This window comes from Pectobacterium nicotianae, assembly GCF_023272715.1.
GTDB classification, from domain to species: Bacteria; Pseudomonadota; Gammaproteobacteria; order Enterobacterales; family Enterobacteriaceae; genus Pectobacterium; species Pectobacterium brasiliense.
The window spans coordinates 2,133,850-2,249,192 of sequence record NZ_CP096821.1 but is presented as its reverse complement, the minus strand read 5'-3'; the positions used below and the strand labels follow the sequence as shown (position 1 = coordinate 2,249,192).

Sequence of the window (115,343 nt, the reverse complement as noted above, 5' to 3'; positions counted from 1 at the left end):
AGAGGAATGATGATTCTCGGCATTACCAGAAAATAATGCAGCGCGTTAGCGCCTTGCCAGAAGCGCAGCGCAACACCGTATTTTTAGTTTATATCGAAGGATTTACCTATCAGGAGGCAGCAGACACGCTATCGGTCCCCATCGGCACCATTATGAGCCGACTGGCCACCGCACGAAATACGCTGGCAAAATCAGTTGATGCTCTGCCCGCGGCAAAGGAGAAACGGTCTTGAAACCTATGCGTTTTACGCCCCCCTACAGTGATGAAGCCATCGTTGCCTGGTTGGATGGTGAGATGGATGACGACGATGCGCAACAATTCACGACACAGCTGGAGAGCGATGTGCCACTTGCCGAGCGCACCGCCGAGCTGATGAAAAGCCATCTCGATTTTGAAGAGGCCTTCGCGCCGTTACTCAACAAAGCGCCTCAGGCAAAAATGCAGGCCCGGCTTGAGGAACTGCTAGCAACACATCCGGCGTCTGTAGAACCGCCATCGCATGCCGGTGTCAGTCGCCGCTCGCTCATTGCTGCCTCACTCAGTTTTTTGGTGATTGGCTCTGGACTAGGCTACCTTGCCCGTTCTGTTTCGATTATTCGCAACGACAGTGAGAAAATTCGCGATCTTGAAGCGCAGTACATGTCACTGTACAGCACCGAAACCCTGCTTGATGCAGACAGTTCCTTACCCACCTTACAGCGCGGGCTGTCTCGGGCCACTCAAGAAATTGGGCTGCAGCTCAATGAACGGCAACTGACGCTTCAAGGCGCGGATCTGAAAATAGTGCGTATGCTGCGCTACGATAGCACCGCCATTGCACAGATTGCCTGGATGCACACCGAGTATGGCCCCATGGCGTTGTGCATTTCTCCCGATCGGGGAGAAAGCGCTTCTGCGCTTAACAATGAACAACGCCATGATATGCATGTCGTCTGGTGGCACGATCGTGGCTATCAGTTCGTATTAATTGGCCGTAATCCTGTACCGCAACTGACTGAAAGCGCGCTCAGACTGCAAACCTCTCTGACCTAGCCATTGACGCTCCCGCCACTCGCTGATTCCCAGAGTGGCGGGAAACGTTTATGCGGTGTGTCGCGCTTTCGTCTGGATATCAATACTGATTGCCACGCGGTCGTCCACCACCCCGGTAAAGCGATCCATATTAAAGGCCGAGCGAGAAATCGCCGTGGTGGCATGGAGAGACAACGCCTCTTCGCCAGATACGTTTCCGCCATGTTCTTCAAGCGTGGCGTCCAGAATAACGGGGCGTTGAATATTTTTTACCGACAGTGAACCAAAAACCCGAAAATGGCCATGACCTAGCGCCACCACCCTGCTGCTGGTGAACGTGATATCAGGATAGTGTTCGGCATCAAAAAACAGGCTGCTTTTTAACTGGTAAGTCAGCAGGCCATTGGAAGCCTGCAACGTCGTGATAGGGATTTTCACATCAATACGGTCGTTTATTTCCTTTTCAGCATCCAGTGTGATGTTTCCCGTCACGCCGTCGAGAGAAGCCTGTGAAAGGTGACCGAATGCTTGCCATGAAAGCGCAATGGCGGTTTTATCCGTGGCAATGGTGTAGTTGAGAGGCATAGCGTGCAACAGTGGGCTGATGAGCAGCCCGGCGGCCAAAACGGGAACGATGCGCGTCATAACAGGGTTCTCCTAAAAGTAGACAACGTGTAAACGCACCAACGAACGAATTTATTCGGCCAATTTTCATTATTTTTATCAATGCTGAGAAAACATCGAGCGTTGAGGGTGGGCAGGCTTTGCGTTAAAGCGCCGCCACAAAGACATGGCGCGGTATTTCACGCCATGTCTTCTTTTCTTGCATCTTGCGCGGCCGTTAAGTTAATGCGCTTAACGTGAGGGGGACAAGCATAAACATCAGGGGCACACTGCGTGATTTTTTTCCTGAGTGATTAACAGGCTTTCAATATTTTTTGCTGACAGTGAGCGATAAAAAAACCACCCCTGAATTAAGCAATCTGCGTCAATTTCTCTGGCAATCGTTAATTGTTCAGCATCTTCAACGCCTTCAAAAACAATGTCTTTTCCCATATCTTTAATGAGCGAGCAGATTGCATGCAATATCTTTTCTTTATTCTTGTTGTCCAGATTTTTCATTAACGAACCGTCAAGTTTAACTTCATCAAATCTGAAACCGGTAAGCCATGCTAAGTTCGAATTCGCCACGCCAAAATCATCAATCGCCAGTTTGATATTCATTTTTGCCACACGCTCGGCAAAAAGCTGAATTTCCTTTTGCGATAGCTGGCAGCGCTCTGATATTTCCAACTTTATCTGAGCTGGCTCAACACCATAGAAATCACACACCTTAATCAATCGGTCCATGAAAGCCCGATCGCTAATCTCATGATCGGTGATATTTATAGATAGCGTCAGCTTCCTGTTTTTATTGAGAACAGCGGCCATCTCTCTCACTGAGTGTTGTATTACAAAATCAGATATTTTTGAGTAAAAGCCGATTTTTTCTGAAATCTTTATAAAGACGTCGGGAGAAACAGAGCCATGTATGCTATCACGCCATCTGACTAGCGCCTCAATACCGGCTATTTTCCCATCGATAGCGCTCACCATCGGTTGATATTCAAGAAAAACATCCCCTCTCTTGATGGATTTCTTCAAACGGGATTTCAGCGATTGTCTTTTATCGACAATATTTAAACAGAAGAAAGTCAGGAACCCACCCAGCATCAATGCAACCACCGTGACAAAAGACAGGAGACCCGGTGTGAACGACAACAGCCCGCTGCGTGCATTTTGAGCCATCACGCAAAACTGCCATTGGGGACTACAAAGGCTGGTGTTGGCGGTAAATAGTTTACTCAGTAACGGATTACCCGAAGCAATATATTCCTTCGAATTCGATTCAAAATACTTTTGCGATTTATCCGCTGATGTCATAAAGAAATATCCATCAGTGACCGAATTCAATATACCTTCATAGGTTCCCCGCGCGACAAACACCGCAGCATGATCTTGATAGAGACCGATATTGTTATACAGCGTATTACTATTGTTTTTCACTTCAATCAATGCTGGTTTATTATTTCCCGGTTCATTTATCACAGTAATATGCAGAGGAGGATTCACTCCCCCCCAAAAGGCACTGCAATAAATACGATTTTCTTTTAAAGAAGCAACATCTTCAATATTGAGATGACGCCACCTTATCATTCTTAATTTTTCAATGTAGCTTGGCGAGCAAATATCATCATCAATAGCGTTAATATCACCCAACGCAGACAGCGCCTGTTCCGCTAACATTTCAGCCTGAAAGCGTAACTTTTCAGAGCGCAATGTTAATTTGCTTTCCTGATGATTAACCAATAATTCATTTAATGAAAATAAAAAAGAAAATGAGATAACAACCATCATGAAAATGGCTGTTGTTATCTTTTTAAATCCTGAAAAACGCATCGCGATCCAATGTCAGTTAATGCTTAAAAGCGCATTTAAATCCAGGCCAGCGATAGTAACCAGATGAAATTTTCGTGTCCAGTTCTTTCAAAAACATACAGTTAAAATTAGCACGTTTTTATAATTCACTTCGGTTAATAAATCAGCTCCGTTTTATTAAGCAATATCGATTTAAAAACTATGTGAGTAACCATTTGATTACATAAAGAAATAACCAATCAGTCACACATTAATGCATTTCATATACATTATTAGCGATAATTATTGCCCCGCCGCAGTCCACCGGCCTGCACGTGCCTGAAAGCACGTGCAACGAGATGGCTGGTCTTATTTCGTCTCTTTTTTCTTCACTCGCACCTTACGCTGGTACGCTTTATTGCTGGCAACATACCTCAGGTAGGCCGCACGCGTCAGGCCGCCAGTACGCTGGGCAAACGCATCGTAGGTCGTATCCGGTGGAAAACCAAACTCGGCCAGTGCCTGTTCCCACGCGTCACGATGTTCCGGGTTGTGCAGCGTTTTATCGTAGCCAGGGAAGCCTTTATCCGCGAAGCATTCGGCTGATACGCCACTATAGGCTCCATTGTTCATATAGCTACGCCCGGCTTTAAAAGCGGTATCCTGACTGGCTTTATTGATCGAACAAGGCCCCCACGACAGACGATAGTCGCTTTTCTGTGCGCTGATGCTTGGGCCATAGCCAACGGGGAACAGAATGTCCTCTTCCGACAACGTTTTCGATCCCACATACTCATAGTTACCGCGCAGAAACGAGTTATCCATAACAATCCAGCACTTTTCAGACAAGGACGATGCCACAATCTCCGACAGCGGGAGATTACGCTCGGTTGTGCGAAGAAGATAAGGTCGAACAAACAGCGGCATCGTCATCACATCATTCCAGACGCTGTGTTCCGCAAACAGCCCGTCCTTTTGCATCTGACGCAGGTTACCAATCACCAAAACATACCCATCGGTATGCAAGTCTATTTCGACCCGAAAGATATCGCCCGGAACCGTTTTATGCTGCTGATTTTTCATACTCATCAGCCGTTCCAGCTTGTGCGCATAATCAGACGGTAACCGTTCACGATAAGCGTACAGCCAGTCGACAATCTCTGCTTTGCTGGTCAAATGGCGGCATTCCGGCAACGGTAGTCCGATTGAGTTGCGGTAATTGCTGGCATTGATGTAACCGTAGCTTCCCGAATTCAGCGTTCTGACGCCCGCAGAAAACACAATGCCATCGGCCATCACGCTGGAAACGCTGGTGTACGTCAGCTTCTTTTCTTTACCGCGCGCGGTTCTCGGCAGAATAACGTCACGTCCGCGTGTGTGAATAATGACGTCTTCTTCCTGATAATTTAACTCGGTGGCGGTAATGCGCTTACGGATCGTGTCGCCGTCGAAGCAGATAAAATAGCCGTCACGTACGGTTAAAATATCCCATTCAGACGAGAGCGGTTCCAGCCCGAAATAAGGGCGTAAGGCTTCCTGCATCCAGCTATTTATCTGGTCAATCGGTTTCATCTTCAGCGCGGTTCCCTGTGGAATAATCGGTCATTATGTCGTGGCTGATCTCGGTAAACGCCGAGAGTCAGGTGCGATATCGCCTAAAAAAAGCACGCCCCGCAGCGTATCTAACTTGGGCAAATAAACAAACACTTAACACCCATTTACGCTTCATTTCTCGTTTATCGCCTATCATCAGGCTATGCTATCAACAGTGAGTTGGGGATAACGTAGATACCATGCATAAGATTGTTTTTATAGAAGATGATACCGAGGTGGGAAAATTAATCGCCGCTTACCTCGGCAAGCATGACATTGATGTTCAGGTTGAAGCACGGGGCGATCAGGCATTGGCCTTTATTGAACAGCAGCAGCCCGACCTTGTGCTGTTGGACATCATGCTGCCCGGCAAAGACGGCATGACCATCTGTCGAGAGTTGCGACCACAGTACAGCGGCCCGATTGTGCTGCTGACCTCGCTGGACAGCGACATGAATCATATTCTGGCGCTGGAAATGGGTGCCGATGATTACATTCTGAAAACCACACCACCCGCCGTGTTGCTCGCCCGTCTGCGCCTGCATTTGCGGCAATACGCTGCGGCACCACAGGCCGTGACGGAAAACGCTGCGCCCGCCGCGTTACAGGTGCACAAATCACTGCACTTCGGCCTGCTCTGCATCGATCCGGTCAATCGGGAAGTGACATTAGGGCAAGAACACATTGTATTATCCACCGCAGATTTCGATCTGCTCTGGCAGTTGGCGACTCATGCTGGTCACATTATGGATCGGGATGCGCTGCTGAAAAATCTGCGCGGCGTGACCTATGACGGCATGGATCGCAGCATTGACGTCGCGATTTCCCGCCTGCGTAAGAAACTGTACGACAACCCGCTGGAGCCGTTCCGTATCAAAACGGTGCGCAACAAAGGCTATCTGTTTGCCCCCAATACCTGGGAGAGCGTCACGCTATGAGAAAGCTGTTCGTCCAGTTTTTTCTATTGCTATTCGCCTGCTTTGTCGTCATGACACTTCTGGTCGGGCTGGTCTATAAAGTCACGGCCGAACGCGCCGGACGTCAGTCCATGGATGACCTGATGAAAAGCTCGCTGTATCTCATTCGTAATGAACTGCGCGCGATTCCGCCCCGCGAGTGGCATAAAACCATCAGCCAGCTCGATTTAAACCTGTCATTCAAACTGCACATCGAACCGGTGAGCAAATATGCGCTGAGCCCCAAGAATCGGCAGCGTCTGAATCAGGGAGAAATTATCGCGCTGGATGATGAATACACGTTTATCCAACGCATTCCCCGCAGCCACTATGTTCTTGCCGTCGGCCCTATCCCTTATTTGTTCTTCCTGCATGAAATGCGATTGCTGGATTTACTGCTGGTGATGCTCATAGGGCTGTCGCTGGCGCTGCCGGTTTTCCTATGGATGCGGCCACACTGGCAGGCCATGCTAAAACTGGAGAATGCCGCACAGCGCCTCGGGGATGGTCATCTGGAGGAGCGCATTCACTTCGATAGCACCTCAAGCCTGTACCGGCTTGGCGTCGCCTTCAACCGCATGGCGGATAACCTGAACCAGCTCATCAACAGCAAAAAGCAGCTGATTGACAATATTGCGCACGAACTGCGTACGCCGCTGGTCAGGCTGCGCTATCGGCTGGCGATGAGCGACAATCTGACAGAAGACGAGCAGCAGGCGTTAAACCGAGATATTGGTCAACTCGAAGCGCTGATTGACGAGCTGCTGACGTATGCCAGACTCGACCGCCCGCAAGTGACGCTGCATCTTGCAGATATTGATATTCCTTCGTGGCTACAGGCAAAAGTTGATGATTTTCGCCTGATCCATCCTGACAAACACATCTCGTTGGACATGCCCCATTCGGCACAGATTGGGGCGCTCGATTTACGCCTGATGGAGCGAGTGCTGAATAACCTGATCGGCAATGGATTACGCTTCTGCCACAGCCGATTGCATATCAGCCTGACATCCGACGCCGAGCATATCGCGTGTCTGCAAGTCGAAGATGACGGCCCCGGTATTCCGCCCGACAGCCGGGAAAGCGTGTTTGAACCGTTTGTCCGTCTGGAAGCGGGTATCGAGAACAGCAGCGGCGGATGTGGGCTGGGGCTGGCGATTGTTCATGCTATCGCCCGGGCTTACGACGGCAGCATTACCGTGGATGACAGCCCGCTCGGCGGAGCCCGTTTCCGTTTTTGCTGGCCAGTAAAAACCGCAACAACGCAGGCCGCCATCGCCATTCAGCACTAGCACCGAGACGGCGGTAACCCCGCCGTTTCCCTCTGTCTTTCCCACTTTTTCTGGCTTGTACATTAGGTTACACGCCGAAACCAATCACTCACTGAAGCCGCCCTCTGTTTCTCCTATTCTCTCTCTACCAGCCCAACTGAGGGCTACGAAACGTGAATGAGACAACGAGGAAATGATGATGAATAAAGTATTAGTTATGATCGCAGGTGCGGCACTGGGTCTGTCCTCTGTAGCGTTTGCCGCGGATACCGTAACCAGCGCACCAGCTCAGCCTACGGCGACCACTTCCGCTCCGGCTAAAGCCGCTCACCATAAAAAACAGGTGAAGAAAGCTCAACCAGCCCCTGCTCAGAAAGCGCAGGCCGCTAAAAAACATGTGAAGAAAGCCAAGCCAGCCCCAGCTCAGAAAGCGCAGGCCGCTAAAAAACACGTGAAGAAAGCCAAGCCAGCCCCAGCTCAGAAAGCACAGGCTGCTAAAAAGCACGTGAAGAAAGCTAAACCGGCTCCTGCTCAGAAAGCACAGGCTGCCAAAAAACACGTGAAGAAAGCTAAACCCGCCCCTGCTCAGAAAGCACAGGCCGCTAAAAAACACGTGAAGAAAGCTAAACATGCAAAACCAGCGACCACTACGCCAGCAGCGTAATCGGTAAGCACCACGCCTTCCCCACGGGGAAGGCGTCACTTTCGGTTAGCCCTATTTGAAACCTATCTCTAAGGGCTTGCCGTAGAACAATCATCAAACACCCGGTTTACCGGGTGTTTATTTCATGGGGGGACGGGAAAATGATGCGGCGTTACTCATTTGAAATTATGTTATCCCTCGTTCTGCTCTGTGGCCTTATTACCCTGAGTTTTTTTCTCTAGTCGCAGGGGCTGCATCACGCAGTGATTAATCGCACCGCTATTAATCATAAGGTTATTGAACGTCAAAAACAGTAAACGTCAAAAATGTAGACAGCGAGCCAAATAAAGATGGTGGAGTCGTAAAGTTTTATCACTCAGCGCCGTTTATATCATTACACTCCGGGCAATACCGAGAACCGTATAATGAAAAGAACCCTGCAAATATCTGCCCTATTGCTGAGCACGCTGGCTGCAACATCGTATACCTTCGCCTCTTCCTCTTCATCGTCCGGTATCATCCGCTTTTCGGGTGCCATCGTCGAACCGGTCTGTGATGTTACAACGCGCTCAAATAATGTGAGCGTCAGCTGTGAACGACAAGGGGAAGTACAAACGCTACACGTGAAAAACAGCTCACAGCGCACTGTTTTACCGCAAGGTATTGGTTCTGTGAGTTCGAAAACGTTAAGTTCAGATGCACGTATCGTGATCGTCAGCTACGAATAAAACGGGCGTCATTCACAGTACTGCTGATAAGAAAATGCGACGCCACTTTAGATCGTGGCGTCGCGTTTTGAGCATTGGGGTAAGATGAAATAAGCGCAGTGACGTCATGCGATGCCTTTTACACTCGATAACATTTTAATTCCCAGCCCCTCACTAACAAATACATCTATAGTTAATTCAACGCGCTATATTTAGCGCTTCAAAATGACTTTCTCATAAGGTTTATTTACTGCATGCGCATATCAGCCTGGTTGTTATGTTCATTATCATTTATCGCCCCGCTTAGTTGGGCAGAATCCTCACCGGCGGACACCGCCGCGCAGAAGCAGCAGCAAATCTTATTTTTCAACCATGACGATCGGGATATCGTTCCCGACACGGCGGTCTGGCCGTGGCAAGCGATTGGACAGTTGGAAACCGCCAGCGGCAACCTCTGTACCGCGACATTGATTTCCCCGCATCTGGCGCTGACGGCTGGGCATTGCGTGGTTACGCCACCGAAGGGTGAGATAGATAAACCCGTCGCGCTGCGCTTTCTGGCGACAGAAAATGGCTGGCGGTATGAAACAACGGAAATTGAAGCGCTGGCGAATAAAACGCTCGCTAAAAAACTGAAAGCCGACGGCGAGGGGTGGATCGTTCCCCCTTCAGCAGCACCGCTGGATTATGCCCTGATCCGGCTAAAGCAAACACCACCGGGCATTCGCCCGCTCCCACTCTGGCAAGGCAGCCGCCAGGAATTGATGCAGGCCTTGAAGGACAACGGTCAGCGCGTCACGCAAGCGGGTTACCCAGAGGATCATCAGGAAACGCTTTACCGCCATCAAAACTGTTTGATCACCGGCTGGGTTCACACTGCCGTTATGGCGCACCAGTGCGACACGCTGCCTGGCGATAGCGGCTCCCCGCTGATGCTGAATTCAGCAGCAGGCTGGGTGCTCATGGGCATCCAAAGTTCCGCACCCGATGCCAGTGAACGTGATAGAGCCGATAATCGCGCCGTTTCCGTTACCGCCATTCGTCAGCAGTTAGAAGCGTTAGCAAAACTAAGTTCACCAAAAACGAGTCCACCAAAAGAAAGCTCACCAAAACAATACTAACGCCCTGCAGAGCCAACACCGTCAGGCGGAAATCGTTATTCTGGATGCCGTCTGACGCCGCCGTTTCCTGCCAATTTCATGGTATAAAAAAATATCTGTTCTATTCTTATCAGAGAGATAGGTTAATCATCCATATGGTCAACCCACATGGGTATAACAATTATCAGGATGCTATTTTTATCTTCTGGAAACGGCCATTTTTTATAATTAGATTACCCTTTTATTTGCAGAGCATTTTCTCAGCCAGACCGTTTATCTCTACGTGTAACTTACGGGAAAATATCACAAATCCATACCGCACACTGAAAACTGAAAACATGATTTAAGACAAAAAATCGTCTAAACCTTAACGGAAAGATAAAGGCGATATAATAAGTTACCTCAATTTTTAGCCTCTATGTTATTGTGTCGCCGTTAAATTAAATTGATGTTGTCGCGATTATTATTGCGAAAAGGAAGAGTCTACATGTTAAAACATTTGAGTCATGACGAAAAAAAACGCATGCAGACTCTCGACGAATTACAAAAAACCGATATATCTCAAGACGATATTCTTCGCAAACTCACGAAACTGGCTTGCCAACTCCTTGAAACCCCAACGGCTCTCGTGACGCTAACCGGTTCCAAATCTCTGCATGTTAAAGCGAGAACCCATTTTCCTCTGGATGATATGGATAAAATCGGTTCATTCGACCATTTTACCGTACAAACGGGTCAATCCTTTATCTGCCCTGATGCAACTCAGGACGACCGTTTTAAAGACAGCCCTTACGTCACCAGCGAACCTTTTATCCGTTTTTACGCTGGTGTACCGCTGAAAACCAAAGACGGCTATTCCATCGGTACGTTCAGCGTCATCGATTATATTCCACGCACCTTCAGCAAGTTCCAATTGCGCCTCCTGCATGACTTAGCAACCATTGCGATGGTGTTAATGGAATACCGCAACGCGATTGGGCTGATTGATGCCGTCACGCTATTACCTAATCGCCAGCGCCTGATTGACGACATTAGCCACATTACCGACATTCACGAGCCCTACCTGCTTATTCTGATTGATACCATCGACATTTCTTACGCCTATGAAATGGGATGTGCGCTGGGTATGCCGACCGTAGAAGGCCTGCTGAAAGATATCGGGGTCTTTTTACGTCTTAGCTTAAATTCATCAGACAATCTGTACTCTGCCGCCGTAGGCCGTTTCGCCCTGCTGGTGAAGGCCGAGAGGAAAGAGCAGGTTCTGGCGGAGCTAGACGCCTGCGCTGAGCGGATTCATGAAAGTATCGCCAGCCATATTCCGCTCAAGTTGGAGCTTTTTGTTGGCTACACCGAATTCCAGATTCCGGCCAAAGACCCGCAGCAAATCTTGCGTGAATCAATGAGCGCACTACGCGCTGCCATCACCAAGAATGTCCGCCAGTTTGCTTATGACCCTGAGGCCGATCGGGCGCAGCAAATCGCCTTTACCTTGCTCAATGAACTGGCTGATGTGCTACAGAACAATAAGCCGGGTCTCTATTTAGTTTATCAGCCGAAGTTAAATATCAAGACCAACACCGTGATTGGTGCCGAAGCGCTGATTCGCTGGCGACACCCCGAGTTAGGTGAAATTTATCCCGATCAATTTATTCCACTCGCGGAAGGCACAACGCTGATGCGCCCGTTAACGGACTGGGTCACCCGAGAAGCGGCATGTCAGGTGAAGCAGTGGCGTCAGGAGGGGCTAACATTCCCCGTGTCGATTAACGTTTCTGCCCGAAACTTTTCCGAGAATGATTTTATTCCACGCCTCATCACCATTCTCGATAATCACGGCCTCACACCTCGAGACATTGACATCGAGTGTGTCGAGACGCAGAAAATCATCGAAAGCACGGAAACGCTCGCCACTATCCAAACGCTGCAACAGCTCGGATTTACTATCGCGCTTGATGATTTCGGTACGGGATATAGCAACTTAAGCTATCTGCGCAATATTCCCTCTACGGTGATAAAGCTGGATAAATCGCTGATTAAAGATATAAAAACTGACCGCAAAAGCCGCGTCATTGTGCAATCCATTATCAGCATGCTGCACAAACTGAATTACATTGTGCTGGCGGAAGGCGTAGAAAATAAGGAAACGCTCGAATACCTAGCTCATTTTGGATGTGATGAAGTACAGGGTTACTATTTCTCCCGGCCTATCCCTCCTGATGCGTTCACCACCTGGTTAACGACGCGTTCGTCACAAACGTCTGCATAACATCCCCCGTCAGGCGGGCTATTCAACCAACGGTACGGAGAACGCCCATGACTCTTCTTACTCAACAGGATGCGCTCGCTATCAGACAGGCCATCGCGCTGCTGGAAGCCCCCTCTTTTACCATACAGGCGGCGAATCTGGTTGGAAAACCGATTGAATGGAGCCTGTCGAAGCTACCCGCTCTGGTGAAAAATAAAATACAGGATGTAGTTCATTCCGCGCTCTACAAAGCGGTAGACGCCGCACTCTATACGCTAGACGATGCGCCCGATCGCGTGGCATCACCAAAGACACACAAGCTGGTCGTTGCCGCTTCCGGTGCAGTCAGCGGTTTTTTTGGCGCGGCGGGTCTGCTGGTCGAACTGCCTATCAGCACCACCATCATGATGCGTTCCGTGGCAGATATTGCCCGCAGCGAAGGTTTCTCCCTCACTGATTTTTCTGTCAAAGCCGCCTGTGTGGAGGTTTTCGCGCTCGGCGGGACACAAGAAAGCGACGACGCTGCCGATTCTGCCTATTACACGTCACGTGCCGTTCTGGCCGATATCACCCGACATGCCAGCCGCGAATTAATCGGCATTGCCGGCAAGAAAAGCGCCGGGAAAGCGTCTGCCAGAATGAGCACCTCACAGGCAGGGAAAACGTTGGCAAAATTGATTGATGCGGTCGCGACCAGACTGGGCGTCACCATGACGGAAAAAATGGCCGCACAGATTGTTCCGGTGATTGGTGCCGCCAGCGGTGCGGCCATTAATACGCTGTTTATTCACCACTACCAAAACATGGCGAAAGGTCATTTCATCATAAAACGTCTGGAACAGCAGTATGGTGAAGAAGCCATCAGGTCGGCTTACCTTGAGATCAAAAAGCAGCCCTTGCCGACCTGATGTGATACCGAGAGCATTATCCTTCGACCTGCTCCATCGCCTGCAATACGCGCTTATCCGAGATCGGGAACGGCGTTCCTAGCTGCTGGGCAAAGTAGCTGACGCGCAGCTCTTCAAGCATCCAGCGCACCGCTTTCACATCGTCGTCGTCACGTCGCTCCGCAGGCAGCTTATTCCACCACTGCTGCCACGCCTGTTGAACGTGCTCCACTTTCAGCATCTGCGCCCGGTCGCGGTGAACATCCTGCGCCAGTTTCTCCAGACGGCGCTCTATCGCTTGCAGATAACGCAGCACGTCCGGCAGACGCTGCCAGCCGTTTTCGGTCACAAAGCCACGGAACACCAGCCCGTTCATCTGGCTCTTGATATCGCTTAACGCCAGCGCCATCGCCATATCTACACGCCCTTTCAGACGCTTGTTAATGGTGAAGACTGCCGTCAGGATTTGCTCAACCTGCTTGGCGATATCAACCACCGTATCATTCAGCTCTGCACGCACTTTTTCATGCAATTGCTGGAAGGCATCTTCCTGCCAGACCGGACCACCGGATGATTCAATCAGCTTATCCACCGCACAGGCGATACAGTCATCGATAAGATCCAATACTTTGCCGTATGGATTGAAATAAAGACCGAGTTTCGCTTTGTTCGGCAGCTTTTCATGCAGATATTTAATTGGCGACGGAATGTTCAGCAATAACAGACGGCGCAGCCCCTGTCGCATCACCTGCTGTTGCTGGTGCGGCGTGTCGAACAGGCGAATCGCCACGCTATCCTTTTCATCCACCAACGCCGGATAGGCTTTAACCGAGTAGCCGCCACGCTTCTGTTCATAGCAATCCGGCAGCGAACCGAAGCTCCAGACGTGCAGACCGCGCTGCTCCAGCCCGTCATCCACTACGGATGACAGCGTTTGCTGCACTTTATCCTTGAGCTGATCTTTCAGCGCATTCAGGTCTTTGCCTTCCCGCTGCGTCCGCTTCTTCTCATCAATAACGCGGAACGTGATTTTCAGATGATCGGGTACCTGATCCCACTGCCACGCCTCGCGTGGCACCGTGACGCCCGTCATCAGCCGCAGTTCACGTTCCAGCGCATCCAATAGCCCTTTCTCTAATGGCGTGGTACGAGCCAGAAACGCTTCGGCATAGTTCGGTGCGGGTACGAAGTTACGACGTAACGGCTTAGGCAATGACTTAATCAGCGCGATCGTCAGTTCGCGGCGCACGCCGGGAATTTGCCACTCAAAGCCCTCTTCACGCACCTGATTGAGAATAGGCAGCGGAATATGAACCGTAACACCATCGGCGTCCGCGCCCGGTTCAAACTGATAAGACAAGCGTAATTTCAGGCTGCCCTGATGCCAGAAGTTCGGATAATCCAGCGCGCTTACCTTCTCCGCGCCGTCTTTAATCAACATGCTCTTTTCAAAATTAAGCAGGTCGGCATTATCCCGGCTAGCGGCTTTCCACCATGTGTCAAAATGGCGCGACGACACCACATCGTGCGGCAACCGCTGGTCATAGAAAGCAAACAGCGTTTCGTCATCCACCAGAATGTCGCGGCGGCGCGATTTATGTTCGAGATCTTCCACTTCCGCCAGCAATTTGAGGTTGGCGCGGAAAAAGGCGTGGTGCGTTTGCCAGTCTCCTTCCACCAGCGCGTGGCGGATGAACATTTCACGCGCCAGCGTCGGATCGATTTGGCTGTAGTTCACCTTGCGCGCCGCGACAATCGGCAGCCCGAAGAGCGTCACCTTCTCCTGCGCCATCACCGTGCCCTGCGCTTTCTCCCAATGAGGATCGCTGTAGCTCCGCTTAATCAGATGCTGGGCCAGCGGCTCGATCCACTCGGGTTCAATACGCGCGGCAATGCGTCCCCACAGGCGGCTGGTTTCCACCAGCTCAGCCACCATCGTCCACTTAGGCGGCTTTTTGAATAACCCGGAGCCTGGGAAAATCGCAAACCGTGCGTTACGTGCGCCGCTGAACTCCTGCTTCTCAATATCTTTCTGCCCGATATGCGACAACAGGCCGGTGAGCAGCGCGCAGTGAATACTCAGGTAATCGGCCGGTTCGCTATTGACCGGCAGCCCCAGTTCTTTCACAACCTGACGCAGCTGCGTGTAGATATCCTGCCATTCGCGCACGCGCAGGTAGTTAAGGAAATCGGTGCGGCACTGGCGGCGGAACTGGCTGGAAGACAGCGCTTTTTGCTGGTCACGCAGGTAATCCCACAGATTGACGAAAGCCAGAAAATCGGAGTCTTTATCAGCGAAACGGCGGTGTTTCTCATCCGATGCCTGTTTCTTATCCATCGGCCTTTCGCGCGGATCCTGAATCGACAGCGCAGCGGTGATGATCATCACTTCACGCACACAGCCAGTTTTACGCGCTTCCAGCACCATTCGCGCCAAACGCGGATCGATCGGTAACTGTGCCAGCTGTTGCCCCTGCGGCGTCAGGCGGTAATGCCCGTTCTCCGCCAGATTAATCGCGCCTAATTCCTCCAGCAGCCGCACGCCATCCTGAATGTTGCGTTTATCCGGCGCTTCAACAAACGGGAACGCGGCGATATCGCCTAGCCCCAGCGACGTCATTTGCAGAATAACGGAAGCCAGATTGGTGCGAAGAATTTCAGGGTCGGTAAATTCAGGCCGTGACAGGAAATCCTGTTCGGAATAGAGACGAATACACACCCCAGCGGCGACACGGCCACAGCGTCCTTTACGCTGATTCGCCGACGCCTGAGAGACAGGTTCAATCGGCAGGCGCTGTACCTTGGTACGGAAGCTATAGCGGCTGATGCGCGCGGTGCCCGGATCGATCACATAGCGAATCCCCGGCACGGTGAGCGAGGTTTCCGCCACGTTGGTTGCCAGCACGATGCGGCGACCGTGATGTGACTGAAAGACGCGGTTCTGTTCCTGATTCGACAGGCGGGCGTACAGCGGGAGGATTTCAGTATGCGGCAAGTCCAGACGGGTCAGCGCCTCTGCAGTATCGCGAATTTCACGTTCGCCGCTCATGAAGACCAGAATATCCCCCGGCCCTTCGCGCGTCAGTTCATCGACCGCATCAAAAATCGCCTGTAGCTGATCGCGATCGCTGTCATCAGCGTCTTCCACCACGGGACGATAGCGCACGTCCACCGGATAGGTCCGGCCGGACACTTCAATGATCGGTGCGTTATTAAAGTGGCGGGAGAAGCGCTGTGGATCGATGGTTGCCGACGTAATAATCACTTTTAAATCAGGGCGCTTTGGCAACAGCTGGCGCAAATAGCCCATGATGAAATCGATATTCAGACTGCGCTCGTGCGCTTCATCGATGATTAGCGTGTCATACTGCATCAACAGGCGGTCCTGCTGAATTTCCGCCAGCAGAATACCGTCGGTCATCAGTTTGACCAGCGTATTGTCACTCACCTGATCGTTAAACCGGACTTTATACCCTACGCTGCCACCCAGCGGCGTTTCCAGCTCGGCAGCAATGCGGTCAGCAACGGTTCTGGCTGCCAGACGACGCGGCTGCGTGTGGCCGATCAAACCGTGCACGCCGCGCCCTAGTTCGAGACAAATTTTCGGCAACTGTGTGGTCTTACCCGATCCCGTCTCACCCGCGACGATAATCACCTGATGATGACGCAGCGCCTCCAGTATCTCGTCTTTTTTCTGGCTAACAGGGAGCTGTTCAGGGTAGTGAATCGCCGGACAGCTTGCCCGCCGGTTCTCGACTTTCTGGCGTGCGGCAACGATTTCCCCCTCAATTTCCTGAGCGATCGCCGCCTGAGCCTGCGGGCTGCTGACCTTCGCCGCGCCCTGCAAACGGCGGCGCAGACGTTGCCGATCGCGAAGCATTAGCTCACTTAACTGCGTAGATAATGCACTGAGAGGTGATTTCACGTTGCTCTTCCTTAATTATTTCTCTAATTCTTTTCTCTGCCGGGGCGATGCTCGCCGCCGAATCTGGCTCGATGGAACCTAATCTACTTGCAAGGCACGAAATTTTTAAGCCGTGGATAGTAGCACATTGTCATAAACGGCTCTAATCGCCACAGCCTGGTCTTAGTCAAACATTGTCTTATTCAATAAAATCGAATAAAGACCTCGAATATTTGCACTTTTCTCTTTCCAGATCACCGCATAAGATGTGACGCATCAAGGGGCGTTATGTTGTCGCCCACTTCTAAATCACTAAAGGAATTGGCAATGAGCAAAGTATTGGTTCTGAAATCAAGCATTCTGGCAGGTTATTCTCAGTCAAACCAACTGGCCGACCACTTCACCACCGAGTGGCAGTCTGCACATCCGAACGACAGCATCACCGTACGTGACCTGGCTGCTCAACCGATTCCCGTTCTTGATGGCGAATTAGTCGGCGCACTGCGTCCTTCCGATGCTGCACTGACCCCACGTCAGCAGGAAGCTCTGAAACTGTCCGACGAACTGATCGCGGAATTGCAGGCGCATGACATTATCGTCATCGCCGCACCAATGTATAACTTCAACATTCCTACTCAGTTGAAGAACTACTTCGACCTGGTTGCCCGTGCTGGCGTGACGTTCCGCTACACCGAGCAAGGACCAGAAGGTCTGGTGAAAGGTAAACGCGCTATCGTATTAACCAGCCGTGGCGGCATCCATAAAGGTACACCAACCGACCTGCTGGAACCGTACCTGCGCGTCTTCCTGGGCTTCCTTGGTCTGACCGATCTTGAATTCGTATTCGCAGAAGGTTACGGCTACGGCCCGGATGTGGCGCAGAAAGCCACCGAAGCGGCGAAAACCCAGCTGTCTCAGTTGGTCACCGCATAAATAATCATCATTACTGACCTTGCCATTGGTTTACTTGGCTTGACTATTGCGCGCCTTCCGGCGCGCTTTTCTTTATCTCATCGCCAGCCGCATTGTCCGACCTTTCCAGCAGTTGCGTCGCTTCTTTATCCGCTTTGATGTGAATCTCATGTTCGATCTTCACGTTCATATTGATGGTGATCGGCTCTTTGGGCGCAGCCACTTCGATACGCGGCACGCACCCCGTCAGGAAAGCGACCGTGCAACATACCGCCAGCAATGTCTCGCACTTGTTCATTGTTCTACCTTGAATTTATTCATTGGCCTGCTGCTCCAGCGTATCCCGCAAGTTATCGCCAAAACGCAAGCTGCGCCATAGCTGAAAGATATTCTCCTGATGGCGATAGTTAAGAATCACCTGGCGTTTCGCGCTGAGCTGCGGGTTTTTCCCCTGCACCTGCGACGTTAATGTCAATTCGCCCTGATTATTCAGGTCAAGCGTGGCATAGGAACGCCCAATCTCCAGATAGCGCAGCCAGCCAATCGCCGCCCCGCCTGCCAGATTTTTACTCGCTAGCTCATCAGCCAGTTGGTTATCCAGCCGCAGCGTCAGGAATCCATCATTGGTAATACGTCCACCTTCAATCAGCGTGGTCGGGTGATTAAAATTCAGCGGAAGCGTGCCGCTCACGCGCCCAGACAGGGCAAATTGCTTTTGCTTCAGCACCGTCATGAGCTCGCTGAGATCCACACTCTTCACGGTGAACAGCGCGGGTTCCCGCTGTGGCCAACGCAGCGTGGACAGGCCAATATGCCCATCTAATACATCCATATCAGCCTGAGACATAACCAGCGGGCGTCGTTCACTGTACGGGTAAAACCCCTGGAGATCGACGCGGATATTGCTCATCCGAAACAGGTTATCCAGCACGTCAATTCGCAGCGCAACAGGCTGCTTGACGCCCAGTTGCCAACGCTGATCTTTCAGGCGGTAAGGCAGGACAAAGTTGACGCCGCTAACTTCACCATCCTGTAGCCACAGTCCGCCATTTTTCACGACCCAATGTCCGCCCGCGCTGAATCCTTCTTTACGTGCGGCCGAGAATGCCGCCTGTGCGTAAAACTGTCCGGCGCGGATGTTCATTTTTAACAGCGGAGAAAGCAGAGGCTGAAACACCTTAAGCGGCTGTGTCGGCCACCACGCGCCCCCGCGCAGTCGCTCCCCATCCCAGCGGCCGCGCAGCCTGACCGGCCCGATATCCTCAGCCTGTAGCTGCCCCTGTAGCTGGAAATCATCCGGGCTACGCCCCTGCATCGCCAGCGTTAGCAACGAAGGCGGCAAGTAGCCCCCGTTGCTGAAGTGCGCCCGTTCGGAAGCCAGTTGCAGCGCACCTTGAAAATGTTCACCTGAACGGGCGCGCTGCCACCGGATCGGCTCAGTGATCGTCAGGCGAGGCTGATGCACCGTCACAATCCCATAGCCCAACTGATCCAAACCGCTCGACAGTTGGGTGACTTCAATCAGGGTATCCTGCCACTGGCCTCGGCCGGCCACGTCCCACTCACCTTTCAGCGGCGGTAGCTGGCCATTGCCCCAATAACGCCATTGCCACTGCCCTTGATCCGGCCAGAAATCCTGTGCCTGACCGTCAAGGTGCAGGCTGAAACGTCCCCAGTATGCTTCCCGCGCCTTCACAATTGCCTGTAGTCGCCCATTCACGCCCGTCGCACTGATTCGGACGCCCGCCAGCGGCCAGCGTGCTTCTTCAAGATAAATTTGCGGCGCAGGCGTTCCCCAGGCCCGCAGCAGCGCCCCGGGTAAAAGAGAGAGTTCGGGATTGAGAATAGAGCCCTGCAACATCCCCGGCAGCGTCGCCGTCAGGGAAAGTGCGGGTAAATTTGCCTGTCCGGTAAGCTGAAAGCGCAATTCGCTGTTGAGCAGGCCAATATTGCCCGGCCCCAGCACCAACACGGCGTTCGCCTTGCCATTATGCCCTTGCGTCAGCATGTTCAACCGCGCGTTAATCGTGGTGGCATCCAGCCCTTGTCTCCAGTGCTGTAATGTTATGGCAACCTGCCCGGAGAGCGGCTGATCGGCATAAGGCCAGCGCCAGACGCCGTTTGTCACCTGAATGACCTCATCCGTCAACTGCCACGGCAGCGATATCAGCGGCGTCTCATCATTCGCCGCATTCAGTACCAGCTCACCCGCTTGATGATGCCAGTCCAGCAGGAGCGAAAGCGGATCCGGCGTTTGCCCTGAATCCAGTTTTCCGGTGAGCCGCCCCTGCACCGGTGCAGCATCCAGCGTATCGGCCAGTTCCATCTCACCACTGACTTGCAGGCGCACGAACCCCGCTGGCGTGGCGAGCATGCTCTCATGCAGGGTCAGACGTTTCTCGTTCAGTTCTGCCTTAAACGCCAGTTGATCGCCCTGATAATCCAGCGTCTGTTGCCGTTTGCCGTCGCTGCTGAGTCGCACCTGTCCGGCGTAATCCTGCCAGGGCTGTAGCGTAAACGTCTTCACCTGAATATCGGCAGCAGGCAATCGCTGCTGCCATTGCGCCAACTGCGCCGCTGGCTCGGTGCTGCTGCTTGTTGGCACATGCTGTAGGCAGTCGCTGTTTAACGTCACGGCATCAATATCGACATGCCATCGCCAGCTATGCCAACGCAGCGTCATATTCCGTACGTCAACGAGCGTGCACTCCCCGGCCATAAGACTGAACCCCGCGCTATGCAGCCCACCGCCCTGCCAGCCAGGCGTCCCATTCACGGTCAAAGACATCTCCGTCGGGAGCCAGATGTTGGCAAGGCGCGGTAGCCACTGCGGCAATGCTCGCCAGGAAAGAAACAGCAATATGACGAACAGAAAAGCGATTGAAAGTGCACGTTTTTTAATCATTAGCGTGAGTTAATCATCCTGTTCAATAGCGGTAAAAATTCGTCCTGTATGACTCTGCCGATTATTCATTCACAAATCGCTCTTTTTGTTAACAAACAGCACTATCCAACTCACATTTACTACTATTGTGCATACGTACTCATTACCCTTTCGTGGTAAAATGTTTAATTGAGGTTATATTTTGTAATGAATCACGTTATCTCATCATGAACAAAGCGTTTACGGGTGGATATCAGGATTATCTTCTTCTGCCCAACCGCCTTAAAAAAAGCAATGAGCGACCTGAACCATTACCGCTATCCGCTGATTTATTGTCGTGGGTATGCCTCATGTTAAATCAGTATTCGGACACAGCATATCAAGGACTGCTTTATGCGTAATAACACCCCTGTAACCGACCGCCAACTCCCTCTTTCTGAAAAAACCAGACTCATGTCGGTCACCACGCCAGAAAGCTATATTACCTACGCAAACAAAGATTTTATTGATGTCAGCGGCTATACCACTGATGAGCTGATGGGGCAGCCCCATAATCTTATCCGACACCCGGATATGCCACCAGCCGCCTTCGCAGATATGTGGAAAACGCTGCGCGCGGGCAATATCTGGACGGGGATTGTGAAGAATCGGTGTAAAAATGGCGACCATTACTGGGTAAAATCCAGCACCACGCCGCTGAGAAAAGGCGGTGAAATTGCCGGTTATATGTCCGTGCGGACCGCCGCCTCGCCCGAAGAGATTCATCAGGCTGAGGCACTCTATGCCAGTGCCAACGAAGGTAAACTGAAATATCGCACCTTCCATCATGGCCTGCTTATTTATACCGGGCCATTACGCATCTTGAGTCTTTTTAAGACCATGCCGTTACGCTGGCGCATCCGCAGCTATTTTCTGCTATTTAGCCTGATTCCGCTCATCGCCGCCTATTCCCTGTTGGCGGGAACCGCATTGGCTTCCGTACTCTTCCCGCTGCTTATCGCCTGCTGTTTTGTCAGTGGCGAGCTTCTGGTGCATCATGTTGCCCGTCCTATCGAGCAAATTCTGGCTCAGGCTATGCGTTCCGCCGCCGGACAGGCGGACAACCTGACGCAGCTTAATCGCGTGGATGAAATTGGCATGTTAATGCGCGCGGTAAACCAGTCCGGTATGAATTTCCGCACCTTCGTAGACGATGTGAACACCAATCTGAGCGAGCTGAAAAACGCCTGTAATGAAATCGCGCAAGGCAACCATACCTTGGCACAGTGCTGCGAGGAAACGGAAGAAAGCCTGCAACAAACCGCCGCCTCCGTGGAACAGCTCACTGCAACAATAAAAAGTAATGCGGAAGCCTCGCTTCAGGCCTCACTCTATACGCAGGATGTGAATCAGGCGGTGAACTCTGGTGAGCAGGCTGTCAGCCAGGTCTCCGATACGATGGAGACGATCACCCGTTCCAGCGAACGGATTACGGATATCGTCAGCGTGATGGATAATCTCGCGTTCCAGACCAATATTCTGGCTGTGAACGCTGCTGTTGAAGCTGCCCATGCCGGAGAACAGGGTAAGAGCTTTGCGGTGGTCGCCAGTGAAGTGCGTTCGTTGGCGCAGCGCAGCGCCTCCTCTTCCAGCGATATTTCGACCATTATTGATGAAACGCTAAATAGTATTCGTACCGGTGAACAGCAGGTTTCACACACGCATAAATCCATGAGCAATATTCTGCTGCAGGTTCAGCACGTCACCAATTTGATGAATGAGATCAGCCTCGCAACGCAGGAACAATCTCAGGGGCTAGATCAAATTAATGAAGCGGTAAACCGCATCGATGAGCTCACGCATCAGAATACCGCGTTAGCCAGTCAGTCGCATTCGGCCACCGATCACCTGCAACAGCAGATATCAAGCATGGTGCAGGCAGCCTCTGTCTTCAGCCTTTCCCGCTAGCTAATCTCATCTTCACGGGCGCCCCTATCAGGGCGTCCGTCGCCCTGTTTCCTCATCATTTTCCCCTTTCTTCAACATCCATTGGCCACAGTGCAAATTCGCAGAGTCATAATATACTTAACAAATGAATGCTTTTGATCATCAGCAGGCGCTTACTGCGAGTCAGGTTAGGCAACTCATTTTCTAAAGAAAACATAACGGTTTCCTAAAGAAAAAATAACGGACGAAACTAGTAAGAATATATAAGTCTACTCGCTAAGTATTTCGTGAAGATTGCCGTTAATTAAATAGCATTAATCGCTTTTCTGTTAGCCCATGGATCTAAAAACATTACGTTTATGCTTGCTTATACTAAAAGGATCAATAAATGCGTAAGAATTTTCCGGTCAGTGATATTCAGTATTTATTAGATGAAAAAGCCAAGCTGATGTCGGTTACCACCACCGATAGCCATATCACTTATGCTAATGACGATTTTATTGATGCCAGTGGTTACGACTTTGAGGAAATCCTCCACCAACCTCACAATATCGTGCGCCACCCAGACATGCCCCCACAGGCGTTTGCCGACATGTGGGCCACGCTGAAGGCAGGTAAAATCTGGACGGCCGTCGTCAAAAATCGCCGCAAGAATGGCGATTACTACTGGGTAAAAGCCAGTACGACGCCACTAATGAAAGAAGGAAAAATAACAGGATATATGTCGGTACGAACCCGAGTTTCACAGGAAGAAATTCGGCAAACTGAAGCGCTTTATCATCAAATGAATGAGAATAAATTAAAGAACCGCCGACTCTTTCAGGGACTGCTGATTTATAAAGGGCCGCTAAAACTTCTTAGCTTATTTAATGTTATTCCCGTACGTTGGCGGATAAGAAGCTACATATTCTTTTTCATGCTATTCGCACTACTTTTCCTGCTATCTACGCTTCCAGTCACTACACCGCTATTAGTTTTTGTTTTGGCGCTACTCGCTGGCGCGGTAATAACCAGTGAATTATTAGTTCAACACCTGGCAAAACCACTGGAAAAGATTCTACGCCAAGCTATTAATTCCGCATCCGGGCAGGCGGATAACTCGTTTCAACTTAATCGCGTGGATGAAGTTGGTATGTTATTACGCGCCGTCAATCAATCCGGCATGAATTTCCGCACGTTTGTCGATGATGTCAACGGCAAGCTGGCCGAACTGCGCCACGCCTGTGGTGAGATTGCTTCCGGGAATTACACGCTAAGCCAGCGCTGTGAAGATACCGCACAAAGTTTGCAATCCACCGCGTCATCAATGGAAGAACTGACAGCGACGATTCAAAGCAACGCCTCGGCTTCGCAGTTGGCAACACGCTGTGCGAACGATGCCAATCAGGCCGTCGATGCGGGTGAAAAAGCGGTGAATCAGGTCACGGACACCATGGCGGTCATGACCCGTTCCAGTAAAGAGATCACCGACATCATCAGCGTGCTGGATAATCTGGCATTCCAGACCAACATTCTGGCGCTCAATGCGGCAGTAGAAGCCGCTCACGCCGGAGAACAGGGCAAGAGCTTTGCCGTGGTCGCGGGCGAAGTCCGTATTCTGGCACAGCGTAGCGCCGCTGCCGCCAAAGACATCGCGGCGATTATCGATGCCACAATCGCGAACATTCATACCAGCGATAAATTGGTCAACCACACCAGCCAGTCGATGCACAATATATTGACTCAGGTGCAGCAGGTGACGCAGCTTGTGAACCAAATCAGCCTGGCCACACAAGAGCAATCGCAAGGGCTGGGACAGATTAACTCGGCGGTGAACAACATTGATGAATTGACGCGCCAAAACACCATTTTGGCGACACATTCCAGTTCTGCGATTAACAGCCTGGAACAGCAGATCTCCACGATGTCCGAAGCTGTGTCAGTTTTCAGCACGTCTCGTTAACATCGTTCTTACGCTATTCTTGCCTCTCAATTTCAAACCGTTACTGTCAGTCAGGTAACGGTTTGTCACCGCCCGATTTTCTGATAGCTTAACCTAAGGATTTTTCGGAGAAACTATCAATGAAACTGGCAATTTACAGCACGAAGCAGTATGACCGTAAATATCTGGAACAGGTCAATCAGCAGTTTGGCTATGAGCTAGAGTTTTTTGATTTCATGCTGACATCGCGCACCGCGAAAACCGCCGCGGGCTGTCAGGCCGTCTGCATCTTTGTGAACGATGACGGTGGACGTGAAGTGTTGACAGAACTGGCTGCGTTGGGCATTAAAACGCTGGCACTGCGCTGTGCGGGCTTTAACAATGTCGATTTGGAAGCCGCTAAGGAACTGGGCATCAGCGTGGTACGCGTTCCTGCGTATTCCCCTGAGGCCGTCGCCGAACACGCCGTTGGCCTGATGCTGACGCTTAACCGCCGCATTCACCGTGCCTATCAGCGTACTCGCGACGCGAACTTCTCTCTGGAAGGATTGATTGGCTTCAATATGCACAACCGGACGGCGGGCATTATCGGCACCGGAAAAATCGGCATCGCCACCATGCGCATCCTGAAAGGCTTTGGCATGCGCCTGCTGGCCTTCGATCCCTATCCAAACCCGCAGGCCTTGGAATTAGGGGCGGAATACGTCGATCTAAAAACACTGTATGCCAATGCGGACGTCATCTCCTTGCACTGCCCACTGACGCCGGAGAATCATCATCTGCTGAATCAGGCGGCCTTTGCGCAAATGAAAAACGGCGTTATGATCGTCAATACCAGCCGTGGTGGACTGATCGATTCACAGGCCGCTATCGACGCATTGAAGCAACAGAAAATTGGCGCGCTGGGTATGGACGTTTATGAAAACGAGCGCGACCTCTTCTTTGCCGATAAATCCAACGATGTGATTCAGGACGATATTTTCCGCCGCCTATCCGCGTGCCACAACGTGCTATTTACCGGGCATCAGGCGTTCCTGACGGAAGAAGCGCTAATCAGCATTTCCCAAACCACGCTACAGAACCTGAAAGACATCAGCCAGAACGTGCCTTGCGCAAATCTGGTTACCTCTTAAGTTTTCCTGCGGCAGTGCTGACTGCCGCAACACTCACCCTGCCGGACAACTCCCATTCATCAGCGATTGCTCGCTACAGCGCTTACCGTTGGCTAACTGACAGGCTCCCACGCTCGCACCATCAAGCTGCCGGGAGATCGCCATCGTTCCACCAATCAACGTACAGTTAACGTCAACCGGCGAACTGCTTTTCAGCAACACCACGGTGCTCGTGTCATCATTTTGCGTGGCATTTTGCTGGGTAGCGGCAGTGTTCTCACTATGATTACTGCATCCTGCCAGCAGGAGCGCAGCGGCAGTACATAGCCATGGCAATAATTTCATGTTTTGGCCTCGGATCGGGTGGAGCGAAAGTTCTGACACCACGTTTGGCATCAACACTTATCGAATAGACTTTTCAGACGAAGACTATATCTATCACAAATCGCATCAGTCAACACCTGTTACCGTTGATTCATAGCCAGAGCGTCTGTAAAAAGTCGATATAAATAATAATGATGTTTTAATAAAAAAACTGAATATTGTAACCATCGTCACAATATTCAGTCTATTGACCATCAGAATAAAAATATGGTTTTTCTAATTATTTTTTCCCAGTTTCTTTGATCTTCAGTTCACCAGGGATACTGATTTCATAGGGCTTACCTGAAAAATTACTAAGTACACCTGTCGCCCACTCGCCCAATACTCCTCGATGAGTGCTTGGATTGGCGTCATAAATATCATTATACGACCGGATAACGCCTTCATACTGCCATGTTCCGTCGGATTTAACATTAAGAACCCCTTCCGTTCTCATAGTTATATTCCCGAGATATGCAGCCACAGAATAACCATCCAGCGCTGTATTACGAACGAAATCGCTTCCAATATCAAAACGACCCACATTTTTTCCATTTAATAAAGACATGATAGGCGGTATTTGTGACACATTGATATTAAAACCAACATCATTTATATTTATAGACCTTTCCACGCCATTCCCAAACAGATAATGGTCAAAAGCCTCAAATGGAGCAGTTACACCACTTAATATCTCCCCAGAGCGAGGAAGACTATCTTTCAGGTCATTAAAAAGTTCTAACCCAGTTTCTGCCAATTCAATTTCAAAATCTTCTAATATTTTATCTTCATAACCAGTTTCAATGGTGCAATCGCTTTTAGGATAAGAACAACACGTCAGAATGTATTTCTTCTCCTGTTTTTCACTTAGAAACGTTCCATCAGATTGGTCTACCTCCCCGCTGGAAATTGAAGCAACACAGGAGGAACATGAACCAGCACGACATGAAAAAGGTAAATTAACACCTTGCTTCTCAAATTCGTCTAAAATATATCTATCATCAGGAACTTCGATTTCAGCGCCCGTAGTTACATCTTTAACTTTATAAGTAGCCATTTTTATTCCTTTCATTTTTAACAGTTGAATTTATTTAGCCGCGCATGGAAATTCCTTGAGAATTTACATCTGAACCACATTTGTTTAATTAACAAAAAATTATTATCTTTATGCATTCGTGAAGGCTATGGAAACTCCTGCTCCGCCAATGACGACCGTCACAGCGAGAGATATATTACGTTTAATGTCTATTTTATTATTTTAAAGTGCCTTACTAATCAGACGGTTGCTGGTCAGCACTAAATACGACTCAGCTTGTATTACCGGATGAGTAAGCGACAGCAGAAATGAACGTCAACCTTCAATGGCAGGGCCAAGGAAACAGCGTTCAGAACGTAACGTGGTTAGTCGATGGTTTGTTGCAAATTTTTTATATTTATATCAAAACAAATAATTTCACATATAATTATTTTAATGATTAGAGATAGAGATTTTAAATATATCAATCACTGAAAAAACACATAAAATCCATTATTTTGTTTTTTGATATACTTTCACTTTATTCATATAAAGAGAATAGTGTTCTGCCTTGCCAAATAAAATTAAATAACCTAGTCTCATTTTACTGCCCTGTGAATATATTAACAGGGCAACACAGCGATATATTATCGATCAAATTAAATGAGGTGAAATGATGTCAGATCAACTTTCTGGTGGATGGACTGCTTTCCGTGATTTGAATGATGCTGATAAATCACTTTTTAAATCTACCGTACATTTACTGGGTGTGGCTTATACGCCGCTATTTGTTGCAACACAGGTGGTATCGGGCACGAACTACTCGTTCCTGACCAAAGGTACGGTAACGACACCAGAGGCACCACTAAAAATTGTCAAAATTCATATTTATAAGCCGCTGAGTGGCGATGCGCACATTACTAAAATTGAAGAAGTCCTGCCGCAATAATGCAATAAATAACGCTACAGCTAGTGGATTTAACTCACTAGCTGTAGCGTGGTTATATATCTCCTACTTCCCTGCTTTGCCAGAGCCACCTCCTGCCTTACCTGAATTTCCACCTGGAGATGAAGGAGCGTTACCTCTATTGCCACCCGATGGATTTCCAGTTGTGCTAGGCCAGTTCCCTCCCTGTTGAGGGTGACTTGACGATGCTCCTCTTGATGCACCTTTACTCATGATATCTTCCTCTCTTGTTTGAACACTCCTCTATCAGGATAGTAATAAGCGACACCGTTGCCAAAAATGGCTTCATGTCACGATTACAGCCAAACAGAAAAACGGTTTCGGGAAGCGAACATGCTGATCGCCTATTCATGCGTGCCAGCAAGGTGTCCTTATCCCAATCAAGTAGCTCCTCATAGCAATCATCGTCCCAGTTCAATGCCAAAAGCGCCTGCGATAGCCCTGCGATTTTGGTGTTCAGGTTGCGAAAGGTTTCTTACCACCACAGCTTCAATTCCCTCCGATCTTTATCGGCAGCCATTTGGTAGAAGTCTCCGGCTTTATCAAACCAGCCCTTTTCGACGTTGAAGCCCATTTTGCGGCTGGTTTCGGCGTCCAGTGCTGGGTTAGCAGAGCGGGAGTACAGCGTCTTATTCTTGCGGATGTCGGCGGAAGAGAGTATATTCTTACTTGAACCTTGATCCGGTGAACCGCGTTTGAGCAATTGAAGCTCTTGGGTCGTACTGGATTCGGGTTTAGAACCCTGATAAGAACGCTCCTCCTTGGGCAATTGAAGCCCCTGTGAATGAGGGTTATCAGGGTTTTCTTTTTTACGGCGATATAAAGCTAGTCCCGCATCTTCCATTCCTTGAACTTTCGCCATTCCACCAATCGTGCCATAAACCGAAGCGATCCGATTTATCTCGATACGTCGCTGTGCTGCACTCATATGAACCGCTGAAACAACAGGATTTCCGTTCACGTCATTTGCTTCAAGCAGCATAACAACCGCGTTATCCTGTGTAGCTGAACGGTATACAGCAAGTGGATCGTGCATGAGTTCAGGGAGATTTTCGATCACCGATAGAGGCACATCATGTTTCACCCCATTGGTTGCCTTACGCACGGTATCGCGATTAATAAACATATCAAGATTAGGCGCACCCAGCGCCCTTAACACTGGCGGTGTTCTACCTAATTTCACCGACACATCACCAGACTTCAGCGACCGCATAGCACGGTCAAGATCGGCGCGGTACTGCTCAGCCTCCTGCGGCAATGGCTTTAGCGGGTCAACATCATCTGCTTTTGAATACAGCGCATCAGTACGCGAGAAGGTGTTATCGAACTCACGGATGCCTGGCTGCTCGTTGGCATACATCGCCGTTTTCTGGAAGCGGCCAGTGATGGTACGCAAAATGTTGCGGATCTCCGCTGGCGTGATATCCATAGGGTTAAGCACGCCCGCTTTGCGCAGTGCGTTGGTCAGCAGCGTAACGAACCGATCCCAGACACCGCCCAGCTTCGTTAGCTCGGTACGCTCTGCCATATGCGCCAGAAACTCATTCGCTTGTGTTTCTAACGACTCCTGCCCGTAGGACTGTTCGACTTGTCGCCAAACATCCTGAATGGTTTTATTCTGGCTGTCCCGCGTCTGGTGTAGCACACGCATGATGCGGTCGTATTCCACATCGCCAATCACTGACGCTAAGCCATGGTGCGCAATCACTTCATGACGCAACTTGGCACGTAGTTCACGGGCGTTGGCGATGTTGTCCGCGATGACAATCACACGGCTCAGCTCTGGCTGGTAAATGGCATGAACTGTGCCGAATTCCGCAGGAATGCCGTTAGGCATCATCGCGGCGGCTTCGGCCTGCGTCTGCACCGCTTTCACTTTAATTTTGGCCGCTCCGTTAAGATGGGAGACAAACCCATCGGCGGCCAACTGTACGCGGTCGCGCAACATGCCAGTTTCAGGCTTACTACCATCACGGCTAAAGCTACCATCGTGAATGATGTTGCCGCCGCCAATATCAGCCCCAGAAACAGAAACGCCCCCAGATTTGGAGGCGTTTTTTGGTACTGGTGTATGTCCTTCAGGGGGAGCAGCCCGAGAATCGTATGGTTTCGATTGCTTGGGTGCAGGCAACCGCACCGCATAGCCACCTTCAACCTGTTCAACCGTTGCGCCGGACATTTTCCCCCAGCGAGAGGCTTTGGCCGCTTTTTCATATGGGAAGGGGCGACCGGACATTAGCTTCAGCTCACCGAGTGGCCCCTCCGTTGCACGGGATGAGCGATCTGGCTGCATCGGAATAAAGTCACGTTTAGCAATCAGATGCCTGGCAAAATCATGCTCCGCTTTTGTCACGTTATAGAGATTTCCATCATCAGAAACAATCCGGTACGACGTTTTTGCCCTTCCGTTATCAGACATTCCCTGTGCGGTTTCTGGATGCCAGCCACGCCCAACCAATCCCTGAACAGCCTCTGCCCTTGTCACTGGGCGGTCAAATTCAGAATAATGGACCATTTCTTGCAATGCTTTATCCATCTTCCCACGTTGCATGGGAGTAACACTCAGCGCATCAAGAAACTCATCAGTCGGCGCACGTTTCGCTTCCGTTTGTGCATCAACGGGTACACGAGCAACACGGTGGCGCTGATCGGGCAATGTCGCCTGATCGTTAGCACCATCACTGAATTGCAGCGTCTGCCGCTGAGTACGTGTTTCCCCTTCTGTAAACTGCGGACCAGTACCAGTCTGAATCTCATCACTAAATGGCTGCCTGACCTCTCCCGACATAGCGATGAGAGATTTTTGACCAGTCGCAGGAAGACGCGGACGGCGGGCGGCGATAATTCTTTCAGCCTGCTCCAGCGCCTCCAGTTCTTGCAACGAATAATCCTGACCGCCATGTTCAATCTGCTGGCGAATGAGTTGCTCAGCGGTAGGTGAGTCAGCTTGTTCAGCAAGCGCACGCTGCACGTCACTGTCTTCAGCAAATCCCTGAATACGCTGATCTTCCCTAAGATAGGCTGGTGTATCGCGGAATTCATCAGTACGACGCTGTGACGTACCAACGACATTTTCAGGATTGAGTAGTGAGTTATCCGCCCCCTGAGTAACAGAGATCACGGGGCCGCCATCGCGCCATCCACCCGTATAGCCAGGAGGTGGTGAATCTTCACCCATTTTCACGACGGGAATAGATGAACCATTACCTTCAGCAGACGGCTGCCCAGATACCTGCCACTCAGGCACATCGACCTGCGTAGCCTGCGGCTGGTCACTTGTAAGATCTCCTGCCGTTGGTTCGGGATTGGATTGCTGATCTGCCTGTCGCCCACGAACACCACCGATGGCACCGATGGCGCCGCCCATTCCAGCGCCGACAACCGCATTATTTGCACCGGTTTTCAACACATCTTTCATCGGGTCGATTTTTTGTCCCGCGGTGTCGATCAGCTGTTCATTCTGAACATAACGTTGTCCTGCCCCCTGAGCAAATTCGGTTGCACCTTCTGACACGGCTCCTGTCGTCATACCAGATAGCACCCCAGAAGCAGCGCCTTTACGTGTTAACAGTTTCAGCAACGTGTGATCGCCCAGTGTTGACGCAGCAATATTGACCGCCAATAAGCGGGGATCTGCGGTTACAACACTTGCCGCCTGATCAGCTACCTGAGTACGTGCCAGCTCCAGTTTTTGAGTATCAGACAAACGGGCATTGTCTGGATTGGAGTCAATTGAGCTGAATGCAGACTGAAACGTAGAGCTTTCCATCAACTCATTGAATGACAGGCTGTTGATTTGCTCACGCATATCGATACCACCCTGACCTTGCGCCGAGCCAGACATTGCCCCCACAAATGTCGTTTTGCCTGCGACCGCTGCGGCCTGATCTGCGGTTTCTTTCGCAAGCTGACGGGCTGCCTCTTCAGGCATAGACTTACTGAGCCGGTTGAACGTCGCACGCTCTGTCATTTCACGCGCAGCACCTGCGCCCAGCTTTGATACACCTCCAGCCGTTAATAGTTGAGCAATCGTTGGGACAGCATTGATTAACCAAGCATCCTTATCGAAAAGCCCTTCCCCAGCACTGACATCAGCAATACCCCCAGCCTGATCATGCTCAAATTTGACAAAATCTAGCGACGCCGCTTTCTTCGCCCCGTCGCTGTAACTATCCTTAATACGCTGGGATGCAGCACTAGCAAGATCACCCGCCCCTTCAATAATGAAATTGCCAGCACGCGATACCGGGTTTCCGGCGTTCTGACGCATAACGCCCATCATTTGGCTATCAATACCTAGCGGATTAGCACCACCTGCGGTATCTGCATTTTTTTCATCAAGTAACTGATTACCTGATTTAAATAACTGACCAACGCCAGCAACCATGTCTAACGCGCCAGCACCTGCGCCTTTAACGTAATCCCCCATTGTTGCTTCTGGTTCAACAACTGGCTTATTCCAGTTTTCAGATGAAAAGAACTGACGATCAAAATCGGATGTCTCACCCGGCTGCTGAATGTTGAGGGTTTGCCGGTTGTTATTCGTCACTTGCTGTTCGGGGCGTTGCTGTTGAGGATCGTAGACCATTACGGACTCCAAAATTTTGGCAAAAAAAAGCCCCGCGTTTTAAGGCGAGGCTTGGTATCTTTGGGAAATTTAGCGCGTTCTCATCAAAAATGACAGGCAAGAATTTTTTCTTAGGCTACGCTCTTGTTGCCGCCATTTCGCGGACTACACACATTCAAGGGCTAACTAATAATGAAGAAAGCAATTGCACTAATTTTTGTGATGTTAACTTTAGGTTCATCATTTCAGGTGATGGCGGGATCTGGCCGTTGCCAGCATGATTCTGACACCGCTGCTGACGGCTCACGCTGCGGTGGACGATCTGCTGATTCTCGCCCTGGTGGCGGTGGCTATCGTTGATAATTTTTAGGCGCATTCGTGCGCCTATTCTTACTCTTGAGGGCTCCGTGCCTGCCGCAACTGGTTAGCTACAGCGGCCTCAGCAGAGGCCTTCGCCCCTTTCGTATACTGCAAATACTTGGCCTCCAGTCGCTCAGCGCTCAATGAGGAGACTGGCACCCCCATAGCTATAGCTTTTTGAGCAAATGCGGTCTTGCCCTGATCGCCCGCCGCCCATTGCTGCAACCCACTGTCATCCTGTGCTTTCGGCTGCTGCTGAGGCTGCCCATATGAATCTCTCACCTGCTGTTCCAACTGGTCGTATTGTGAGTTAATCCCCGCCGCAGTCTGCGGATCTTGCGCCATTGGACCAGCTAGAGCCTTCACTCTCGCCTTGCCAACATCCAGCAAGTCTTTACGCAGCCCGCGAGCTTCTTCACGTACTGCCGTCTTATCTGGCGGATTCACCATGTCATTCAAGAACTTCGCCCGGCCACCATAATTTAACTGGCCGACCATCTGACTATAACCCCGAATCTCTTCCATCAGGCGAGGCAAGGCAATCGGTGCAATCGTGTCATTAGGATCTGTCGAACCAAACCGGGTCATAGGCTTATCCGCCACAGAACCATCCGTGTATGTAACTTTCAGAGTTGGAATTACCCGCTGGCCATCTTCAGTTAAGCCGATATGTCCCAGTTCTTTTGACTTAATCGTCTTACCTGTTTCTGGATCTTTATCACCTATCCCACGCTGGATATGTGTAGATAACACGTTATTCATCACGCTGATGGCCGCAGGATCGTTATAATCCATATCACCATTGAGAACTGCGGGCATGATACGGTTGATTTCCGTCACGTTCTTAATCGCTTTATCGCCGATAAATCGCTTAGGATTTAGCGGATGATCAGGTGATGCTTGCTTAAGCAATTCGGAATCGATGTTCCCTGTTTTGTCCAACTGGTCGTAGAACATTTTGATAACGGGCATTTCATCTTGAATGCGCTGTTGCCGCGTCGTCTCCGCCATCTGAAAATCAAACCGCGGCTGTGCAAGGTTGTTACTCTGCGCTTGAAGACCGTGTGACCGTTCTGCATTTTTCGCATTCAGCACGTGGGCTAACCCCCATTGCTGATCGGTAACTTTATCCCGCGACGCCTCGCGCTCAAAATTACGATTATCGCTCTCCTTACCGTAATCAAATTGCGCTTGAGCTAGCCCAAAGTTACGTTCTTCATTCTTCTGCTGCTGGTCTACCATTAACCGCCGCAGCTCTGATTCTTCCCGGCGCTGTAGCGCATTATCCATCGTGTTGAATCCAGCCAGAAAGCCGTCTGCCAGACCGCGTAAGTCAGCCATAAATCCCCCCTTAAAAAAATCGACTGGCCAGCAGGCCTATAGCCGCACCAATACCCATACCTATCGGGCCGCCCCATGTTCCCGCCGTCGCCCCAGAGGCAGCACCCGCACTCGCTCCCCCTGCCGCAGCGGCCGTCCCTGCACCAGCGGCGGCTCCCGCTCCTGCCGCTGTCCCTGCGGCGGCCGTTCCCGCACCTGCTGCTGCGCCGTATCCGGCACCGATGGCTGCTCCTGCGCCAGCGCCCATGCCAACCACCTGCATTTGCCCCTGCTTCTGCATCGACTTCAACTGATCGTTTGCCATCTCACGCTGCTGCTCCAGTTCCGCCGACTGCTGCATCCCCTGCATGCCCTGTTGGCGCGTCTGCGCAGCAATATCCAGTAATCCGTATCCCATTATGCATTGCTCCCAATATTTAAGAGTTCACGTAATCCTGTCGTGCCACCCGTTAAGATGCTCATTTGCCGATCGGTCTCAGCTTCACGAATGCCATTTTTCGAGCCTGCCGTTGCAAGCGCAGATTTCAGGCCAAGGTTGTTATCGCCTTGATTGATTTGCTGAGCCGCTCCATAGCGTGCCTGCTGATTCGCTGAGCCAACCGTTGCAGTATTCAATGCCTGCTGCTGTGTTGCGTCTGCCCGTGCCAACTGGTTGTTCATTAGTTGTCCGCTGGTTGATAAATCCATCAAACCTTGCAGTTTTGGATAGTAACGCTGTTGCCAGTCTGCGTACTGCTTACGCGTAACGTCGGCAAACGTATCCGATGCGTATCCCATCAATTACCCCTTATTTAACCAACTGCTGTGGGTCGTCCCACCGAATGGCGTATTGGAAATACCAAACACACCATTGGAGCCGGGTGCCGATGACAAGGCTGGCACTGATTGTTTTTTCGCATCAGACAAGCCGTAGGTTCGAGCTGCCGCACCGCCCACCGCACCGAGCAACGCCTGTGCACCCTGCGTTTTCGCTAATGAATTTTGTGCATCCGAGGTCGCTTTTTGCTGCGACGCTGCCGCAATCCCTTGATAGCCCTGCAACGCTTCTGCTTTTTGTCCTGCTCCCATTGCCTGAATATCCTGTAATCCAGCGACATGCTTATTTTGCTGATCGGTCTGGGAGCGATTCGTTGCGTCAATCGTGCCCGCTACCTGATCGGTCGTAACATCGTTCAGCGTTGACTGGAATTTACCGCTGCTGGGATCGACACCAGCCGATGCCAAACCATCAGCGGCTTGCCGCCTGGCCTTGCCAAACTGCTGCTGATAACCCAGGTTGACATCGCCAGCGATGTCGTCGTATTTCTGCCGATCGTTAAGTCCCTCCACTTTATCCATGAAGATATTTTCATAGGGCTTCAACTCACCCTGATAGAGATTCCACTGCTGCCGCGCCACATCCGCCGCTGCATGTTGTTGGGATGTTTCCTTGATTTCATTACTGCCTTTGCTGCCGCCCATCTTCACCTCACACCGGAATTTTGAATGTCATGAACCCTTCTTCATTGGGTAATCGCTCAAAACCTAATTTTGCAGCAACCCGAATGAAGCCTTTTCTTGCTGTATTAAATTCAACCCATCGCCCTCCGATCATGCGAGTTAACGCCTTCACCTCATCCAGATAACGCACGATGCTATCCGGCTCTGTGCTAACCGCCAGCCAGACAAATACATAAGGAATACCGTGACGTGACTTTGGCACCAGAACAATCTGCGTAGCGTCCGTACCAAAGCAAAACGCCTGCTTTTTACAGCAGGCGTTTTGGATGTTTTTTATTAAACTAGGTTCTCTGGAATCGGCGGCGACACGATTTATTTGCTTTAGAGTCATTTTTTCCGCTATTTGTACCCAAGTGATTGTTTGTAATACTGGTCATATATAGCCGTTTCTATGTAGGCATAAGTTGTAATTCGACCAGGTCTGAATTGTGGCTGAAACCCAAGCTTATCTACATCGTATAACTCTTCTTTTATACCCCATTGATATCCATCAGTTGTTCCAAAGTAATAATACCCTGCGCCTAGTATTACTTGTACTATCCACTGATCGGGTTGTTCTGTTTCTAAAACACACGGCAGCACTGCTGCTTTTACGCGAACTGGAGAAGCAGTAAATCGATTGCTTATTTTTACAGAAAGAGGTAGGCAATTCTGATGATAAAAAATCTCTCCATCCCTATAAAAATAGATTCCATACTCCGGTATTGGTGATTCTATATTTGCGAATATATATAGTCGTATCGGAACGGGTCGTGACTGAAAAACGACATGCCAAAAACCATCAATAACCTGCAAGCGATATAATGAAAATTGTTTCCTCCATGTGCTATCAGTTGCGGTACAACGATAAAAAACAGTACATTTTTTATCAGCCGGAACGTTTGTATTAATTGATTTAGGCGATGGTGTCTGTTCCTCTCTTATGTATCCGTCCAAATCTTTTACACCGAATAAAATCATTGGAGTAAACAGCGGGCTTTGTAAAACTTTTCCGTAGTTTCTGTAATACCAAACTCCAAATTTATCCATTTTTCATTACCACAATTATAGTAACTAAAACATTACTATGAGTAGCCCATGAAACCACGCCGTTGCTAACAGTTAACGTTGCTGGAGTTGCGTATTGCCCGCCTCCTGCGTAGGCGTCAGGAGAATTAACTAGCACTGCATCTATCGTATAGTCCGCGCTTTGTGGGTACGTCCGTGATCCGCTTGTGCCAGATTGAATTACATCAACAACATAATTATCAGTTAGAGAGTTTATCGCGTCGAACGCCGAACCGTTCAAGTACGAAAACACCCCCCATTCACCACTCATAATCGTTTCCCCACAACGACGGCAGGAGATCCACTTTCATCAAAAACCACAAGTCGATTATTAACAAGCCTTAATTCTCCGCCAGTGTCATTACTGATGATTTCTATCTGCCCCGACGCCGAAATACTCACTAACTGCCCGAACTTGGCATTACCCATCTGATCGACCGTAAAACCACCACTTTCAATCCGTGCCGTCTTTATATACGGAGAAACAATCTCAATCCCTGCCTTTACACTGTCTGCAATAATGGTTTGCGCAGCCAATATCTTGATCACCGCCTCTTTGGCAACCAACTCATCGATTACCACTTTGCCGTTGGATACCGCAAACGGAATCGCATAGGTTGTTTTATCGTTGGGATTATTAGGATCGAAGATAAAGAATTGATTGGCAGCCACCGCTACCTGGCTAATGGTATTACCGTTTGCATCACGACCGGCCACAATGCCGATCCCTGCTTTTACATCTCCAGCTTGTGCTTTCGTGCTCCACATTGCTTGGTATGATGCAGAGCCATTTTTATCCATTTCAGTAATAGCTTTGGCGTTTGTCTGCACCGCTGCATTATTTTCTCTCGTTGCAGCCTCTACCTTTTCAACACGTTCTGCTGATGATGAAAACTGTTCAGATACCGACTGCGATAACTCCCTTACTGCTGACGCATTGGTTTGTGATGACGTTTCAACATCGGTTACCCGCTTTGCAATCGCACTGTTTTGATTGTTAACAGACTCAGACAACGTTTTTACGTTTGAATCAACCGTGCCAATATTTTTAGTATTTGTTTCCAGCTTCTCCGTAAGATTGGCAATCAATGGTGATGTATTCAACTGCTCCTTAATCACCTCGATGATGGCCGCCGGATCGGGATGTGTTTGTGCATACGTGCCTTTTGAATCATTGAACGGCCCTGGTTCACCCAGCGCATTAACATGTCGTATCCAGTAGTACCCTTCCCAGTCTGGATCAACGGGGTCACCGTAAACTCCGGCAGCAGAGCTGGCGATCAGCACCGCATTTGCCAGATTATCTTCAGGAGAACGATAGATTTCCGTCAGCGACCGGCCGCGATAATTGGGCATGTCCCACTCAAGTAACACGTAAGCAAACCCGCCCGTCGCTTTGAAGTTCGTTGGCCTTGACGGTTTTTGGACACCACCACCTGAATTTGAGCCGCCTGAACCATTACCGGGGGTGAGCGTAACCTTTCCGCCGCCGAGTTGACGCAGGTTAGCCAGACCAAGCGTTGCTAAATCACCATACGTCACCGCACGATTACGCCCATCACCGCGCTGGCCGGTTAGCGTTTCAACGTTCTCTAAAACCGCAGTCTGATCTTTACCCGCTCTAAACTTTGCTGTCATGCTGTCATTTCCTGCATTGATGTGGCTAACGTAATTCGGTCTACCTGCACGCTACCGTAGACTTCAATCTGCCAGCGTTTACCACGAATCGGAGGCAGCTTAACTAACGACTCTCGCAGGCTGCCCGGCGGCAAATGCAACGCTGCACGACCATCGACATGCAGAATGACGCCGACGTGCGATAACGCATTACTCATTACTCGCAGGCAGGAAAAGGCCGTATTCGCCGGGGCCAGATATTGCTTCGAGCGCCAGCGCATATTCAGGTTGAAAGCGCCATCATTAAACGTGCATAGCTGCCGCCCTTTCACGATATAGAGCGTGTCACCAGTTGGATCGTTATAGGCGGTATCAAACGACATCGTGATATGACGAATATCCATGCTGGCAGGATCGAAAATAAACCCAGCCACGCCGTTATCGGTGTCATATAGCGCCAGATATTCATTTTCCACGCGCCAGGCTCGGATCGTTGTCGGATTAAAATCTTTCCGCCACTGCTTAGCCTCAACGATATTTGCCGTGGCAATCGTCGCCGCACCATCGGCGCTGATAGAAACAAGGCCATTCGGCGAGGCATACAAAGCAAATCCATCCATCGTTACCATTGAGCGGCGCGAAACGCAGGACAGCGCGATCAGGGAATGCGTTGACGTGATATTCGACGGCGTGATGCCTGAAAAAATATAGGGGATACCTTTCGTGCCAACGACCAGCGTTGTGCCTATTGGCGCGATCGCCACAACATCATCCTGCGTGGTCTGCTTGCTGCTGTCTTTCCAGGCGTAAGGCAAATAGGCTTCACTGAACATCACCTGATTACCTTTAAACCCAGCAGCAATGCCGTTAGACATCATGCACAAACCGATCATGCCATCCGGCGGCATATAATAATCGTAAGTCTCCAGTGATGCGCTAAGCTGAGCGTTTGACAGATCGTCAACAAATACGCCGACGGCAATATCCAGTTCGGCCACCAATAAGAAATCCGCTGCCTGGCTGCTGGTCGCCGATCGATAAATCCGGCGCTTGGTGATGTTGTTGTTCTGCTGTCCGGGTGGTTGCAAATTCAGTTCCACCGAACTCCCAGAATACTTTATCGTCAGCTCCACAGAGGCAGGCCCCGGCGGACCCTCTTCACCGTATGCCGTGACATAGGTTTCGGTGTAGAAGCGCGTTTCATCATCCGTTGGATCATCCTCTTCTATGTCAGCCGGCGGCGTGATTGTACCAATGACTATCGGGTTGGCAGGCACCGGTACACCAAGACGGAAAAATGCCGAGGGATAATTGCCGTTACCACCCGTCGCAATCTGCGCAGAGGTGACCTTTGGAAATTCATCGTCGGTGTAGTAAACGCGCCCATAATCATCATTGGCGACCGGACTGCGGATCGCATCAACAATCTTGTTCCAGGCAAACCAAAAATTATCCCGATAGTGGAATATCGTTTTGGGCTTGAAGGTAAAGGTCTTGCCCTGATCGATATCATCCAGCATAGGAGTGATAACGCCATGCCGAAAGTGACAGCTCTCCGCCACCGTAGCGTTGGATTCAGGCAAAAGGTGTTCAGCAACGCGTGGCATCATTCCGCGCATTGTAGTGATATCGATGGTCGCCATAATGATCCTGAGACAGAAAACAAAAAAGCCCCGCTTTTTAAGGCGAGGCTTGGTATCTTTGGGGAATTTAGCGCGTATGGTATGTTATCGCAAGAGCTAAAAAACTGTCGTTCTCTCTGGTAAGCTATTCATTTAGATGTCAACTTGAAAAATATCTGATATTTAGTTTATGTTGATCGAATAACGGAATTGATCAATCACAACAAATAATTGGGAGCATAGATTTTAATGAAAAAATTAGTAATTTTAATTGCAACCCTGCTGGGTGGGTGTACTGCAAGTAATGATTCATCTTTATCACAAAAAGAACTCAATAATACCTTAATAATAAAAATCTCATCTGACACTACCGTTAATAAAGCATCCGCATCATGGCTATCCCGTGACTTAATAATTACATCTTCACATACATTCTTAGGCATGCCGTCAACGAGTACCATTCAAGTAGGCAATGAAGGTAAGTGGTTAGATGCTACGGTGGTTGCCGCCGAGCATCCAAATAAACGAGATATCGCTATATTAAAAATCAAGGACCAAGATAAAAAACATTATCTTACAGGAACATACCCAAAGATTTGCAGTAAAGCGCTTCCATCAAGAGAACCGGTGTTGGTTGCTTCAGCCTTCTACAACTCTGTCACAAAAACCACAATATCACCCGCCCCTGAGACTATGAGCAACGGAGTAACATACTATGACCATTTAGCTCATTACTTCCATCCAGGATCTAGTGGTAGTCCCATTTATCAAGCCAGTAGTGGATGCCTTGCTGGGATACTTAGTCAAGCTAACAAGCTTACAATCAATGATAATGTCAGAGAGACTACAAAATTCGTTACATCTGAGAACATAGCCAATTTCATTAAAGATAATAAAATTAGGTTGTAACTTAAAATATTGATTATCACGAAACGACAATCTGCATACTTGATGAGAATGACATGTAGATAGACTGACCCATTGGAGCATATGCAGTGATAGAAGATTCGGGGTTTTATGTCGCAGTGCACGTCGGCGAAACTGATGCACCAGCAATTTACACAGATCCAGTAGAAACGTTAGAAAGCGCACTCGACATCATTGCTGAGCAATTATCGTTTTTTGCGTAACCAGGCAGGTGAGACGCTATTGCAGTAAACGTTACTGTGGCTGACTGTATGGGTGGCTGGCACATATCGCTCTTCCTCGCGTACAGGCATGTGTACACGAACCGTCAGATAAGTACCTAGCGGAATGTCGATCGGCGAGCGGTCCAGCCACTCTTCAGAATCCCTCTCTTCGTTATACAGTCGATGATCCAGATTCAGTCTATTCTGCGCAAACGGCATCGCGTCGCCGTGGACACGGTGATATGTTCGTATTATGAGCGAACCGTCGCCCTGCACTTCGTAGTCATTCCAGATCCGTTCGTAACCATTGCGACACCGAGGGTTCGTAATACCACCATCTTCGCCGCCCCAGGCACGATCAGCATTTAGTCCAAGGCAACCCGTAATGTGATAAACCCCTTCCGATAGTCGCTCAGTTACAACGCCATCTGATTCTGCGTTCAACTGGGATGAGCCATCAGCAAATAGTTTCACTATTGGGGATGCTGTTTTGAGGAAACCATTGCCATCCACTGTTGTATTTCCAGTGTGCTTAAGCGTAACAGCATTTAACCAAGTTCCATTAAAAGTCTTTTCTAAGACAAATTCATTAAAGTTGCCTTGTGTCATGTTGTTATCAACTAGCGCCCAGCCCCATTGCGTAGAGTCGGCGCCCGGTTCTTGGTTGGAATTACCACCACGATGCCTGACACTGAAAAATGCACGCCACACACCAGCGACAGGGGCTGAGCCAGCGGATTGTTGAGACTTTAGAAACTCTCCGAACTCACCACCTCCAGCGTATTCCAACGCTCTGGCGTTTCTAACAAATCCTTTAGCATCAGTGAGTATTAAGTCTTTCCCCCCTACATAGACATTACCGTCTTGATGAAGGGCTATCGTCGTACCAATTTTATTATTGCGAAGGAGTAGGCTATCGTCGTTGATGTTCTGAAAACCTAATGTCCATCTAGTCGATCCGTCAAAATCGCTCCCCTGCAGATAACTTGGTTGTCCAGCTGCTTCGGGCTTGATGACCAATGATGCCCAGTTAGCCATGAACATCTTAAGCGCATGAATTTCTTGGTTAGTATTTGCGGTTACAGGGTTTAGGTTTCTCGTATTCCAGTCAACAGTCCACTGATTTTCCCATACGCCATTAGCAACATTTACAGATGCTGTTTTTGCTCCACCTGTGGTAAATCCTATCGCCAGAAGACAGCCATAAAAGTCCTGATGTTCAATAGGGTTCCATAGAAGAACACAATCAGCGAAGCCTGGCGGTCTGTTAATGCCCGTTTGGTTTACCCAGTAAAGGCCCGCGGGCGTGTCGCGAGTGAAGTAAACAAATAGGTTTATATCGCTGCCAATGTTAATAGCTTTGCCCCCCCAGCCAAACTGCCCCTTAAGCATGGCGTTAGCCAATGTTGCCTGAGCATTTCCCGCAGCTGTCTCCGCCGCATTTTTTGCGACAAGCGCACCATTAGCTGAATTGCTAGCAGCATTGGCTGAAGCCGTCGCCGCCGTACTGGCTTGCTGGGCCTGAGCCACAGCCACGCTGAGATTTTGGGCATACTGAACCGCTTCATCTCTAGCCGCAACGGCTGCTGCCGCAGCTTCTGCCGCGTTAGTGCCCAGCGTCTGCATCGTAACCAGCTTCGCAGTAACATCGGCTTGGATTTCGCGAAAATAGACAATGATTGATGGCGTAACGGTTTGTTCCATCGCTGCCAGTTTTAATAGTTCGTTGATCGTCGCTGGCGTCGATTTCTCATTAATAGATACGGAACCATAGACCGAATTGTAGCCATCACTCTGGATTGAAATAGCGTATTCGCAGATCTCCAACGGAATAGCGTAGTTGCCATCCTGATCGGTCATGACAGATGCAGAAAAGCCGTTCAATACCGAAGGCCCGTTGGTCAGCGCGCTAAAGGTGACTTCAGCACCAGAAACAGGAACGCCGGCCGGATTCATTAATACGCCACTGATTAATACACTCACGCTTGCGAACTCCCGTTATATTGCGCCTGCTTTTTCTGCCCGGCGGCGGTATCAGTTTGTGATTTGACGCCCAGCAGATCGACAAAGGTTTGATAGTGCTGGGATGACAGCATCGCGTTATTGCCATTTTCTGCGTCTTTGCCATAGGCGCGAAAAAGGATGAACTCAAGAACAGGGTTAAAGTACAGCTCATCAAGGGGGAATAACCGGGCGTTCTGCGGAGATAGGTCGGCAATACTGGCAGGTGAAGGTAAACGCGCTACGTTGATTTCCAATTGAGCACCAGCCAGTGCGCCGGGAAATACAAAGAAGGCCTTAGGCGTCTGCTCGTCGTAGCAATAGCGCTCAATCGGGCCCGTTATGCTGTGCCAATCGGGATACTGATAATCGAGCGCATCACGCGGAAACGGCTGAATCGCGCGCCCCCCGACTACTCGCGTAATTTCCAGTAAACGTATCGCTCCATCGGGTAAATGTTGCCGCGTACCAGGTTCGCAATCGAATGTCTCAATGGACGCCCCGGCATCTGGCCTGATGATGATGACGGCGTTAATCGCATCATTGTAATAATCCAGCAGCTCGGATTTAGGCCAGCGCAGCCACAGCGAATCCAGCAGCTGCGAGTTTGCTCTGCCGATAATGTCGTTAATCGTTGTCATTAGTAGAATTCGTGTTTACGGACGGGATTGTGGAAACCCGTTATCGGGGAGTTATCAAGCGCATCACGATAGGCTCGTCGATAACCGTCGGTGAAGATGGATTTGAAATACGCAGCTCGTTGCGGATCGCTCCACGGCTTACCCAGCATCAGATAGAGGTCTTCTAACGCGCCGGCAGCAATAACATCAGTGTAATCGTCAGCCAACGCGTCAGGCACGCTATCCGTAGTGCGACGGGGTTCCACGGCAAAGAGAATGACGATACGACCAAACGGCCTTGTAGGCGCAATGTGATTAGCCGAAATCACGGTAAAGTCAACGCCAGCAACGAGTACAGCGGGATCAGCAGGGCTGCTGATATCGGTGACCATTAAGCGCTTGACGCACTTCACTTCCAAACTCTCCGTCAGCGCGAGCGTTACGCCAGGCTCAACCGCTGTCAACACCAGTGATTCACGGCAAAACAGCGACTCACGGCAAAATGTGATAGCGGCTTCCAATGCAGATTGCCGCATCATGAAATCTAACGGCCCGCTAATATGCTTACGAATCGCTGGCAGGAATGCGTCAAGCGATGCCATTATTCAGTGCCCTTTTCTTTGATAGCTTCACGAACGCGTGCGCGGAAATCATCAACTTTTTCCTGAGCACCTTGCTTCAGATCCGCCAGGTCTTCCGCTTCAACCAGCGTCGCCAGTTGGACGGAAGTCAGTTTTGCCAAATCGACATCATCGTTACCGATTTTGACCACCCAGCTATTCGCTTCAGCTTCAGCCTTCTGGCGTTCCAGTTCTTCCGCCGCCAACTGGGCTTTTAATTCCTCGTCTTCCGCAGACTGTGCCAACACCGATTTCACCTGGTCTTCACGTACCCATACGGTAGGGAATTCCAGCAACTGGTGAGCTACCCCGCTTTCAACGCTGACAGGTTTAAGGCGAGGAAAGATCAGGCGGCTACCTGTCACGGTATCGCGCTTTTTGTCTTTATCACCGATGTACACAACAGAAATGTCTGCCATTCTTGAATCCTCATAAAAAAGCCCACCGAAGTGGGCTGGATAATGTTAGAAGCGGCTTAGTAGCCTACCGCGACATATTTCACATTGACGACCAGACGGCCCGTTGCGGCACCTCCGGCAATCGTGGCGGTAATTTTCTCACCGCTGGCCGCCGTGCTGTACGGCACCACGGGTACAGATTTCGCTACCGCATCAGCATGGCTGGCCGCCGCGACAAGCGTATGTGTACCGCTTTTTACTTCCACTGTTACGCCCGCGCCCAACCCTTCACTGACCATATCAATGGAACAGATACGCATACCGATCGGCATTTCCAGTAGTTCGACAATATCGCCGGCGGCTGCGGCAGCCAGCACAATCTGGCTTTCTGCCAAAGACAGGTTGCCCTGTGGACCTTGATACACCGCATCACGCATGGACGGCGCTTGAATCGTTGCCATAAATTTTCTCCTGATAAAACAAAGCAGCAGGCCGAAACCTGCTGTTATTAGAGGGATGTGGGGTGATTAGCGCCCTGTGGAAATCGCGGAATCCACGACGATGATGCCGTGGTCGCTCATGCGGCCATCTTTCTGCTGGAAGCGGATTTTCTTCAGGCCGTTAATCCAACGTACTGAAATCTCAGTACCGTTACCATGATCCACTTTCTCTTCGTGATAACCGAAGTGGCCGCCGCCTTCGCCCGTACCATAAGCGTTCGCCAGCGCCTGACCGCCCAGCAGCATGGCGCGGTCAATAGTGGTTTTTGCTTCTTTCAGTGCAACGGTGGCAGCCAGATCGTTGTTAGATACGGAGACCTGGGAGCCAGCATTGAAACGGATCGGCATTCCGGTGTATTTGCGCACCAGGATGTTCCGCCACATCGCGCATTCACCTTTGAACAGCGGGTGATCGAAGCCTTTAGAGCGCTGCATAACGCGTGACAGCATCGCCTGCCAGTCTTTGCCAGACGTGGATGTATACCAATCATTCCACTGACGCGGCGTCACGTTCAGGACGTAATACGGATCGTCGTTCGCCATTTCGTCTTTCGACATTTTGACGGGCTGAAGTGGATGCGCCATTTCATCGATAAACAAAGATAGGTTATCAACCACGCCCAGCGTAAACAGATCCGCCGCATCCAGACCTTCAAAGCTGGTCGCATCACCGGCATAAAAGTGGCGATCGTAGGTTGGCGGCAACACGTCGTTGATCATGATTTTGCCAAATTCACCATGGCCGGCCAGCGGCAGAATGGTGTCATCCGCGATAAAATCACCACGAGCACCCGCCAGATGCACCGTCGCGCACTGATCTTGCAGGTCATTAAAGTACGTGCCCAGCAAGGTACGTCCGGTTTTGTTCAGATTATGCTTGTAGCGCTGTTCGGACATTTTGCCACCCGCATCAACCAGATGGCGACCCTGATTGATTTTGAGCGAGAAATCCGCGAACGCGAGGTTTTCACCGCGCCCTTCCAACTTCGCATCACCCATCGTCGGGCGCTTGCTGAGTTTGTGGACGATCTGCATATCCACTTCATCACCTTTCTGCTTTTGCAGATCGGTGATGCGCACCACTGGTGCGGTATAGCTGGTTTGCTTCACGCCTTTTTTATCCGGCGTTACCGCTTTTGGTGCTTCCTGTTGTTCCGTCATGATGTTAACGAATGAGCGGTTGCGGTTGGCTGCGGTGAACAGCGCAACCTGCATCAACTTATTCGCCTGGGCGGAGGTAATGGTAGTCATGTTTATTCCCTAAAAAAGAAAACCCGCACGCGGCGGGTTGGATAATGTGGGTAGGTAACGTCAGATGGCTTGTTCTAACAGCGCTTCAATCTGCGCATCGGTCATACCAGCAAACATCGCCTGCAATTGATCAGGATCGGCATTAACCGCCTGCTCCAGTGGCGATGCAGTATGTTGCGTCGTTGAACCGACATCTGACGGTGACGCAGGCAGCTGTGACGAGGCATTTGCTTTCGCCAGCAGATCTGCTGCTTTTTGCTGAAGTTCTTCGGCTGTCGGTTGCTGTTGCACTGCTTGCGTAGGCTGTTGAGGTGCACTCTCCACAGATTCACCATAAGCGGCGCGGGTTCGCTTCACGACTTCACCGAATCGTTCATTTAACGGCTTGTCTTTCCATGCAGGATCAAGTTTGAGTGTTTCATCGATATGCACCGCCAGCGTAAAGCGGTCTGGATCGCTGCTTTGCCAGTTTTTCAGATCTGGCGTGGCATCCAGTGCCACAATCACAGGGTTGTCATTAACAGGCTGAGAAACTACTGGGGCTGGCTGCGCAGATTGCAGGTATTCCACTTTCTGCGTTAAAGCATCAAGCACATTCGCCACTTCAGGGAAATTCTCACGCACCGTCGCAATCTGCTCTGGCGTGATCTTAGCTTTTTCCGGCAACTGCGCAGGTTGCAAACCAGCATCGTTAATCTGTCGCGAGAAGACTTCCAACTGTCGCCGAGCTTCAGCCAATTCTGTAGAAGCTCGCTGATTCGCTTCAGACAGACGGCGCTTTTCGGCGCGTTCTGCTTCCAGCACATCATAAGGAATGGTGTGCTTACCATCCCGGCTGAGAATGTTTTTCGCGGAACCATTACCTTCATCAGCAGCGACAGGCTGTTGAGTCGTGGTCGTCTGTGGTTGTGCAGCTACGCCCGGCGTCAGCGTGGTGGTATCGCCCTTATTTTCCTGCCGCCCATTCAGATTATCGGCGGTTGTTTGTCCGGTATTGGTTACCGCCCCCGCCGTATCATCAGAAATATCCACATCGCCCAGATTATTCAGCAATGCTTCCAACTCTTCCGCTGTTTCTTCACCTGTTAAATTATCAATATCAACACTCATGTCATTACTCCTGTATGTCTATTTGTCGGATAGCTCCGAAAGGGAAAAGGCGTATCGCTGCCCATGCGAATAAGCGCTCTAACAAAAGCGCTTACCGGCACAAACAAAAAAGCCACCCGAAGGTGGCCGATACTGATTTTGTGGTATAAAAAAACCGGAGCAGCTTTTTAAGGCATACTCCGGTATCTTTCGCGAATTTAGCGCGTATTAATTAAGAACACAAGTAATTAACTTTAGGTTAGAAACCGTATTTTTTATCAGTTACAAACTTTGGAGCCACCCAATTAGTCCCTTTTACAACTGTGCCATTCTTATCTTCAAGGATGCCCTTGTGGAAAAGTTCATTGTATTTAGCGAAAAGCTCGCCACTGGATATAACGTCGAAATTACTATAAGTATAAAGTCTATCCAATTGTTTATAATCTGATGTTAATGCAAAAACGGTAAGCACATCTTCCAATGTTTCATTTTGGATAACTTCTTTCATATTAGCCATGTTTCCCTCCTAATGCGTCTTTGAGTTCCTGTTCGTAGGCTGCCTGCAAAGCAGCATCAGTGTACAACGGTTGCTCTTTCTCATTAATTTTGTAGTCTTCAAGCGTCGCTGTGTGTGTGTCGTTCCAAACAGCGCTTTCTTCTTGAATGCTACTAGGCACTTCACCGTCTTTGATGTCTAAATTTCTGTAGCGGTTTAACTCTCTTAATTCATGCGTATAGAATCGCTTGTCAGTATCCGTGGCCGTGATTTGACCATTCAGTATGTTTTCCAAACGTTCAATCATCACTTTGTTTTCAACCGACGCTTTGAAACGCCCTGTGTGTAATTTAACATTGTCCACACCTGCACGGTCAATCTTAACGTTTTTCCAATCCAGCTCCAAGATCGGACCGCCTGCCTTATCTGGATTATAATAACGTTTGCTATATTTTCCTTTTTCCGTCCCACCATACGGATTACTGTTAAACACGACATAAATGGGTTCCACGCCAGAACCAGACGCAGTTGGCAACCAGATTATATAGTCATCAATATCCACTGGATCAGCAACTGGTGTTACCGTAACTGTGATTTTATCAACAGGTTTAACATCAACACCAGTATTCAGTAATGCTTTATAGTCAGGTGCAGTATTACCCGTATTACCGACATTTCCGGTCGGAGGAAACGCTGGGTTTTCCAGTACAAGGCGAGATGGAACACCATCAATTTCTACACTAAAAATACCCGTGTTTTTGTCATAACTGCCCGCTACACCTCTGACACTCGAAGGGATTCGCAGACTACCCGCTTTGAATGCCCGAAGAACCCTTTCTCCATTCTCATCAGAAAATGCCAGACGAATGGGAAGATCCAGACTTCCATTTTTCTTGGCCAAATCGTCCAAGTTAATAGGAGATTTATATCCCGGAATATCTTTTACTGGGATGGAAAATAAAACATCGACATCCTTCCCAACAATCTTACCGCTGCCAATCATCCCTTGTGGATTATATGAAAAAGAGGCTAATGCCCCCGAAGGAACACTTTGGGAAAGTGATGTAACAGCATAAAAATCTGACAGCAATTTACTAAGTTGAGTTTGCACTGTGCCAAATGTTGATACATTAACCCTGTTGCGTTTTATCTCTTTTTCTTCGGCAAGCGTTCGCTCCGTTTCAACCTGAAGTCGATTATTCTCAGCAAGCAATTGCTCAGCCTTAGCCAGATCAGAACGAGCCAGGTTCAGAACATGACTCTCTTGTTCCAATGCATTATTTGCTCTGAAATAAGCCTGATGAAAGTTATTCATCGTTTGCCATAAAGCAAGATAAATAGGATATCCCGGTCCCCCAGTTATACCCGCACTTAACAGACCTCTATTTTGATTATAAAAATTGTCGCGATTTTTTGCAGCGGTATTCACCTGTTCTTGGTAAACCGCAACAGTTTTAGTTTTTTCTGAAATGGTTGCGACAGAGCTTTCTTTTAGCTGTTGAGCAAAAGAGATCACTTGGCGGATTTCAGTTAATTTTCGCTCCGCAGCTGTAATTGGATGACGCAACAACCACTCCTGCTCACGGCGCTTGGCCTCTTCAACCTGTTTTTTCTCCTCCTCGGCTGTCACGATCTTTGAAAGAGACACGTATACCGGTTCATGATCGCTGCCAAAATCAATAAATGCATGGTGCGTATCAGCTACTGGCGAGGAAAGGAAAGAAGATACCTGAATATCATCTTTTACTTTCGGCGGATTCTGTGCCAAAGCAGGTTTGGTATTATCGACCTTGATTTGGAATGCAGGCTCACCAGCAATAATTTTCGCTGAATACACACCTGGCATTGCTGTTTTCTCTGCTTTAACTACGGGAATATTCGCGACTGGTGCATTCGTCGTGGGCTGAGTAAGAGCCAGTTGACGCTGGGAAAGTTCGGTATTAATCACACTTTGTGCCAGTAAACTGGCGGGAGCTGTTGGCAATGATTTGATTTCACTAACAGGCAAACTGCTGACGAAACCTGCAGGCATTGCTGTAACGTTATACCCTTTATTTAATACTCCCTGTTGAGCAGCTAACTGGGCTAAAGCCTGCTGATGTGCTTGATTGTATATAGAATCGAGACTACTGGGAGCGGTACTAGAAGGCCACATTCCGGCGGCAGTAACACCAAATACCCGCCCAACGACCGGAAGTGATCTGCCAATCACTGCACTGAGTGTTGCAAGTTTAGTGTTAATTGCTGCTCTGACATTTGCGAGTTCAGTCTCAATTGCCGTCGTATTTATTGTGAACCCTAGCTTTCCATAAAGAGGGTAGACCGGCATCGGTATCGCGATTGCCAAATAGGGATTAACGATAGCCTGCTTTTCTGGATTTTTACTAAAATCAACGGCAGAACCACCTTTGCCATTGTCCCTGTCATTACCACCTTTGCGATCATCGTTTGAAACCCAACCACCACCACCACTCACTGTCATGGTGTCTCCATCATTTGGAGCATATAAACGGTATTTAATCATTGAAGTTCTCCATCAAAAACGCCGGAACTGTATTTTTATACAGTTACAGCATTATAGAGACTTCTCTGATCTGGCTAAAGCATTCGCCTAACTTCATAAACACAGTTAATAAACTGATTTTAAAAGTCTATTTTATCAATCTGCCCCTGAATGCTTTGCATCATCTGTGAATTCAACATTTCAATTTCCCGCGTCGTGTTTTCCATATCCTTAAGAATGCGACCTGTTTCCGCCTGCGTTTTCGCATCATCAAAGCGCTGGCTGTTCGTTAAGGTTTGCTCACGCTGAGCCGCCGCTGCAATGCGCAGTGCCTCGGCTTCCAGTTTCGCCACTTTCCCAGCAATCTCACGCATCGCCAGGTCTTGCTGCTGTGCCTGCAATTGTTGCTGTTGCTGAGCCGCCTGCAGCTCTTCAGGTGTCATCTCATCCGGCGATTTCGGCGTACCCAGTGCACTACGGATCCTCTGAATAAACTCCGATTTCTTCGGCACATCCAGCAGCTCGACCCACATATCCAGTACCGTGGCTTGTACCTGTGGCGGCAAGCCAGTGATGACCTGAGACATACGCTCTGCAAGTTGCGATTTATAGGCAGGTGTCTGCTGGATCGGCGCAAGCGCAATATGCGCACGCAGGCGGGAAACATCGTTCGTCATCCCGTTGCCGGATTCCTCATTGATGGTGACGGACTTACGGCGGCGCGGATCGTCACGGTTCACCACAACGGAGTAATTGCGTCTGCGCGTCAGATCTTCCAGTAAATACGACAGCAGCAACTGTCCGACCTGCTGGCAGGCGAACTGATAGTTATCGTTGATTTCCGCCAGCGTTGTTGCGCCCTGTTCGACCAGGTTGCTGATTGCCACGCCGGAAGCGGCGCTGGAATCCTGCCCTAGGAATGCCGAATACACCCCCATCCCGTCCTGAATCAGTTTCATGCTCTCTTGCATGACCTGAAACTGCTGCTGCGCTACCTGAAAATCCTGCTGAATATTAATCGCATCCGCTGCTGTTGTTTTGTTGTGCCTCTGGGGGTTCAGCGTAATCACGCCATCTGGTCGCTCAACTTCGTCCGCTAACTGCCTGTCAGTCATGTTTGTCGCATCAGCATCCTTGATGATGCGTTTGGCCTGCAATAGCCAGGTTAATTTTATACGGCGGAAGTTCACTTCATCCTGAGCGGGGATCGCACGACAGGCTAAGCCATACGGTGCACCTGTTTTGTCTTTGCGATAGCCCCAGAACGGCACTAACGGGAACATGCCTTGTGGCGCCGAACATGGGCGATCGCCAAGAAAGTGCGGCCCGACAAACCACGCTTCGCGGATTCGGCTGACGCGAGACATCACCACCGACACACGGCCGGTCGCCAGCGCCACAGCGTGCATCACGTTGTTTTTATCAAACTGGATAACGCGGCCATTAGACAGTTCAAGAACCGGCACCCGTTGGTACGTGCGATAGTAGATCACCTGCAACATGACTCGCTTACGGTTGGCAGATACCCATTCAGTATCCTTGCGGCTCCACTGCTGGTACTCGTCATAGGCACTGACTAAAGCGGGCTCCTGCCCCTCGGCAATATCGGTATCGACAAATCCGCGCCACTCATTGATCGAGTAGTCGATAACCTGCGCCATATCGGGAAAAGTGGCTTTCACCTCATCCACGTCCAGCCAGCGTTTGCGCATCAGCCAGCGGCAGTCGCTCAGGTCAGCCTCGCGGCTATGCCAGTCCCAGAACACTTCATTACGGTGAACGGTTCCAACCTTGTAGCGCGAACCAAACAGATCGCTGTTACGGCGGACTTCAACCCATGATAGCCCCGCTTTGATCTGTTCAGCATAGGCATCAGAGCGCGCCTTATTGATATTCGACAACCGGCAAACGTCAGCAAACTCCGCATTGACTGCATCAGCAAGTTGCTCCATTTTCTCATCAGGATCATCAGCGATAACCATCAGGTCGGTACGTGTCTTGGCTTCCATGCCCAATACACCATCGATGGTTGGCGCAATCAGGTTATGCATCGTCAGCGGTTGGCCGCGTTCGCGCAGTTTCGCTACCACCTCCGGCGCAAGCTGATCGCCGTCGTAATACGCACAGGCGGTATTTGCCGTAGTGCGCCAGTCTGGCTGCGCATCAATGTCCGATGAAAGATCCAGTAATTGCCGCTGCGTAAAGCGGTCGCGGTTGTCCTGCTGGCGAGTGTGCTGCTGTGGCCGTGCCTCAGCGTCAATAGCGGCTATGTTCATCAATATGACATCCAGTGAGTGGGTTTAGAACGGTCGATAGGTTTCAGTTTCGGTCTGGCTGGCATGCGAGCACGCATTTCCTGCGCAATGGCATAGCTCATCACCTGGTCATCGAAACAACCGGTTTGTGCGCCCATGCTGCCTTTGGCGTCATAGACATAGGTATTAAGTTCGTTGAGGGTACCGATCCAGCGAATGCCGCTGGCCTTTTCACGCAGTAACGTTTTCAGCCCTTCCGTTACCACTGGCTTACTCTGCCTGGTCGTTAACCAGCCCAGCTTCGGTGTCTCGTCGTCGTTATCGCGATCAAGGTGCTGTTCGGCGTAAATAGCGCGAACGGGATAAATATCACGCAGCTTCTGCAATACTGCGTGACCGTGGTTATTTCGTTCTGGCCCGATGTAAGCGGTGTTATACCATTCGCCGACATGTGCCAGCAGTTGCGCGAATAGCTCTGCATCCAGATGCCCGAACCAGTGCGCCACCTGTTCACCTGTCGATTTCTTCACAACATCAAATGAAGATCGGTCACCGTTTTCCAGCCCTTCGGCGATATCCGCGCCGATAGCATAATGCTCATCGTGATCCGGCAATTCCCAGACCAGCAGATGATTTTGTAACGTGCGTTGAAGCTCCTCTTTGTCGCCGCCGCGCAGTGCCTGCACTTTTGTTCGCTTACCGGTTTCAGGCTCTACGTCATAGACAATGAGCGGCGGGCTACAGCCCCCTTCGGCATGCATTACATTGATCGCGGGGAACACACGGCGACCAGAGGTTAAGAAGGCTTCCTGCGGCGTGGAAGGAAATTCCTGCTTCATTTCCTCGCCCTGCTCGATCTCTTTGCGGATATACCACTGCTTTTGCTCATCACTTAGCGTGACACGCGTTGCTGCTTCAACCGCAGCAAAATATTCCTGGTGGTATTTACTCAGGCGCAGACCACCGGCCGGAACGGGCGCAACGTATTTCGGATCGTCAAACCACGGATAGAAATGAAACTTGTAATCCTGCATCGTCAGATCAACGCCGGATTGCGCCAGCTCAAGCGCCCGCGTACTCATGGTATGGAAATCACCGCCCACACCTTCCGCTGTGGATTCGTCAAACACAATACAGCCGTCATGCACGGCGTTCAGCGTACCCGTTCGCACCTCTTTGGCTTTGGCCGGATACTTGGCGCAGATTTTCCCATGCTCGGAAATGTGCAGACGCTGAACCGTACCTGAGCGGAAAGACGTGGCCACCTGAATGCTGGAGCCGTGAGAAAACAGGATATAGCCACCATTCGCCCCGCTGCGTCGCTCGGTAATCTTGAATGACGAACGTAACCAACCAGGCAGATTGTCGAAGGGTATCGATATCTTGGTACGGAAAATTTCGCCTGCGGCATTCTTATCCTGCGCAATGATCCCGCACTTGATGTTCTTATTGAACAGCGCCTGATCGAGCAGGTAGATATCAATCGCGGTAGAGAAACCGAGCTGACGCGCCTTGAGAATGATGTTGCGGTAATGCATGTGCTTGAACAGGCGACGCTGTGCCGGACGCATCCGAAACGTGACCAGTTGGCCTTTTTCATTCTCGATCTTGTACAGATTATTGAGCCGCCACCACGGATTGCTCAATTTTGACAAAATAAAAAGGTGCTGCTGCGCCTCGGTCATTCCGTCCAACTCATCTTCTGCGAGGCTGGCATCATAGTGCGGTGTCGTCATTACGCCAGCATTCCATCATCTGGCATCGCGTGGATATCACGCACTACATCGGTTAGCGGCGTCGTCACATCCTTGCTTTCCGCCGTCAGTTTCTCCGTCTCGGCTTTCAGCTTGGCGGTCGCCGCCTTAATGCGCTGTGTGTCAGCACTCAGACGCGGAACATTCACCGCATCCAGTTGTAATTTGCTCAGGCTGTTCTCGATCGACTCAATCCGGGCAATGTTGCGATCAAGCCCTTGCTCAGCCTTGATGAACTTATCGTAAAGCTCAATACGCGCTTCGATTGATTCAGCGTTCTGTAAATCCTCCATGATTTTGTTCAGCGTTTTCGTCACTGAGAATGCACGGGCCCGGGTGAAAATCAGCTCATCACGCAGATCGGAATCTTTGGCCGCATCGAACAGCTCATCAGCATCCAGATATTTGGCGTAGGCACCGTGTGTTCTAGCGTATTGATTGCCGCGAGGAAATGCGTTTGTCGGCACGCCAGTGTTGCCAGGGTTTCCCTCAGTAAAACAACCATTGGAATCCCTGCCGTGACTTTTCGTTTCAGGTGCTGAGGCTTCGCCGCTGTCGTCTACGTTTGCGGATTCCTGAGCGCCGTTATCACCAGAGTCATCGCGCTTTTTCTCGCTTTTGCGATTCGTTTTTTTCTCTTTGCGAATGTGAGAATCACTTTCTTGCGAACAGATAATTTGCGAATTCTGTTTAATGAAATCCGTTGCAGCCTTTATCGTGATATGACGCTTCGCAGAGCTATACGGCACCTCATTCTGGGCGCACCACTCTACTGGGGAGATTCTCGTTGCTGAGTATGCCGCAGCATAATCGGCCAGCAACTTTTTCCAATCGTATTTTGCCATAGCGTCCTACTGAGTAAGCATTATCGAGCCACCTCTGGGAAGTGACACTGGAATCCCTTACTTTCCACACTCCGGTTGCGGCTCAAATGCCATTGCCACAGTTAGCCCTTTGACCTGAATCTCTTTCTCAATGTGTTGTTCGGTGACTTGTGTCATGGGATTACCTTTTGTTGGGGCGAAAAAAAAGCCCCAGCGTGTGCTGAGGCTAATGTTGAAACTCTAATATTTTATTTATCTAAACCAGCCAGAGCGGCCCCAAAAGCCAAAATTAGTCCGAACTCATTGACAAGAAATGCCATCAACAACTTAACTTTTTGGCTTCGAGTTCCGATTTGATGTAAACAGCTTCGTAAATCAGCGATAACGACAAGAATCAAAGCACCAAAACGGACAATAGTGCATAAAACTACTAAAGCAGAAGCTATGTAGTTAGCATTTTGATACGTTTTGAATGCTACATAAAAACCTACCGCGCAGAGCGCCGCCGATGCAGCATATTTATTATCCATCTCAATAATTTTTTGTGATGCGAAAAATTTTGTTGTCATATCAGTCTCTTTATTAGTGGGGATATAACTACGCTACCACATGAAAAAAGAGGCCGAAGTGTTTAGAGGGAAAAAGTGTCTTTTCCGAGAAAATAAATTTAACGCTCAGTAATGTGTTATTTATTATCATCTTTTTGGGAGTCTATTTCCCGTATCCCCGCCAACTGATTTAGCGCTCTGTCTAGCGTCGCCAACAACGGGTCAATCCAATAAACGGCCTGCCCATACGTCAATCTGCACTCGGTGGCAGCGGAACCAGTACTGGTTGAGTCAGTTCCGCTGACAGCGGAACGCATTGCGCCGGCACGTAAACTGTGCGCGTAGTCGAGCAACCCAGCAGCGACATCATCAGGCACGCACTCACGACTAGCAGGATGATGTTTGATAATTGTTCGGTAAATAATTTGTTTTTCATCGGATTTACCCTTGATGGTGATGGCATACTGATTCGCCTGCCTGGCGATTTCGTTGTAGTGATGAAACTGAAGTGACTGCCCGGCGATAACCGCTTGCTGACTTGCACTGACATCTTCCGATTGCTGCTTATCCCGCTGCGCAATATCCGTATCCCACCGCAATCCCTGCGCATACCAACCCGCGCCGAACGCAGCAGCCAGCCCACTGCATAACAACAGCGCTTTCATTTTCGTGGTTAACATGGTTTCTCTGTTAAAAGTGTGTAGATTGATGAGGGTGAGGAATTTAGATTTCACGTAGCGTCGCCAAAACAGCCCTGGAAAGGCTAATTTTTAGACAAATTGATCTGTTTTAGGACAAAGTGCCGAATTCCTATCATCGCAATACATAGCAAAATAATGCTATCGGCCTGTCTATCTGATCCACCTCCACCAATCAGCGCCCCCATGCACGAAATAGACAGTACCGAATACATTAGTTTGCCGATTACTCCATCGTTAACGTGGTCACTAAACACGCACCACCCAGCCCATAGAAGAATGGTGACGTAGGCGATGGTGAAAATCATTGCGCACCTCCACCAAACCGGGATCGGATAAGCCCCCACAGATCGGCAGCTTCAATAGCCTTGATAACGGCAGCAATCAGCGAACCGCCAAATGCCCCCAGAAGAAAACCAATCCCACCAGCCGACGACGGGTTGATATTGAAATAATCGCCAACAATGCCTGTCAGATAATGGGCGCAGGCGCTACCCGTGAAAACGAAGATCGCAATCCCACGCGCCGTTCTCAGGTCGCTTTGAAACGGTACAGATATCAGTGCGCCAATCAGTCCAGCGACCGCCCATTGAAATTGCTCCCACAGCCGGGGTAGCCATTCCATTACGCTACCCCTTGATATTTGGTATACGCACTCTCAAGTTTGGTGTCATAGCGGTTTTTGGCATACGCTGGGCCGTTGTAAATTCGAGCGAAGGTTGCCCAATCACGACTTTTCAGCGCCGACAGCAGTTTGTTATCCGCTTTAATAAAGCGCACGAACGTATCGAGTTGGCCGGCCGCTGTGTATTGGGCGTTAATGAAGGCCTGTAATGTTGGATAGCCGCAGGTTTTCCAGTGATAACCCATTATCTGGAATGCTCCCCACGATGCAGATTGCAATGCGCAGCTGCGATCAATGGTAGTTGCAGCCCGAGCCATGTCTTTATCTTCTTTATCGGTGGATTGGTAACTACCAGGTTTACTCGCCACCAGATCAGAATGTTTCGCTAATTCAGCATTTGCCCGAGCACTGCCGAAATGCTTCGTCAACTGCTGGTACATGACGTGCGGCTCATACTGCACTTTTACTCGGCTATCCGATAGAAAGCCACTGCCATTGCTTTCAACTTCAGTAACCGCTTTAACCGTAGCAACTGGGACACCCAAATCACTCGCAGCGACTCGGTAATCTAAAAGGGTGAGAATTTTGGACATAACATGCTCTATGTGCAGGAAATAAAAAAACCTACAGGGCGAGCCATGCAGGTTTGAGGGCTGACCAATAAAAAACCGGAGCAGCTTTTTTAAGGCATACTCCGGTATCTTTCGCGAATTTAGCGCGTATAGGCGACTAGGTCAATCGGGTTTCTGTAGTAATCCGGCATCTTTTAATGCCAAGACAACATCCATTTGCCCATTTTGATTTTTCGCGGCCTCATCAAAATGTTCCGTCGCTTTTTTCCATAAATCAGATTTAGAATATTTTCTGATTGGTTCACTTAATAATTTTTCAGCCGCCGCTACGGCGTATTTTTTATTTGGGCTTTCCGGCGGTAAATAATTTCCTCTTGGAATGCCTTTTACATAACCATCCTGACACAAACCAAGAAAAGCAGATTTTGGACATCCCTTTTTTTGGCTTTCTCTGCTATCGGTAAAATGTGTTATTGAATATTCCCAGCACTCTTTTGGATTTAGTTTATTACAATTGTCGAATGCAGCCACCACGGCCACTGCTGTTTCACCATAAATCCCCATGTCATGCCTCCATTTCATCATGAATTTTAGTGCTGAGAGCACTCACCGCCTGAGACTCTTCAATATACAACCAGTGCATACAGCGTTTAACCAGATCCAGATATTGCGGCCATTCACTGGCAGATATCACCGTCCCTATGATAGCCAGCGATTTACGCAAATGCTCAAACGTCGCCGCAATATGCCCGTTGCCGCCACATTCATTACACACGGCAATGGCCGGGCGTAGCGTTTTCCCCGTTCCGTTACAGCGTGGGCAGACATTCAATTGCGCCGCCTGGCGTTCCGACCATTCCCGTAACGCTTTACGCTCATGACCGATTCGGTCATTTAGCTCGGCGATTTCTATCCCCGCGCTGATGTAATCGGCATGTCTCACCTTCTCGCGGCAGCGCTGCCTTTCAAGCTGCTTTATCTCTGCACGCAATGCATCAGTATTCTTGCGCGACTGCGCCGCTTTAGTGCCGTATCTGCGCAGCAGCCCGGCGATATGATCGATTTGCGCAGGAAGATTGCGCTCAAGCACCATATTTAGCGCCAACTGACAAGCAGGATCTGAGTGCATAAAGTGGTTTGGAGTGTTTACCCAGTTAGATATAGCAGCTCGAATACGCTGTTCTGCCTGGCTATCGTGACGATATTTTGCCATTAGCAAATCAAAGCCAATGGAATGGCGGTGCTGAGTCGTGGCAAATGCTGCCAGTATTTGCTCTTTGGAGAGAATTGCACGCCCGCGCCCCACATTCAGTGATTCAATACTCATACAGCGCGGATCGTGCATCTTGATAAGTTGTTCTATAGCTATGGTCATTTGGTCAGTCCTGAGAGTGATATCATCAGGCTGATTGTATAAACAGAAAAGCAACTTACAAGGAATGAGTGATTATTCTAACTCGTTTTTAGTAAATGCTTTTCCTTGTCTAATTAAATTTCTTAACCCAGTTTTGGCAGCATGTGCTTCCCGCATGCCATTCATGAAAATAATTTCGATTGCTCCATTACCAATCACAGATATTTCATTATCTTCACAGAAATACTCAGCAGCATAAATAACTCCGTCTTTTTCCACTTCAATACGGCACATTTTCATTCCCACGTTTTATATATTCACTGATGGCACTTGATGCTTGATTAAATCCAAAACAACAAACAGCTCGATAACCAGCATCTTCCAATCGCTTCAACCAAACCTCTTGCTGAGCCGATAGTTTGCTTTCATCTCAATCCACAAACCTGAATATCCACCGTGAGGAAGTGCCAGAAACAGATCTGGCACACCAGCACGAACACCAAGCCGCTTTGCATCACGAGCCGCCTTCGGCCCACGTTTTCCCTCATTTGGGATATGCAGCAGATAATCCCCGATCTTAATACCGTCGATCACAGTCTTATCTGCCCACTCAATCAACGCTACTTGCTCCTCCAATTCGGCCTGGTGAGAGACTTTAGTTACCTTACCGTTACGGAACTTCAGTTTGGCATTGGTGCCAATAGTATTTAGAGCGCTAATTAAGTTAGGCAGCATTGTTAAATGAAACCATTGAAAATTAATGGTAATGTGCCCAACGTTTTTTCCGAGAAAAAGAAATACTCAATGGTCATAATAAAAGCAATAATTGCAGAGACTAATGGAACTGTGTATTCAAAAAAATCGATCCTAGTTAATGAGTCATAGATAAAAGAAATCATCCCAAAAACTATAATAAAAACCCCAATCCAACTAAATCCCTTTATGATATATACATACTCTGTACCATCAGGCCCCATATTCCCATTAAAACATTGCCTCGCTGAATACAATTTAAGGTATCTCAGACCATTAACATTATCTGTGGAAAAATCAGAGTTATTTGATATTGTAAGGGTACATAAGTCATTAATTCTACTATTGGAGATATTAAATATCACCTCACATGAAAAACTTGCATCATAGCCATCAAAATCAGTTGAATACAAAACAAAACAACCATTAGCTTCTTTTTCTTTATCATCTAAAAATCCATATGAATATTCAGCCCCTTTCCCATTAGATATGTCCACCATCACCTTCCTTAAAGCAAGTTTTATTAACGGCCTCTTTATAGAGCGCTTCATTGAACCAGCCATTAATTCTATAAAATCTTTATGATAATAAATCCCATACCTAATAAGTGTGTATAAGAGAACTATTAAATACACCCACTTAAAACCACTCACATCAGAAAATTTTAATCCCAAATAGGAAGCTATCGCTGATTGCCCAGTAAAAGATGCTCCAGTAAGAGAAAAAACAACACCTAAAAAAGATACAATTAATAGGCTATGCCTTGCCTTAGTAAGTAATTTATCCAAGATGATTATCTCTTATTTATATATTTCACAGTAAATCCAACCATTGTTTTATAGTCAGATACAGAGCTTGAAGCAAAACCTCTGCTTTCTCCCCCGCCCGCCAGTCATACGACACGCGCCCATCAATCACATCGTGACAAGATGAGCAGCCATATACAGCCCAGAAGTCATCGCTTTTATACCCCATACCATGCGTAGGGCTGGGGAGATGGCACAATACCGTTGTTTCTAGATTGCCGTTGCAGATGCCAGAGATCTGCAACGTACAAGCCTGCCTTCGGGCAGACTCACGTAACGCTTTACTTCTGAATGCAGGAGATTTTCTTATCATAATCAAAAGCTCATCAGTTGGCTAACGACTTGTTCTATTTCATATTGATCAGCAAAATACTGGCTCAGCGTCTCGTTCCAGATCACGCCAAATACGCCGCGGTAAACCTTGTCGAACTTCTCTTGCCCCATGTTGACGAATGCAATGCTCTAACGCTGTTTAAGCGTGCCACCATCAGGATTAGGTGTCAGATCGTAGAATCCGGCCTTTACCATGACGTGATTCAAGTAAGCATCTTTGGTTTTAACAGCTTCAGGATCAAAACGCTGGCGGCACATCGAGCAGCGGACAAATAGGCGATATCCAGCCCGTTTTTTCTCTGTCCTAGCTACCGCATGGGGTGAAGGCAAACGGAGCCAGTTTCTCTTCCAGATCACCAAGCATTACATCGCTCGACAGCGATAAATCAGTGCATTTTTACACGTCATACTCATTGGTCAGCCCTTATTTCTTGGTTTTCATCCGTTGTGCTGTGGTTAGCAGCCCGGCGTAACTCGTCTTGGTAGCGCTTATCTAATTCCTTGTTTGCTTGTGCTCGTCGCTCCTCCCGTTCGTGCCGTTCCTGCGCTTCCCGTTGCTCTTTCTGATCCAGCAATATCCCAGCGAATGCCTGAATTTTTGTCAGCATTCCATCCTGCTTTCCTCTGTCCACCTTTGGCGGTGGCAAGCTGACGTGCGGTGATAAATATCGCGTGGCGTCCGGTGCGGGTAATAACCCTGCGTTAACGGCCTGTTCTATCGCACCTTTCACAGCCCCTTTGTCCCAGCCTTCCGAAACCGTCCACTGCGGCAAGGCGCCAGAAGACTGAGCGGTTGCAACCAGGCGGTCATAAGCAGCGATAAACGCCATACGAGCCCCAACACGATCACCATCAGCGAAAACAGGTTCAGCAACGCGCCATGCCTGAGCCATTTCCGCTGTCCAAATCAGTGTATTGGCCTCATCCTGTGCAGGCAGCGCGATTGCCCACGCCTCATTAGCGCTAACCCATGACGGCCGGCCGATGAGCCGCTGGATGTTGCGAATGATGTCGGCGGGCTTTGGTGCATAGCGCCCCTGCTCAGGATCGGTGATCCACTGGCTGAGCGCCTGTCGAATCAGACCGATATCGAATGAACCGATAGCATTCCAATACAGGCGGATCACGGCTTTCGATGAATCCTTACCGTACACGGCCAGTGTCGCTTTCAGCAGCTCAGCAAATTCACGCTTCGCCGCCAGCTCAATGTGTTCGTCAGTAGCGACCATCGATATCTCCTCGGTTCTCCAGCGCCTGCGCTTCCTCCTGTAGCCACTCTTCGAACGCCTGCGCGTTACGGGCTTCAAGCGCCTCCTGTTTGTTCAACGGTGCTGCGCTGCGCACAGCCTGATTGCGATTCACCAGCCATTCAAACTTCAATCCCTGCCAGCCAGCGGCCATCGCTTCACCCAAAGCCTGATCAACAGTCCAGCCAGCGTTAACGGCTTTCGCCAGCTCTTGGCCGAGAATATTCACAACGGTTTGCGTGATCGGGGCCCGTTTAGCGTTACGGTGCTTCACGTAATCCCCCCAGACCTGACCGCAGGGCAATGTCGGGAACGCAGAAAAATCGAATCCAGCCAGTGGTGATTTCAGCGCGATTTTTCGTGCGGGCGTACCTTGTGATTCATGTTTTGAATTTACTTGTGGATCATGTTTTGAATTTACTTGTGGATCGCCTCCAGATTCTGGAGGGTCAAAACACGCTTTAGCGCCAGATTCTGGAGGGTGAAAACCGTTTGAACCTCCAGATTTCAGCGGGTCAGATTTTGAACCGTCAGATTCTGGAGGGTGAGAATTTGATACCCGTTTAACCAGTCTGGCCGCTTTAACTTTGGCGATTTCCCGTAAAGCAACGTCTTCCAATCGCTCTGCGTTCAGGTAATAAAGATTGGAGGTATTACGGTTACCTTTACGGCGACCTTCACGATATAACCAACCCGCCTCTTCCAGCTCGGCCATTGCGCCACGAATAGTGCTTTCCCCCGCGCCTAACTGTCGGGCAATGGTTTCCACACTGGGATAACTGATACCGTCATCATTCGAGTAATCAGCCAAACGCACCATGATCAGAAGTTTTGTATTTTTGATGCCATTGGCGGCACACGCTTCCCATACGTGGCCGGTTAACTTGCTGCTCATTTGACCTCCGCATAATATTTCTGAAATTTCCACAGCGGCTGGCTGCACTCATGCTCATAGCCAGAACGCATAAAAATCACCTGCTTGTTGGCTCGGTCATATCCCGTCACATGCACAATCACGCCGCGCTGATCTCGATAGCGTCTGTCAAGAGGCTGAACATGTGTCATGATCGCCTGCCGTGTCCGTTTCTGCCGGAGGCTGTTGGCGGGAATAAAACGCCTGCGCCATACCGGAAAAAGCCCCTGTGATTGCCAAGCGCCGAGTTTCATCACCGGCAATATCAAGCTTTTTGCCGACGATCTCGGCAACCAGTCGGGGATTGGCAGATCCGCGGGTTTTGATCTGGTCTTCCCGTACAACATGGAACGGTAAGCCAGCCTTGCCCACTTTCTTGCGGGAAAGCAATTCCTTGCGAACGCCAGAAGCGATCGCGGCCCCTGCCGTTGGTCCGGCAGGTTGACGTATTGTGATCATTGGTTAGTCCTTAATTTTACTGCTTTTCCAAATTTTGCACTTGGTCAGGGTGCGGAAATAAATGCGGAAGATCTGGGCGAACTTGGTACGCTGGGGATAGCACCGTTTGTTGCAATTTCAATGCGTTTGGCATTTTCAGCAGATACCTTTTTCTTTCCGTGTAGCCACGCCCAAACGGTAGGCTGCTTAACACCGCAGGCTGTGGCTAACTTCTGCTGACTGCCGATAAGCTCAATGGCCTCGGAGATAGCGCTGGTAGACATAAATAAACCTATAGTTTTAATTCACAACAAAGAATAACCAAAGCTATTCGCAAAGTAAATAACCATAGCTATTTGACTAAAAATAGCTATAGCTATAATTTCATACCTATGAAAAAAGAGACGTTTGCAGACAGGCTGAACTTGGCCATGAGGGAATCAGGGGTTAATCAACCAACCCTTGCGGATGCTATTGGTATTAAACAGCCAAGTGTGTGGAAGATGACCACGGGTAAGACCCAAAACCCTCGGAAATTACTGGAAATATCAAAAGCTCTCAATGTCCGGCCGGAATGGCTATCTGGCGGAGAGGGACCAATGCGTGCTGGTGGTTCAATACCAGCGCAGCGAGAATCCTCCGTACCACCTAAGTCAGAATGGGGCACAGTAGCAGCCTGGGACAGTAATACGGCGTTATCAGAGGATGAAGTAGAAGTGCCTTTTCTTAGGGATATCGAGTTTGCTTGTGGTGACGGGCGCATTCAGGACGATGACTACAACGGCTTTAAGCTCCGCTTTTCCAAATCTACCTTACGCAAGGTTGGCGCGAATACCGACGGTTCAGGTGTGCTCTGCTTCCCTGTGACAGGTGACAGCATGGAGCCGATGATCCCAGACGGCACCACTGTCGCCGTTGATACCAACAATAAGCGCATCGTTGACGGTAAAATTTACGCCATTGCTCAGGAAGGCGGTGGTAACGACAAGCTGAAGCGCATTAAGCAGCTTTACCGCAAGCCTGGCGGCGTTGTTGTGATCCATAGCTTTAACCGAGACACGGATGAAGAATCCTATGAATCCGAGCTGGAGATTATCGGGCGAGTGTTTTGGTATTCGGTGTTGCTATAGCCTAATGTCGGAAATTGATCACATTCTTTACTGTAGAAAGGCTTTTTAACGAAACCAGCCACGTTCTCCCCTTCTCTGCTCGTCATAAATGGCTTGAAATACTTGCCGCTTGAATGCTTATCACCCCAGTGCACTTAGCTGGGGTTATTTCTTTTTGCTAACGCTCCTCAACCACATCACAACTTCCTGCATAAATTCGCATCAGCATTAGCTTCTAAAAACCAAGAAAACAACCACAAAAACAACCAAAGTTATTTACATTAAAAATAGTTTTGGTTATATTGGTTTTATCCCAAGCGGGTACGCTCTTTAAAAATCAGGTTAAGTTACACATAACAACGGTCTGCATGTACCGGTGCGACGGCTACGGCTAAACATGAGCGTTACCAACATTGGAGGACGCCAAGATGAAGTAACAGCGCGAACAGCCAGAAGCGCATCGGTTATTAGCGCCGATTGAGCGGCAGAGACTCAAGGGCATGGGTGCGGCTACTGCGAGAGTGTGACTGGTTTTCTTTGGGGTGTAGTGAATGCGTAGGCTGATTCGCGGGCGTAACGAGCCCAATGGTTGCGAGAAAAGACAGGCTGTAAGACAAGTCGGAAATCAACGCCGGCCATCACACCACCAAAGAAAACCAAAGAATAAGGACTGACCAATGACCAAACTACGTAAAAAACGCCGTACAGCAAATGCTCGCCAGTGCGTAGAAAACCTTCAACGCATTACCCAGCGTAAAAGTGATCGCGTAGCAAAAGCGTTAGCGGTTACAGCTTGCCGCGAATCAATGCCAGCCCCTGCTCAACCTAAAAAGTTGCGTTCAGTTAAAGCCCGCGCCGGTAGCGATCCCGATCGTTACGTTGGTTACTCAGCGGTCGGGCGCCAGAAAATGCGCAGCAGCAGCAAAATTCCACGCGGCGTTTACTAAATACCTCAATCAAGCTCACTTCGGTGGGCTTTTTTTTCGCCTGAAAAGCGAGTTTTACGCCTCACCAGGGCAACCACAGCCACCTTCGGGTGGCTTTTTTATTTCTTTCGATCAAGGACTCACCAGTGACCATCAACATGACTCCCGTTAAATCATCCCAGATCCACAGCATCGGTCACGCTCCAGTGACCAATACGCTGGCTATTCGTTTCAACGGTCGCGGCGATGCGCCGGGCAGCCTGTACCACTACAGCAACGTGAGCGCCGACGATTTCGCCGCGTTCTCCGGCGCTGATTCAGTTGGCAGCCACTTCTATCGCAACATCAAACCTCACACCGACCGCTTCCCTTATCAGCGCATCAATGAGGAAAAGACCGAAGAGTAACTAAGTAGGCCTTCACCATGCGCTCCGCTCATACAGAGCGCATGAGTAAGTTTATCGGCAAAAAGCGAGGTTTCTGATGAGCGAATACAACTACCAACGAATGCTGGAGGAGCGGCTTGAACGGTATGAGCGCAAGTTACATACCAACCCTATGGAAAAGGCAGTACTGGAAGAACGCATTGAGTTACTGCACCAAAACGGAAATTTTACCGATCGCCTGAAACAACTCATCGTATCAGAGTGCGTTTCTGGCATTGAGAAACGGCCAATTCTTCGATTAGTCGAATCGCCGGAAATGGCTGAGTGTTTGGGCGAGTTTCAGGAAAGGTTGTTTTTCATGACGGTGGCCACTGAGCGTATCAGTGAGATCGATGCTGAAGAGAACAGCGTACCTGATGAATTTCTCTGGTAACCGAAAAAGAGAAAAGCCCCAGTTTGTACCGGGGCTATCCCGGTCAACAGCGACCAAACCGTTGACCATAAGGACTGACCAATGACCATAGTCATCAGCAGTTGATCGGGGACCAACCCGATCCGGAGAATCATATCATGACCATCCGTTCCGTTAAATATATCCAGTACCGGCACCGTATTGGCAGCAACAATATTCACCAAAATCCACAGCAAAACAATAGCGTGATGTTTCCTATCATCATCACCCTCGCTGCATTTTCTGTTTTGTCGTTAATTCTGTAATAAGGACTGACCATGACCAGCAACACAATGACCACGTCGGCGCTACCGCCGGCAGCCGAAAGCGACCTGACCACTAAAGCATTGAACGATATCGACTGGCACCTTGAGATCCGCAGCACCATCTGTATCGGCATGATCGTGTCAGTGTCGGAATGGGCGGTGCCAATCTACCCCACGGTAGCAAACTTCAAAGACTCATGGCCGGAAGGCTTAACGGAAGCCATTACCGCACGAATTCGTGAACTGCTGGAAGAAACGCATCCTCACTTAGTTCGTCGTGCTGAATGGACAGAATCCGTGTTAGCCGGTTCGCTCCCGTTGAAAGAGCAGCACCTCGACCTACTCAGCGCAACGGGCATTCACTCGCTGTTTGATGTGGTGCGCCGCACACCGGATGCGCTGGCCGAGAAAGTAAAAGGTTTTGGAATCAGCACGGCCCGTCAGGTACATGCGAAGTGCATGGGACTGGTAAAGGGTTGGGAATTGGCACAAAAACAGAGCGAGGCCGCATAATGGACGAAGAATTTAACCCTATTGGCGCGTTGTTTAAGCCAGAAGACGACAAATGTAACTGGCTGCCAGTCATCATTTACCGCATGCGCACCCGGTCATCAATACGTACGGGGGAACCATATAAACCGGAGCCTAAGCCCATTGATACCGGCTATAGCCCTCAGAAACAGCAACCAATAACGCTACATATTGGCGCACGGCGTAATTACTCGTCATCCATCATGCTCAGCATTTATCAGTTGCACCGCCGTGGCATCAACGAAAACGAGATCGCCAAAGACACCAGTATCCCGGTAGGCGATATCCGTAAACTGCTGGCACGTAAAACCCAAGTTCAGCGCAAACAATGGCAACTGGCTCAACAACTGCCGTTGCCATCTAAAGCAGTGATTTTGAATCGCTTAACAAAAGAAATGTGATCATAAAGACTGACCAATGACCAATAACACCACTGAAAAAAACACTGTTGTAGAAACATCAAGGTTGAAGTTAGAAAAGCTGGGAACCGTATTAATCAGCAAAGGAAACATCGAATGGCTACCATCTGGAGACTCAGTAAATAAATACCGTGTTTCATGGGGTGCTTTTTCTAACTCAATGGAAAATTAAGGGAAATTAATAAAAGTAAAAAAATAACAAAAAACCATGGTTGCATCAGAAAATAAATTTGATGCAACACTATTATAAAAATCCAAAATAATAATTTAAACACCAACCCTAATTGTGTTTAGACATATCAGTACCTCACTAACTAACCTAATTCCCTTCCTTAAATAGACCAAACGACCAAAATACGGAGCTGCGGCATGGTGAGTTAGTTGCATTGACTTGGGAAGATATCGATCTGGATGCCGGTGTTATCCATATCTCACGTAATTTAACCATCCTCGGCCACTTTGGGCCTCCTAAAAAAGGCAGGAATCCGTACAGTTACCTTGCTTAAACCGGCACTGGAAGCGCTTCATTCTCAAATGAAAATCACGGGGAACCAGTGTGCGAACGATATTGTCTATCACCACAGAGAATATGGCCTTACCGAAACCCATCAATTACGCTTCATTTTTCTACCTCAAGCGCGCAAAGGTGAGCAAAACATTAGTTACTCTTTCTCGTCCATCGAGTAATTCTGATACACCACTGTAAAACGATCTGGTATTCGTCGCCGTAATCCGTACCATACACGCCATGATCGTGCAGGCCGTGTTGGCGTCTGCGCTGAACCGTTTTCCATCCGCAACGCTTTTTGCAACGAGCACAGGTAAAAATGTCAGAAAATCAACAGATTAACCAGAAACAACAATACAACCTCAACAAATTGCAAAAGCGCCTGCGGCGTAACGTCGGCGAAGCTATCGCTGATTTCAATATGATCGAAGATGGCGACCGCATCATGGTGTGCCTGTCCGGCGGGAAAGATAGCTTCACCATGCTGGAAATTTTGCGCAATCTGCAACAGAGCGCGCCGATTAACTTTTCTCTGGTTGCGGTGAATCTGGATCAGAAGCAGCCGGGGTTCCCGGAGCACGTTCTGCCGCAATACCTCGATAGCATCGGCGTGGAGTACAAGATCGTCGAAGAAAATACCTACGGGATTGTGAAAGACAAGATTCCAGAAGGGAAAACCACCTGCTCACTATGTTCACGTCTGCGCCGCGGGATTCTGTATCGTACCGCGACGGAGCTCGGCGCAACAAAAATCGCTCTTGGTCACCACCGCGACGATATCCTGCAAACGCTGTTCCTGAACATGTTCTACGGCGGGAAACTGAAAGGCATGCCGCCGAAGCTGATGAGCGACGATGGTAAGCATATCGTCATCCGCCCTCTCGCCTACTGCCGCGAAAAAGATATCGAACGCTTTGCTGAAGCCCGTCAATATCCGATTATTCCGTGCAACCTGTGCGGATCGCAGCCAAATCTGCAACGTCAGGTGATTAAAGACATGCTGCGCGACTGGGACAAACGCTATCCTGGCCGTATTGAGACCATGTTCAGCGCCATGCAGAACGTTGTACCTTCTCATCTTGCCGATCATGCGCTGTTCGATTTTAAAGGCATTCGCCACGGTAGCGACGTGGTGGATGGTGGCGATCTGGCTTTTGACCGTGAAGAACTGCCGTTACAGCCCGTTGGCTGGCAGCCGGAAGATGACGATGACGCGCCATCCGTGACCCGCCTTGACGTGCTGGAAATAAAATAAGCGCGACATTCCAGTGCAGGAATGGCATTACCCTAAAGAATAGAGACACGGTGGCAAGAAGCAGCGGTTGCTGTTTCACCACCGTGTTTTTTATTGCCATGTTCTGCCACGTAGAGCGCCGCTATCGGGCTTGCGGTGGTTCAGTGACAGGTTCGTGTTCCGGCCCTGTCGGTGGAGGGTCAGGAATGGGCGGAGGATCGGGAAGCGGACGAGGTGTCGGATCGTTCGGTATAATGGGAATCGGTTCAACCGGAACCGTGTCAGCTTGCAGATAATCCTTTGCGTCTTGAGTGAGCATATTTTCCTCCTCGGTGTTGGATAATGTTAAGGCAAATCCAGCTACTGAAGCAGTACAGACATGCGTTACGGCTGGTCAAACAACGCCAGCGCGTCCCTTTAAGCGTAGTAAGCTAATGAATAAAATGCCAAAGGCATTTTATAACGTCGCTTGCGACGGCCCGAAGGGTGTGGCGCGTTAGCCCACCATAATAAAATGCCAAAGGCATTTTACAACGTCGCTTGAAGGATAACGGAAAAGGTCAGGATCGAAGGGCAAAAAAAAAGCCGACAAAACTGTCGGCATGGTGTGAATCAATTGTGCTATGCAGTAATTCAAAAAAGGAAGTAAGACAATATGGAGCGCAACGCCCATCGCTTGACGTTGCATTCACCTGCGGGGATGATAGTGCCGCACAACAGGGTAAAAAATGTTGATATTGCTCAATTTACGCGTGGTTTTTTAGTCGTTCGCCACAGTTTGTGATTATCTGCGCATCCACTCGCCGCAAGTCGTTATAACCATTTACTGCGTTTTAACCACCACGCAACGCCGCCCACCAATATCACCAACATCAGGCAGAACGTGAAAAAACCAAACGGTGCATCGCCGCCGGGAATTCCCCCTAAGTTGACGCCGAATAGCCCAGTTAAGAACGTCGTCGGCAGGAAAACCATCGCTAAAAGTGACATCGTATAGGTGCGGCGGTTCATCGCTTCGGTCATCAGCGCAGTGATTTCATCCGACAGTACCGTGGTGCGCGCAATACTGGCATCCAAATCTTCCAGCCCACGCCCCAATCGATCGGCAATTTCCTGCATTCTGCGGCGATCGTCATCCTGCATCCAGGGCAGTTTCTCGCCGGAAATACGCGAAAATACGTCACGCTGTGGCGTCATATAGCGGCGTAACACGATAAGCTGTTTGCGAATCAGCGCCAGCTCGCCGCGCGGCGGAATTTTTTGCTCCAGCAAATCCTCTTCCAGATCGATGATTTTCTCATGCAAATCATCAATAAACTCGCTGGTATGATCGGTCAACGATTCCGCAATGGAGACCAGCCAGCTACCGCTGTCAGTCGGGCCGTTACCTTCCTTCAGGTCGGTGAGAATCTCATCGATAGCCAGAACTTTACGGCGTCGGGTAGAAATAATCAGTTTGTCGGTAATGAATACCCGAACGGCCACCAGTTGATCCGGTCGCGCATTGGCATTTAGGTTAATGCTGCGCAGGGTGATCAGTGTACCTTCACCCAAACGCGTCACTCTGGGACGAGCGCTTTCCCCCGCCAACGCATTGCGTACGCTATCTGGCACCAGCATCGTTTTATTCAACCAGCGCACGCTGGCAGGCAAGGTTGAATCCAGGTGTAGCCAGCAGGGCTTCTCACTGTTAACCACATCCTGCTCGCCAATCGGAGTCACGCCCCCTTTTCCATCCAACTGATACGCATGAACCGCACCGCTGTGTTGCAACTCTTTTCCTGCCAAGGATTCCACGTCTTGCCTCCAACGGTTTTGCTATCAGCTCTTTTGCTATCAGTGTTGTACTCTGCCAGCCGGAGCGACCATCACGATCGCTCCGGCTTTATTACTACATCACTCAATGTATGACTACGGTACTTAATGCTTTTCGATGTAAAGCATGTGGCTGTATGCCACGTCTTCCGGGTTAGTAATCGGATAGCCCTTCACCCACGGCTTGATCAAGCGTCCGTTGGTGTATTGATAGATCGGCGCAATCGGTGCTTCATCCATCAAGATCTGCTCTGCCCGGTTGTAGTCCGCATTCAGCGCCTGCGGGTTAGTCTGATTGCCCGCTTCATCCAGAACGCGATCGTAATTCGCATTTTTAAAGCGCGCGATATTCCCACTGTGGTGCGAGGCAAGCAGTGAGAGGAATGTCGATGGTTCATTGTAGTCACCGACCCAGGACGCTCGCACGACGTCAAAATTACCGCTGTTGCGGCTGTCGATATAGGTTTGCCACTCTTGATTGGACAAACGCACGTCTACCCCCAGCGTTTTCTTCCACATGGAGGCCACCGCAATCGCGATCTTCTGATGGCTTTCCGACGTGTTGTACAGCAGCGATAATTTCAGCGGATTGTTTGGGCCATAGCCCGCCGCTGCCATCAGCGCTTTTGCCTGCGCGTCCAGCTCATCCTGAGAATATTGCTGCAACAGGCTTTCCGTCGGTTTGAAGCCCGCGGTAACATCCGGCGTAAAATGCCAGGCCGGCTTTTCCCCCGTACCCAATACTTTTTCCGCAATCACTTTACGATCAATGGCGTAAGACAACGCTTTTCGCACTCGTACGTCATTGGTCGGCGCACGCTGCGTGTTAAACGCGTAATAATAGGTGCCAAGCTGATCTGGCGTATAAACCTGGCCGGGCAAGTCTTTCAGCAGTTTCTGGTACAGGTTTTTAGGAAACGACTCGGTGATATCGATATCCCCAGACAGATAGCGCTTCGTCGCGTTCGATTCCTGATTGATCGGAACAAAGGTCACCTTTGTCAGGCGCGTGTGGGCGTTATCCCAATAATATTGATTCTGCGTGAGCACCAGCTTCTCATTGACGACGCGCTGATCCAGCTTAAACGCGCCATTGCCAATCAGATTGCCCGGCTTCGTCCAGTCGTTCCCAAATTTTTCTATCGTGGCCTGATGCACCGGAAACAGGCTGAAATTCGCCGTTAGGCTGACAAAATAAGGCACAGGCTTGCTGAGCTGCACTTTCAGCGTGTGATCATTGACGGCCGTCACGCCAAGCTGATCGACGGGCAGTTTGCCCGCGAGAATCTGCTCGGCGTTCTGAATCCCCGCCAGTCGAGCAAACCAGGCGAACGGTGAGCTGTTTTCAGGGGTGACCAGACGACGCCAGCTGTAGACAAAATCCTTTGCCGTAACGGGTTCACCGTTAGACCAGCGGGCATTATCACGTAGGGTAAAGATAAACGTGCGGTTATCGGTCGTCTGCCAGCGCAGCGCTACACCCGGCACCAGGTTCCCTTTCGCGTCCTGATTGACCAACCCTTCAAACAGATCGCGCGCCACCTGAGCTTCGGGCAACCCCACCGCTTTTATCGGATCGAGAGATGCGGGCTCATCTTTAATATGGCGGACGATTTCTTGCTTCTCAGCCAGAACCGTTCCCGCCGGAACCTGCGCCGCGACGGCATTGCCCGTCATGGCCGCCATCAACGCGGCATAAAATGCAGAATATCCATAGTGCATGATGATTTGACCTGAAAGCGTAATGAATTGATTGAAGAATATAATAGTCAGAAATCAGCGCTATCATCCAGCGATACCCCCGCAATTTGTCAGCCCGCATCGCCGTTTGCGTCTCTGGGCCGATTTTTTTATGATGAAACGCATAGGTAACCACAAGGCGACAACATGGAAAACCCGATCATTCCTCTTCAGGCGCGCCAGCAACGAGGCAATTTACCTTCGCTGGGCGAACCGTATGGGAAATCGCTGCTGGGCGCGCCGCTGCTGTATTTCCCCGCCGAATTAGCTCCCTCAGAGAGCGGGCTAATTATTGCCGGAACACACGGCGATGAAACCGCAGCAGTCGTGGCGCTTTCCTGCGCGTTGCGCACCCTCTTTTCAGGCCAACGCCGCCATCATGTGATTCTCGCGGTGAACCCGGATGGCTGTCAGTTGGGACTGCGTGCCAACGCTAACGGTGTCGATCTCAATCGCAATTTTCCGGCCAGTAACTGGCAACCGGGGAAGACGGTCTACCGCTGGAATAGCGCCGCAGATGAACGCGATGTCGAGCTATCCACGGGCGAAACGGCAGGTTCAGAGCCAGAAACAAAAGCCCTTTGCACGCTGATTGAGAAACTTAATCCTCACTGGGTTGTCTCTTTTCATGAGCCACTCGCGTGTATTGAAGATCCACATCATTCCGAACTCGGTCGCTGGTTAGCGCAGCGGTGCGAACTGCCGTTAGTATCAAGTATCGGTTACGACACGCCTGGCTCTTTCGGAAGTTGGTGCGCCGATCGTTCGCTTCATTGCATTACCGCTGAGCTTCCGCCAGTCTCGGCAGATGCTGCCAGCGAATGCTACCTGAAAGCGATGGTGGCGTTGCTAAGCCAGCAATTTTAATCGTAATTTTTATACCAATGTTGCTAATGTTGCCCTAAACTGAGCAGCGTGTTAATCACCTGTAATTAAGGACGCAAACATGTCACAGAACGTACATTTTCAAGGCAATCCTGTGCCAGTAGCAGGGTCATTCCCAGCCAAAGGAAGCAAAGCCCCGGCATTTACTCTGGTGGCTAAAGATCTGTCCGATACCCCGCTGAGCAACTATGCTGGCAAACGCAAAATCCTGAACATTTTCCCAAGCATCGATACCGGTGTTTGTGCCACGTCCGTGCGCAAATTCAACCAACTGGGTTCTGAACTGGATAACACCGTTGTTCTGTGCATCTCTTCCGATCTGCCGTTCGCGCAGTCCCGTTTTTGCGGCGCGGAAGGTCTGAACAACGTCGTTGTACTGTCTACCCTGCGTGGCGGTGAGTTCAAAGAAAGCTACGGTGTGGCGATTGCCGATGGCGCGCTGAAAGGTCTGACTGCTCGTGCGGTTGTTGTACTGGATGAAAACGACAACGTGCTGCACAGCGAACTGGTGAACGAAATCACCACTGAACCAGACTACGACGCAGCACTGGCTGTTCTGAAATAAGATAAGCTACGCTGAAATTACGTGAAAAACGGCTGCGCAAGCAGCCGTTTTGTTATTTACTCTTCGTCGTCCCCTGCCGATTTGCGTTGGCTGAGTCCATATTCCCGCAGTTTGTTAGCTATCGCCGTGTGCGATACGCCTAACCGCTTCGCCAGTTTACGTGTGCTTGGATAAGATTGATAAAGGCGGGTCAGCACCGAACGCTCGAAACGTTTGTTGATGTCGTCCAGCGAGCCATCAAGCAGGGTTTCATCTTGTGGGGCATCAATCGAAAACGCCGGGAGATCGATGTCCTGCATATGCAGTTCGTTGCCTTCCAACTGCGTCAGTGCGCGATAAATGGTATTTCGCAGTTGCCTAACGTTACCCGGCCAGCCATACTGCGGCAGGAAATGCTCTACATCTGCGGCCAGTTTAGGGCGAGGAATCCCTTGTTCGTCGGCAAAGCGCGCCACAAAAAGCTCGGCCAACGGCATAATATCAGCCGGACGCTCACGCAGCGGCGGTAACGTCAGCGAGAGTACATTGAGGCGATAATAAAGATCCTCCCGGAACTCACCACGCTGAACCAGCTCCAACAGGTTTTTCTTGGTCGCGCAAATCACCCGCACGTCGACATGGACTTCATGATCTTCACCGACGCGGCGGAATGTCCCGTCATTCAGGAAACGCAGCAATTTAGTCTGCATCTGCGCCGACATTTCACCGACTTCATCCAGCAGAACCGAACCGCCGTTCGCCTGTTCGAAGAAGCCTTTTTTGCCTTCCTGCGCGTTGAGATACGCGCCGGGCGCATGGCCGAACAGCTCGCTCTCCATCACGTCATCGGGTAACGCCGCGCAGTTCAGCGCCAGGAAAGGATTTTTGCCGCGCGGCCCGCGCAGGTGGCAGGCACGCGCCAGCATATCCTTACCCGTCCCTGTATCGCCCACGATCAGCAATGGCGCGTCCAGCATCGCTAATTTGCGCGCCTGCTCAACCACCTGACGCATTTTTGGACTAACAGCCACGATATGATCAAACTCATTTTCATCATTCACGGCGAGGTTCTGCAACTGGCGGCCCATGCGAGCGGCCGATTTCAGCATCACCAGCGCGCCCGCCGTTGCCACTTTACCCGCATCATCTTCCAGACGGACGGGCGTCATTTCCAGCAGGAAATCCTGACCACGGATCACCACACGCTCCGCCACGACGGCGCTGCTCTTCTCCAGCCAACTGGCGAAATTGAAACCGGGGATCATGCTGCCAATCGTCAAGTCGCTGATGGTCTCTGCCGATTGTTCAAACAGCGCCAGCGCCGCGGGGTTAAACAGCTCCAGCTTTCCTTTCATATCCAGCGAGAATACAGGTTCAGGCATCGATTCCAACAGCGCATTCAACGCCCGGTGCTCGCGCTCAGACGGCATGAATGCCACGGTACGCACATCGCTGACGCTGTCAATACGGCGGATTTCCGTCATCAGCAGACGGAAATCATCAAAATCGAGGGTGGCAAAATTGAGGTAGATACGACCAATAGACGCAATTTCAATGCCGCGTAAATCAATATTGCGTGACGCAAGTAGATCTAACAATTCACGGACCATACCAATGCGGTCTTCACAAATCACTTCCAGATGCATCAACGGCTACCTTCTTCAAGAGACACGATATGGCTATTGCTACTGATAATACCCTTTCGTTTGCACCGGATGAAGTAAGGTGGCAGCAAAAGTTGACACATCTGTACGTTTTTTCCACGTCAATGACGAAACGGGGTTAAGACAGCGGCGTCGTCGCCATCGCCACAATGGTTCGAATGCCTTCCAGATAGTTACCTAGGCGTAAATTCTCATCAAAACTATGCTGATTATTGTCGGCATTCACCAGAGGAACGATGACGTAAGGCACTTTCAATACGCTGACCGCGCCGCTCATCGGCAACGTCCCGCCCATCATACGATTCTTCTCCGGTGCGATGCCGCGCGGTGCGGTTGTAGTCGCAACCGCCCAGTGCCCCAGCGGGGAATCGATCTCGGTTCTGGCCGCATAGGCGCTGCTCGGATAGGCCGTCAGGCTAAGGGAAATCAGATGCGGATACTGTTCGCGTTCAGCCTGCGTAGGCGCTTCACCGGCAATGATATGAAAGCCTTTGCTGGCGATATACTGGCGTAACAGCGCATACATATCATCCGGCGGCGTCTCCGGCACGGTGCGAATATTCACGCTGGCCGTCGCGGTTGATGGAATGGCGTTCGAAGCCTTTTTACCCGTGTCGCCCGCTTTAATGCCGAGAATATCCAGCGAAGGATATTGCACCGCCTCTGCCGCATTGCTGGCGACCTTCTCTAACTGAGCGACACCAAAGCGTTTCTCCAGCGAACCCGCAGGTGGTGCGGTCTCTGCGACTTGTTTTTTATCGCTCTCGCTAAGCGTGACGCGGTCATAATAACCGGGGATCGTGACCTTACCGTCTTCATCTTTCATGCTAGCCAAGAGCATGGCCAAATTTTGCACTGGATTGGGGATGACATTGCCATAACCGCCGCTGTGCGCCGCCGCGTTAGCACCGAAAACCGTCATATCGATCTGGATTGACCCACGATTACCAAAGTTGATGCCAGGACGATTGCTGGACGGCATCGCGCCGTCATAAATCACCATACCGTCACTTTTCAGCAGCGTCAGATTGTCGGCCATGACCTTTGTCAGGCCGGGCGAACCTTTTTCCTCTTCAGAATCCAGCAGCACTTTGATGTTGACCGCAGGTTCAACGCCTTTATCTTTCATTGCGTCTATGGCGGCGAGAAACATCACGATCGGCCCTTTATCATCGGCCGATGCCCGGGCAAAGAGGCGCCATTCTGGATTGATATCCCCTTTCAGAAGACGTGACTCAGGCAGCGTCTGCCATTTGCCCGCAGCGTCTTTTTCTTTCAGTACGGGCTGCCACGGCGGCGTTTGCCATTCGGCGGGATTCACGGGCTGTCCGTCAAAATGCATGTAGAACAAGATGGTTTTACGATCGGCTTTTGGCGTGCCCAGCTCAGCATAAACCAGCGGCTTATCACCATTTGCCAGCTGTTGCGTGGTGAAGCCACGCTTCTGAAACGCCTTTTCCAGCCAGTCGGCATTACGTTGGATATCCGCAGGCACGGCAGCATCATTTGGCAACGTGAGTAGTTCGAGATATTCAGGGAAGCTGTGTTGCGCGTAACGCTCCGCATCGGCGGGTGCCAGTACCAGCTGTGCGCTGGCAGGTAAGCAGAGTATGGCTGCCGACAGCGACAGTGCTGCCAGCGTCAATTTTTTACCGGGAATCATAAAAACGTCCTGTTATACAGAAATGAGGAGTTTTTATCCTACACACGATTTTGTAACAAGGGTACTGTCTGCCAAAATAGCACGCGGCTTGTACTGCATTTCATTGTTAAGCCACGATAAAACAACGATGGCACATTGCCTGTACCATCGTCTTCACCCCTAACGCCCTTTTTGCAGCGTTTCTTTTACCTGACCAATCAGTTCGCGGCGGAAATCGCCGAGGCGCGGTTTGTCATCCAGCCACGGCAGTGGGCGGCACAATTCCATCGCTTTTATACCCAAGCGCGCGGTCAGCAGCCCTGCACCAATGCCCTGTGCAGCGCGAGTTGATAGCCGAGCGGCCAGATCCTGCGACATCCAGTCCATGCCAATTTCCCGCACCAGCTCCGAGGCACCAGCAAACGCGATATTGACCAGCACCAGTCGGAACAGGCGAATGCGGCTGAAATAGCCGAGTTCGATACCGTACAGCGCGGCAATACGGTTAATCAGGCGCAGGTTGCGCCAGGCGATAAATGCCATATCCACCAACGCCAGCGGGCTGACGGCGATCATCAAGGTGGATTCCGCCGCCGAGCGGCTGATTTCACGCCGCGCCTGCGTATCCAGTACGGGCTGAACCAGACGCGCATAAAGCTCCAGCACTTCACGGTCATTGTGGGTTTCATGGAGCGAAGCCTGCCAGCGCTGTATCGCCGGATGGCCGCTATCCAGCCCCGCCTGTCGTGCCAGCTTTTCACAAAATTCGCGTCCGCGCCCCACGCCGTGGCTATGTAACAGATCGCGAGCCACGTCGCGCTCTTCTGCCCGCTCCCGCAAGCGGTAGAGACGTCGCCACTCGACAGCCAGCGAGCCGACGCCCGCCGCCACAATCAGGCTGCCTGCGGTAATGCCGCCCAGTGCGATCCAATCCTGCTGTACCCAGGCGTTATGCAGTGACTGCACGCCCTGTGCCAGTGCGCTAACACCAAACAGCCCGATTCCCGCCATCACCATACGCCGCCACAGGCTACGCTTCGGCCGCAGCGCCGCGCTGATCGCCTCTTCCGCCGCGCCTTCTTCCGGTACTTCTTCTTCGCGGCTGATCGGGGAAAACGGCGTGCCGCTCTGCTCATCAAATGCTAACCCGGCACGCAACTGCGGCTGTGGCTCTTGCGGTGAAACGTCATCGAACGTGACGCGGGGTTTCAGTGGCTCGTTCATCGCAATTTATCCTTTAACAGAAAGTCCATGACCGTATCCAACCGGATATGCGGCAACGGCGTGTCTACCGTCATTTCTCGCGGACGAAATTGATCGAAATGGAAGCCCTGCGTTTGCCAGAATGCCGCCCCCGGTAAACGCGCAGGCACTTCGCCGGGGTAGACCGTCAACGGCTGACCGTCGCTGAGCCGATGCCCTTTCAGCGCCGGAATTTTCTGTCCCTGATGATCGACCACCCCGCTCTGCGTTGACTGGATCGACGCAATGCCTTCGCAGCGCATGTCGATGCCTTCAAACGCGGCATTCTGCCACGCTTCCTGCACCAGTTGCTGAAGCAGCGACACCAGATTGGCGTGCTGGTCGGCGGTAATGTGATCCGCTTTACTCGCCGCAAACATCAGTTTGTCGATGCAGGGCGAGAACAAGCGCCGGAATAGCGTGCGCTTCCCGTAATGAAAACTTTGCATCAGTTGGGTGAGCGCCAGCCGCATATCGTTAAACGCATGAATGCCGCTATTGAGCGGTTGCAGGCAATCGACCAGAACAATCTGCCGGTCGAAGCGCACAAAGTGATCCTTATAAAATCCTTTGACGACCGACTGACAGTAATAGTCAAAACGCTTGCGCAGCATGCCGATGTTGGTTTTCTCATCCGCCTGCGCCAACTTAGCTTCACCGATCTGACTCACCTGCGGCCAGGGGAAGAATTGCAGCACCGGCGCACCCGCCAGATCGCCCGGCAGCACAAATCGCCCCGGTTGAATAAAGTGCAGCCCTTCCTGTTTGCAGCGATGCAGATAGTCGGTGTAAGCCTGCGCCACCTCGGCAAGCTGGTTTTCATCCGCTGGGGCCAGCGGATCGATTTTCTCACACAGCGCCAGCCAGGGTTTAGCCCACTCGGTGCGTCCCCCTTGCAGCAAACCACCCATCTGCTGCGACCAGCTCAAATAGGTCTGCTCCAGCAAAGGCAGATCCAGCAGCCATTCGCCGGGGTAATCGACAATTTCCAGGTAGAGCGTCGACGTGTCTTTGAAATGACGCAGCAACGAATCCTTAGAGCGATAGCGCAGCGCCAGACGAATCTCACTCACGCCGCGCGTTGGCGTTGGCCAAGCCGGCGGCGAACCATACAGCGCGGCCATGCCTTCATCATAAGCGAAGCGCGGCACGCCCAGATCGCGCTGCGGTACACGTTTCACCCCCAGCAAACGCTCTTCGCGCACGGGAGAAAACATCGGCAAGTGTGCACCGCTGTGGGTATTCAATAATTGATTGACGAACGCGGTGATAAACGCGGTTTTGCCACTGCGGCTCAACCCGGTGACGGCAATCCGCAGGTGGCGATCCACGCCGCGATTGACCAGAGAGTTAATTTCGTTCTGTAGTCGACTCATCGAATGAACCATTACTCCTTTGGTTGAGAGATATATCGTATCAATATAATAAAATCAGACAAACGCCTCACGCTCACGCCGATATAAGTTCAACCCCGCTTACCTATCTCATACCGTATTTTTACCGCCAAAATGTAAAGAAACGATATTTTTAAGACAACTCTTAGCAAGCAATAAGACAACTCTTAGCCAACAAATTGTTAACGTATATAACCTGAAATTGTGCCAAGTAACCAATTGTTTCTGGAAACGAATGGTATCCCAATAACAATTAATAATTCAGGTTAATTCATTATGCTACGGAATGCGTCATTCACTGACGGGTATCAACCTGCGCGTCTCAGCCCGCTTGCGCTATTTATTTTATTGACCACCTCAGCAAGCAGTTGGGCAGCAGATAATAATCTGACGCCTCTTGCCGCACCGAACCGGGTGGATGAACAGCTAAATATCAATCAGCAGGATCGCCAGCGTGCGATGCAGCAGCAATTAGCGCCGCAAACGCCTGATGTGCGTTTGCAACCACCTTCCTCATTCTTTACTAAGTTGCAATTCCCGCAGGAGCAACAGTGCTTTACGCTGTATCACATCATACTGACCGGCAAAGACGATTTCCCCTCCTGGCTGCGTATCCCGCTGCAACAGCTGGCAGATCAGGGTAAAGGTCAGTGCCTGGGCGCTCAGGGTGTCAACCTGCTGATGAGCGCACTGCAAAACCGTTTGATCGACCATGGCTACGTCACCGCGCGCGTAATGGCGCCGCCGCAAAACCTGAAAACCGGCACCCTGCATATCACCCTGATTCCGGGCAAAACGCGCCAGGTCAAACTGACCAAAGAGAGCGATCGCTACGTGAGCCTCTGGAGCGCCCTGCCGGCGCGTGAAGGCGAATTGCTGGATTTGCGTGACATTGAGCAGGGACTGGAAAACCTGCAGCGCGTGCCCACCGTACAGGCAGAGATGGCGATTGTGCCGGGCGAACAGCCCGGTGAAAGCGACATTGACGTCACCTGGAAACAGGAAAAAATGTGGCGTCTCGGCGCGACGCTCGATGATTCAGGCACCGAAACCACCGGTCGTTATCAGGGCGGCCTGACGCTGTATATCGATAATCCCTTCTCACTCAGCGACCTGTTCTACATTTCCGGCAACCATGACCTTGAATCCGGCAGCGAAAAAGGCAGCAAGAACTACATGCTGCACTACTCCGTACCGTTCGGTTACTGGATGGCGGGCGTCACCGCCAGCGGCTACGACTACAACCAGAATGTGGCTGGCGCGTATGAAGACTATAACTACAGCGGCAACAGCAAAAACCTTAACTTCCAGCTGAGCCGGGTGCTGCACCGCAGCGGCAGTCAGAAAACTTCAATGAGCTATGAAATTCTGACGCGCGAATCGCAGAACTTCGTCAACGATACCGAAGTGGATGTGCAGCGGCGTAAAACCAGCGCCTGGCGTCTGGGTCTGCAGCATCGCCACTACTTCGGTGCCACCACCCTTGATGCCGCAGTGAGCTACCAGCGCGGCACCCGCTGGTTCGGCGCGATTCCGGCGCAGGAAGAGTATTTCGATGAAGGCACCGCGCTGGCGAAAATTATCCAACTCAATGCACAACTCGATATGCCGTTTACGCTGGGCAATCAGACCTTCCGCTACAACGTGCAGTATCTGCGCCAGATCAACCATACCAAACTGACGCCACAGGATCAGCTGTCGATTGGTAACCGCTGGACCGTGCGCGGCTTTGATGGTGAACGCACCTTGACGGCCGACAACGGCTGGTTCGTGCGCAACGATCTGGCCTGGCGCACCCCGCTCCCTAATCAGGAACTGTATCTCGGTGCTGACTACGGCGAAGTGGACGGCACACGTGATTACCTCGCCGGAAAACATCTGGCGGGCGGCGTGCTTGGTCTGCGCGGTAACGCCTTTAACACCGGCTACGACCTGTTTGTTGGTGTGCCGTTCTCTAAACCAGAAGGTTTCCACACCAGCCCGGTCACCCTCGGTTTCAACCTCAGCTGGCAGTACTAAGGAGGCGCGTGATGAAGATTCCTGTTAATGGCTATCAGTTAACCGCCCCGCTGCTCGGCGGTCAGTTCAGCGAAGCGGAAGCGCTTGGCGCGGCGGTCTGGCTGTGGATCCATTCGGAACAGCACCGCGATATTCCGCTCAGTGTGCTGCCGACGCTGCTGCTGCCCGCCATCAAACATCAGCAGTTTGTTATTGCCAGCCGCGATGACAAGCCCATGTTTTTCCTCAGTTGGGCGTGGATGGACGAAGAAGCGGAACAGCGCTACCTCACCGGCCCCGGCATCCTGGTACAGCCGCAGGACTGGACCAGCGGCAACCGCCTGTGGTTCCGCGACTGGGTCGCGCCCTTCGGCGATCAGCAGGCATTTCGTCGCATCGTCGGCGGCACGCTGTTTCCCCACTTATGTGGCCGTGCGCTGTACCACAAAGGGGCGGAACGCGGACAACGGGTACTGCAATTCCGTGGCGATGACGTCACCCAACAACAATTCAGACTCTGGCAGCAGAACACGCCGCTGGTTGCTTAACATCACTTTTAGCAGGGATAACTTTTCGTGAATAAGAACCTCTATCGCATCATTTTCAACAAGGCTCGCGGCCTGTTAATGGTGGTTTCCGAAATCAACCGCGGCCAGGGTAAAAGCGGTGCCAACGGCGTCGGCCATACGCTGAGCCAGCTGATTGGCCGCATGAAGCCTACCGCCTTCCTGACCATGACTGCACTCGGTCTGGTCACGCTCGCGCCACAGGCGCTGGCGGCCGGAATTGTCGCCGACAAGAGCGCCCCGGGCGGCCAGCAGCCGAATGTGATGCAGAGCGCCAACGGCACGCCGCAGGTCAATATCCAGACGCCGAGCGCCGGTGGTGTTTCGCATAACAAATACACCCAGTTTGACGTCGATAACAAAGGTGCGATTCTTAATAACTCGCACAAACAGGTGCAGACTCAGATGGGTGGCTGGGTGGCGGGTAACCCATGGCTGGCGAAAGGCGAAGCCAAAATTATTCTTAACGAGGTCAACTCGCGCGACCCGAGCAAGCTGAATGGTTATGTCGAAGTGGCAGGCCGTAAGGCGCAGGTGGTCATCGCCAACCCGGCGGGCATCAGCTGCGACGGCTGTGGCTTTATTAACGCCAACCGCGCCACGCTGACCACCGGCACGCCGCAGATGGCCAACGGTGAACTGCGCGGTTACCGCGTGGGCAAGGGTGAAATCGTGGTGGAAGGCGCTGGCATGGACAGCAGCCGTCAGGATTACACCGACCTGATTGCCCGCACCGTGAAGGTCAATGCCGGTATCTGGGCAAAAGATGTGACCGTCACCACCGGTAAAAACGAGGTGGCCGCCGATAACAGCACGGCCACAGCCAGCAGCGCAACGGATAGCGACAGCAGCGACGTCAAACCGACGCTGGCGATCGACGTCGCCCAGTTGGGCGGCATGTATGCCGGTAAAATCCGCCTGGTGGCGACCGAGCAAGGGGTCGGCGTCAGCAACAAAGGGACGCTTGGCAGTCAGGCGGGTGACATCACCATTAACGCCAATGGCGATATCGTCAACAGCGGTACGATCAATGCCGGTCAGGATCTGCTGCTGGGCGGTAAAAAAGTTGATAATAGTGGCACCCTGTTTGCCCAGCGCGATCAGAGCACTACCGTCAGCGACGAAGTGACGAATACCGGCCTTATTGCCGCCAAAAGCAACACCAGTGTGCGCGGTGCCAGCATCCGCAACAGCAAAGGCGCGGCCATAGCCGCCGGAATGAAAACCGATGGCACCCTAGCCGACAGCGGCAATCTGACACTCGCCAGCGACGGTAAACTGACCAGCCGGGGTCAGGCGCTGGCCGGTGGCAATCTGAACGCCAGCGCCAGCCAGATTGATCTCAGCGGCAGCGATACCGCCGCACATCACGCCACGCTGACCAGCAGCAGCGATATCATCACCGACGACGCACAGCTGCTGGCGAGCGGCGATCTGAAACTCTCCGCCGCCGGTAAACTCAGCAACGATCGCGGCGTGATTAACGCCAATGCACTGCAGGTCAACACGCCGGCTATCAGTAACCGCGGTGGCAAGTTACTGCAGAGCGGTGACAGCGATCTGCAACTCAGCATTAACAGCATTGATAACCAGAATGGCCGCATCGCCGCCAATGCCAAAAAATTCAGCGTACAGAGCGCCAGCCTGAATAACCAGGGCGGCACCATTATGGCGGCCGGCTCCGGCGCGCTGGATGTTGCGGCCAGCAGTGAACTGAATAACCAGAGCGGTACGCTGGCCGCAGCCAGCGATCTGGCGATCGCCACGCCGGTGCTAAATAACAACCAAGGACAGATCTCCGCCAATAAGCAGTTGACGCTCGATCAGCAAAACAGCAGCGCCCTCGCCCGCACCGCAGCCACCAGCAGCGATCTGCGTATCAGCAATGAAGGTGGTCGTCTGGTGGCGGGTCAGCAACTGACCTTCCGCGGTCGCGAGATTAATGGCAGCGGTGAAATTCTGTCGCTTGGCGATATGGATCTCAGCTTCGCGGACGACTTCAGTAACAACAATAAAACGCTGGCAAATGGCGATCTAACGCTGAACGTCAATAACAGCCTGATCAACACGGCGCTGCTTGGCGCAGGTGGTAAGCTGAATGTGCAGGCCAGCAACATCGACAACCAGACCACTGGCGAACTACGTTCCCAACAGACCACGCTGAACGCCAGCGATACGCTGAGCAACCGCGGCCTTATCGACGGCGTCCTAACCCGCATCAACGCCAGCACCGTCAACAATATCGGCACCGGCCGAATTTATGGCGACGGCCTGGCGATCGGCGCAGCGACGCTGAATAATCTGGCGGAAAATAACAGCAGCGCCACCATCGCGGCGCGCCAACGTCTGGATCTGGGCATCGGTACGCTGAATAACCGCGACCACTCCCTGATCTACAGCAATGGTGATATAGCCATCGGCGGCGCGCTGGATGCGGACGCGCTGGCGACCGGCAAGGCAGGCGAAATTAACAACCACAGCTCGACTATCGAATCTGTGGGCAATATGGCGCTGAGCTTCACCACGCTGAACAATATCAATGACAACTTCGCCACCAGTATGGTGCAGTTGTCCCAGCGACAGAAAGATGAGTACATGGTGGTGGACCTGAATAATGGCGTCCACTACAGTCCTGACGACTACAACATCAGCTTCTACAAAAATGAAGTGCGCCATATCTGTATCGAAGGCGTGGTGTGTGGTCGCGACCATTACTATCAGTACAGCTATACCGAGACCATCAGCGAAGAGCAGATCGCCCAGAGCGACCCGGCGAAAATCATCGCGGGCGGTCAGATTTCGCTCTCCGGCGATAAGCTGCTGAACGACAAGAGCCAGATTATTGCCGGTGGCACCCTGCTGACGGCAGTGAAGGAACTGGTGAATACCGAAGTCACTGGCCAGAAACTGACGGAAAAAGTCGGTCAGGTCATCGAATGGGATCGTATCCATAAAAAAGGCAAAGACAGCCAGAAAGCACGCGCTTCGGCCTATACACCGCCAACGGAAATTCAGTCCATCAGCCTCAGCCCGACCGTGATGAAGGAGCATACCCAGGCGACCAGCAGCGCACCATCGCTGGCTGAGTATGCCGCGCAGCGCGTGGAAGTGGCCGGACAGAACACTGATGTCATTCGTTCGATGACACCGGATGCTTCCCTGCCAACTGGCAGCCTGTTCACCTCCCTGCCGGATGCCACCAGCAGCTATCTGATCGAAACCGATCCGCGCTTCACCAATCAGAGAATCTGGCTGAGCTCCGACTATATGCTGCGCCAGTTGCAGACCGACCCGTCGATCACGCAAAAACGCCTCGGCGATGGTTTCTATGAGCAACGTCTGGTACGCGAGCAGATCGTTGAGCTGGTCGGCCAGCGCTATCTCGCCGACTACACCAGCGATGAAGAGCAGTATAAGGGCCTGATGGAAGCGGGCGTCAGCTTCGCGAAGAAATTCAATCTGGTGCCGGGCGTGGCGCTCACTGCAGAGCAGATGAAGCAGATCACTCAGGATATGGTGTGGCTGGTGGCGCAGGATGTGAAGATGCCAGATGGCACCACCCAGAACGTGCTGGTACCGCAGGTGTATGCGCAGGTGCAGCAAGGCGATATGGATGGCAGCGGCGCGCTGCTGGCCGGTAAGAACATCAGCATTGGCGTCAGCGGCGGCATGCTGAACAGCGGACGTATCAGCGCCACACAGCTGGTCAGCGTTTCTGGCGACGATATCGTTAACGTCGGCGGCATCATCGCCGGTAAATCCGTGTCGCTGCAGGCGACCAACGATATCACTAACACTGGCGGCACGGTGCGTGCCACCGATACCCTGCTGGCGCAAGCCGGACGCGATATCACCGTTGCTAGCGAAACCAACCACGCGGAAAGTCAAAACGGCAGTAACCACTTCAGCCGCGACAATATCGACCGTGTGGCAGGCATGTATGTGCAGGGTGACGATGGCAAACTGCTGCTGCAGGCAGGCCGTGATGTCAATCTGCAGGCCGCGCAGGTGGTCAGCTCCGGTGAAAACAGCCAGACGCAGATCGCGGCTAATCGCGACATCACTATGACCACCGTCACCACCGGCAGCAGCGACAAAGTCGTGTGGGATAAAGATAACCACGTCACGCAGACGCTGACTCAGGTACAGGGCAGTGAAGTCACCAGCGACGGCAATATCTCGCTGAATGCCGGCAATAATATTAACGCCCAGGCGGCAAAACTGAATGCCGATCGGCAGCTTGCGCTGACCGCCACCAATGATATCAACCTCGGCAGCGCCAGCAGCCAGGAATATCTGGATATGAATTCCAAGGTGAAAGGTTCCGGCTTCCTGTCGAAACGCACCACGACCACCCGCGCCGGCTACGATGCCACGCTGGCGAACGGCAGCAGTCTGGGCGGGGAAAATATCTCCATCAGCGCGGGTAACAATCTGAATATCACCGTCAGCGATGTGGCGGCTGATCGGGATCTGGCACTGCGTACCGGTAACGACCTCAACGTCACGGCGGCAGAAGAAAGCCGCGACAGCTGGTCGATGAAGAAAACCACCAAGTCGGGCCTGATGAGCAGCGGCGGCATTGGCTTCTTTGTCGGTTCAATCAAAGAGAGTTCGACCTCCGATACTGCGGCGCTGACACACAACAACAGCACGCTGGGCAGTGTCAATGGCGATACCAGTCTGGTGGCAGGCAATAATATCGCCGTGCAGGGCTCCGATGTGATCGCCGGTAACGACATCAATATGGTGGCGAACACTATCACCATTGATGCTGCGAATAACCAAAGCACCACCGACACCACCTATGAGCGTAAACAGACGGGTCTGACGCTGGCGCTGTCCGGCGCGATAGGCAGCGCGATTAATGCCGCTTACACCAGCGCGAAAGCCGCTGATGAACAGCAGGATGGCCGTATGGCATCGCTGCAGAAGCTGAAATCAGGTCTGGCAGGCGTACAGGCCGCTCAGGCCGCGGTACTGGCTTCGCAGAATACCGCGGATCAGAATGCCATTGGCGTCAGCCTGTCGCTGAGCACCTCAAAGTCGAAGAGCGAGAGCCACAGCGAAGCGGTTAACGCTTCCGGCAGTACCGTGCAGGCGGGCAACAATATCAATCTGGTGGCGACCGGTTCAGAAAATGGCGCAGATGGCGATCTGACCATCGGCGGCAGCCAGCTGAAAGCGGGCAACGATGTGCTGCTGTCGGCAAACCGCGATATCAACCTGCTGTCGGCGCAGAATACCCAGTTGCAGACCGGCAAAAACAGCAGTAGCGGCGGCGGCGTGGGCGTCAGCATCGGCGCTGGACAAGGCGGTGCGGGAATCAGCGTATTTGCTAACGCCAGTAAAGGTTCCGGCAACGAAAATGGCGATGGCCTGACCCACACCGAAACCACTGTCGATGCCGGGAATAAGCTGACGGTTAACAGCGGACGCGACACCACCCTGCGCGGCGCACAGCTGAGTGCCGATCAGGTGGTGGCGAATGTCGGACGTGACCTGACGCTACAGAGTGAACAGGACGTCAATAACTATGACTCGAAGCAGAAGAACAGCTCAGCAGGTGCCAGCTTTACCTTTGGTAGTATGACCGGCAGCGTCAGTGCCAGCGTCGCCAAAGATAAAATCCACAGCACCTATAACAGCGTGCAGGAGCAGACCGGTATCTTCGCCGGTGACGGCGGTTTCGATATCACCGTAGGCAACCACACGCAACTGGATGGCGCAGTGATTGGCAGCACCGCCAGCGAAGATAAAAACCGTCTCGATACCGGCACGCTGGGCTTCAGCAATATCGACAATAGTGCAGAATTTGAAGTATCGCACAGCAGCGTCGGTATCAGCACTGGCGGGCTGGGCGCGCAGGATCTGCTGAAAAATGCCGTACAGAATCTGGCGGCGAATGGTCTGGGAGCGGGTGGTAGCGATGGGAATGCCCCCGGCACCACCTATGCCGCCGTTTCGCCGGGATCGCTGATTATCCGTGACCAGGCGAACCAGCAGCAGGATGTCAGTGAACTGAGCCGCGATGTTGAGCATGCGAATCAAAGCATCAGCCCAATCTTTGATAAGGCGAAGGAACAGCAGCGTCTGAGCCAGTTGCGGTTGATTAGTGACGTGGTGAATCAGGGTGTGGATATCACCCTGAGCCAAGGCCAGATTATGGCGAATAACGCGGGAATTAAAGCGGCTGGTGAGTGGGATGAGACCAAGGAGACACGTCAGGAATATTGGGACCGTGTACAAAATACCGCCGCGTATAAGGACATCAACGATCAATACAAAGCGGGTGGTGAGCTGAATAAAGGTATTCGTGCCGCAGCGGCCGCCATCACTGCGCTGGCAGGTGGTGATCCACTGAAAGCGCTGGCTCAGGGCGCTGCACCTTATCTGTCAAGCACGGTGCGCGATTTAACTCTGCAAAATAGTGACAATCCAACCGCCGGGCAGATCGCGGCAAATGCCATTGGTCACGCCATCGTTGGCGGCGTGGTGGCCGAGCTTTCTGGTTCAAACGCCACTGCGGGTGCAGTCGGTGCGGCGGGGGGTGAACTGGCGGCACGCGCTATCGTCGACTATCTCTATCCGGGTAAAACAGTGGAGTCGCTGAGTGACGCTGAGCGAGCGAAAGTCAGCAATCTGGCTTCTCTGGCGGCGACCATGGCAGCAGGACTGGCAACTGATTCATCCGCAGGCGCTGTGGCGGGACATGATGCAGGTAAAAATGCCGTTGATTATAACCTGCTGTCCAATAAGTACGGCGTTGAGAAACTGAGTAAAGAAGGCCGCGCGCTGTATGAAAAACTAAAAGCCGCGGGTATCGGTGGTATGGATGAACTGCAGGAACGCTTTACTGCCTGTGGCTCTAATGGTAAATGCCAGACTGATATCCGCAATGAGTACCGTAAATTAGAAAAAGAAGCAGGCGAAAAACTGGTCGCGATGTATAAATCTGGGGCAATAACGGCTGATGAGTTCGGCTATCTCGTAACAGATTATGCCAGAACGATGATGTATGGTGCGCGGGACGGCCAGCTAGATTCTGATTACTCTGGATTCATCGGTGACATCTATACGCAGACAGGCATTGACTGGACACCAATGGGCATCGCTGGCAATCCGTATGTCGCCGCCATTAAGGGCAGTGAACAACTTGCCGAATGGAAAGCTCAGGGGCTGAGCGATGAGAAAATCCGTGAGCTGGCACTGAAAAACGATATCATTACCTCAGCGATGACGCCTGTTGATGTCAATGGGATCCTCAGCTTGTACGATAATGGTGCATCGGCGCAGGAAGTTGTAAAGTTTGCTGCTGGCATGGCGTTCAACAAAGTCGTACAAAGAACACAGTCAGGCAACAAGGGTACGTCGGGTACCATTGGTACTCCTGCGACGACAGCTAAAAATCCGCTAAGTCCCGTTCAGCAACGTGATGTTCATGGCAATGAAATTGTTTATCGAACGATGTCACCTGAGCAATTCAGGCAGTTTGAAAGAACAGGGGTGATGCCAGCGACCACTGAAACATCAGTTTCTCCAGTGCTATCATACTCTTCTAAGTACGATGGCATAACAGTGAAAATCACTGTTAAACCAGGTACCTTCTCCGAACTGGAAAAAATTGGTATTGCCGCAAACAGTGCTGCTGCTAAAGAATTGCCCAACATGTCCACCCAAACGGGTAAATGGATGGAAACAAATACTCGCTTCAAGGTTGAAGGAGGACAGATGACGACACAACTTGGACAAGGCAAAGGAATGGAGATTTTTAATAAAAACATCGTCCATTTTGAACAGGTTAAATAACAGGAAAGCATTATGCTGTTAAATCTTGAAAATTCGAAATACCCTATGAAAATTGTCTATCTTCTTTCAGAAGAACTCAAAGGGGACCCTGAGCAAGTGGCTTTAACGCAGGCTCTGACTCTCGATCCATCAAGGCCAGCCATGGGCTTGAAGGGAGCCAATGGTCTTTTTGGCTCATCTGAGTGGTGGAGTAGCATTGAACAGGGAAAAATGCGTTTACTGCACAGATCTGGCACGATCACAAGAACCTATGTGGCGGGACAAGATCCCTCTCCGGTAGATAACTGTTTCAGTTTGCTGCTGGATGATGGCTCTGTCATTGAAGAAAGCATTTATAGCCATATCGATGATGAAGATAAAAAGCTGTTCCGCCCAGGAGCCAGGGTGGATATCGTTTATGCACTTGATGAACTGAAGAGAACATCAGCCAATGGCGATAAATGCTATTCTGATATCGTGCTGGAAATAGCGATTTCTTTACACCCAATTAAATGATAACGAAATACGCTAATTAAAATAATGACGCCTTTATAATATTGCACTCCCCACCTCTGGTGGGGAGCTTTTAGTCTTAAAATCTGAGCGCAGCGTTACTGTAAAATACCCATTACTTTTCAAACCCATTAGGAATGAAACAAGTGAAAAAGTTACTGCGAAATAATCTGGCAATGATAGCACTCCTCTCTTCAGGCTGTTCTATTATGCCAAACAACTCTTTTTTCATTCCGCCCCATGAAACCAATGACTCCCCGTGGGTACGTATTGTAGATAACACCGAACAGACGAGTATTTACCAAACGCTAAACGGTAAACGCACTGGCGGTCTTATTCGTTCCAGTGAATGGGTGTTACAAAATACTCAGAATCGCGGAATGCCAAAAGTATCTGGAGAAAAATACGATATTGACTACTACGAAACACCATTAGTGCCTGATGTTGAAACAGCGATTATCAACGTTTATGTTGAAAGCAAATATTCATGCCTGATCACCACTCGCTTTGTTCCGGAAAAAGGCAAAAAATATCAGTTCCAGTTGGAAGCCGATACCTTGCACTACCAGTGCCGCGTACAGGCCAGCGAGATGGTGAAGGACAGTGATGGTCAGTGGAAACTGGCACCGCTACAGAATGTTCGCTACAGCGCGAAAGAAGGAAATGGCTGGCATCCGATGCACAGTGGGATCGGATCATAGAGATTGCAGCGAAAAAGCAGCGCGACATTATCCACTCTCGACGCAAGTCGTACGGTGGATAATGTCAGCGAAAGCGTATAACCGATGACAAATTACAGGTGACGAAAGCGGTTCTGAACGCCAAACGTATCCGAGGTGACATAGCGCTCGATGCTACGCAGGCGCTGTTCGCTGGCCTGCAAGGTCGCATCCGCCTCATTCAGCAGTTGGCTGGGTGTGCGAGCCGTCTTCTCATCCTCAAATCCCATTCCTGCAGGAGCCGGATCGAGTATAAAGGTCAGAATGATGTAAGCCACCATGGTGAAAAAGAACAGGCCGAAAAACATCGACAGCACCACGATTACTCGCAGGAGCTTCACCGGCACGTCAAAATAACGCGCTAAACCAGCACAAACCCCTTTCAGCATGCCTTCTTCCGGTATGCGATATAACGTTTTACCTGACCACGTATTTTTCATTACGATTTTCTCCAGTCCGGGTGTTCTGCATCCAGAATGTCTTCCAGCGCCCTGATACGCTCACGCATACGGTTGGACTCTTCCGTTAAACGTGTCAGACGTTGCATATCGTTTTGTCCCAGTTGAGCACTGTTTTTACGCTGACTGTAATGTAGCCAAAGCCATATCGGTGCCACAAACAACATGAAAATGGTCAGCGGAATGGCAAGAAACAACGCACTCATTGTGTCTCCTTAGTTATTATTCATACGCCGGTGGCTGCCGTTTTCTAACGACAGCCCATCCGATGGCGTTTACGCTCTTATTACTCTGCTGGCTTAACTTTAGCCTTAAGTGCTGCCAACTGCGCGCTGATTTCATCGTCCGCTTTCAGTTCGGCAAACTGCTGATCCAGCGATTTTTGTTTCCCCAATCCGTGGCTTTCAGCTTCCGCTTCCATCGTATCGATACGGCGTTCGAACTGATCGAAACGCGCCATCGCTTCATCCAGCTTACCGCTGTCCAACTGGCGGCGCACATCACGCGACGATGCCGCAGCCTGATGGCGTAGCGTCAGCGCCTGCTGGCGAGCGCGGGTTTCGCTCAATTTGTTTTCCAGCTCACCAATTTCACGCTTCATGCGCTCCAGCGTTTCATCCACGCTTTCGGCTTCATGCTGCAACACCGCGATCAGGTCGGTCAGCTTCTGCTTTTCAATCAGCGCCGCACGGGCCAGATCGTCTTTATCTTTACGCAGCGCCAGCTCGGCTTTTTCCTGCCACTGATCCTGCTGACCGTGCGCTTGTTCAATACGACGGGCAATCTGTTTCTTTTCTGCCAACGCCCGCGCCGAGGTTGAACGCACTTCAACCAGCGTATCTTCCATTTCCTGAATCATCAGCCGCACCAATTTCTGCGGATCTTCAGCTTTATCCAGCAATGAATTGATGTTGGCGTTCACGATGTCGGCAAAACGAGAAAAAATACCCATAATTACATCCTCTTCATGATTTCCAGCGTCTGATTACGCCTGATTTATCACCGTGACCAGCAGAGCCAGTCGCGATCTCCCTATAGGTATATCAATAAGCATGCCAACTTTTAATTCAATTTAACTAACTGAAAATTAAAGAATAGATAATTTTGACTATTTTTCCCTTTCCGCTAAATTAGTCAAATACGCTAACAGTTAGTAAAAATAACACGGTGAAACATCATGCTTCAGGAAAAAGAGAACCTGCTGGGCGAAGCCAACAGCTTTCTGGAGGTTCTGGAACAGGTGTCGCAGTTGGCACAGTTAAATAAGCCCGTGCTGGTGATTGGCGAACGCGGTACCGGTAAAGAGCTGATCGCCAGCCGCCTGCATTACCTTTCCCCGCGTTGGCAAGGGCCGTTCGTTTCCCTCAACTGTGCGGCGCTCAACGAGAATCTGCTCGACTCCGAGCTATTTGGCCATGAAGCCGGGGCTTTTACTGGGGCACAAAAACGCCATCTGGGACGCTTCGAACGCGCCGACGGCGGAACGCTGTTTTTGGATGAACTGGCCACCGCACCGATGCTGGTGCAGGAAAAATTACTGCGGGTGATCGAATACGGCATGCTGGAGCGCGTCGGCGGCAGAGATCAGCTACAGGTTGACGTGCGTCTGGTGTGCGCGACCAACGACGATCTGCCTGCGCTTGCCGCCAGCGGTAAATTCCGTGCGGACCTGCTCGATCGTCTGGCTTTTGACGTTGTGCAGCTCCCACCGCTGCGTGAACGGCAACAAGACATCATGCTGCTGGCGGATAACTTTGCGATTCAGATGTGCCGTGAATTGCATCTACCGCTGTTTCCCGGTTTTACGCCTGCCGCGCGCGAAACGCTGCTGAATTACGACTGGCCGGGCAATATTCGTGAGCTGAAAAACGTGGTTGAACGTTCGGTGTACCGTCACGGCGACAGCGAACAGCCTCTTGATGCCATCATTCTGAATCCTTTTCGCCGCACTCCCGCCGTTCAGGAAACGCCACCGCGTGCGGCAACCGGCCAGCCGGATTTACCGCTGGAGATGAAACCGTGGCTGTTGGAACAAGAGAAAAGCTTAATTGATCGGGCATTGAATCAGGCAAAATTTAACCAGCGTAAAGCCGCTGAGCTGCTGGGATTAACCTATCACCAACTGCGTGGATTGCTGAAGAAACACGACATTGCGGTAAATGAGTGACGGTCTGGAAAGAAAATGCGGGCGAATCAACGCCCGCAGAGTAAATGGATTAATAGGTTAAGAGCACGCGATTACGGCTCCACACCCCATACCAACGTGCCTTTATCGTGCACGGTGATTTTATCCCAGTTGGTGTAACTCGTGACGTTAGCACCGTATGAATAGTCATTCGTTTCATTCACGTTGCTCCAGTCACCCGCGTGGATACGCACCTGCACTTCACCGGTTTCCGCACCCGGCTGGAGGGAACCGGCTCCGCTGCTGAAGGTCACCAGAACGTAGCGGTTGGCTTTATCGGTGCTGGCGGCTGGCGTCCCTGTGCTGGTCACGATGTTGTGGGGGCCAACGTTCGCCCAGTCAACAAAGAGGTTCGCGCCAGGTTTGCCATCATCGTGGAAGTAGTAACGCACTTGCAGATCGCTCAGTTTGATCGGCGTACTTCCGGTATTTTTGATGTTGACGGCCATACGAATGGCATCATCGGACGGGTTGTTATCCACATTGCGATATTGCAGCACGACGTCACCCGTTGTTCCGTTACCTGGGTTAGTCGGTTCCGTTGGCGGAGTTGGCGTATCGCCATTGCTCAGATCCGCACCCGCGCGAATCTGCTCTCTGACAAATTTACCTGACGTCGACAGGTTCTGCTCTGTCCAACCACCTGATTTGCTCGCTCCCGGTGCCAGCGCGGCGGATGCCTCAGCCTTGTCGGTAAGCGACCAGTTCACCCAGCTTACGCCGCGGTTATTCAGGAAATCGATCCAGGTCTGCGATTCAGGTAGGAACGGTCCGCCGTTGCCGGACGCATCGCTGGTGCCCCACTCGCTGACGAAAATCGCCGCGCCACGGCTTTGTGCATAGTCAATGCGGTCGCGCAGGAACTGCCCGTGCGTGCCGGCATAGAAATGCAGCGCGTACATCGTATTCGGATCGGGCAGCTGATTATCCGCCGCGTCGTGGATATCCTGACTCCAGGTGCCCGTACCGACGATAATCAGATTATCGGGATCTTTGCTACGGATGGTGTCAGTCACTTCCAGCGCATAAGGCCGAATCTGCCCGTTCCATGTCACGCCACCGTTTGGCTCATTGGCGATTTCATAAATCACGTTCGGCGAGCTGCCATACAGCCCAGCCATTTCGGCAAAGAAGGTTTTTGCCTGTGCTTTATAAATATTGGGATCGTTATCCGACAGGATATGCCAGTCGATGATGATGTAAACGCCGAGGCTTTGCGCCGCCGCAACGGCCTCTTTTACCTTATTGGCGAGGGAAGGATTGGTAATATAGCCATCCGCTGCCGTGTACATGGCGACGCGGAATACGTTAATCCCCCAGTCATCACGCAGCCACTTCATCGAATCTTTGTTGACATAATCGCCAAACCACTGCAAACCGTGCGAACTGATCCCTCTCAGCTGTACCCTTTTCCCCTGTTCATCCACCAGTCGTCCGTTTTCGATGGACAGCTGACCATGCGTTTCTACCGGCGTAGCGGATAATGCTGAAAAGCTGAGCGACATCCCCAGCACCGTTGTTACCACCCCTAACGTCAATTTCCTGACGATTTGATTCCTTCTCATCCACATATTCCTTATCTCCATTGTGAACACCCATGATCTTGGGTGTAGGCATGATAAGGGAGATTTTTGTTCCCGCAAACAATTTAGGAAATATCCCAACCATATTGATTTTATTAATTATTTACAGAGAAATAGAAAGCAAGATAAGTATCTGGCGAGGTCATTTTGCAGGCAAAAAAAAAGCCAGCACGTCGGCTGGCTAAAATAATACTGGAAGCAATGTGAGCAATGTCGTGCTCTCCTTCAGTGCCTGCGAGAAGCCACCGTCGAAGTGCGAAAATGATGATAATAGTTATCAGTATCATCTGTAAAGCACTTTGTTGAGAATTTTTCTCATTACCATACTGACTATGGGGTTCCTGCCGATGGCAAACCTAGTGTCCTACCGGATTAAACAGCCTATGACTGTAGAAATCCGGGATCGCCTCAATCAGACGTAGCTGGCTTAACGCGGGATGTAGCGGATTAATCAGCGCATTACGCATGCTGCCAAATGGCTTAACCGCGCTGGTCGGTACCCAAATCACCAGCGATTGCCCTGCGTTCAGGCAGCGCGATCCCAGTGCTTGCACGTCCGGCATAAACGGATAGCGATGCCAGTCTTCAGGCAGCATGTCCAGCGTGATGGATTCTTGCGGGACGTCATCCGGCAGTTCATATACACCCAAACGATAGCTGGCGGGCAGCAACTGCGGCGAAGGAAGATAATTCCCCATTTCCAGCATCGCGACAGCGGGCGTTTCACTGAAATAGAGCACTGGGGTGTTGGGCTGATTGAAACGCGCACCGTGCTGGAAGCTTACGCCCGTTTGTCCTGAAAACGCCTCCAGCCAGACCGCTTTAGTAATGCGGTAAAGCCTCATATAAATTCGCCGTATTCAATACGATTCAGCGCGTTATCAACCAACTGACGCCCTTTGTGCGTATCCAGCATTTCCGCCGGCGTTTTTCCGCCAAAGGCCGGAATGCCGCTCTCCATCCACAGTTGCGCCTTCGCTTCATCTTCAAACGTCGTCATGGCTTTCAGCCACAGGCGGAACGTCTCCAGCGCCGCTTCCCCCTGCTCCAACGTTAAATGCTTACGGCGGAATAAGCGGGAGATATTAGACGGGTCGACAGACAGTGCCGAGCCAATCAGCTTACGGCTTAGCCCGCTGGCATCCGCACCGCGCTTCAGCATCGCGCCGGAGATCCCACCGCGCACGACATTAACGAACATCAACGGGTCATGGAAAACGCCATCAGGCAACTCGGCTTCACGAGCAAAGTTTTCAACTTTAAGACTGATTTCTGCATTCATAGTTATTTCCTCGTCATTGTGACTTAACTATAGCATTCATTATGACGTTTTCAATCATTCGTCTGGTGGCTCAAACGGTTGGAAAGTCGCCAGACGCGCATAACAAGAGTGGGGAGGATGCCAAGAGTGCGATACACTCTGTGTATAACCGTCTTGACTGAAAAATCCCGTATGTTCGGAAAAACCTGTTTCGCACTGGCACTCACCTGGCTGGCGTTGCCTGCACTGGCCGCACCGCCGTCCGTGCTAACGCCGCCTGCTCCGCTGGAAAATATTCGCCAGAGCGGTTTTGTCTATTGCGTCAATGATGTCCTGAACACGTTTAACCCGCAGATGGCGCGCAGCGGTGTCACCATTGATACGCTGGCGGCGCAGCTTTACGATCGCCTGCTGGATGTCGATCCTTATACCTATCGTCTGATGCCAGAACTGGCTCAGCGCTGGGAAGTCTCGGACAACGGTTCGACATACCGTTTCTACCTGCGCCGCGATGTGCCGTTTCAGCACACCGCCTGGTTCAGCCCAACCCGCAATATGAACGCCGATGACGTGATATTCAGCTTCCAGCGCATGCTGGACGAAAAACACCCGTATCATGATGTCAACGGCGGTGAATATCCCTATTTCGACAGCCTGCAATTCGCCGATTCGGTGCAAAGCATCCGCAAGCTGGGCGAGTACAGTATTGAGATCCGGCTCAACAGCCCGGATGCCTCTTTTCTCTGGCATCTGGCCACGCACTACGCGCCGATTCTGTCTGCGGAATACGCGCAGCGTCTGGCGAAAGAGGACAAAAAAGAGCTGCTGGATCGCGAACCGGTCGGCACCGGTCCTTATCTGCTCGATGAATACCGCAACGGGCAATATATTCGCCTGACGCGCAACGGCGACTATTGGCGCGGCCTGCCACGTATGCGGCAGGTGGTTGTCGATCTCGGCTCCGGCGGGACAGGCCGTTTATCCAAACTGCTGACTGGCGAATGTGATGTCCTCGCCTATCCGGCAGCCAGCCAGTTGACGATCCTGCGTAACGACCCCCGTCTGCGTCTCTCGCTGCGTCCCGGCATGAACGTCGCCTATCTGGCCTTCAACGTTCGTAAGCCGCCGCTGGATGACCGCCGCGTGCGGGAAGCCATTGCACTGGCGATCAATAACGACAGGCTAATGCAGTCGATTTATTACGGCACAGCGGAAACAGCGGCATCTATTCTGCCCCGTGCGTCGTGGGCATACGACAATGAATCGCAGATTACGGAATATAACCCGCAAAAAGCGCGACAAATCTTGCAAGAACTGGGGCTGACTAACCTCAACCTGCGCCTGTGGGTGCCCAGCGCTTCACAGTCCTACAACCCTAGCCCGCTGAAAACGGCAGAACTGATACAGGCCGATCTGGCGCAAATTGGCGTCACCGTGACCATCGTTCCGGTGGAAGGCCGTTTTCAGGAAGCGCGTCTGATGGAGCTTAGCCACGATTTAACACTGGCAGGCTGGGCAACGGACAGTAACGACCCAGACAGCTTTTTCCGACCGCTGTTAAGCTGCGCGGCGATTCGCTCCCAGAGCAACTACGCGCACTGGTGCGATCCCACGTTTGATGAAGTGCTGCAAAACGCGCTCTCGTCACAGCAGCTTTCTAAGCGGATTGACTATTATCAGCAGGCACAGCGCATTCTGGCGGAACAGTTACCCGTTCTGCCGCTGGCGTCGTCATTACGACTGCTGGCCTACCGCTATGACATGAAAGGGCTGGTATTGAGTCCCTTCGGCAATGCCTCGTTCGCGGGCGTCTTCCGCGAGGATCAACAGGCGCAGCAGAAGCCTTCTGCACCGGAAACCGTGGAGGAAGCACAGCCGTGATTATCTTTACCTTGCGACGTCTGGTGTTACTGATAGTGACCTTGTCACTGCTGACGCTGGTTGGCTTTAGCCTCAGTTACTACACGCCCAACGCCCCGCTCAACGGCGCAGCGCTGTTTGATGCCTATCACTTTTACCTCACCAGCCTGCTTCAGGGAGATTTCGGTCGCTCCAGTATTAACGGACAGGCTATCAGCGAGCTGCTGAAAGAAGTGTTCCCGGCCACGATCGAGCTTTGTCTTTTGGCATTTGCGCTCTCGCTGTTGGTCGGTATTCCGCTGGGGATTACCGCTGGCGTGATGCAGAACCGCGGCGCGGACATTGTGATCAGCACGCTGGCGCTCATCGGCTTCTCCCTGCCGGTGTTCTGGCTGGCGCTGCTGCTGACGCTCTTCTTCTCGTTGCACCTCGGCTGGCTGCCGGTTTCAGGCCGCTTCGACCTGCTCTATCAGGTGAAGACCGTCACTGGATTTGCACTGATTGACGCCTGGCTGTCAGATTCGCCACATCGCGGTGAAATGATCGTCAGCGCCATTCGCCACCTTATTTTGCCGATTACCGTGCTGGCCGTCGGGCCGACCACCGAAGTGATCCGCCTGATGCGCGTCAGCACAACGGAAATTATCAGCAAAAACTACATTAAAGCGGCGGCGACTCGCGGACTGTCACGCTTTACGATCATCCGTCGTCACCTGATTCACAACGCGCTGCCGCCGATTATTCCCAAACTAGGGTTACAGTTTTCCACCATGTTGACGCTGACGATGATTACCGAAGTGGTCTTTAACTGGCCGGGTATCGGTCGCTGGCTGGTGAACGCCATTCGCCAGCAGGACTTCGCTGCAATTTCTGCGGGCGTGATGGTGGTTGGTGCGATGGTCATCACGGTCAACATCCTGTCCGATATTTGGGGCGCCATGGCAAATCCGTTGAAACATAAGGAATGGTATGCCCTACGATAACGTCTATAGCGAAAAACGGCTGCCTAGCCGACTAGGCGATACCTGGCGGGCATTCCATCAGGACATGCTGGCGATGATTGGGCTATACGGCTTTTTGATCCTGATCGGCCTGTGCCTGTTCGGCAAATTTCTCGCGCCTTATGAAGTTGACCAGCAGTTTTTGGGCTATCAGTTGCTGCCCCCTTCCTGGTCGCATTACGGCGAAGTCTCGTTCTTTCTCGGCACCGATGATTTAGGCCGCGATCAGTTAAGCCGCCTGCTAAGCGGCGCAGCGCCGACCGTCGGCGCATCGCTCATCGTCACCTACGCGGCGGCGCTGTGCGGTATCGTACTGGGCGTTTTTGCAGGCGTCACCCGTGGGCTGCGCTCTGCGATGCTCAATCATATTCTGGATACGCTGCTGTCCATTCCGTCGCTGCTGCTGGCGATTGTGGTGATCGCCTTTATCGGCCCCAAGCTCGAACACGCGATGCTCGCCGTCTGGCTGGCGCTGTTGCCACGTATGGTGCGCACCATCTACAGCGCCGTACACGATGAAATGGATAAAGAGTACGTGATCGCCGCTCGTCTCGACGGCGCGTCCACGTTTTATCTGGTGTGGTACGTCGTGCTGCCCAACATCGCCGCGCTGCTGGTTTCCGAATTTACCCGCGCGCTATCGATTGCCATTCTGGATATCGCCGCGCTGGGCTTTCTCGATTTGGGCGCGCAGTTGCCGACGACCGAATGGGGCGCCCTGCTTGGCAACTCGCTGGAGCTGGTTTATGCCGCCCCCTGGACCGTAATGCTACCCGGTGCCGCTATCGCGCTGAGCGTGTTAATCGTCAACCTGCTGGGCGACGGCATCCGCCGCGCGCTCGTCGCGGAAACGGAATAAGAGGCGACGACTCCCTATGCCATTACTTGATATCCGTAACCTGACGATTGAATTTCTGACCGCCGACGGCCCGGTAAAAGCCGTCGACCGCGTCAGTATGACGCTGAGCGAAGGTGAAATCCGCGGGCTGGTCGGCGAATCCGGCTCCGGTAAAAGCCTGATCGCTAAAGCCATCTGCGGGATCACCAAAGAAAACTGGCGCGTGACCGCCGATCGCTTCCGCTTCGATGATATCGATCTGCTGCAACTGTCGTCGCGCGAACGACGTAAGCTGGTCGGCCATAACGTCTCCATGATTTTTCAGGAGCCGCAATCCTGTCTCGATCCGTCCGAAAGCGTCGGTAAGCAACTGGTACAGGCGATTCCGGGCTGGACGTACAAAGGCCGCTGGTGGCAGCGGTTTAACTGGCGTAAGCGCCGTGCAATCGAACTGCTGCACCGCGTCGGGATTAAAGATCACAAAGATATTATGGGCAGCTATCCCTATGAACTGAGTGACGGCGAGTGTCAGAAAGTGATGATTGCCATCGCGCTGGCGAACCAGCCGCGTCTGTTGATTGCCGATGAACCGACCAACGCGATGGAATCCACCACGCAGGCGCAGATTTTCCGCCTGCTGTCGCGCCTGAACCAGAACAATAACACGACGATTCTGCTCATCAGCCATGACCTGCAAACCATGAGCAAATGGGCTGACCGGATAAATGTGCTCTATTGCGGGCAAACGGTGGAGAGCGCCACCTGTGAAGACTTGATCACCGCGCCGCATCATCCTTATACGCAGGCGCTGATTCGCGCAATGCCCGATTTCGGTCGTTCTCTGCCGCACAAAAGCCGACTGAATACCCTGAATGGGGCGATTCCGTCGTTAGAGCACCTGCCGATTGGCTGCCGGCTTGGTCCGCGCTGCCCGTATTCACAAAAACAGTGTATGCAAACGCCGCCGCTGCTTTCCGTTAAGAACCACTTATATGCTTGCCACTTTCCGCTCAACATGGAGGAACCGTGATGGTTGAGATGCTGCTTGAAGCCCGCAACCTGACCAAGACGTTCCGCTATCGGACCGGGCTGTTCCGCCGTCAGCATGTTGAGGCGGTGAAATCCGTCAGCTTTACGCTGCGTGAACGGCAAACGCTCGCCATCATCGGCGAGAACGGATCGGGGAAATCAACGCTGGCTAAAATGCTGTCGGGCATGATCGCGCCGACGTCCGGCGAGCTGGTTATCGACGATCATCCGCTGCACTATGGCGATTACCGCTACCGCAGCCAACGCATCCGCATGATCTTTCAGGATGCGAGCAATGCCCTCAATCCGCGCCAGCGCATCGGTCAACTGCTGGATGTCCCGCTGCGGCTGAATACCGATCTCAGCGCCGAAGCGCGTGAAAGAGCGATTAATCAGGCGCTGCATCAGGTCGGGCTACGTCCCGATCACGCCTATTACTATCCACATGCGCTCGCGCCGGGGCAAAAACAGCGCGTCGGTCTGGCGCGGGCGCTGATCCTGCAACCAAAAGTGATTGTCGCCGATGAAGCACTGGCATCACTGGATATGTCTATGCGGTCACAGATTATCAATCTGATGCTGGAGTTACAGGAAAAGCACGGTATCTCTTATATTTACGTGACGCAGCATCTGGGCATGATGAAACACATCAGCGACCAGATTCTGGTGATGCAGGCTGGCGAAGTGGTCGAACGCGGCAGTACCGCCGATGTGTTGTCCGCCCCGCTCCATGACCTGACGAAACGTTTGATTGCCAGCCACTTCGGCGAAGCGCTCAGCGCCGACGCCTGGCGACGCGACGGCGCACAACGTTAATCTCCGCGCACCACGGCAGCATCCCCGAGACAGCCACAGGGCTGTGGAAAAAGGCGGATACTGCTCGGAGTACCCCTACCGTCCCCAACATGGTAGAATTGCGCGGTTTATTCATCTCGGTCGTCACTTGCCACGTAGGTTTACGGGTACAAAGGTGGCGATCGCAGCAACAATGATCACAAGGATTACTGCTATGGGTTTTCTTACCGGTAAGCGCATTCTGGTAACAGGTGTTGCCAGCAACCGTTCTATTGCCTACGGTATTGCACAAGCAATGCAGCGCGAAGGTGCCGAACTGGCCTTCACGTATCAGAACGACAAATTGAAAGCACGCGTTGAAGGCTTTGCCAGCGAACTGGGTTCCAGCATCGTTCTGCCGTGTGATGTCGCTGAAGATGCCAGCATCGAAGCACTGTTTACCGAACTGGCTAACGTATGGCCGAACTTTGATGGCTTCGTACACTCCATTGCTTACGCACCGGGCGACCAACTGGACGGTGACTACGTGGATGCCGTTACCCGTGAAGGTTTCAGCATTTCTCACGATATCAGCTCTTACAGCTTCGTCGCGATGGCGAAAGCCTGTCGTAAGATGCTGAACCCGAACTCTGCGCTGGTTACCCTGTCCTACCTGGGTGCTGAGCGTGCCATCCCTAACTACAACGTAATGGGTCTGGCAAAAGCGTCTCTGGAAGCGAACGTTCGTTACATGGCGAATGCGATGGGTGCTCAGGGCGTGCGCGTTAACGCCATCTCTGCGGGCCCGATTCGTACACTGGCTGCATCCGGCATCAAAGACTTCAAGAAAATGCTGTCGCATTGCGAAGCCGTTACGCCAATCCGCCGTGTCGTTACCATTGAAGACGTGGGCAACTCTGCTGCGTTTCTGTGTTCCGATCTGGCTGCCGGTATCTCCGGTGAAGTTCTGCACGTTGACGGCGGTTTCAGCATCGCTGCAATGAACGAGCTGGAACTGAAGTAAGTCATCAAAAGTAGCCTATCCCTGATAGGCTACTTTCCTCCTTCAGCTATAAAACCTAAATGGTGCAACTCGGTTAAACCGGGTAAAACAATACGCCTGTTACGCCTCTCTGAATTAAATACCCTTTAATAAACAGACTGTTACTCTTGCTTTTCAATTCCAACCTTTACCGAATAATCCTTATCCAGCAATTCAAACGAATGACATCGCTGCGAAGAGAAAATAATCTCTCGTGCTTTTGTCACAAATATCGCTTCGATATCCGGCTGGTTTTGTAGAAAGGTGATGCCTGCGCTGACGCCCATGCCATAAAGCAGCGTGGTGTAGATATCGCCGTCGAGAGAGTCGTTCGAGATAACCGTGACGCTGTGCAGTTCATTATCCAGCGGATAACCCGTCCGGGGATCGAGAATATGATGATAGATACGATCGTCCACGGTGAAAAAGCGTTCATAGACGCCGGATGTCACCACGGATTTATTCTTCACCTTAATGATGCCAAGCAGGCTATCGCGATCCGCGAAAGGCTTCTGCAACCCGACGCTCCATAGCCCTTGTTCATCCGTCAGTGCGCTGCCGATAGCCAGCACGTTCCCCCCCAGATTGATCAGCGCATCCTGAATCGCATGTTGATGCAGAACGTCCCGGACGATATCAGCAATATAACCTTTCGCAATCGCCCCCAGGTCAATCTCCATTCCGGCGCTTTCCAGCAACACGGCGCAGTCCTGCTCTCTGAGAACAATGCGTTCGGGATGTGTTAATGCCAGCGCCCGCTGTATTGACTCGTGATCAGGCACCGTGCTGCCGCTAAAACCGATTTTCCATAGTTTCACGACGGGGCCAATCGCAACATTAAAGCCGCTGTTTTCAATCAGACTGACCGCTTTAGCCCGTTTAATCAGCTCAAAGACCACCGGGCTGACCGAAACGTACGCTTTCCCCGCCGCATGGTTGATGCTCATCACTTCCGACTGCGCTCGATTAACGGTTAGCCGATCTTCGAGCTGTTTGATGCGTTGGAAAACCTGCCTGACGGCGGTTTCATCATGGACAAACAGTTTGAGCAGAATGGGGCTGCCCATCAGGTGAACGGAATAGACGTAAGCATTATCGACAGAAGGCATGCGGTGACTCCCATGATCGAATGGCGGTACAGAGAGGAAACGGTGGGAAAATCGCGAGCGCCCTTTGAGGCGCCCGCCATCAGCCTTACCCTTTTATCACGTTCTTTTCTATCACTTACTCTGCGACCAATATCGGCTGCTTTTCGGCCGTTTTCGCCGCCGCTTTCGTAAACCTTGCTTTACGTGCCTTCGTTGGAAAAACGTCCGAACGACGCGGTGCCCGCGTATAGGCCGCTGCCTGCATCCCCGCCTGAATGCCGAAGATAATGATATCCGCCACGGCGTTGCCGCCAATGCGGTTCGCCCCGTGAATACCGCCAACCACTTCCCCGGCAGCATAAGCCCCGGAGATCGTCTCTTTATAGCGGTTCAGCACTTCCGCTTTCTCGTTAATGGTGACGCCGCCCATCGTGTGGTGTACGCCCGGCGCCACCTTAATCGCGTAGTACGGCGCTTGATTCAACGGATCGCGCATCCCCGTGGTACGGCCAAAGTCTTCATCGTGTTTGTCGGCGATAAAGGCATTGTAACGTTCGAGCGAGGCGTGCAGCGCAGCTGGCGGCATATCGAGCTTGTCGGCCAGTTCAGCGATGCTGTCCGCGCTGACGGTCAGCCCTTGTGCAACATATTCTTCGACTGCCCGATTGCGGTTTCTGACCTGCTCGTCGAACAGGATGTACGCGTACTCTTCCGGCAAGTTGACGATGGCGGACGAGACGTTATCCCGCGTCTCCATTTCGTTAAAGAAACGTTCTCCACGCTGCGACACCAGAATAGCTCCGCCGCCGCGAATGGATTCGGAGATCAGATAAGAGGTTGTCTGCTCAACCGTCGGATGGGTTTGAATTTCCCCCATATCCACCGTATCTGCGCCGATCTGTTCCAGCAGACGAATGCCGCCGCCCGTTGCGCCTTTATGGTTGGTGGTGACGAAGCCTTTCAGGTCTGGGCGGTATGACTCCACCATCGCCTGATTAGCACTAAAACCGCCTGTCGCGACAATCACCGCTTTTGTCGCAATCAGGCTCACTTCCTGCTCATCATTGACGACTCTGACGGCACTAACCTTGCCCTTCTCCTGCACAATTTCGGTTACCGACGTTTCCAGCAGCACCTCAATATTGTATTTATTGAGGTTCTTAATCAGCCCGCTGACCAGATAGCCGCCCACCGCGGCGCCGTTGGCAGGCCGATGCGTTCTGTCAACGCTCATACCGCCCGTCGTGGTGATGTCGCTCAGCTCAATATCGTGCTGCGCCAGCCAGTTAATCGCGTCAGACGCATGATCGACAAAGTATTTCACCAGCGCAGGATTGTTCTTCTGTTTGCCACTTTTCAGCGTTTCGTCATAGAACAGCGCCTGGCTATCTTCGATACCTTTATTTTGCTGGAAGACGGTTCCCGCCGCGTTCATACCGGCAGAGGCCTTGATGGTATTGCCGCCGATGACGGGCATCTTTTCAATGACGATAACGCGCGCGCCCTCTTCGCTGGCCTGAATCGCCGCCGCCAGTCCCGCACCACCGCTGCCAATCACCACCACATCCGCTTCGCGGCGCGCGTCTGGGTTACCACCGTCGGCAATAATGGCGTCTTTGCTCGATTTCACCATCGCTTTGGTAACGGCTTTTTTAATCGCTTCACTCTGCGCCGTTGCACCCGTTACGGCATCAACGTGGGGACTATTGGTATCCAGAATGCGTTCACGGATAATTTCAAAACTGATTTTTAGCGATTCATCAATTTCGCTATTCTCCAGCGCAATATCGGCGACCCGATTCTGCTCAAAATGAACATGAATTCTCAGCTCGCCACATTCATCCTGAACGTTTTCCTGATAAACCCCGGATTTAAATTTTTTGCCGGTTAAATTCACGTCCCGAATCATGGCTTCAACTAATGAAAAACGCCACAGCGGTTCAGGAATCGTTAATGCTTCACGTTTATCGCTGGCAATATAAAGTTCAAGTTTTTCCTGTTCGGCAATACGATCTGCCCAGTCTGGATAAGCAATACAAGCTCTGCCGACGGCAATCAGGTCATAACCATTTTCCAGCGCCGCATCGGCGTCTGCCTGATTGACAATATCCCCTACGCCAATAACCGGAATCGCTGCTAATGTCGCGGAACGGCGGGCAACATATTTTTTAATCAGCGGCGTCGGGTCATCTGTTTCGACAATGGACGAGCGCAGAATATTTCCCATAGAGAAATGAACGTAATCCAGCCCGCGTGCCGCTAATTTTTCCAGCAAATAGAGTGAATCATCAAAATGAATGCCGGGTTCTTCGATCTCTTCCGGCGAGAAACGATAGCCGATAATAAATGCAGGATCGGCGTATTTATCCGCGACCTCATGAACGATATCCAACACCGCCAGCGGGAAAGCCGCACGGTTGTCACGGCTGCCGCCCCATTTATCTGAGCGTTGATTAGAGTGTGGAGAATAGAACTGTTGGATCAGGTAGGTATTCGCGCCGTGAATTTCCACACCATCGAAACCCGCCTGAATGGCACGATGAACGGCATCGCCAAACTTGCCGATCATCGCGTCAACCTCGTCGCCCGACAGCGCCATCGGAACGATGGCACCCGCGCGCGGCGCAGCAATGGCGCTCGGGGCTACGGGCGTCGCGCCACCGATAAAACGCGGCTCGACCATCCGGCCACCGTGATAAATTTGCAGGATCGCCGTCGAGCCTTTTTCTTTAATCGCCGTCGCAATTTTGGCCAGCCCGGCAATTTTGTCGTCGTTGTCGATTCCTATCGCACCGGGAAACGCCAACCCTTTGTCATCAATAAAACAGCACTCCACAATCACGGTGCCGATGCTGCCTGCCCTGGCCTGATAATATTCCACCAGCTCTTTGGTCACGCTCCCATCGTAAAATCCACTGCAGGTAGTCATGGGTGCCATCAGTACCCGGTTTTTCAGCGTCGCGCCGTTGGGGAATGTAAAAGCGGCAAATAGATCATGGTGATTATTCTTCATAGCGAATACTCCACTTAAAATAAAAACTCTGTTCGCGAATGAATCAGAAGCCGCCATGTTTGTTTTTATTAATTTTTCTGGCTGATAATTTGCGAACTTATTACTTACCAAGTATCTATTTTTTTTGATGTTATAAAATGTTTTCTTACTATTTAAACTATTTTGTAGATCCGCTTTTATTAGGGGTATACGCACAACTCTTTTTTATATTTAATATTCCATTCACTTCATTAACATCTCTTTATCCTAAAGATAACCAATCGGATATTATTGATATTCTACATAACAAAAAAAACGCCCCAGTAAACAATAAGACCGGGGCGCAACAGGAAGAAATAAAATGATTATTGGTGTTGATAGGTCGCCGTGTGGACGCCGTTAATGTACAGCTGACGCTGCTCGCCCGCCGGCAGACGTAGCGTCGCGTGTCGCCAGGCGGGCTGATATCGCCCTTCCGATGTAAACGTCACGTCAATCCGTTGGCTATCCGTGCGGATTTCCCAGCGCAGCCACAGCGCGTTGCCTTCACGCCATTGCCACGTCTCACCATCATCTTCAAACAGTAGCCCGCTGTCCGTGCCGCCAGCGACAGGCGGGAAGAGCAGGAACTCACGCTGATCATCTTCATGCGGGCTGACGTGGGCCGTTCGCCCCGACAGCGGGATCATCGCGCCCGCCCGGACCAAAAGCGGCAGACGTTCCAGCGGCGCATCCAGCACGATCGTCTGTCCGCCGCTGAACCACTGGCCGGAATGAAAATCGTACCAGCCTGACGTATTCGCCGGCAGATACACCGTGCGCTGGCGCTGCCCCGCTTCAACCACGCTGGCAACCAGAATGTCTCGTCCCAGCATGAAATCGTCGGTTTCTGCCAGCGTCGCGCTGTCCTGCTCGTGGTCGAGGAACGTCGGGCGCAGCATCGGCTCATCGTCCGCACTGGCCTGCCACAGCAAGGTGTAAAAATACGGCAGCAGACGGTAACGAAGCTCAATGGCGCTACGTATCGCGGGCGTTACTGCAGGATACATCCACGGTTCGTTCACCGTATGGTCGTCATTCCAGGAATGAATGGTGAAACGCGGGTGCATCACGCCGTTTTGAACCCAGCGCACAAAAAGCTCGGCGTCCGGCTTATCGCCCGAAAACCCGCCGACGTCGTGCCCGACATTAAACAGGCCGGACAGGCTCATCCCGATTCCCATCCGCGTGTTGTAACGCAGCGTCTGCCAGTTGGTGCGGTTATCGCCGCTCCAGGTCTGCACATAGCGCTGCATTCCCGCACAGCCGGAACGCGAGATCAGATAAGGACGCAGCGTCGGCGCAAAGCGCTGCTGCGCCTCCAGCGAGGCGCGCATCATCAACAGCGGCATCAGCGGGCGAATATGCTTGATCGCCATCGTTTCGCCGAATCCGTGGCAACGAGCTTCGCCATCCCAGACTTCATATTCGTTATTGTCATTCCACGTTGAATCAATCCCTTTCTCCAACAACTGCCGGGTGACGTTCTCCTGCCACCACGCCACCGTTGCCGGGTTGGTGAAATCAAGGTGCGAACCTTCATCGTCCCAAAAGCTGGAACGCTCTGGTGCATCGGATTCGGAATCACGGATAAACAGACCCTGCGCCGACACTTCTTCATATTTCGGGTGATCTTGCAGTAAACAGGGTTTGATATTGGCAGCCAGCTTGAGGCCCCCATCATGGAAGGCCTGCGACATCACCTCCGGCTGAGGGACTTTGTCGTAGTTCCAGTTAAACACATAGCGCTTATTGTTAATCGACGTGTAGCCGGACGAAAGTTGGAACGAATCACACGGAATGTTGTGCTCACGGCACAGCGCGATAAATTTCATCAGTTGCTGCTGCGCGTCCGGTGCGTCGGTGTAATGCATGGTGGAACCGCTGTAGCCGAGGCTCCATTTTGGCCCAAAGAGTGTTTTCCCCGTCAACCGCACGAACGCTTTCGTTACATCTAATACGCGCGGCCCGATAAACAGGTAATAGTCGAGATCGCCCGCCTCCGCCTGATAGCGCCGATAAGCCAGATGATAGTTATCGATTTCATTGCCGAGATCGAGCCAGGTCGTGCTCAGATTATCGTAAAACAGGCCGAAGCTGACATCGGCACGTCGGGTAATGGTAAACGGAACATGCTTATACAGCGGATCGGTGCTCGCCGCGTTGTAGCCCATCGCATCCAGATTGCGGAACTCAAACCGGCGTCCGGTGCGTTCAAGATCGCCCGCTTTTTCACCCAAGCCGTAATAGCGCTCCGTCGGGAAACGGCGCTGATAGTGCGCCACACCGTCACCGTGTGAGTTAAGCAAATAGGCGCTGGTCGGCCTATCGGCGGCAAACGGCTGCCACTCACCCTGTTCATCGCGGTATTCCCACGCCAGCCACAGCGGCTGATGAATCGTAATGCGCATCCGCGCGGTGCTGATACGCAGCGCATCGTCCAACTGTTCCAGCGAGAATCCCGGCAGGCTGAAACCATCGCTGCTTTCGCGGCTGCGCCCTTGCCAGGGGACATCTTGCTGCGGCGCAATGCTCCAGGTGCGGTTCAGCTTCAGCTCGCCATGCTGTTTAACCAGCACGCGGGCCAGCATCGGTTCCAGCACGTACAGGCGAAACACATGCTTGTCGTCCACCAGCAGTTCAACATGGTCGGCGCTCTGATGGCGGAACACCCAATTTTTCAACGTTTTCATACAGCATCCTTTTCAGGAAAAATAAATGAGCCGTTATGCCTGCGACCGCGTTTTCCCACGACGTTCAGCAATAAATGCGATCAGGAAGATGGCACCGATCAGATCGAAGAATCCCATCGCGACAAACAGCGGATTAAACCCAATTTTGTCGGCGGTGACGCCAATCAACAGCGAGAATAGGAAGCTGGCAATCCAGGCAAACGAACCGCGCATCCCGTTCACCGTTGCCATCTGCCCTTTATCAAACGATTCAACCACCAGTGCGCTCAACATGCAGGAAATCACCTGATGACCAAACCCACCGATGGAAATCAGCAGAATCGCCACCCACGGATCTTTACTGACGGCGACCAGCGCCAGCGACAGCATGAGAAACGCGCCCGTAACCGAACTCGCCACAATCGAGTTGACGCGCGAGCAGCCGAACCAGCGGACGTAGAGCCGGGTGAGGTAACCGCTGGCAACGCTGCCCAAATCGGCGGCAAGGAACGGCAGCCACGCGAACATCGCAATTTGTTTCAGATCCATCCCACGTTCATTCGCCAGATAGAGCGGCACCCAGAAACTAAGCACGGCCCACGCGGGCTCCGCCATAAAGGCTGGAATCGCGATACCGTAAAAGCGTTTGTTTTTTGAGACAGTTTTCAGTGCGGTGAAGAAAGGCAGTTTGACCGGAGGCGCCTCATTGTCCTGACGGATGAAATCCAGTTCCTCTCGGCTTAAATTCGGGTGATCTTCGGGGTTGTGGTAGAACAACCACCACAGCGCTACCCACAGCAGCGCCAACCCACCCGTGAACATAAACGCACCCTGCCAGCCCAGATAGGCATGCGCCACAACGATAATTGGCGGTGCCAGCATCGCACCGATGGAAAAACCGACACCGGCCCACCCTGCCGCAATCGGTCGTTCCTTTTTAGGGAACCATTCGCCCAGCGTTTTAGCATTCGCCGGTGTCGCTGCCGCTTCTGACGCACCCATAAAGAAACGCAAGATCGCCAGGTGCAGCCAGCTTCCCGCACCCGCGTGGAAGATACACATCAGCGCCCAGATCACCGCGCAGATCATAAAGCCCATTTTCAGACCGATGACATCGATCAACCAGCCGCAAATCGGCTGGAAAATGGTATAGGCCAGCTGGAATGCACCGACAATCCAGGAATATTGCTCGGTGGTAATGCCCATACTGGTTTTCAGTTCCGGTGCCAGAATGCCCAGCGAATTACGGGTGATGTAATTCACGGTAACGCCGAGCAGGAACAGGCTCAGCACCCACCAACGCAGGTTTCTGAATGTCCGTTTACCTTTGGTAGCGATGGAGGACGAATTGATGTCGAGACTCATGGTGACTCCTTTACAGGAAAGTAGGGTTACATTGGTCTGATATCTCGACGGCATTTTTGTATTTATAGCCTATCGAACAATCAAACCATTTTCATATCATTGTATTTATTGAGTTAAATCCTGTTTTACTGCCTCTAACCACTGAAATTGGTTTACCAAATCGAGAGTAGAACAATTGAAAATCGTGAAACACTCACTTTTTTGAAAACATTTTCATGCTATGGTCAAAATGCAGACAAAACCCTGCTTATAGCGCCTGAAAACAGGTAACAGATAGCTATGAAAACTTTGTCATTTTCGAAGGTGAACGGGATCACAAAATGAAAGGAAACCTGAAAATACGCGAAATTGCGCAGCGGACCGGCTACTCGATCAGTACGGTTTCACGCGTGCTATCTGGTCAGTCCAATACCAGCGAGCAGGCAAAAGCGGACATTCTCAACTGCGCCCGTCAGTGCGGCGTACTGGCCGATCTCGCCAACGGCCGTCTGCTCCTGAACGGACTCACTATCTTCGCCCCACCGCGCGCTTTTGATATTCGGTCCGACATCTTCTACCACAAGGTGGTACAGAGCATCATTGATGCCCTGAAGCCACACGATGTGCGAGTGCGCTACTGCGGGCTGGAGGAAAATGACAGCGATGCGGCGCTATTTTTAGACAAAATGCGCGATCCGGCCACGGAAGCGGCGCTGCTGATTGGCATCGACGATCCCTATATTCACGCACTGGCGGCGGACAGCGGTAAGCCCTGTATATTGATTAACTGCATTGACCGTAAGATGCGATTGCCGGGTGTGGCCCCCGCACACCGTTTGATAGGCGAGTTCTCCGCCCACTATCTCTTCGAGCAAGGGCACCATACTGTGTTGACGCTGCTGTGCCTGCGTCGCTACACGATGGAATTACGTCTGGACGGGATTCGGGATGCCTATCAGCACCATAATCTGCCGTTTTCCTCTGAGGATAATTTGCTGGCGTTAGATAATTTCAGCACGACGGATGCCGAACAGGCGATGACGACCTTTTTAACCCGCTGCCCACAAGATAAATGGCCTACGGCTATTCTCGCAGGCGGTGATTTCATTGCGGTCGGGGTGGTCAATGCTTTGACCAAAGCAGGACTGCGCGTGCCGCAAGATGTCTCGGTGATGAGTATGGATGGCTTCAATCTGTCGGCCATTCACGACGTCCCGCTCACATCGGTACATGTGCCGCGTGAGGCGCTGGGCGAAGAGGCCGTCAGGCTGTTGCAATATCGCCTGATCCGCCCCGAAGCCCCTCTAGGCAACCTGCTACTAAACGGCACGCTGGTAGTTCGCCAGTCCGTAAGACGGCTGCGTGCCAGTAAATCCGTTGCGCCGATACAGGATGAAAGCCTTTACGACTGATCCTGCAACCACACCTGCGCCGCGTCAAAGAAGTTCTGCGCCAGCGGCGTCGCTCGGCCAGCCTGGGCGACAACGACAGCTGCACGACGGCGCATTGGCGGAAATTGCAGCGGTCGCAGCGTTAATGCGGGCGTCATGTCTGGGATCAGGCTGCCGTGGGGCACAATGCCGCACCCGAGCCCGACATAGGCACTTTGGATCAGTTGCAGAACAGAAGAACTTTCCACCTTGACCCACGGCGAGATGCCAATTTCACGGAAATGGCTATCCAGATAGCGACGGAAATAGCGGCTTGCCTCCGCCAGACAGAGCGGAACCTCGGAAAGTGCGTCGAGTGCCAGCGGTGCTTCTCCCACCAACTGCGGAAAATGGTGCGGATGGAACAACAAGTCAACGCCCTGCTCCGTCAGCGGTGACGCCTGAAAGTGCAGCTCCTGTAGCGTCGAAAACTCAAAAAAGCCGATGCCAACATCCACCGAATGCGCATTCAGCGCCTCCAGCAACTGATCCGCACTGAACAGCGAGATCTGAAAATCCAACTGCGGGTAAACCTTGTTTACCGCCGCCAGCAGGCTCGACAGCGCGATACTGCTTTGCGGCACCGCACCGATGCGTAATACGCCGCTCACACCGCGTTTCAGCGACGCGACTTCCAGCTTTAGCCCCTGATAAACCGAGACGATTTCCCGCGCCCAGGCCAGCACGCGTTCACCTTCGGCGGTAAAGCCTTCAAAATTGTTACCCCGATTGATTAACGCCAGATCCAGCTCTCGCTCCAGATTTTTCAACCGCATGGAGAGCGTTGGCTGACTGACAAAACTGGCTTCCGCTGCCCGGCCAAAATGGCGCTCTTTCTCCAGATTGCACAGGTATTGCAGTTGCTTAATATCCATCGTCAGACTCTGTAGTGGGTAAGCCCGGAGTATATACCGATAAACCGCCTCTATCCCACCATAGCCGCATTTGATTAGACGCGATCGCCGACGGCACCTAAACTTCCCTCAAGAGCAAATATTTAAAATTTTGTTCACATAAAAAAAACATCATCACCTGCGGAACGTCTATGAAATTCAAACCATCCATCAAGCCATACCGCAATGCGGCTGGCGGCTGGGGCTCGTTGGAAGCCACCACGCGCTTTGTTCTCGACAGCAAGCAAGCGCTGAAAAATATCCGAAACTTGTTGCGGGTCAATAAATCGAAAGGATTTGACTGCCCCGGCTGTGCCTGGGGAGATGACAACAGCAGCACGTTCAGCTTCTGTGAAAACGGCGCGAAAGCGGTCAGTTGGGAAGCGACGCGCAAAGCGGTCGATCTGGATTTTTTCGCCGCCCACAGCGTCACGACGCTACGTCAGCAAAGTAACTATTTCCTTGAGTATCAGGGCCGCTTAACCCACCCGATGCGCTACGACCGTGCCAGCGATCGCTATGTCCCTATCGACTGGGATGCGGCGTTTGCGCTGATCGCTCACCATATCGGTAACATGGCACACCCTAATCAGGTGGAGCTTTATACGTCTGGCCGTGCCAGCAACGAGGCGTCTTATCTGTATCAACTTTTTGGCCGCATGCTGGGCACCAACAATTTTCCTGACTGCTCGAACATGTGTCATGAAGCTAGCGGAATCGGTCTGAAACAGAGTATCGGCGTCGGTAAAGGTACTATCCGGTTGGATGATTTCGAACACGCTGACGCGATTTTCGTCTTCGGGCAGAACCCTGGCACCAATCACCCACGCATGCTGCACAGCCTGCGCCATGCCGCCGATCGCGGTGCGCACGTCGTCTCGTTTAATACGCTACGCGAGCGCGGTCTGGAACGTTTT

103 protein-coding genes and 2 pseudogenes (2 of these 105 only partly in view) are annotated in these 115,343 nt (G+C 51.4%); 42 read left to right on the top strand and 63 right to left on the bottom strand.

The genetic code is table 11. The features are described from left to right. Both MYB54_RS10170 and MYB54_RS10165 read left to right on the top strand, forming a co-directional pair. Positions 1-233 carry the 3' portion of a sigma-70 family RNA polymerase sigma factor gene (locus MYB54_RS10170; protein ID WP_248721878.1) on the top strand. 244 nt of this gene lie to the left of the window's left edge, so only the last 233 of its 477 coding nucleotides appear in the window; its start codon lies off the left edge, out of view; its stop codon occupies positions 231-233. Next, on the top strand, positions 230-1,033 hold the full coding sequence (locus MYB54_RS10165; RefSeq protein ID WP_248721877.1) for an anti-sigma factor family protein: 804 nt from the start codon (positions 230-232) through the stop codon (positions 1,031-1,033). The genes MYB54_RS10170 and MYB54_RS10165 overlap by 4 nt, the downstream gene beginning before the upstream one ends. Positions 1,034-1,081: 48 nt before the next feature. Here the strand turns inward: MYB54_RS10165 and MYB54_RS10160 are convergent, their stop codons facing one another. From MYB54_RS10160 to MYB54_RS10150, 3 genes are all read right to left on the bottom strand, one after another. Beyond that, positions 1,082-1,657 carry a YceI family protein gene (locus MYB54_RS10160; RefSeq protein ID WP_205592922.1) on the bottom strand — a complete coding sequence of 192 codons (576 nt, stop codon included), beginning with the start codon at positions 1,655-1,657 and terminating at the stop codon, positions 1,082-1,084. A gap of 237 nt (positions 1,658-1,894) precedes the next feature. Next, positions 1,895-3,451: an EAL domain-containing protein gene (locus tag MYB54_RS10155; protein ID WP_248721876.1), complete on the bottom strand. Its 1,557-nt coding sequence runs from the start codon at positions 3,449-3,451 to the stop codon at positions 1,895-1,897. 327 nt (positions 3,452-3,778) lie between these two features. Next, on the bottom strand, positions 3,779-4,981 hold the full coding sequence (locus MYB54_RS10150; protein ID WP_248721875.1) for an immunity 26/phosphotriesterase HocA family protein: 1,203 nt from the start codon (positions 4,979-4,981) through the stop codon (positions 3,779-3,781). Positions 4,982-5,202: 221 nt separating this feature from the next. Between MYB54_RS10150 and rstA the strand changes: the two genes are divergently transcribed. The 8 genes from rstA (at position 5,203) to MYB54_RS10115 (ending at position 12,832) form a co-directional block, all read left to right on the top strand. After that, positions 5,203-5,940 carry a two-component system response regulator RstA gene (gene rstA / locus MYB54_RS10145; RefSeq protein ID WP_010276861.1) on the top strand — a complete coding sequence of 246 codons (738 nt, stop codon included), beginning with the start codon at positions 5,203-5,205 and terminating at the stop codon, positions 5,938-5,940. Continuing rightward, positions 5,937-7,250 carry a two-component system sensor histidine kinase RstB gene (gene rstB / locus MYB54_RS10140; protein ID WP_248721874.1) on the top strand — a complete coding sequence of 438 codons (1,314 nt, stop codon included), beginning with the start codon at positions 5,937-5,939 and terminating at the stop codon, positions 7,248-7,250. The genes rstA and rstB overlap by 4 nt, the downstream gene beginning before the upstream one ends. A gap of 178 nt (positions 7,251-7,428) precedes the next feature. Further along, positions 7,429-7,893, top strand: a complete 465-nt coding sequence (gene asr / locus MYB54_RS10135; RefSeq protein ID WP_014915613.1) for an acid resistance repetitive basic protein Asr — start codon at positions 7,429-7,431, stop codon at positions 7,891-7,893. Positions 7,894-8,033: 140 nt separating this feature from the next. Continuing rightward, entirely contained in the window at positions 8,034-8,114 is an 81-nt protein-coding gene (ydgU, locus tag MYB54_RS22135; RefSeq protein ID WP_488472513.1) for a small membrane protein YdgU, read from the top strand. A 183-nt stretch (positions 8,115-8,297) separates the two neighbouring features. After that, positions 8,298-8,600 carry a YmdA family protein gene (locus tag MYB54_RS10130; protein ID WP_014915614.1) on the top strand — a complete coding sequence of 101 codons (303 nt, stop codon included), beginning with the start codon at positions 8,298-8,300 and terminating at the stop codon, positions 8,598-8,600. Positions 8,601-8,833: 233 nt separating this feature from the next. Further along, complete coding sequence (locus tag MYB54_RS10125) at positions 8,834-9,700, top strand: trypsin-like serine peptidase (RefSeq protein WP_039501246.1); 867 nt, start codon at positions 8,834-8,836, stop codon at positions 9,698-9,700. Positions 9,701-10,166: 466 nt separating this feature from the next. Then, positions 10,167-11,945 carry a sensor domain-containing phosphodiesterase gene (locus tag MYB54_RS10120; protein WP_205533718.1) on the top strand — a complete coding sequence of 593 codons (1,779 nt, stop codon included), beginning with the start codon at positions 10,167-10,169 and terminating at the stop codon, positions 11,943-11,945. 47 nt (positions 11,946-11,992) lie between these two features. Then, positions 11,993-12,832 carry an EcsC family protein gene (locus MYB54_RS10115; protein WP_180789099.1) on the top strand — a complete coding sequence of 280 codons (840 nt, stop codon included), beginning with the start codon at positions 11,993-11,995 and terminating at the stop codon, positions 12,830-12,832. A gap of 16 nt (positions 12,833-12,848) precedes the next feature. On the opposite strand, the gene hrpA is transcribed toward MYB54_RS10115, so the two are convergent. After that, entirely contained in the window at positions 12,849-16,736 is a 3,888-nt protein-coding gene (gene hrpA / locus MYB54_RS10110) for an ATP-dependent RNA helicase HrpA (protein WP_248721873.1), read from the bottom strand. Positions 16,737-17,042: 306 nt separating this feature from the next. Here hrpA and MYB54_RS10105 point away from each other — a divergent pair, with 306 nt between their 5' ends. Continuing rightward, positions 17,043-17,648, top strand: coding sequence for an FMN-dependent NADH-azoreductase (locus MYB54_RS10105; protein WP_010276841.1), 606 nt, complete (start codon positions 17,043-17,045; stop codon positions 17,646-17,648). 43 nt (positions 17,649-17,691) lie between these two features. Here MYB54_RS10105 and MYB54_RS10100 read toward each other — a convergent pair whose 3' ends face one another. Beyond that, positions 17,692-17,925, bottom strand: coding sequence for a YnbE family lipoprotein (locus MYB54_RS10100; RefSeq protein ID WP_039288898.1), 234 nt, complete (start codon positions 17,923-17,925; stop codon positions 17,692-17,694). A 15-nt stretch (positions 17,926-17,940) separates the two neighbouring features. After that, on the bottom strand, positions 17,941-20,532 hold the full coding sequence (locus tag MYB54_RS10095; RefSeq protein WP_248721872.1) for a YdbH family protein: 2,592 nt from the start codon (positions 20,530-20,532) through the stop codon (positions 17,941-17,943). A gap of 372 nt (positions 20,533-20,904) precedes the next feature. Here MYB54_RS10095 and MYB54_RS10090 point away from each other — a divergent pair, with 372 nt between their 5' ends. The 3 genes from MYB54_RS10090 to MYB54_RS10080 all read left to right on the top strand — a co-directional run bounded on the left by MYB54_RS10090 (position 20,905) and on the right by MYB54_RS10080 (position 25,491). Beyond that, positions 20,905-22,458: a methyl-accepting chemotaxis protein gene (locus tag MYB54_RS10090; protein ID WP_039557247.1), complete on the top strand. Its 1,554-nt coding sequence runs from the start codon at positions 20,905-20,907 to the stop codon at positions 22,456-22,458. Between the two features lie 367 nt (positions 22,459-22,825). Then, entirely contained in the window at positions 22,826-24,379 is a 1,554-nt protein-coding gene (locus MYB54_RS10085) for a methyl-accepting chemotaxis protein (RefSeq protein ID WP_039467670.1), read from the top strand. Between the two features lie 119 nt (positions 24,380-24,498). Then, positions 24,499-25,491: a 2-hydroxyacid dehydrogenase gene (locus tag MYB54_RS10080; protein ID WP_100016740.1), complete on the top strand. Its 993-nt coding sequence runs from the start codon at positions 24,499-24,501 to the stop codon at positions 25,489-25,491. Between the two features lie 33 nt (positions 25,492-25,524). Here MYB54_RS10080 and MYB54_RS10075 read toward each other — a convergent pair whose 3' ends face one another. Both MYB54_RS10075 and MYB54_RS22130 read right to left on the bottom strand, forming a co-directional pair. Continuing rightward, the gene (locus MYB54_RS10075; protein ID WP_039525560.1) at positions 25,525-25,815 is read right to left on the bottom strand and encodes a putative hemolysin; all 291 of its coding nucleotides are present in this window, start codon (positions 25,813-25,815) and stop codon (positions 25,525-25,527) included. A gap of 259 nt (positions 25,816-26,074) precedes the next feature. After that, on the bottom strand, positions 26,075-26,890 hold the full coding sequence (locus MYB54_RS22130) for a lipid II-degrading bacteriocin (RefSeq protein ID WP_205545141.1): 816 nt from the start codon (positions 26,888-26,890) through the stop codon (positions 26,075-26,077). A 631-nt stretch (positions 26,891-27,521) separates the two neighbouring features. Between MYB54_RS22130 and MYB54_RS10060 the strand changes: the two genes are divergently transcribed. Beyond that, positions 27,522-27,797 carry a hypothetical protein gene (locus tag MYB54_RS10060; RefSeq protein WP_228376619.1) on the top strand — a complete coding sequence of 92 codons (276 nt, stop codon included), beginning with the start codon at positions 27,522-27,524 and terminating at the stop codon, positions 27,795-27,797. A 493-nt stretch (positions 27,798-28,290) separates the two neighbouring features. Here the strand turns inward: MYB54_RS10060 and MYB54_RS10055 are convergent, their stop codons facing one another. Then, entirely contained in the window at positions 28,291-32,403 is a 4,113-nt protein-coding gene (locus tag MYB54_RS10055) for a MuF-C-terminal domain-containing protein (RefSeq protein WP_248721871.1), read from the bottom strand. A 171-nt stretch (positions 32,404-32,574) separates the two neighbouring features. On the opposite strand from MYB54_RS10055, the gene MYB54_RS22060 reads away from it, so the two are divergent. Then, entirely contained in the window at positions 32,575-32,742 is a 168-nt protein-coding gene (locus MYB54_RS22060; RefSeq protein ID WP_071822589.1) for a transmembrane anchored protein, read from the top strand. A 30-nt stretch (positions 32,743-32,772) separates the two neighbouring features. On the opposite strand, the gene MYB54_RS10050 is transcribed toward MYB54_RS22060, so the two are convergent. The 8 genes from MYB54_RS10050 to MYB54_RS10015 form a co-directional block, all read right to left on the bottom strand. Next, the gene (locus MYB54_RS10050; protein WP_248721870.1) at positions 32,773-34,083 is read right to left on the bottom strand and encodes a hypothetical protein; all 1,311 of its coding nucleotides are present in this window, start codon (positions 34,081-34,083) and stop codon (positions 32,773-32,775) included. A 10-nt stretch (positions 34,084-34,093) separates the two neighbouring features. Continuing rightward, entirely contained in the window at positions 34,094-34,480 is a 387-nt protein-coding gene (locus MYB54_RS10045; RefSeq protein WP_014915631.1) for a hypothetical protein, read from the bottom strand. Next, positions 34,480-34,860, bottom strand: a complete 381-nt coding sequence (locus MYB54_RS10040; protein ID WP_014915632.1) for a hypothetical protein — start codon at positions 34,858-34,860, stop codon at positions 34,480-34,482. Before MYB54_RS10040 ends, MYB54_RS10045 begins: the two co-directional genes overlap by 1 nt. 3 nt (positions 34,861-34,863) lie before the next feature. Beyond that, positions 34,864-35,544: a hypothetical protein gene (locus MYB54_RS10035; RefSeq protein ID WP_248721869.1), complete on the bottom strand. Its 681-nt coding sequence runs from the start codon at positions 35,542-35,544 to the stop codon at positions 34,864-34,866. 7 nt (positions 35,545-35,551) lie between these two features. Next, the gene (locus MYB54_RS10030; protein ID WP_205541945.1) at positions 35,552-35,914 is read right to left on the bottom strand and encodes a hypothetical protein; all 363 of its coding nucleotides are present in this window, start codon (positions 35,912-35,914) and stop codon (positions 35,552-35,554) included. 8 nt (positions 35,915-35,922) lie between these two features. Then, entirely contained in the window at positions 35,923-36,612 is a 690-nt protein-coding gene (locus MYB54_RS10025; RefSeq protein WP_148276406.1) for a hypothetical protein, read from the bottom strand. Positions 36,613-36,897: 285 nt separating this feature from the next. Next, positions 36,898-38,268 (bottom strand): phage tail tip fiber protein, encoded by a 1,371-nt coding sequence (locus tag MYB54_RS10020; RefSeq protein WP_248721868.1) that lies wholly within the window; start codon positions 38,266-38,268, stop codon positions 36,898-36,900. Continuing rightward, positions 38,265-39,890, bottom strand: coding sequence for a hypothetical protein (locus MYB54_RS10015; RefSeq protein WP_014915637.1), 1,626 nt, complete (start codon positions 39,888-39,890; stop codon positions 38,265-38,267). Before MYB54_RS10015 ends, MYB54_RS10020 begins: the two co-directional genes overlap by 4 nt. Positions 39,891-40,118: 228 nt before the next feature. On the opposite strand from MYB54_RS10015, the gene MYB54_RS10010 reads away from it, so the two are divergent. Next, on the top strand, positions 40,119-40,778 hold the full coding sequence (locus MYB54_RS10010; protein WP_248721867.1) for a trypsin-like peptidase domain-containing protein: 660 nt from the start codon (positions 40,119-40,121) through the stop codon (positions 40,776-40,778). A gap of 203 nt (positions 40,779-40,981) precedes the next feature. Here the strand turns inward: MYB54_RS10010 and MYB54_RS10005 are convergent, their stop codons facing one another. The 28 genes and pseudogenes from MYB54_RS10005 to MYB54_RS09870 form a co-directional block, all read right to left on the bottom strand. Beyond that, positions 40,982-42,982, bottom strand: coding sequence for a phage tail fiber protein (locus tag MYB54_RS10005; protein ID WP_248721866.1), 2,001 nt, complete (start codon positions 42,980-42,982; stop codon positions 40,982-40,984). Beyond that, the gene (locus tag MYB54_RS10000) at positions 42,979-43,641 is read right to left on the bottom strand and encodes a phage adaptor protein (RefSeq protein ID WP_248721865.1); all 663 of its coding nucleotides are present in this window, start codon (positions 43,639-43,641) and stop codon (positions 42,979-42,981) included. Before MYB54_RS10000 ends, MYB54_RS10005 begins: the two co-directional genes overlap by 4 nt. Beyond that, positions 43,641-44,222, bottom strand: a complete 582-nt coding sequence (locus MYB54_RS09995; protein WP_248721864.1) for a hypothetical protein — start codon at positions 44,220-44,222, stop codon at positions 43,641-43,643. Before MYB54_RS09995 ends, MYB54_RS10000 begins: the two co-directional genes overlap by 1 nt. Further along, positions 44,222-44,659 (bottom strand): hypothetical protein, encoded by a 438-nt coding sequence (locus tag MYB54_RS09990; protein WP_248721863.1) that lies wholly within the window; start codon positions 44,657-44,659, stop codon positions 44,222-44,224. Before MYB54_RS09990 ends, MYB54_RS09995 begins: the two co-directional genes overlap by 1 nt. A 56-nt stretch (positions 44,660-44,715) precedes the next feature. Further along, positions 44,716-45,099 carry a hypothetical protein gene (locus MYB54_RS09985; RefSeq protein ID WP_248721862.1) on the bottom strand — a complete coding sequence of 128 codons (384 nt, stop codon included), beginning with the start codon at positions 45,097-45,099 and terminating at the stop codon, positions 44,716-44,718. A gap of 66 nt (positions 45,100-45,165) precedes the next feature. Then, positions 45,166-46,389, bottom strand: a complete 1,224-nt coding sequence (locus MYB54_RS09980; RefSeq protein ID WP_248721861.1) for a N4-gp56 family major capsid protein — start codon at positions 46,387-46,389, stop codon at positions 45,166-45,168. A 60-nt stretch (positions 46,390-46,449) separates the two neighbouring features. Continuing rightward, a complete protein-coding gene (locus MYB54_RS09975) occupies positions 46,450-47,499 on the bottom strand; it encodes a hypothetical protein (RefSeq protein ID WP_248721860.1) in 1,050 nt (349 codons plus the stop codon). A 238-nt stretch (positions 47,500-47,737) separates the two neighbouring features. Then, positions 47,738-47,995, bottom strand: a complete 258-nt coding sequence (locus MYB54_RS09970) for a hypothetical protein (protein WP_014915646.1) — start codon at positions 47,993-47,995, stop codon at positions 47,738-47,740. Beyond that, positions 47,988-50,498: a colicin-like bacteriocin tRNase domain-containing protein gene (locus MYB54_RS09965; RefSeq protein ID WP_248721859.1), complete on the bottom strand. Its 2,511-nt coding sequence runs from the start codon at positions 50,496-50,498 to the stop codon at positions 47,988-47,990. The genes MYB54_RS09970 and MYB54_RS09965 overlap by 8 nt, the downstream gene beginning before the upstream one ends. Before the next feature lie 119 nt (positions 50,499-50,617). Beyond that, a complete protein-coding gene (locus MYB54_RS09960; protein ID WP_014915648.1) occupies positions 50,618-52,753 on the bottom strand; it encodes a portal protein in 2,136 nt (711 codons plus the stop codon). Then, positions 52,753-54,417 (bottom strand): terminase large subunit, encoded by a 1,665-nt coding sequence (locus MYB54_RS09955; protein WP_043902012.1) that lies wholly within the window; start codon positions 54,415-54,417, stop codon positions 52,753-52,755. Before MYB54_RS09955 ends, MYB54_RS09960 begins: the two co-directional genes overlap by 1 nt. A 50-nt stretch (positions 54,418-54,467) precedes the next feature. Continuing rightward, a complete protein-coding gene (locus tag MYB54_RS09950) occupies positions 54,468-55,331 on the bottom strand; it encodes a terminase (protein ID WP_248721858.1) in 864 nt (287 codons plus the stop codon). Between the two features lie 227 nt (positions 55,332-55,558). Then, positions 55,559-55,879 carry a hypothetical protein gene (locus MYB54_RS09945; RefSeq protein WP_014915653.1) on the bottom strand — a complete coding sequence of 107 codons (321 nt, stop codon included), beginning with the start codon at positions 55,877-55,879 and terminating at the stop codon, positions 55,559-55,561. 116 nt (positions 55,880-55,995) lie between these two features. Then, entirely contained in the window at positions 55,996-56,538 is a 543-nt protein-coding gene (locus tag MYB54_RS09940; protein ID WP_248721857.1) for a hypothetical protein, read from the bottom strand. 322 nt (positions 56,539-56,860) lie between these two features. Further along, the gene (locus tag MYB54_RS09935; protein WP_014915656.1) at positions 56,861-57,181 is read right to left on the bottom strand and encodes a hypothetical protein; all 321 of its coding nucleotides are present in this window, start codon (positions 57,179-57,181) and stop codon (positions 56,861-56,863) included. Then, on the bottom strand, positions 57,181-57,774 hold the full coding sequence (locus MYB54_RS09930) for an N-acetylmuramidase family protein (protein WP_248721856.1): 594 nt from the start codon (positions 57,772-57,774) through the stop codon (positions 57,181-57,183). Before MYB54_RS09930 ends, MYB54_RS09935 begins: the two co-directional genes overlap by 1 nt. 141 nt (positions 57,775-57,915) lie before the next feature. Continuing rightward, the gene (locus MYB54_RS09925; protein WP_014915658.1) at positions 57,916-58,317 is read right to left on the bottom strand and encodes a DUF6979 family protein; all 402 of its coding nucleotides are present in this window, start codon (positions 58,315-58,317) and stop codon (positions 57,916-57,918) included. A gap of 1 nt (position 58,318) precedes the next feature. Next, complete coding sequence (locus MYB54_RS09920; RefSeq protein ID WP_014915659.1) at positions 58,319-59,128, bottom strand: TIGR02642 family protein; 810 nt, start codon at positions 59,126-59,128, stop codon at positions 58,319-58,321. 72 nt (positions 59,129-59,200) lie between these two features. Beyond that, a complete protein-coding gene (locus tag MYB54_RS09915; RefSeq protein ID WP_205542295.1) occupies positions 59,201-59,401 on the bottom strand; it encodes a hypothetical protein in 201 nt (66 codons plus the stop codon). A 96-nt stretch (positions 59,402-59,497) separates the two neighbouring features. Then, entirely contained in the window at positions 59,498-59,842 is a 345-nt protein-coding gene (locus tag MYB54_RS09910) for a VRR-NUC domain-containing protein (protein ID WP_248721855.1), read from the bottom strand. 2 nt (positions 59,843-59,844) lie between these two features. Next, positions 59,845-60,648: a hypothetical protein gene (locus MYB54_RS09905; protein ID WP_205592941.1), complete on the bottom strand. Its 804-nt coding sequence runs from the start codon at positions 60,646-60,648 to the stop codon at positions 59,845-59,847. Positions 60,649-60,673: 25 nt separating this feature from the next. After that, entirely contained in the window at positions 60,674-60,979 is a 306-nt protein-coding gene (locus MYB54_RS09900; RefSeq protein WP_240346687.1) for a nuclease domain-containing protein, read from the bottom strand. A 2-nt stretch (positions 60,980-60,981) separates the two neighbouring features. Then, positions 60,982-61,194: pseudogene (locus MYB54_RS09895) on the bottom strand (DUF1367 family protein). Positions 61,195-61,409: 215 nt separating this feature from the next. Continuing rightward, entirely contained in the window at positions 61,410-62,228 is an 819-nt protein-coding gene (locus tag MYB54_RS09890) for a hypothetical protein (protein WP_248721854.1), read from the bottom strand. Continuing rightward, positions 62,215-63,141 (bottom strand): helix-turn-helix domain-containing protein, encoded by a 927-nt coding sequence (locus MYB54_RS09885; RefSeq protein ID WP_248721853.1) that lies wholly within the window; start codon positions 63,139-63,141, stop codon positions 62,215-62,217. The genes MYB54_RS09890 and MYB54_RS09885 overlap by 14 nt, the downstream gene beginning before the upstream one ends. Further along, entirely contained in the window at positions 63,138-63,311 is a 174-nt protein-coding gene (locus MYB54_RS09880) for a DUF4222 domain-containing protein (protein WP_248721852.1), read from the bottom strand. Before MYB54_RS09880 ends, MYB54_RS09885 begins: the two co-directional genes overlap by 4 nt. Continuing rightward, positions 63,289-63,618 carry a hypothetical protein gene (locus MYB54_RS09875; protein ID WP_248721851.1) on the bottom strand — a complete coding sequence of 110 codons (330 nt, stop codon included), beginning with the start codon at positions 63,616-63,618 and terminating at the stop codon, positions 63,289-63,291. The genes MYB54_RS09880 and MYB54_RS09875 overlap by 23 nt, the downstream gene beginning before the upstream one ends. A gap of 16 nt (positions 63,619-63,634) precedes the next feature. After that, positions 63,635-63,881, bottom strand: a pseudogene (locus MYB54_RS09870) (transcriptional regulator). A 108-nt stretch (positions 63,882-63,989) separates the two neighbouring features. Here MYB54_RS09870 and MYB54_RS09865 point away from each other — a divergent pair. The 9 genes from MYB54_RS09865 to ttcA all read left to right on the top strand — a co-directional run bounded on the left by MYB54_RS09865 (position 63,990) and on the right by ttcA (position 69,448). Continuing rightward, positions 63,990-64,727 (top strand): XRE family transcriptional regulator, encoded by a 738-nt coding sequence (locus tag MYB54_RS09865; protein ID WP_014915670.1) that lies wholly within the window; start codon positions 63,990-63,992, stop codon positions 64,725-64,727. Positions 64,728-65,383: 656 nt separating this feature from the next. Then, positions 65,384-65,653: a hypothetical protein gene (locus MYB54_RS09860; protein ID WP_205592946.1), complete on the top strand. Its 270-nt coding sequence runs from the start codon at positions 65,384-65,386 to the stop codon at positions 65,651-65,653. A 125-nt stretch (positions 65,654-65,778) separates the two neighbouring features. After that, positions 65,779-66,039, top strand: a complete 261-nt coding sequence (locus tag MYB54_RS09855) for a KTSC domain-containing protein (protein ID WP_248721850.1) — start codon at positions 65,779-65,781, stop codon at positions 66,037-66,039. A gap of 76 nt (positions 66,040-66,115) precedes the next feature. Then, the gene (locus MYB54_RS09850; protein WP_014915675.1) at positions 66,116-66,451 is read left to right on the top strand and encodes a hypothetical protein; all 336 of its coding nucleotides are present in this window, start codon (positions 66,116-66,118) and stop codon (positions 66,449-66,451) included. Between the two features lie 137 nt (positions 66,452-66,588). After that, positions 66,589-66,735 (top strand): hypothetical protein, encoded by a 147-nt coding sequence (locus MYB54_RS09845; RefSeq protein ID WP_014915676.1) that lies wholly within the window; start codon positions 66,589-66,591, stop codon positions 66,733-66,735. A gap of 12 nt (positions 66,736-66,747) precedes the next feature. Further along, entirely contained in the window at positions 66,748-67,248 is a 501-nt protein-coding gene (locus MYB54_RS09840; protein WP_248721849.1) for a hypothetical protein, read from the top strand. Continuing rightward, positions 67,248-67,667 carry a hypothetical protein gene (locus tag MYB54_RS09835; RefSeq protein ID WP_240345340.1) on the top strand — a complete coding sequence of 140 codons (420 nt, stop codon included), beginning with the start codon at positions 67,248-67,250 and terminating at the stop codon, positions 67,665-67,667. The genes MYB54_RS09840 and MYB54_RS09835 overlap by 1 nt, the downstream gene beginning before the upstream one ends. A gap of 16 nt (positions 67,668-67,683) precedes the next feature. Next, positions 67,684-67,857, top strand: a complete 174-nt coding sequence (locus MYB54_RS09830) for a hypothetical protein (protein ID WP_248721848.1) — start codon at positions 67,684-67,686, stop codon at positions 67,855-67,857. A 655-nt stretch (positions 67,858-68,512) separates the two neighbouring features. Beyond that, entirely contained in the window at positions 68,513-69,448 is a 936-nt protein-coding gene (gene ttcA / locus MYB54_RS09825) for a tRNA 2-thiocytidine(32) synthetase TtcA (protein WP_039496602.1), read from the top strand. Positions 69,449-69,569: 121 nt separating this feature from the next. Here ttcA and MYB54_RS09820 read toward each other — a convergent pair whose 3' ends face one another. The 3 genes from MYB54_RS09820 to MYB54_RS09810 form a co-directional block, all read right to left on the bottom strand. Beyond that, positions 69,570-69,746, bottom strand: a complete 177-nt coding sequence (locus MYB54_RS09820; RefSeq protein WP_199904747.1) for a hypothetical protein — start codon at positions 69,744-69,746, stop codon at positions 69,570-69,572. A 494-nt stretch (positions 69,747-70,240) separates the two neighbouring features. Further along, positions 70,241-71,224, bottom strand: a complete 984-nt coding sequence (gene zntB, locus MYB54_RS09815) for a zinc transporter ZntB (RefSeq protein ID WP_039277455.1) — start codon at positions 71,222-71,224, stop codon at positions 70,241-70,243. Positions 71,225-71,347: 123 nt separating this feature from the next. Then, the gene (locus MYB54_RS09810; protein WP_205546552.1) at positions 71,348-72,964 is read right to left on the bottom strand and encodes a peptide ABC transporter substrate-binding protein; all 1,617 of its coding nucleotides are present in this window, start codon (positions 72,962-72,964) and stop codon (positions 71,348-71,350) included. A gap of 165 nt (positions 72,965-73,129) precedes the next feature. Between MYB54_RS09810 and mpaA the strand changes: the two genes are divergently transcribed. Both mpaA and tpx read left to right on the top strand, forming a co-directional pair. Beyond that, positions 73,130-73,849, top strand: a complete 720-nt coding sequence (gene mpaA / locus MYB54_RS09805) for a murein tripeptide amidase MpaA (protein ID WP_039509627.1) — start codon at positions 73,130-73,132, stop codon at positions 73,847-73,849. 79 nt (positions 73,850-73,928) lie between these two features. Continuing rightward, the gene (gene tpx / locus MYB54_RS09800; RefSeq protein ID WP_039496609.1) at positions 73,929-74,432 is read left to right on the top strand and encodes a thiol peroxidase; all 504 of its coding nucleotides are present in this window, start codon (positions 73,929-73,931) and stop codon (positions 74,430-74,432) included. A gap of 56 nt (positions 74,433-74,488) precedes the next feature. Here tpx and tyrR read toward each other — a convergent pair whose 3' ends face one another. From tyrR to MYB54_RS09780, 4 genes are all read right to left on the bottom strand, one after another. Continuing rightward, on the bottom strand, positions 74,489-76,057 hold the full coding sequence (gene tyrR / locus MYB54_RS09795) for a transcriptional regulator TyrR (RefSeq protein WP_039467693.1): 1,569 nt from the start codon (positions 76,055-76,057) through the stop codon (positions 74,489-74,491). A gap of 136 nt (positions 76,058-76,193) precedes the next feature. After that, positions 76,194-77,738 carry a M20/M25/M40 family metallo-hydrolase gene (locus MYB54_RS09790; RefSeq protein ID WP_248721847.1) on the bottom strand — a complete coding sequence of 515 codons (1,545 nt, stop codon included), beginning with the start codon at positions 77,736-77,738 and terminating at the stop codon, positions 76,194-76,196. A 159-nt stretch (positions 77,739-77,897) separates the two neighbouring features. Next, a complete protein-coding gene (locus MYB54_RS09785) occupies positions 77,898-78,941 on the bottom strand; it encodes a YcjF family protein (protein ID WP_010276789.1) in 1,044 nt (347 codons plus the stop codon). After that, the gene (locus MYB54_RS09780) at positions 78,938-80,335 is read right to left on the bottom strand and encodes a YcjX family GTP-binding protein (protein WP_248721846.1); all 1,398 of its coding nucleotides are present in this window, start codon (positions 80,333-80,335) and stop codon (positions 78,938-78,940) included. The genes MYB54_RS09785 and MYB54_RS09780 overlap by 4 nt, the downstream gene beginning before the upstream one ends. A 294-nt stretch (positions 80,336-80,629) precedes the next feature. Between MYB54_RS09780 and MYB54_RS09775 the strand changes: the two genes are divergently transcribed. From MYB54_RS09775 to MYB54_RS09755, 5 genes are all read left to right on the top strand, one after another. Beyond that, positions 80,630-82,372, top strand: coding sequence for a ShlB/FhaC/HecB family hemolysin secretion/activation protein (locus MYB54_RS09775; RefSeq protein ID WP_248721845.1), 1,743 nt, complete (start codon positions 80,630-80,632; stop codon positions 82,370-82,372). 11 nt (positions 82,373-82,383) lie between these two features. After that, positions 82,384-82,899, top strand: coding sequence for a toxin-activating lysine-acyltransferase (locus MYB54_RS09770; protein ID WP_181828711.1), 516 nt, complete (start codon positions 82,384-82,386; stop codon positions 82,897-82,899). Between the two features lie 27 nt (positions 82,900-82,926). After that, entirely contained in the window at positions 82,927-90,726 is a 7,800-nt protein-coding gene (locus MYB54_RS09765; protein WP_248721844.1) for a hemagglutinin repeat-containing protein, read from the top strand. A gap of 12 nt (positions 90,727-90,738) precedes the next feature. Further along, positions 90,739-91,221 (top strand): immunity protein RhsI2 family protein, encoded by a 483-nt coding sequence (locus tag MYB54_RS09760; RefSeq protein ID WP_039314571.1) that lies wholly within the window; start codon positions 90,739-90,741, stop codon positions 91,219-91,221. Positions 91,222-91,364: 143 nt separating this feature from the next. Beyond that, the gene (locus MYB54_RS09755) at positions 91,365-91,919 is read left to right on the top strand and encodes a hypothetical protein (RefSeq protein WP_248721843.1); all 555 of its coding nucleotides are present in this window, start codon (positions 91,365-91,367) and stop codon (positions 91,917-91,919) included. Positions 91,920-92,011: 92 nt separating this feature from the next. On the opposite strand, the gene pspC is transcribed toward MYB54_RS09755, so the two are convergent. The 3 genes from pspC to pspA form a co-directional block, all read right to left on the bottom strand. Continuing rightward, the gene (gene pspC, locus MYB54_RS09750; RefSeq protein WP_014915693.1) at positions 92,012-92,377 is read right to left on the bottom strand and encodes an envelope stress response membrane protein PspC; all 366 of its coding nucleotides are present in this window, start codon (positions 92,375-92,377) and stop codon (positions 92,012-92,014) included. Next, positions 92,377-92,601 carry an envelope stress response membrane protein PspB gene (pspB, locus tag MYB54_RS09745; protein ID WP_010276759.1) on the bottom strand — a complete coding sequence of 75 codons (225 nt, stop codon included), beginning with the start codon at positions 92,599-92,601 and terminating at the stop codon, positions 92,377-92,379. Before pspB ends, pspC begins: the two co-directional genes overlap by 1 nt. Before the next feature lie 80 nt (positions 92,602-92,681). Next, positions 92,682-93,347: a phage shock protein PspA gene (gene pspA / locus MYB54_RS09740; protein ID WP_010276756.1), complete on the bottom strand. Its 666-nt coding sequence runs from the start codon at positions 93,345-93,347 to the stop codon at positions 92,682-92,684. A gap of 225 nt (positions 93,348-93,572) precedes the next feature. On the opposite strand from pspA, the gene pspF reads away from it, so the two are divergent. After that, positions 93,573-94,562, top strand: a complete 990-nt coding sequence (gene pspF / locus MYB54_RS09735; protein ID WP_014915694.1) for a phage shock protein operon transcriptional activator — start codon at positions 93,573-93,575, stop codon at positions 94,560-94,562. Positions 94,563-94,633: 71 nt separating this feature from the next. Here pspF and MYB54_RS09730 read toward each other — a convergent pair whose 3' ends face one another. From MYB54_RS09730 to MYB54_RS09720, 3 genes are all read right to left on the bottom strand, one after another. Further along, the gene (locus MYB54_RS09730) at positions 94,634-96,151 is read right to left on the bottom strand and encodes a cellulase family glycosylhydrolase (RefSeq protein ID WP_094370993.1); all 1,518 of its coding nucleotides are present in this window, start codon (positions 96,149-96,151) and stop codon (positions 94,634-94,636) included. 368 nt (positions 96,152-96,519) lie between these two features. After that, a complete protein-coding gene (locus MYB54_RS09725; protein ID WP_014915697.1) occupies positions 96,520-97,008 on the bottom strand; it encodes an RES family NAD+ phosphorylase in 489 nt (162 codons plus the stop codon). Continuing rightward, positions 97,005-97,445 carry an Xre family toxin-antitoxin system antitoxin gene (locus MYB54_RS09720; RefSeq protein ID WP_010276743.1) on the bottom strand — a complete coding sequence of 147 codons (441 nt, stop codon included), beginning with the start codon at positions 97,443-97,445 and terminating at the stop codon, positions 97,005-97,007. Before MYB54_RS09720 ends, MYB54_RS09725 begins: the two co-directional genes overlap by 4 nt. A gap of 171 nt (positions 97,446-97,616) precedes the next feature. Here MYB54_RS09720 and sapA point away from each other — a divergent pair, with 171 nt between their 5' ends. From sapA to fabI, 6 genes are all read left to right on the top strand, one after another. After that, positions 97,617-99,305, top strand: a complete 1,689-nt coding sequence (sapA, locus tag MYB54_RS09715; protein ID WP_039467716.1) for an ABC transporter substrate-binding protein SapA — start codon at positions 97,617-97,619, stop codon at positions 99,303-99,305. Next, entirely contained in the window at positions 99,302-100,267 is a 966-nt protein-coding gene (gene sapB, locus MYB54_RS09710) for a putrescine export ABC transporter permease SapB (protein ID WP_014915699.1), read from the top strand. Before sapA ends, sapB begins: the two co-directional genes overlap by 4 nt. After that, positions 100,254-101,144 carry a putrescine export ABC transporter permease SapC gene (gene sapC, locus MYB54_RS09705; RefSeq protein WP_014915700.1) on the top strand — a complete coding sequence of 297 codons (891 nt, stop codon included), beginning with the start codon at positions 100,254-100,256 and terminating at the stop codon, positions 101,142-101,144. The genes sapB and sapC overlap by 14 nt, the downstream gene beginning before the upstream one ends. A gap of 16 nt (positions 101,145-101,160) precedes the next feature. After that, a complete protein-coding gene (gene sapD / locus MYB54_RS09700) occupies positions 101,161-102,153 on the top strand; it encodes a putrescine export ABC transporter ATP-binding protein SapD (protein WP_094370991.1) in 993 nt (330 codons plus the stop codon). Continuing rightward, positions 102,153-102,968: a putrescine export ABC transporter ATP-binding protein SapF gene (gene sapF, locus MYB54_RS09695; protein WP_010276730.1), complete on the top strand. Its 816-nt coding sequence runs from the start codon at positions 102,153-102,155 to the stop codon at positions 102,966-102,968. Before sapD ends, sapF begins: the two co-directional genes overlap by 1 nt. A gap of 193 nt (positions 102,969-103,161) precedes the next feature. Then, a complete protein-coding gene (gene fabI / locus MYB54_RS09690) occupies positions 103,162-103,950 on the top strand; it encodes an enoyl-ACP reductase FabI (protein ID WP_010276729.1) in 789 nt (262 codons plus the stop codon). Between the two features lie 140 nt (positions 103,951-104,090). Here fabI and MYB54_RS09685 read toward each other — a convergent pair whose 3' ends face one another. The 4 genes from MYB54_RS09685 to MYB54_RS09670 all read right to left on the bottom strand — a co-directional run bounded on the left by MYB54_RS09685 (position 104,091) and on the right by MYB54_RS09670 (position 112,124). Continuing rightward, the gene (locus tag MYB54_RS09685; RefSeq protein ID WP_206555996.1) at positions 104,091-105,077 is read right to left on the bottom strand and encodes an FAD:protein FMN transferase; all 987 of its coding nucleotides are present in this window, start codon (positions 105,075-105,077) and stop codon (positions 104,091-104,093) included. 115 nt (positions 105,078-105,192) lie between these two features. Beyond that, positions 105,193-108,069 (bottom strand): NADH-dependent fumarate reductase, encoded by a 2,877-nt coding sequence (locus MYB54_RS09680; RefSeq protein ID WP_206555997.1) that lies wholly within the window; start codon positions 108,067-108,069, stop codon positions 105,193-105,195. A 344-nt stretch (positions 108,070-108,413) separates the two neighbouring features. Beyond that, on the bottom strand, positions 108,414-110,780 hold the full coding sequence (locus MYB54_RS09675; RefSeq protein WP_206555998.1) for a glycoside hydrolase family 31 protein: 2,367 nt from the start codon (positions 110,778-110,780) through the stop codon (positions 108,414-108,416). 33 nt (positions 110,781-110,813) lie between these two features. Continuing rightward, positions 110,814-112,124, bottom strand: coding sequence for an MFS transporter (locus MYB54_RS09670; RefSeq protein WP_014915704.1), 1,311 nt, complete (start codon positions 112,122-112,124; stop codon positions 110,814-110,816). A gap of 320 nt (positions 112,125-112,444) precedes the next feature. Here MYB54_RS09670 and MYB54_RS09665 point away from each other — a divergent pair, with 320 nt between their 5' ends. Continuing rightward, entirely contained in the window at positions 112,445-113,515 is a 1,071-nt protein-coding gene (locus tag MYB54_RS09665; RefSeq protein WP_248721842.1) for a LacI family DNA-binding transcriptional regulator, read from the top strand. On the opposite strand, the gene MYB54_RS09660 is transcribed toward MYB54_RS09665, so the two are convergent. Then, entirely contained in the window at positions 113,506-114,408 is a 903-nt protein-coding gene (locus tag MYB54_RS09660) for a LysR family transcriptional regulator (RefSeq protein ID WP_248721841.1), read from the bottom strand. The two genes, MYB54_RS09665 and MYB54_RS09660, sit on opposite strands and share 10 nt — an antisense overlap. A gap of 170 nt (positions 114,409-114,578) precedes the next feature. On the opposite strand from MYB54_RS09660, the gene MYB54_RS09655 reads away from it, so the two are divergent. After that, a protein-coding gene (locus MYB54_RS09655; protein ID WP_248721840.1) for an FdhF/YdeP family oxidoreductase crosses the window boundary here: on the top strand, positions 114,579-115,343 show its beginning. 1,548 nt of this gene lie beyond the right edge of the window; only the first 765 of its 2,313 coding nucleotides appear in the window; its start codon is at positions 114,579-114,581; its stop codon lies beyond the right edge, outside the window.

Excerpts from the sequence above, each read along its gene's own strand:
- MYB54_RS10160 (WP_205592922.1), bottom strand. The coding sequence starts at position 1,657 with ATGACGCGCATCGTTCCCGTTTTGGCCGCCGGGCTGCTCATCAGCCCA.
- MYB54_RS10155 (WP_248721876.1), bottom strand. The coding sequence starts at position 3,451 with ATGCGTTTTTCAGGATTTAAAAAGATAACAACAGCCATTTTCATGATG.
- MYB54_RS10150 (WP_248721875.1), bottom strand. The coding sequence starts at position 4,981 with ATGAAACCGATTGACCAGATAAATAGCTGGATGCAGGAAGCCTTACGC.
- rstA (WP_010276861.1), top strand. The coding sequence starts at position 5,203 with ATGCATAAGATTGTTTTTATAGAAGATGATACCGAGGTGGGAAAATTA.
- rstB (WP_248721874.1), top strand. The coding sequence starts at position 5,937 with ATGAGAAAGCTGTTCGTCCAGTTTTTTCTATTGCTATTCGCCTGCTTT.
- asr (WP_014915613.1), top strand. The coding sequence starts at position 7,429 with ATGAATAAAGTATTAGTTATGATCGCAGGTGCGGCACTGGGTCTGTCC.
- ydgU (WP_488472513.1), top strand. The coding sequence starts at position 8,034 with ATGATGCGGCGTTACTCATTTGAAATTATGTTATCCCTCGTTCTGCTC.
- MYB54_RS10130 (WP_014915614.1), top strand. The coding sequence starts at position 8,298 with ATGAAAAGAACCCTGCAAATATCTGCCCTATTGCTGAGCACGCTGGCT.
- MYB54_RS10125 (WP_039501246.1), top strand. The coding sequence starts at position 8,834 with ATGCGCATATCAGCCTGGTTGTTATGTTCATTATCATTTATCGCCCCG.
- MYB54_RS10120 (WP_205533718.1), top strand. The coding sequence starts at position 10,167 with ATGTTAAAACATTTGAGTCATGACGAAAAAAAACGCATGCAGACTCTC.
- MYB54_RS10115 (WP_180789099.1), top strand. The coding sequence starts at position 11,993 with ATGACTCTTCTTACTCAACAGGATGCGCTCGCTATCAGACAGGCCATC.
- MYB54_RS10105 (WP_010276841.1), top strand. The coding sequence starts at position 17,043 with ATGAGCAAAGTATTGGTTCTGAAATCAAGCATTCTGGCAGGTTATTCT.
- MYB54_RS10100 (WP_039288898.1), bottom strand. The coding sequence starts at position 17,925 with ATGAACAAGTGCGAGACATTGCTGGCGGTATGTTGCACGGTCGCTTTC.
- MYB54_RS10095 (WP_248721872.1), bottom strand. The coding sequence starts at position 20,532 with ATGATTAAAAAACGTGCACTTTCAATCGCTTTTCTGTTCGTCATATTG.
- MYB54_RS10090 (WP_039557247.1), top strand. The coding sequence starts at position 20,905 with ATGCGTAATAACACCCCTGTAACCGACCGCCAACTCCCTCTTTCTGAA.
- MYB54_RS10085 (WP_039467670.1), top strand. The coding sequence starts at position 22,826 with ATGCGTAAGAATTTTCCGGTCAGTGATATTCAGTATTTATTAGATGAA.
- MYB54_RS10080 (WP_100016740.1), top strand. The coding sequence starts at position 24,499 with ATGAAACTGGCAATTTACAGCACGAAGCAGTATGACCGTAAATATCTG.
- MYB54_RS10075 (WP_039525560.1), bottom strand. The coding sequence starts at position 25,815 with ATGAAATTATTGCCATGGCTATGTACTGCCGCTGCGCTCCTGCTGGCA.
- MYB54_RS22130 (WP_205545141.1), bottom strand. The coding sequence starts at position 26,890 with ATGGCTACTTATAAAGTTAAAGATGTAACTACGGGCGCTGAAATCGAA.
- MYB54_RS10060 (WP_228376619.1), top strand. The coding sequence starts at position 27,522 with ATGATGTCAGATCAACTTTCTGGTGGATGGACTGCTTTCCGTGATTTG.
- MYB54_RS10055 (WP_248721871.1), bottom strand. The coding sequence starts at position 32,403 with ATGGTCTACGATCCTCAACAGCAACGCCCCGAACAGCAAGTGACGAAT.
- MYB54_RS22060 (WP_071822589.1), top strand. The coding sequence starts at position 32,575 with ATGAAGAAAGCAATTGCACTAATTTTTGTGATGTTAACTTTAGGTTCA.
- MYB54_RS10050 (WP_248721870.1), bottom strand. The coding sequence starts at position 34,083 with ATGGCTGACTTACGCGGTCTGGCAGACGGCTTTCTGGCTGGATTCAAC.
- MYB54_RS10045 (WP_014915631.1), bottom strand. The coding sequence starts at position 34,480 with ATGGGATACGGATTACTGGATATTGCTGCGCAGACGCGCCAACAGGGC.
- MYB54_RS10040 (WP_014915632.1), bottom strand. The coding sequence starts at position 34,860 with ATGGGATACGCATCGGATACGTTTGCCGACGTTACGCGTAAGCAGTAC.
- MYB54_RS10035 (WP_248721869.1), bottom strand. The coding sequence starts at position 35,544 with ATGGGCGGCAGCAAAGGCAGTAATGAAATCAAGGAAACATCCCAACAA.
- MYB54_RS10030 (WP_205541945.1), bottom strand. The coding sequence starts at position 35,914 with ATGACTCTAAAGCAAATAAATCGTGTCGCCGCCGATTCCAGAGAACCT.
- MYB54_RS10025 (WP_148276406.1), bottom strand. The coding sequence starts at position 36,612 with ATGGATAAATTTGGAGTTTGGTATTACAGAAACTACGGAAAAGTTTTA.
- MYB54_RS10020 (WP_248721868.1), bottom strand. The coding sequence starts at position 38,268 with ATGACAGCAAAGTTTAGAGCGGGTAAAGATCAGACTGCGGTTTTAGAG.
- MYB54_RS10015 (WP_014915637.1), bottom strand. The coding sequence starts at position 39,890 with ATGGCGACCATCGATATCACTACAATGCGCGGAATGATGCCACGCGTT.
- MYB54_RS10010 (WP_248721867.1), top strand. The coding sequence starts at position 40,119 with ATGAAAAAATTAGTAATTTTAATTGCAACCCTGCTGGGTGGGTGTACT.
- MYB54_RS10000 (WP_248721865.1), bottom strand. The coding sequence starts at position 43,641 with ATGACAACGATTAACGACATTATCGGCAGAGCAAACTCGCAGCTGCTG.
- MYB54_RS09995 (WP_248721864.1), bottom strand. The coding sequence starts at position 44,222 with ATGGCATCGCTTGACGCATTCCTGCCAGCGATTCGTAAGCATATTAGC.
- MYB54_RS09990 (WP_248721863.1), bottom strand. The coding sequence starts at position 44,659 with ATGGCAGACATTTCTGTTGTGTACATCGGTGATAAAGACAAAAAGCGC.
- MYB54_RS09985 (WP_248721862.1), bottom strand. The coding sequence starts at position 45,099 with ATGGCAACGATTCAAGCGCCGTCCATGCGTGATGCGGTGTATCAAGGT.
- MYB54_RS09980 (WP_248721861.1), bottom strand. The coding sequence starts at position 46,389 with ATGACTACCATTACCTCCGCCCAGGCGAATAAGTTGATGCAGGTTGCG.
- MYB54_RS09975 (WP_248721860.1), bottom strand. The coding sequence starts at position 47,499 with ATGAGTGTTGATATTGATAATTTAACAGGTGAAGAAACAGCGGAAGAG.
- MYB54_RS09970 (WP_014915646.1), bottom strand. The coding sequence starts at position 47,995 with ATGGCTAATATGAAAGAAGTTATCCAAAATGAAACATTGGAAGATGTG.
- MYB54_RS09965 (WP_248721859.1), bottom strand. The coding sequence starts at position 50,498 with ATGATTAAATACCGTTTATATGCTCCAAATGATGGAGACACCATGACA.
- MYB54_RS09960 (WP_014915648.1), bottom strand. The coding sequence starts at position 52,753 with ATGAACATAGCCGCTATTGACGCTGAGGCACGGCCACAGCAGCACACT.
- MYB54_RS09955 (WP_043902012.1), bottom strand. The coding sequence starts at position 54,417 with ATGACCGAGGCGCAGCAGCACCTTTTTATTTTGTCAAAATTGAGCAAT.
- MYB54_RS09950 (WP_248721858.1), bottom strand. The coding sequence starts at position 55,331 with ATGGCAAAATACGATTGGAAAAAGTTGCTGGCCGATTATGCTGCGGCA.
- MYB54_RS09945 (WP_014915653.1), bottom strand. The coding sequence starts at position 55,879 with ATGACAACAAAATTTTTCGCATCACAAAAAATTATTGAGATGGATAAT.
- MYB54_RS09940 (WP_248721857.1), bottom strand. The coding sequence starts at position 56,538 with ATGTTAACCACGAAAATGAAAGCGCTGTTGTTATGCAGTGGGCTGGCT.
- MYB54_RS09935 (WP_014915656.1), bottom strand. The coding sequence starts at position 57,181 with ATGGAATGGCTACCCCGGCTGTGGGAGCAATTTCAATGGGCGGTCGCT.
- MYB54_RS09930 (WP_248721856.1), bottom strand. The coding sequence starts at position 57,774 with ATGTCCAAAATTCTCACCCTTTTAGATTACCGAGTCGCTGCGAGTGAT.
- MYB54_RS09925 (WP_014915658.1), bottom strand. The coding sequence starts at position 58,317 with ATGGGGATTTATGGTGAAACAGCAGTGGCCGTGGTGGCTGCATTCGAC.
- MYB54_RS09920 (WP_014915659.1), bottom strand. The coding sequence starts at position 59,128 with ATGACCATAGCTATAGAACAACTTATCAAGATGCACGATCCGCGCTGT.
- MYB54_RS09915 (WP_205542295.1), bottom strand. The coding sequence starts at position 59,401 with ATGTGCCGTATTGAAGTGGAAAAAGACGGAGTTATTTATGCTGCTGAG.
- MYB54_RS09910 (WP_248721855.1), bottom strand. The coding sequence starts at position 59,842 with ATGCTGCCTAACTTAATTAGCGCTCTAAATACTATTGGCACCAATGCC.
- MYB54_RS09900 (WP_240346687.1), bottom strand. The coding sequence starts at position 60,979 with ATGATAAGAAAATCTCCTGCATTCAGAAGTAAAGCGTTACGTGAGTCT.
- MYB54_RS09890 (WP_248721854.1), bottom strand. The coding sequence starts at position 62,228 with ATGGTCGCTACTGACGAACACATTGAGCTGGCGGCGAAGCGTGAATTT.
- MYB54_RS09885 (WP_248721853.1), bottom strand. The coding sequence starts at position 63,141 with ATGAGCAGCAAGTTAACCGGCCACGTATGGGAAGCGTGTGCCGCCAAT.
- MYB54_RS09880 (WP_248721852.1), bottom strand. The coding sequence starts at position 63,311 with ATGACACATGTTCAGCCTCTTGACAGACGCTATCGAGATCAGCGCGGC.
- MYB54_RS09875 (WP_248721851.1), bottom strand. The coding sequence starts at position 63,618 with ATGATCACAATACGTCAACCTGCCGGACCAACGGCAGGGGCCGCGATC.
- MYB54_RS09865 (WP_014915670.1), top strand. The coding sequence starts at position 63,990 with ATGAAAAAAGAGACGTTTGCAGACAGGCTGAACTTGGCCATGAGGGAA.
- MYB54_RS09860 (WP_205592946.1), top strand. The coding sequence starts at position 65,384 with ATGACCAAACTACGTAAAAAACGCCGTACAGCAAATGCTCGCCAGTGC.
- MYB54_RS09850 (WP_014915675.1), top strand. The coding sequence starts at position 66,116 with ATGAGCGAATACAACTACCAACGAATGCTGGAGGAGCGGCTTGAACGG.
- MYB54_RS09845 (WP_014915676.1), top strand. The coding sequence starts at position 66,589 with ATGACCATCCGTTCCGTTAAATATATCCAGTACCGGCACCGTATTGGC.
- MYB54_RS09840 (WP_248721849.1), top strand. The coding sequence starts at position 66,748 with ATGACCAGCAACACAATGACCACGTCGGCGCTACCGCCGGCAGCCGAA.
- MYB54_RS09835 (WP_240345340.1), top strand. The coding sequence starts at position 67,248 with ATGGACGAAGAATTTAACCCTATTGGCGCGTTGTTTAAGCCAGAAGAC.
- MYB54_RS09830 (WP_248721848.1), top strand. The coding sequence starts at position 67,684 with ATGACCAATAACACCACTGAAAAAAACACTGTTGTAGAAACATCAAGG.
- ttcA (WP_039496602.1), top strand. The coding sequence starts at position 68,513 with ATGTCAGAAAATCAACAGATTAACCAGAAACAACAATACAACCTCAAC.
- MYB54_RS09820 (WP_199904747.1), bottom strand. The coding sequence starts at position 69,746 with ATGCTCACTCAAGACGCAAAGGATTATCTGCAAGCTGACACGGTTCCG.
- MYB54_RS09810 (WP_205546552.1), bottom strand. The coding sequence starts at position 72,964 with ATGCACTATGGATATTCTGCATTTTATGCCGCGTTGATGGCGGCCATG.
- mpaA (WP_039509627.1), top strand. The coding sequence starts at position 73,130 with ATGGAAAACCCGATCATTCCTCTTCAGGCGCGCCAGCAACGAGGCAAT.
- tpx (WP_039496609.1), top strand. The coding sequence starts at position 73,929 with ATGTCACAGAACGTACATTTTCAAGGCAATCCTGTGCCAGTAGCAGGG.
- tyrR (WP_039467693.1), bottom strand. The coding sequence starts at position 76,057 with ATGCATCTGGAAGTGATTTGTGAAGACCGCATTGGTATGGTCCGTGAA.
- MYB54_RS09790 (WP_248721847.1), bottom strand. The coding sequence starts at position 77,738 with ATGATTCCCGGTAAAAAATTGACGCTGGCAGCACTGTCGCTGTCGGCA.
- MYB54_RS09785 (WP_010276789.1), bottom strand. The coding sequence starts at position 78,941 with ATGAACGAGCCACTGAAACCCCGCGTCACGTTCGATGACGTTTCACCG.
- MYB54_RS09780 (WP_248721846.1), bottom strand. The coding sequence starts at position 80,335 with ATGAGTCGACTACAGAACGAAATTAACTCTCTGGTCAATCGCGGCGTG.
- MYB54_RS09775 (WP_248721845.1), top strand. The coding sequence starts at position 80,630 with ATGCTACGGAATGCGTCATTCACTGACGGGTATCAACCTGCGCGTCTC.
- MYB54_RS09770 (WP_181828711.1), top strand. The coding sequence starts at position 82,384 with ATGAAGATTCCTGTTAATGGCTATCAGTTAACCGCCCCGCTGCTCGGC.
- MYB54_RS09760 (WP_039314571.1), top strand. The coding sequence starts at position 90,739 with ATGCTGTTAAATCTTGAAAATTCGAAATACCCTATGAAAATTGTCTAT.
- pspC (WP_014915693.1), bottom strand. The coding sequence starts at position 92,377 with ATGAAAAATACGTGGTCAGGTAAAACGTTATATCGCATACCGGAAGAA.
- pspB (WP_010276759.1), bottom strand. The coding sequence starts at position 92,601 with ATGAGTGCGTTGTTTCTTGCCATTCCGCTGACCATTTTCATGTTGTTT.
- pspA (WP_010276756.1), bottom strand. The coding sequence starts at position 93,347 with ATGGGTATTTTTTCTCGTTTTGCCGACATCGTGAACGCCAACATCAAT.
- pspF (WP_014915694.1), top strand. The coding sequence starts at position 93,573 with ATGCTTCAGGAAAAAGAGAACCTGCTGGGCGAAGCCAACAGCTTTCTG.
- MYB54_RS09730 (WP_094370993.1), bottom strand. The coding sequence starts at position 96,151 with ATGTGGATGAGAAGGAATCAAATCGTCAGGAAATTGACGTTAGGGGTG.
- MYB54_RS09725 (WP_014915697.1), bottom strand. The coding sequence starts at position 97,008 with ATGAGGCTTTACCGCATTACTAAAGCGGTCTGGCTGGAGGCGTTTTCA.
- MYB54_RS09720 (WP_010276743.1), bottom strand. The coding sequence starts at position 97,445 with ATGAATGCAGAAATCAGTCTTAAAGTTGAAAACTTTGCTCGTGAAGCC.
- sapA (WP_039467716.1), top strand. The coding sequence starts at position 97,617 with ATGTTCGGAAAAACCTGTTTCGCACTGGCACTCACCTGGCTGGCGTTG.
- sapC (WP_014915700.1), top strand. The coding sequence starts at position 100,254 with ATGCCCTACGATAACGTCTATAGCGAAAAACGGCTGCCTAGCCGACTA.
- sapD (WP_094370991.1), top strand. The coding sequence starts at position 101,161 with ATGCCATTACTTGATATCCGTAACCTGACGATTGAATTTCTGACCGCC.
- sapF (WP_010276730.1), top strand. The coding sequence starts at position 102,153 with ATGGTTGAGATGCTGCTTGAAGCCCGCAACCTGACCAAGACGTTCCGC.
- fabI (WP_010276729.1), top strand. The coding sequence starts at position 103,162 with ATGGGTTTTCTTACCGGTAAGCGCATTCTGGTAACAGGTGTTGCCAGC.
- MYB54_RS09685 (WP_206555996.1), bottom strand. The coding sequence starts at position 105,077 with ATGCCTTCTGTCGATAATGCTTACGTCTATTCCGTTCACCTGATGGGC.
- MYB54_RS09680 (WP_206555997.1), bottom strand. The coding sequence starts at position 108,069 with ATGAAGAATAATCACCATGATCTATTTGCCGCTTTTACATTCCCCAAC.
- MYB54_RS09675 (WP_206555998.1), bottom strand. The coding sequence starts at position 110,780 with ATGAAAACGTTGAAAAATTGGGTGTTCCGCCATCAGAGCGCCGACCAT.
- MYB54_RS09670 (WP_014915704.1), bottom strand. The coding sequence starts at position 112,124 with ATGAGTCTCGACATCAATTCGTCCTCCATCGCTACCAAAGGTAAACGG.
- MYB54_RS09665 (WP_248721842.1), top strand. The coding sequence starts at position 112,445 with ATGAAAGGAAACCTGAAAATACGCGAAATTGCGCAGCGGACCGGCTAC.
- MYB54_RS09660 (WP_248721841.1), bottom strand. The coding sequence starts at position 114,408 with ATGGATATTAAGCAACTGCAATACCTGTGCAATCTGGAGAAAGAGCGC.